Origin of the sequence: Novosphingobium panipatense, assembly GCF_900182875.1 — a bacterium.
In the GTDB taxonomy this organism is placed as follows: domain Bacteria; phylum Pseudomonadota; class Alphaproteobacteria; order Sphingomonadales; family Sphingomonadaceae; genus Novosphingobium; species Novosphingobium panipatense.
The window spans coordinates 1-115,343 of the sequence record NZ_FXUI01000003.1; the positions used below are offsets into that span (position 1 = coordinate 1).

The window sequence follows — 115,343 nt, forward strand, 5'->3', positions numbered from 1 at the left end:
GCGCCCGCGGCACACCCGCCAAGGTCAATGCGACCGCTGGTCTCGAGGCCAGCGAAGGAGTAAACTCGGCCAGCGTCTCGGATGGCAGTCATGAGGGCCGTATATCTTTGGGAAGAGATGCTACCCACGCTGTATCACATCGCAGCAGGCATCGCCGGGGGGATGCGCCCTTGTCGATACAAAAGACCCCAGCCCTCATGAAGAGGGCCGGGGTCTTCGAGACGCCGCGCGAAGGGGATTTACGCGGCGCTCGCTCGGCGGCTGATTGTCGGATCCCGTCAGTTCGCGCCCGCGCCCATAGGAACCGGGGTCCCCTCTTTCAGGCACACGCGGTTCTCGGCGATATGATCCACGTTCTCGAAGGCAATATAATGATGGGCGCCATCCGAACTGTCGGAGCGCGTGAGCTTGATCTGGTCGTCCTTCACTTCGTCTACAGTGCCGACATGCTGGCCGGTGCTGGTGACGACTTCCATGTGTTCACGAATCCGCAGTTTCTCGAACATGGCGCTTCCTTCAATCCGGAATCTCACTGAGGGAACGAGGTGGAAGCGGCCTCGTTCCGGCATTCGTCCCGGAGCCAAAACGCCTCGTCAGGTGCGCCTGTTACGGCTGTGCACCGAGACCGAATGTCGCGTCGCCGCGGTTTTCCAGAAGGACCGAATCCGCGCTGACGCCATCAATCTGCGTCAAGGCGACGAAGCTGCCGGAGCCCTCCTCCAGCATGAGTTCGTCCCCCTCCAGCCTCGCCACCGTGCCGATGCATGTGCCATCGGGCGCGATGACCTTCATGCCGCGTCGGATCGTGCCCTGAGGAGTCGTCCAGGCTTCCTGCGAAAAGGGCGGTTGCGTTGCTGGGGTGTTCACGGGATTACTCCTCTGGCTGTGGGGCGCGTGTCGCCCAGGGGCCCACACGACAATGCCCCGCCGCTGCAAGCGGTTCCGGGAAGAGCAGGGAGAGTTCGATGGAGATAACGCGACACCGGTGCGTGGTGGCCGGATTGGGGAAAGACGGACGCAGCCGGGTGGTGAGCGACGAGTCCGTTGAGGCACAGGCCTTGGGGCCCATCTCCATAGCTCAGCCGTGGGTCGGATCAATCGCATGCCGCGCCGACAATGCCTCAGCCGAGGGCAGGTCGGGCGTTCCCTTTCGCTTCGAGCAGCTGTCGGAGCCGGTCTACGGCTTCATGATCGCGGAATATGCACCGGGGCTGGGACGGGACGATCCTGGCATGCACTTCACCGACACGGCCGATCACTTCTACGTGCTCGAAGGTGAGGTCGTGCTGGTGCTGGAGCAGGAGGAGGTGGTCCTGCGGGCGGGCGATTGCGGCGTCTGCCGTGGCGTCACTCATGGGTGGCGCAATCTTTCGGACGCCCCCGCGCGGCTGATCACTTTCGTGCTACCGGCGACGAGGGCGGCCCGGGAAGAACCTTCGTCCTGAAGGTCAGGCGTTGGCCACTTTGGTGCCGAAGCGGCCGTGCTTGCGGAAACGCACCATCCAGCGGTCGAGGAAGAGACCCAGCGGGCGCGGCGTGACGCCGAGTTCCTCGAGGCCGGCCGCGGAGCCACTGGCGACGCTGCCGGCGCGCAGCAGCTTGAACTGATCGCCGGTGATGGGAGCGCCCGGCAACCAGCCGGTCGCGCTGACGAATGCGCCGGCCATGCCGTCCGACAATTCGATGAACTTGCGTGATCGGCCCTGTGCCCGCGCGATGCGCTGGTTGAGCTCCAGCATGGTGATGACTTCGGGGCCGGCCAACTCGAAGGTCCTGCCACGGGCGGCGGCCTCACACAGGGCATTGGCAATGGCGTGGGCCACGTCATCGACAAACACCGGCTGGATCCTGGCCCCGGCTGCGAGAACGGGCAGCGCGGGCAGGCGCGAGATCAGTTCCGCGAAGGTGTTGAGGAAGCGATCGTCCGGGCCGAACATCAGCGAAGGACGGATGATCGTTGCCTCGGGGAACCCCGCGCGAACAGCCGCTTCACCTTCAGCCTTCGTGCGGGAATAAGCGACGTCCGAACCGGCGTCCGCGCCAAGTGCGGAGACATGGACGAAGGCGGCGACACCTGCTGCCTTGGCGGCGGCTGCCACCTCGTTCAGACCTTTTCCCTGCACGGCATCCAGGTTGCCGGAGAAAGCGCCGACCAGGTTCACCACAACGTCCGACCCCGCGAACACTGCGGCAAGGGACTGAGGCTTCGTGATGTCCACGGAAACGAACTGGGCATAGCCCAGATTGCCGAGGGTGCGGATCGAGAAGGCCCTGCGCGGATGGCGCGCGGCAATCCGCAGCCGGGCGCCCCGGGCGAACAGCTCCTGCGCCAGGTGGCGGCCCACGAAGCCGCTGCCACCCAGAATGGTGACGATCTTGCCGGAGAGGGTATCTAGGGTGCTCATGGTCGAAATCGGTCCTCGGGTCGCTGCGGGCGCCGTGTCCCGCGCAGCAGCACATGCAGTCTGCCCCTGCCACAAGGCCTCGAAGCGGGCAACCGGGCAGTTCGTCTCAGCGGCACCGGCAGGATCTGCACGGATCAAACGCACGAAATGAAAAATGTTGCCTGCCTGTGTTGACAAGCCGCTGACCTACCCTTAGAGGCGCCCTCCTACCCAGCGAGGACGGCACTTCGGCGCCTCGCATGTGTGCCCAGATGGCGGAATTGGTAGACGCACCGTCTTCAGGTGGCGGCGCTCGCAAGGGCGTGGAGGTTCGAGTCCTCTTCTGGGCACCATTTGTTCTTCTCGGAACATCCCAAAAAGTGTATTAAACCCGCAGAAATCCAAGGGAATTGGCCCTTGGATCGTGCCGGATCGTCCCGCCTTTTCTCGGGGGTTCCGCACATTTTTGCGGGCCTTTTGCGGGCCTTTGCGAAAACCACATCGGGAAAAGGCCCGCACATGCCGCTGACCGAGACTCGGCTTCGAGCACTCAAGCCAAAGGACAAGCCTTACAAGGTTGCTGACGACCGCGGATTGTACATCGAGGTCTCCCCAGCCGGTGGCAAACTGTGGCGATTCCGCTACCGGATCGGCCCGGTCGAAAAGAAGCTGTCGATCGGCGCCTACCCCGAGATAAGCCTCAAGCAGGCAAGGCAGACAGCCTATGAGGCGCGGCACAAGATCGCGTCCGGCGGCGACCCAGCGATGGAGAAGCGCAAGCAGAAGATTCGCGCCGAATTCCTCTCCGCCCAGACCTTCGAGGCAGTGGCGCGGGAGTACATCGATCAGATGATGGTGCAGAGCGGTAGGGCCGATGCCACCATCGTGAAGGCCAACTTCTTCCTCGAGCAGCTGGTGGACGCGATTGGCAGCCGACCGATCGACGAGATCGAGCCGTTTGAAGTGCTCGCCCCCCTCAAGCGCCTTGAGGCGAAGGGCAAGCACGAGACCGCGAAGAAGACCCGGTCGTTTGCGAGCCGCGTATTCCGGTATGGCGTTGCCACCACGCGCTGCAAAGGCGACCCGACGTCAATGCTTCGTGGGGCACTGATCACGCCAAAGGCAAAGCACTACGCCGCGATTCTCGAACCCAAGGAGCTTGGCGGGCTGCTACGAGCGATCCAGGACTACACAGGCAACTTCATCACCAGGTACGCTCTTCTCATCGCCCCTCACGTCTTTGTGCGGCCTGGCGAGCTACGGCATGCCGAATGGAAGGAGATAGACCTCGAAGAGGGTGTCTGGCGCATCCCTGAAGGCAAGATGAAGTCACGGCGCCCTCATGCCGTTCCGCTCTCGAAGCAGGTAATTGCCTACCTGAAACAGCTAGCCGAGATGGTCGGAACCGAAGGTTATGTGTTCCCCTCGGCCCGTGCCTCTGTTCGCCCAATGAGCGAGAACACCTTGAATGCCGCCTTCCGCCGGATGGGCTTCACGAAGGACGAAGTGACCGCTCATGGCCTGCGGGCAACCGCCTCCACTATGCTGAACGAAAGCGGCCTTTGGAACCCGGACGCGATCGAACGAGGATTGGCCCATGGCGACAGCAATGCTGTTCGCGGCGTCTATCACCGCGGCAAGCACTGGGATGAGCGGGTGCGTATGGCGCAATGGTGGAGCGACTACCTCGATACGATCCGAGAGGGAGGCAAGGTCATCAAGGGCGCGTTTGCGGGAAGAGGCTGACGAGACACTGAACGCCTAAGGCCCAGCAGGAATTGTGACAAAACAGTCGCTCCCGGATGAACTGCGAAACGTCAGCTTGTGCCAAAATCCGACCCTTTTAAGATGCGATGCTGCTGAGAACTACTCAGTCGGGGCAAAACTCGCTCAAGTGCTGTTTAATTTGGAGGCTTTGACAGCCCCGTCCCGAGAGATCATATTGTCGAGCCGACTGCGGACGAAGGACAATCGCGCGAGCGGGGGTGCAGACAACGAGACAGGGCCGGATCGCTACCGAACCAAGTCGCGTGATCGGGAGCGATAGAGATATGCCGGAGATGGGCGACCTCTTGCGGGCGGGCAGTGTCACAGATCCTTTTTTCGAGGTACTAAACGACGGCGACTGGAATGCCTGCATCGGAAAGCAGGGCGACGAGATCAACTACGTCGAAGGCTATCTCCAGGCGGCGCAACTGCTGGTCGATACGCTGTTAGAAAAGGAAATGTTCGGCAGCCGCGACACGCTTGCCATGCCGATCCTCTTCAATGCCCGGCACGGTCTGGAGCTGGCCTTGAAATATGTCCTTCGCGAGCTTGTCGCGCTCGGCATGGCGCGCACGCGAGAGGGGCCGATCGACCATGATCTCCATGCCTACTGGGTACATCTCAGTGAGCAGCGCATCGGCGACCGGGCGTGCCGCGAACAGCTGGCGGAGCTCAAGCCGTTCGTAGAGAGCTTCATGAAGCAGGACATTGACGGACAGGAGCTGCGCTATTTCGAACATCGCGACGGCAAACAAAGCCTCGGCGAGCAGGCCGTCGTCAACTTGCCGCTCATTCAGGCCTCGGTGCGGGAGCTACGGGACATTCTGGACCGGCTGATGGAGCGCGTGGCCCGGCTCGGACAGGAGCATGTCTCAGGCACGAAGACCGCGGAATGCTCTCGATCGGACCTGATCGCGATTGCCCGGATCGTCGGCCCAAAACCGAGCTGGACCGAAGAGGCCTTTCTGGAGCGGAAGGCGGATGCGATGGCGCAATTCGGGCTTTCGAGCAAAAGCTTCTCGAAGGCGCTCGATGCCATAAAGGCGTCGCGCGAGCTGAAGAACCTGATCGAGGTCGAGAGCGATCTGCTGCATCTGTCAGAGGCGAAGATCCTCGAGATCGTCGCGCTGTGGCTGGACGCTAATCCGCCGAAGCCTGCCAGTACGCCGCCGCGCGTGGTCAACGCCGCCAGCATCAGCTTCGACGATGTGATGCGGTACGGTGACAAGATGAGCACGCTCAACAAAGCCGTGATGGAGCAGCTGACGGTCGAGGAGTTCGCGGATCTCCAGACGATCTTCTACGTCGGTCGCGACCAGCGTTTCGGAGAAGAATATCCTCGTCTGCTGGAGACGACGCTTGAGGCGCACCGTCTCGCCAAGGAGCGCTACGCACTCTTCCATCATATACTGTCGAAGAAGAATTTCATCGACGGACTGGCTGCCGGATTGCGGTGCATCGGCCAGCCCGCGCTCGGCAAAAAGGTTGCACAGATGCGCGATGCGCTGCGCCCTTCGGAGTGATGGTACGTTCGATGGAGCTGCGAGAGAAGATCGTCCGCGAGGCCTTCGCCAAGAAGGACGTCAAGCCGCTGCTGGCGCATCTCAGAGCGATCCCGCTGGGATCCGAAGAGATCGACACGCTGGCGTCGCTGCTGAAGCGCGGCTGCCTGCCACTCTTCGAATATCCGAATGCGAAGGCCGAGGCGGCACGCGAGGATGCCATCGCGCAGATCGTCGCGATCATCGAGGCTAGGGCGCCGATCGGCGCCGCCGACGACATCAAAGCGGTCCTCGCGCTCTTCAAGCTCATCGAGTCGGGATACCGCGCCATCCTTGAGGATCTCGCGGGACTGCCGTCGGCGAACCTCACGCCCGAGTGCCGCATCTCGGCGCTTTTCGACCTCTGTGCCCAGCGCCGCGATGGCGTCCGCACAGCATCCATGGATGCGATCATCGTCGACGGGATGATCGACCCAATCGGGCTCGGTGTCGCCGATGGACATGGAAACGTCGTATCGCCTGATGTCCCGATCGACGTCGATGTGGTGACATTGACGATGGCGCTCAAGATGGAGGCGTTCCAGCAAGGCTGGTTCAATGCGTCCGACCAGCTTGTTTTGCCGAAACGCGTCGAAACCACGACCGACGAGCGCGAGGCCGTGCGTCCTCTGCTGATAGCGGCGCAGGCCTGGCGGCACTGGACATGGATCCAGGAAGAGACCCGCTATTTTGACGGAACCCTGACAGATGTTCCGTCTTCGGAATTTCCGCAGGAGTATCACGACGCGGGCGTAACCCGATTTCTGCACCATGTGCCGGGAAGCGCAGAATGGCATATGATCGACCTCGCCGCGAACGAGCGGCTCCACCTACGGATCAAGCAGGAGGCCGCGCAGATGGCCTTCGGCACGAACGCCGCCAAGCTGGTCAAGGGTGTGTCAGAGAAAGTTCCGCTGCTCCCATATGCGTTCGTCAGCATCGAGGAACTGCAATCGGCACATATTCTTGACCATGCGCTGAGCATCAGCGTCGCCACCGACACGACGCAATATCGCGGGCTCCGGTTGGTCGAGTGGCTCCGCGGATACGCCGCGCTCCAGAAGCTGGTTGCGGCACCCTATGAAGCGGGCGACCATCGCCCCGAACTACTACTCGTCGAGATCGAGCGAGTGGACCTGATCAAGCGGCTACAGCGCGTCGGCCTCGCCGGTGCGAAGGCAGACAGCTTCATCAATCTCGTTTCCTTCGACAAGGGGACGCGCGATCTCTTCGATACGCCCGTGCTGTGCTGCGGTTCGACGAAGGTGCTCCTTTATGGCCCCGCTCTGGTCGGCGGCATACCAGCGCAGACGACACTCTCTCGCCTTGCCTGTCTGAAGCAGTCGCTGGAGGCGCGCGGCAAGGCATTCGAAAAAGCGATGCTTGCCTTCATGAAAGCGCAGGGTCTCGACGCGCGCACCATTACCGTCCGGCGCGGCCGGGAAGAGTATGACTATGATCTGCTGGTTCGCTGGGACGAGCGCATCTTCCTCTTCGAGTGCAAAAGCCGATCGCTGTCGGGCAACAATCTGATCGCCTCTTATTATGACGCGCTGGAACTCGAGAGCCAGGTCGGCCAGGTCACGCGACTGGTCGAGGGCTTGAAGCTTCACCCTGACATTCTCGATGAACTGTTCGGGCCTGGGGCCAGCGACCTCGAGCTGATCCCGTCCGTGCTGAATGTCCTGCCGATGAGCGTGCCAGACCCGATCGACGGCGTCTATTTCACCGACGCCTCCGCGCTCACGCGCCTGTTCCATAGCCCTGCGCTGATGATGAGCACCGCGCGAAGCGAGACTAATCCGTTCTTAGCTAGTGTTCCAACGCGGCGGCTTTGGGTGGGCGACACAATCTGTGCGGACGATCTGGTGCGCCAGCTGCAGTCGCCAGTTCAGCTCAACCTCATGCTGCGTCAGATCGGAACGACGCGGAGCATGGGGTGGCTCAAGGCCGGCTGTCTGGCGGCGACGACCCGCATCCTGCACAAGATCGTCTCGACGAGTAAGTTGACTGCGATGCTAGGCGAAACAAGGGATGACCCGTCTGCCGCGAGCAAGCTGGAATGAGCTGATTTCAGGTTGCGTCGGCGTTCGATCATCTGGGCTGGACTGACGAAGCGGTCGCTGCCTATCGCAAGGTGCTTGTGTTGACCGGTCAGTGATATGGCCACTGTTAGCACCATGGCTGCCGGCGCCCGGTCCAAGTCCGGGCGAGACCTTCGCTCACGAGCTGGTCTCCAAGCGATTGGCCACCCCGAACGACGACCCGAAGTTTGCGTCCAAACCGGTCTTCATCACGATTTCCGATTGGTCGAACCTCGAAAGCGCCTTCGTTCAATAAGTCACGAAGCCGATGGGTGGCTTTCATACCGAGCTGATACTCGGCGTCACACTTTGGTTCGCTGATCTCGGGCGTGTCTATGTCAGCGATCCTGATCTTCTCACCCTCGAGCCAGAAGGTGTCGCCATCCACGACGCAGGTGCGGCGTATCATTCCGCAGAGTTCAAAACGGGGTGAAGAGGTCTCCGCCGCCAGCGAGAACTTCGGTGTGAGCTCCGACGAGGTCAACGAGGTCGAGCCCAACGTCGGCCAGTTCAGTGCCAGCATTCCGCCAGCGAATACGATCGAAAACGCACCTAGTCCCAAGATCCACTCCTTACGCCGCTGCTTCCCGCGCTGCTTCTTCAGCTCGTCCCGGAAATCGAAGCGAATGACATTGTCATCCTCCGGGCCTCGATCTTTTTTCGGAGCCATCAAACTTGGCCTTCCCCAATCAACCAATCCGTTCTTCGAAGAAGCTATACGAACACGTTTCAGATGCGCGAGCTAATTGCTTGCCATCGGCCCAGAACGCTGCGGACATAGCCCGGCGTTTCGTTGTTTCGAGGAATGCCGCCTGCACGCAAAACCGCCCCGGGCCCTGCATTGTAGGCAGCGAGGGCGAGATGGATCTGCCCAAACTTGTCCAGCATCTCGCGCAAATAGCGAGCCCCGCCATCAATGCTCGCGACAGGATCATGCCGGTTCGTGACGCCAAGGTATCGGGCCGTACCTGGCATCAACTGCGCCAGTCCTGCCGCGCCAGCAGGGCTGATCGCCATTGGATTGAACCGCGATTCGGTCCAGATCAGTGCCTGCAATAAGCCTGTAGGAAGAGCGTATCGGAGCTCTGCCTCTCGGACATTCGCCACGTAGATTGCCTCGCGGAACGAGGGCGCTGCCTTGCTTGCCCCCCAATCTATTTCACTCTGTGCCGCAAAGGAGGGTTGGGCAGGCTCAGCGGCTGTCGCTGAGGTGCGATGTTCGAAAATCGCAAAGGATGGCGCTTCGACCTGAGCTGAGGCCTGCACCGCTGGAACGGCCGCCAGGAGCATCCCAATCATTCCATATTTGATCATCTTCCATCTCGCCGCATTGCTTCGAATCAATGAGGAACGTATGGTGAACACAAGGCTGTAGGAAAGTGTTTTGCGTGCGCGACTGGGAGGAGAGGTCGCTCGCAAGGGGGCGGTATTTTGAGCTTGAGGAGCCCCGCATGTCCCGCGTGTTATCCAGTCCTACTAACTCGTCCCTTGCTTCAATGGCAAAGCAGCTTTGCGAGGCGCTTGGAGGACATTGGTCCGGCGCCAAAGGCATGGCGCGATGCCCAGCCCATGATGATCGAACACCCTCGCTCGGCGTAACTTTGGGCCGACGCGCTATCCTCTTTCATTGTTTCGCGGGCTGCAGCCAGGACCAGGTCTTGATGGCGCTCGCCGGGCGAGGTGTTTCGCCGGCGACCATGTTTTCAGGGCAGGTCGAAGCCCATGCGGGCGACCGTACCGGCAAGCCCGCGCACCACACCTTTGCCGAACGTATCTGGCGTGACGCGAAGCAAATCGGTGATACCCCCGCAAAGTCGTATCTTGAGGCCCGCGGCATTCGCGCTGCCTCTCGTGCCCTCAGATTTCACCCTCGCACACCGCTCGGCCCGAAGGGGAACACGCAGTACTTGCCTGCTTTGATCGCGGCAGTGACCATGGATCATGGTTTGGTGGCCATTCACCGCACGTTTCTCAATCCGGTAAGGCCTGCAATCGTCCCCTTCGACAATCCCAAGCGCGCACTCGGAAGCTTGGCATCGGGCGCCGTTCGTCTCTTCGAACCCGTTGATGGGCGGCTCGGCCTTGCCGAAGGTATCGAGAGCGCGCTCGCCGCCAAGGCCTTAACCCAGATCCCTTGCTGGGCCTCGCTCGGCAATGAGCGTTTTGGCCTCGTGTCGATCCCGGAAAGCGTGCGCGAATTGCACCTGTTCGTCGACCATGATGCAGGCGGCGACCTTGCCGAGGAACGCGCTCGCAGCGCCTACGCCTGTGAGAGCCGAACGATCGTCACGCGTCGTCCGCGCGGTCCCGGGAAAGATTGGAACGACGCCTTGCAAGCATGGCTTCGGTCCAAGTCCTGACGAAGAAAGAGGGGAGAAGGCCTTTGGCCTGATGAAGCCCGGCGAGTGGACTGGGCTTCGTCAGGAGGTTCCAAATGCCAAGCTCTGCCCCCGTTCTCTTGCTTCCTCCACCCTCTGAACCGCTGGCCCTGCTGGCCGCGCGCACCATCGCCGCAAGCATGGCATCCGGTGAACCGATTACGCGTCGGCAACTGCATACGCTTCTCACCGATCATTTCGGGGGCACAGATGCAGAGGGGCGCTGGTCGGTACGCGATGCTCATATCGCGTTGGAATTGGCTCAGACCGAATACCTGCAGGCCAACGCACAGATCGACCTCACCGCTTCGGCGGCCGACGCCGACCGGATGTTTACGGGGCTGGAATCTGAGCTTCCAACCCAGACCAATCGCAGCGACGAACAGATCGAATGGCAGCAGTTCGCGACGCCGCCGCGCCTTGCCTGGCTTGCCGCCCGGGCTTGCGCCCTAGTAGCAGACGAGCTCGTCCTGGAACCCTCGGCCGGAACAGGGATGCTCGCGGTCTGGGCAGCCAAGGCTGGCTTGCGCCTTGCCCTCAACGAAATTTCGCCGCTGCGCCGCGACTGCCTGACTGCCTTGTTCCCGGCTGCCCGAGTGACCGGCCATGACGCCGAACTGATCGACGAATTGCTCGATCCGGCCATCAGCCCCAGCGTCGTGCTGATGAATCCGCCCTATTCGCACGGCATCGAGCGAGGGCACGATAATCGTACCGGCTCGCGCCACCTGCGGTCGGCCTGGAATCGTCTGGCGTCGGGCGGTCGGCTTGTTGCGATCATGCCCGAATGGTTCGATTGCGCGCGGTTTCTGGCCGGGGTGAAAGGGCCAGTTTCGATGCGGCTCAATGCCGCGGTCGAGCGCGCCTTCATCAAGAATGGCACCGGGATCACCACGCGACTGCTGGTTCTCGACAAGGTGGAAGGCGCGAAGGAGCCCGTCGCTATTCGCACGAACGCGTTCCGCCAGCTGGCCGATCTCGTTGATGCCTTGCCGCCTCGCGCCAGCCTGGGGCTTGCTCCCCAAAAGTCGAGCCTTCCGGCTCGTGCTCCGTTCCTTCTGGTTACCGCGCCGCGCAGGCCGCTGCCGACACCAGAAAGGATCACGCCTGCAGCCTCCGCCATCAAGCCGCTCACCTACGTGTCGCTCGAAACCCCTGCGCCGCTTGCCCCTCAGGTCGGCCATTATCTTCCCTATCGTTCGAGCAGGATCGTGATCGATGGCGCAGCCGACCATCCGACGCAGCTCGTTGAGTCCGTCGCCATGGGCTCGATCTCGGCTCCCAAGCCAGACGCGGTGCCGCAGCTTCCCGACGGGCTAGTTTCCAAGGGGCTGCTGTCTGCTGCCCAGGCAGAGACCCTGATCTATGCCGCGAGCGCTCATGCGCGCGATCTTCCCGGCCGGTTCGAGCCCGAGGATAAGGGCTGTTCGCTCAAGGCGTCGGCGGAAGGTTTGGTCTACCGGCAGGGCTATTTCCTCGGGGACGGCACCGGCGCTGGTAAAGGCCGCCAGGTCGCGAGCGTCATTCTCGATCGCTGGGTGCGTGGGGAACGCCGCCATATCTGGGTTTCGAAGAACGAGGCGCTGCTCGAAGACGCGCGCCGCGACTGGGCTGCCCTTGGCGGTCTCCCGATCGACATCCAGCCTCTGGCGTCCTGGAAACTGGGCACCCCGATCACAATGCGCGACGGCATCCTCTTCGTCACCTATCCGACCCTGCGTTCGGGCCGGAGCGACGCAACGCGGCTTGACCAGATTCTCGCCTGGGCCGGTGAAGATTTCGACGGAGTGGTCGTGTTCGACGAAGCGCACGCCATGGCCAACGCCGCCGGCGGTGAAGGATCGCGCGGCAAGGTCAAGGGATCGGAACAAGGCATTGCCGGGGTGCGCCTGCAGAACCTCCTGCCTCGGGCAAGGGTGCTCTATGCTTCGGCCACCGGAGCATCCGACGTCAACAACCTCGCCTATGCGACGCGCCTCGGGCTTTGGGGGCCGGAGACCGCCTTCGCCAATCGCGAGGCCTTCGTTGCCGACATTCGCGACGGCGGAATTGCAGCAATGGAACTGGTCGCGCGGGATCTCAAATCGCTCGGCATCTATACGGCCCGCGCACTCTCCTTCGCCGGTGTCGAGTATGAAATCCTCGAGCATTGCCTGACCGAGGATCAGATCGCGGTCTATGATGCCTATGCTGAGGCCTGGGCGATCATCCACGCCAACCTGCGCGAAGCGCTGGAGGCCACACGGATCGTCGACAGCGAGACCGGCGGGACGCTCAACTCCGGTGCCAAATCCGCAGCGCTGTCGATCTTCGAGGGAACCAAGCAGCGCTTCTTCGCGCAGCTGCTTCTGTCGATGAAGCTCCCCAGCCTGCTGCCCGCGATCGAGACGGCGATTGCCGACGGTCACGCTGTTGTCGTCCAGCTGGTTTCGACGGCAGAAGCCATGCTCGACCGCCGGCTTGCTGACCTGTCTGACGAGGAGCGCGAAGCTCTGGAGATCGACCTGTCCCCGCGGGAATATATGTAATGTTGAGCTCAACATTAGACCGCTTCTTTGCAGTCGCAGTTTATGTCGAGCGTGGTGGCGGGAGGCGCAGGTTTCCTTCGGTTTTCCATGATTTCACTCCAGATAATTGCCTGACAAGGTTGAATGCTGGGGCCGTTAGGATTGTCGGCACCGCTGGAATGGTGCAGGTTGTAGAAGATCCCCGAGGCAGTCGTTCGTCGCTTTCAATCGAGGTCCCGATGCAAGGCTGTCCGCCATGGAGATTTGCCATGCCGAGCAAACTGCCCAAGCGCCCCATTATCGTTTTTCTCGCAGGGATTTTTCTGGGCTTGCCCGGCGTCGCATGTGCAGTGACATTGACGTCATTAAAAGGCATGGATCTCGAAGGAAGCTATGGCTCGTATGCGCCGCGTGGCGATTGCTCCCGAGGGGCGAGCCTTGAGATCAACGAAACCGGTTTTACTTTCAAAGCGTCTGGTCAGACTGTAAAAAGCACCCGGTTTGAGTACGCGGCTTCGTTTCTTGGCCCGACCTATGAAGGCATTAGCGCGGTCTTTTTTCCTTTTCCTGTCAATGCCAACGATTTCGGACGCGTGATCTTGACGGTCAATGACGACGAAAAGCGAGGCGTAGTCCGCCTTGAAGCAGACGTCGCGCCGGGACAGCGCCTGGATCCGTTCAAGTCAGCGCTCGTGTCGCAATCCCCATTGCTCTTGTGCAATGGGTCTGGGCTGGCATCTGCTGCTTCAAAAGCACCGCTGCAAGCAAGGCCAGTCTTGGGAAAACCGACGCCGCTAACCTGGACCAATCTTGCCAGTTCCGTAGGGAAATTCCAAAGTGATTCCGATCCCAACGGAATAGATCTTTTGACAAGTGGTCCGATAGCTGACGCGATACGTTCGCGTTTGGGCCGCAAAACAGACCTGCTGGCCAGCAATCTTTCGGCGATATCCGGTCTCCAGCGACAAGGGTCTCTCTATTGGGTTACCGGAAATGCGCCGCATCAAGGCGGTGTAGAGCAAGCCTATGTTTTGCTTGATGCAAATCGCCGTGCTGTTCAAATTGGCCTTTGGGAAAAGGGAAAGTTGACGGTCTATGCGCCTCAAGGAGGCCGCTTGCCCGTGCCCCAGGACATTGCTCGCCTGCTTATGGACAGCCCACCTGAGGACGCAGTGCCACTGCCTGGGACTGCTTGGGAGGTCGTGCCGGTCCAAGGTCGCGCCCCAATGGCCTATGTCGATGTAGCTGCTTCGCCAAACATCAAGTCGTTTAGCCTGTTTTGTGAAGGCAACCGCCCCATGATGGCCATGCTCCTTAACAAGCCCGCGACGGTGCCGCGCGTTACGGTTACATGGAATTTTGCTGGTCGATTAATTGACATTCCGACCGGCCGCGCTAACGCTCAGAGCACGTTTTGGCAGGCCAACCTCACTGGTTCCCAACTCATTCCGATGCTTCTCCGTCAAAACGGTTCGGTTATGCTGCGCATCAACGGCCGCCTCGAAGGCGAAGCTTTGTTGGCGGGAGCGCCACTGGCGCTTCGGACTGCGATGCGGAACTGTGTCAAATTTTGACATGACCTCCTGCACGTATTTCCTGAAGCATTGATAGTAGATCGTCGCTTTGCGGCTTGAAGCGCCCGGGCCTGATGGCAGGGGCGCCGTGCGCCGCGAGAATTTGCAGCTTTTCCTCGGGATCGGCGCGCAAATAGGTCTCAGTGCTCTGGATGCTGGCGTGCCCGAGCCATAATGCGACCTTGCGAATGTCCCCGGTCGCCGCGAGCGTGTGCATTGCGCAGGAATGGCGCAGCACGTGCGGTGTTACGCGCTTGCCAAGGATCGACGGCTGCTTCTCTGCCGCGCGCTTGACGTGCTCCGCCAAACGGAACGCAAATCCGTCGCGGGTCATGGGTTGCCCGCTGGCATTGAGGAATATCTCGGCAGCTTGCGCATCGGGACGGATCGCAAGCCACGCGCGCAATGCGAACTGAGTCTCCTTCCAGAGCGGGAGGACCCGTTCACGCCGTCCCTTGCCCATGATGTGCACGGTGGACAGGAAGCGGTCCGGGAAATCGCGCAGTTGTAGCGTTACGAGTTCCGACACCCTCAGCCCGCCAGCATAGGCCAGATGCAGCATTGCGCGATCGCGGGTGCCAAGGCGTGTCCGGGGATCCGGGGCGTCGAGCAAAGCCTTGATCTCTGCCCGGTCGAGGTAGTCGATCAGCGCCTTGTCGGTCTTCTTGGTAGGGATCGATCTGACGCGAAGGGCCTGATCCAGGCAGGCCGGAATACGATACTCGATGTAGCGGAAGAAGGACCGGATCGCGGCGAGCCTGCCATTGCGGGTCCGAACACAGCTGCCGCGACCGTTCTCGACATGGTCAAGGAAGGCCATGATCATGTCGGTGCCGAGATCCTCGATCTCGAGATCGGTCGGCCGACGCTTCAGCCGATCGGCAGCGAACTGGACCAGGAGGACAAAGCAGTTGGCATAGGTCTTCACCGTGTGCGGACTGACAGCACGTTCGCGCGGTAGATGTTCACGCAGGTAGATCGAGAGATGCGGAGCGAGTGCCGTCATGCCGCTTCTCCCCGGTAAAGTTGCTCGCTGGCGACAGCGATATCGCGCAGCAGCACCGGAGTGGCCTCGAGATACCAATAGGTGTTGGCGACCGACGCATGCCCCAGATATACGCTGAGTCCGGCCATGTGGTGTGCGATGGCTTCCCTGTCGCGCGGACAGGACTCAAGGGAACGCACGGCGAAAGTGTGCCGCAGGTCGTGTAACCGCATCCCGGCCGTTCCGGTCGGTCCGCGGTATCCGAGCTGCCGGGCCAGCCTGACGAACACCACGTGGGCGCGCACCTTGTGTGGTGCTCTCCCCCGAATGGTCACGAACAGGTCATTGCCCGTGGCGCCAAGCCTTGCTCGGGTGGCGAGATATGCTTCGAGCGCCTGACGGGTCGATGGCTGCAAGGTAATCAGCCGCTGCTTGCCGAACTTGCCGTTGCGGACGATCAGGCCATCCTCGACCAGATCGTTGCATTGAAGAGCGAGGGCCTCGGAAATCCGGAGACCTGTCGCCGCCAGCAAGCCGAACAAATAATGGTACGTGTATGGGCTGATCGTGTCTTGGGACGCAACGTCCAACGCCGCGGTCATGATCGCCCGGACCTGTTCCGGTTCGATGATGGTCGGGGTCGGGCGTGGCCGCTTGCCCCGACCGAAGACACCGACAGGCGGAACCTCGTAAACTGGATCATCGGCTTGGATAAAGCGGCTGAAGTTGCGAACGGTATCAAACCTCCGGCGGGCCACATTTTGCGAACTCGCCGTGTGGCACCAGTCGTAGATCCGCTGGACTTGGATGTGCCGGTCGCCGAATCCTTCGGCGTAGGCGGCGTACAGGCGCAGCATGCGTTCCTGTTCAGAGAACTTCCGCCCGAGGCTGCGATGCAGCGCCACGTATTTGGAAATGTGGATGTTCAGCATGACTGTTCTCCCGGCCAGGGCTGCGCGATCTTCATGAGCATCGGCAGATCGACCTTGGCGTAGATGGCAGTGGTCTCGGGCGAGCTGTGACGCAGGATGGTCCCGACGGACTCCAGGCCTGCGCCTGCGCGCAGCAGGTTGGTGGCAAGCGAATGCCGGAATATGTGTGACCCGGTCGGCACTCCTTCGATCCCACCGCGGTCGCGCGTACGAGCGACGATGCCCGCGATCTCAGCGGACGAGCGGAATGGCCGAAACGGTGCTTGTGCACGCAGGAACAGATGCTTTTCGGCGGTCTTCGGGCGGGCTGCCGCAAGATATGCCAGGATCGCGTCGCCAACATCCTGCGGCAATGGCAGGCGGTCCGGTCGACGCGTCTTGCCCTTGACCGTCAGGTGGCCGGATCGCCAGTCGATGTCGTCGAGACGCATGTCCTGAATATCGGCAGCCCGCAGGCCGAGCCTGGCGAGCAGGAGAATGATGGCCTTGTCCCGGACTTCCACCGGACGATCTGTCGGACAGGCCGCAATGATCCTCTCGATCGTTGCCGGGTCGACATGGCGCGGCAGCGTCGAAAGGCGGTAGCGCTGCACTGATGGAACTGCATGCAATAAAGCCGGCCGGCACTCGCCACGCACGACCAGAAACCGGATGTAGCTCCTCATTATCGTGACGAGCAGCGATGCCGAGCCCGGCGTCTCCTTGCTTCGTCGTTGGAATGCGCTCCTGAGTCCGGCGGCATCCCATTGCGCAGGCTCGCCCAGCATTGGCATGAGCCGTCTGATATCAGTCCGGTAGCGCCGGATCGTCTCGTCCGTGGCGCCGCGGTGTTGCTTGAGCCATGCCAAGTAAGCCGACATGTGCGGGTCATCGTCCGCCACCGGTTCAACCAATGGGATGGCGCCCCGGCCTCGCAGGAACTCGACGAAGTGCCGTGCGCATCGCCGCCGCCGCTTGGTGCCCGTTGCGACCAGCTTGCCCCGCTTGCGCCAGACCGGGCATCGGCAATCATGCGCTGCATAGTGGTCGATGATCGCGTCATCGATCTCGATCCATTGGCGCCGCGCCATGCGAAGCCAGGCCACGAAATGCTCGGCCTCGGACCGATAGGCCTGTGCCGGTCCCTCGGCAAGTTGCAGGCGATCGATCGCATCGGAATAGTCGGCGAGGTGCCGTGGCAGATCGTCGATCCCGTCGTCGACTTCGACGTAGCCTTGATCTTCCAGGAACCGGACGAAGCGCCTGACCCTTGCTGCTTGGTCAGCCTTGTAGTGCGCTTGCTGCGCCGAATACCGGTGGCACCGGCACCCATGCTTCTCGAACCGCCGGACAGCCCGATCGTCAATCGTGCGGATCGCGATCTTATGCAGGCCCAGCCAATGCAGGAAATGGCGGACCGCCGCGCCATACAGAACCGCACAGCCTGACTTCTCGTCGAGCGACAGAGAGGAGAGGAATGCGGTGAGAAGGGCGCCGTGACTGGGCGGGTCTTCGACCCGGAGCGGGGCCGCTCGAAACGGCAATGATGATCTTGATCGCATGTTGGTTCCTTCGACTTGTTGAGGTCGAGGGAACCGTAATTATCTGGAGTGAAATCATGGGAAACCGAAGGAAACCTGCGCCTCCCGCCACCACGCTCGACATAAACTGCGACTGCAAAGAATATGTGATCGACTATCTCGCCAAGAGCTTTCCTGTCCGCCTGATGGCGGTGTTCACAGACGAAAACGGCAACCCTCGGTCCGAGCCGATGAGCGACGAGCAAGGCGCTCCCGTGTTTTGCCGCTCTGCGCTTGCCGCGCGCGACCGGATGATCGAGCAGCTCTGCGCTTTGCCACCGATAGCCACTGCACTTGATGCCATCATCGAACGCTTCGGCGTTGATCAGGTGGCGGAAGTCACCGGTCGCACGCGTCGGCTCATCATCGGACGCGATGGCCTTCAGAAACTCCAATCGCGGTCACCCCGTGCCAATGTCGCCGAGACCCAGGCCTTCATGGACGGCGCCAAGCGCATCCTGGTCTTCTCCGACGCCGGGGGAACCGGGCGCAGCTACCATGCAGATCTTGCCGCCAGGAACCAGGCCCGCCGGGTCCACTTCCTCCTTGAGCCGGGCTGGCGGGCTGATGCGGCAATCCAAGGGCTTGGCCGCACCAATCGGACCAATCAGGCTTCGGCCCCGCTGTTCAGGCCGGTGACAACCGATGTGCGCGGTGAGCGGCGGTTCATTTCGACGATTGCGCGGCGTCTGGACAGCCTTGGCGCTCTGACGCGCGGGCAGCGCCAGACCGGCGGACAGAACCTGTTTGATCCAGCTGATAATCTCGAAAGCATCTACGCCAAGGAGGCGCTCCACCGCTGGTTCGGCCTCTTGTTCACAGGCAAGCTCGAAGCGGTCAGCCTCGGGCGCTTTCAGGAACTGACGGGCCTGCGGATCGAAGCGCTCAACGGATCAATGGTCGATGACCTGCCGTCGATCCAGCGGTGGCTCAACCGCATCCTGGCGCTTCCTATCGCCCTGCAGAACTCCATCTTCGATGAGTTCATGGGGCTGGTCGAAGCGCGCATCGATGCCGCCCGGCAGGCCGGCACGCTCGATCTCGGCCTCGAGACCATCGCGGTCGAGGAGTTCACGATCCTGTCGGACACGTTGCTGCGCACCGATCCGGCATCGGGCGCGACCACCCATCTGCTGGAACTGGAAATCGCCAGAGCCCTGAAGCCGCTGACGCTGAAGCGGCTCGAGGAGCTCCACGGCATCGCTGGGCAGCGGCAGCGGCCTGTTCGAAACGCCCGTTCAGGACGGGTCGCATTGCTGGTGCCCGCTCGCAGCATTCTTGCCGATGACGGCACGCGCGTGACCCGCTTCGAATTGCTGCGTCCGCTCAAACGCAGTCACATCACCGAGGATCAGCTCACTGAGAGCAGCTGGGAGTATATCTCCGTCGACGCTTTCCACGATGCCTGGTCAACCGAGGTCGAGGAAGCTCGGACCAGCCACAAGCGCGAGCGCCTCTATCTTGCGACGGGCCTCCTGCTTCCGGTCTGGGACAAGCTCCCTTCGGATTTCGTGAGGGTCAGCCGAATCTCGGCGGCGGATGGTCGTTCGCTCCTTGGCCGGGAGGTTCCCGTCCATTGTGTTCCACACCTGCGCCAGGCGCTGGGTCTCGAGCGCGAACAGACGCTGTCCGCCGATGACATTGTCCAGACCGTCCTGGCAACGGGCCGGGCCATGGAATTCGCGGGCCGCGAGCAGCTCGTGGTCAAACGCAGCTTGGTCAATGGCTCACATCGAATTGAGCTGACCGGTTGGAGCGTAACCCGCCTCGACTGGTACAAGGCCCAAGGCTGCTTTACCGAGATCATCCGCTACCAGACCCGGCTTTTCGTGCCGATCGAAGGCGCGGCGAGCGTGATTGCCAGATTGGCATCATCGGCATAGACCATTGCCAAATGGCATTATCTGGAATATATGATGCCAAATGGAGAAATGCCATGCTGGCTCTGCAACCCGTTGATACTGCCGTTACCGCCTTCCGTCCTGATCCGATTACCCAGGACGAGGCGGCTGCCATGTTCCGGGCGGTCCTTAATCTGTTCGGCAAATGGGAGCTGACCGACGAGCAGGCTGCAACGTTGCTCGACATGCCGGTGCGCTCCTATCGCCGATGGAAGGCGGAAGGACCCGGGCGTATTTCGCGCGACGGGCGTGCGCGCCTCTCCAACCTCATGGGCATCCACAAGGCGCTCCGGATCATTTTTTCCGAGGCGCCCCGTGGTTACGCGTGGATCAGGGCAGCGAATGAGGCTTTCGCGGGCTCCAGCGCGCTCGACCTGATGCTCGGGGGCGAACTTACCGACATCATGCGGGTGCGTCGCTACCTCGACGCCGAACGTGGTGGCTGGTGAGCGGAACAGCGGATATCCCGGTTTCTCGAGTTGAGTGGAAGGGCGCTGTTCGGATCATCCGCAGTGCCTTTCCACCGATCGACCTGTTCGAGGATATCGCTGATCCTGCCGACTGGCCGCTGCTGATCTCGGCAGAGCAGAAGACCAATCCCCGCATCATGGCGACGATCGGCAATCTCGACCTCGTTCCGGTAGGCCGGCGCGTCGGCGGCAGCGCAGCCTCCTACCTCATGGCGCCATTCACTCATGTCAGCACCGATCGACCAAGCCGTTTTACCGACGGCAGCTTCGGCGTGCTCTATGTTGGGGACCGGTTTGAAACTGCACTGTTCGAGACGATCCACCACCATGCTCGCTTCATGGCGCGAACCAAGGAAGCGCCTGGCTGGACCTCGCAGTTTCGGGAAATCGTCATGACAGTCGATGCAGATTTGCATGATCTCCGAACTCTGGCGGGGGAGCCGGTTCCGGAGCTCGATCCTGACAGCTACGCCGCATCTCAAGCGGTCGCGCGGCAGCTCAGGGGCGCGGGATCGAACGGAATTGCCTACCCGAGCTTCCGGCATCCCAGTGGGGAGTGCGTCGCGCTCTTCTACCCGGACTGCGCGTCAAATCCCCTCAAGGGGCGGCACCTCGACTACCACTGGGATGGGGCGCACGTTGACCTCATGCGTGACGCTGGATCGGGGGCCGTTTTCCGTATCGTCGATTTGCCGCCCGATCCTGTCTGACATCACAGGCTGGGTTTCCGGCCGAGTGCTGGAGGGTTTCTGAGCGCAGTGGGCGGCCAGAAGGCTCATGCCTGCGCACCAGCCTTCACGAGCTCATGAAGCGCTCTGTCTGGCGAAACTGGCCCCTTGTACAGCGGGCTACAAGGTGTCTCGGCCAGCTTAGCCGAAATCACCAGAAGGTCGTCGTCATCGCCCTTTTCATAGGCATAGGCGGCCAGCCAGAACTCGGCCTGGCGAACGAACTCATTGAGGATGCCCACGACGCTCCGGTTCGCAGTTTTTGCGTACTGGACAGTGTCCATCCGCCAGACTTCTTGCGCGATGAATTCAGATGAGACGCCGTGCTTCTTCAGAACCAGCGCCAATTGTGCGGGGAATCTTCGAGCAAGCGTGGCCGCTGGGGCTAGCGGCATAAGCACGGGAAGTAGCGTGCGCTCAGAAACCAGCAAAGCGACTTGCGGCTTCCAGAACAGGACGGTGGCATACCAGTTGCCCAGCGCGGTGTCGCTTTGTCCGGGCTTAGCGATCTCGGGTTGGATCCGATCCAGCAGCTTCTTGGTGCAATGGAGGTGGAGCATTGCGGCCAAGGATAGTGTTCGCTGCTCAGCGAGTCCATTGACGCTACCTGTCGCGCTGTCGGAATGCGATCGTCGACCAAGGCCAGTCGGTCGCACCTAGTGCCAGAAAGGTCTGGTCCGACTGAAAGCGGCCGATCATACTTTTCACAGCGGACCATTGAAAGCGCGCGCATGAGCAACATTATCCAGCCGGTACAGTCATCATCCGTCAACATTCGAGGACGCGTGGCGCAATAACTCTCCGATCGCAAAGGTGGGAACAAGGGCGACGTCGCGGACGTGGTCATATGTCCGCATCGGAAGATTGAGAGTCGGCATCAAAATCTGCACCATTTGACTGAATAGCAAACTGGCTTCGAATGCCGGTTGAACCTATACCTGCCCCGTTGGGGGCAGACCGGTGAGCGACGAAGTAATTGCGGCCTATGATGTGCAGGCGGCTGAGCTTGCCGAGCGTTATGATCACGAAGCGCTACTGGCCGCCTATCGCCCGCTCGACGACCTACTTGACCCAAGGGCAGCTGATGCCCTTGCGCTTGATATCGGCGCCGGGTCGGGGCGTGATGCCGCTTGGCTTGTCGCCAAGGGTTATGAGGTTGTCGCTGTCGAGCCGTCAGCGGGTATGCGGTTCGAGGGAACTCGGCGCCATACTGATGACAAGATCCGCTGGCTCGACGACAGGCTCCCAGCGCTGTCGCGGGTTCACGAACTGGGCCTCGCGTTCGACCTGATCCTCCTGTCAGCTGTGTGGCAGCACATCCCGCCCAACGACCGCGAACGGGCATTCCGCAAAATGACCGCCCTGCTGAAGCCTGGCGGTTTGCTCCTCATGACACTTCGCCAGGGTCCCGCGCCCCAGGACCGTCCGATGCACCCGGTCACTCTGGCGGAAGTGGAAGCGCTCGCCAGGGCATTCGGCCTGGAGGTCTTCAAGGTAGCAGATCAGCACGACGAGCTGTCGCGTGCCGAAGTCAGATGGATCTCTGTCCTTCTGCGCATGCCCGACGAGGGCACCGGCGCACTGCCCTTGATCCGTGGCATCATTCTCGCTGACGACAAATCCTCCACCTACAAGTTGGCGTTGCTCCGTTCGCTTGCGCGGATTGCGGAGCATGCTCCCGCGGCCGTGAGAATAGCGGATGACGAGGTTGATGCCGTCGATGTCCCGCTTGGGCTTGTCGCGCTGTTCTGGCTTCGGATGTATTTGCCACTGGTCCGCGCGGGCCTTCCTCAGGCTCCGAGAAACTCCGGACCTGATGGGCTGGGTTTTGCCCGCGAAGGTTTCAGGGCGTTGCTGGATCTGCAATTCAACGCCGCGGACCTCCGTATTGGCTCATCGTTCGTAGCCGATAGGGCCATGGCCTCGCATGCCGCTATCACGGACGCTGTCCGGACGATCGTAGCGATGCCCGCGAACTTCATCCGTTACACAGGGTCAGGCCAACAGATATTCCGGGCACTCAAGGCGCGTGCAGGCAAGACGCCTCCTTCGATCAGCTTCGACGTTGAGACCCTTTGGGCCTGGGGGGTGCTTCGCGTTCCCGGCCAGATTTGGCGGACAATGTCGCGCTTGGGTTCCTGGATCGAACCCGTCCTCACGACGGAATGGGCCCGTCTGATGAAGGGCTATGCCGAGCGCATGGGGATGGTCTTCCCGCTCGGCCAGGCCGAAGCTGCGCTATCATGGGAAGAGCCGACCCGCGACACCACGCTGGGGCGCGCGGCCGCGCGACGGGTGTTTGACAGCCATGGCAACGTCATATGCTGCTGGTCCGGCAAGGCTTTGACGGCCAAACAACTCGACATTGACCACTGCCTCCCATGGGCGGCTTGGCCATGTGGGGACCTTTGGAATCTTCTCCCGGCGGATCGTCGGATTAATCAGCACCAGAAACGCAACAAGTTGCCCTCTGCTGAGAGGCTTGCTGCCGCGCAGCCTCGTATTGCAGCTTGGTGGGAAACGGCTTGGCTATCAGAGGAGCCGCTGCGCCGCCGATTTGAAAGGGAGGTCGTTGCTGCACTGCCAGTGCAGGACCCTTCGAGTTTGAACGAAGTGTTTGATGGCCTTGCGTGGAGGCGACTCCGACTTCGGCAAGATCAGCAGATCCCAGAATGGGTGCCGTAGGCGCTTTCGACCCAGATCACGCCCTTCCGATGCAGCGCCGGGATGTCGGCATATGACATTACCGGCCATTCTGCGGTCCTGCAGGACATCGAATGGGCGACAAGAATCCACCTACGCGCTCTGCACGCTATCGGCACTCACTAGAGCATCAACAAGCAGCCGGCGACCATCGTCATGCCGACCGGAACCCACAAAACTGAAGTAATAATGGCGGTCCAAACAGCCAAAGGGCAGTGGCTGAGGCGGTCGTTCAGCGCGACTGACGAATGTAGGTGGAAGGCCGGCGCGAACAGCGGCAGATCGCCGGCAAGGCGCATACGGAGATCGCCTCCGCCCTCAACATCAACCACCCTTCGGCCTCTCAGATCGAGCGGCAAATTGATATGTATCTCTCCACGCTTCGCAGCTATGTCGAGGCCATGGGGGGAGAACTCGAACTGACGGTCGCGATGCCTAAACGGCCCACCTTGCGGATTCACCAGTTCGGCGATGCCGCTACTCCTCCGCAGGCTGCGGGCCGAGGCCGTCGCACGCGCGCGCAGATCGGCGGTCGCCGTGGGCGCTAGTTATCCAACGAGAATCATCCTGGCGTTTCGGAGTGGTGGCGTCTGTGCTTTCCCGAAGTGCGGCAAGCATCTCACCTACGACGCCCAGGTGGGAGACGACACCTATGTCGGCGAAGCGGCCCACATCCGTGGCGAGAAACCGACCGCGGCCCGCTATGACGCCTCGATGACCGATGACGAGCGCGATAACGTCCGGAACCTTATCTATCTCTGCACCGATCACCACACGATCATCGACAAGGTCGAGGCCGATTGGCCGGCCGCGACCCTTCTGCAACTGAAGGAAAGCCACGAGAATCAGGTCCGCCAAGCCATGGAAGAGGCCTTTGCTGACGTCGCCTTTCCCGAATTGCAGAACGCCGTCTCTTGGGTCGCGAGCCAAGCGCCGGCTCCAAATGGCTCTTTCGATCTCCTCGCGCCGGACGAGAAGATCAAAAAGAACGCGCTTTCGAATGGATCTCGTCACATCATCGCTGCGGGCCTGACTTCGCGAGCCACCGTTGGCGACTATGTCGAGGCCGAAGCGCAGCTCGATCCTGACTTTCCCGAACGGCTGAAGGCCGGCTTCCTCGAAGAATATTATGCTCGCCGGAAGGAGGGGCAAAAGGGCGACGAGCTTTTCGAGCTGATGTGCGCCTTTGCCCAGCGCGGTCTCCGTCGACAAGCCGACAAGACCGCAGGCATCGCTGTTCTGATCTATCTCTTCGAAATCTGCGACGTGTTTGAAAAATGATTCTTCCGACCAAACATATCCCGCAGAACGAGGCGCTGATCGGCGTCGGCGCCACGTTGCTCGCGCATCTCGGCATGCCTATGACCGTTTCGGGCCTGTGGGAGCATCTGCGCACGGAACCGAACGTCGGGAACTTCGAGCGGTTCGTGCTGGCCTCGAACCTCCTCTATCTGATCGGTGCAATCGAGATCCGAGACGGCCTTATCGTCAGGACCGCCTCATGATTAGAGCTGTTCGCGCCAACCAGAAAGGCTTTCACACCGCGCTCCTTCAGCCGGGTGTCAATCTTATCCTAGCCGACCGATCCACCTCGGCCGGCGACAAGGACACGACGAACGCCCTGGGCAAATCTACGCTCATCGAGATCATCGATTTCTGCCTCGCCAGCAATACCTCACCCGGGAAAGGGCTTCGCATCGAGGCTTTGCAGGGTTGGGCGTTCACGCTGGAACTCTCCCTATCCGGCCGCGAGGTCGCCGTGACGCGGGCGACCGATACGCCCGGATTCTTCGCGATCGAAGGAGCCGCCGAGGACTGGCCTGTCCGGCCAACGCCGAACAAGGAAGGCGTTCCGGGTCTCGACGCCAAGAAATGGCGAGCCGTTCTTGCCTGGGCCCTATTCGGTATTAGCGGTCTGTCGGCGGAATCCGGATACAAGCCCTCGGCGCGGTCGCTGCTTTCCTATTTCGTGCGCAACCAGACAGCCGCCTACAACATCCCCTTCAAGCATTTCGACAATCAGAAGACTTGGGACATTCAGGTCCACAATGCTTTCCTTCTCGGCTTGAATTGGGAGAAGGCCGCGACCTGGCAGCAGCTCAAAGATCAAAAGAACGCGCTCGATGCGCTCAAACAGGCGATCAAGACCGGAGCCGTTGACGGCGAACTGGCCTCGCTCGGTGAACTCGAAGCCGAGCGCCTGCGCCTTGCAACCCAGCTTGAGCGTGAACGCGAGGCGCTGTCGAATTTTCGCGTTCTTCCACAGTACCGTGAAATCGAGAGTCAGGCGAACCTTCTGACCAGCGAAATCCATGGCCTGGTCAACGCCAATATCGTGGATAAGCGCCGGCTCGATCGCTACCGTGACTCGTTGGTTAGCGAGGACGCTCCGACGGAAGACCGTCTGGAAGCCCTTTACGGCGAGGCGGGCATCGCCCTGCCTGGCGCCGTCAAGAAGACGCTGGCGGATGCGCGGGCATTCAATGCCCAGATCATCGCCAATCGCCGTGAATTCATCGCCGGCGAGATTGCCGCGCTGGAAGCTGCCGTCAGCGAGCGTGAGGCCGACATCGCGACCCTCACGGATCGCCGTGCCAACTACCTCAGCGCGCTTGCGGGACAGGGTGCGCTGGAGGAACTTACGCAGTTACAGGAGTTGCATGCAGCCACCCGGCTGAAGGTCGACGAACTCACCAACAGGATCACCCAGCTTCGTCAGATGACCACCAAGGCGGACACGATCAAGGTCGAGACCGTCGAGCTGAAACGCGCGACAACCCTGGACTATGAAGAGCGGCGTGCGCTGTGGTCACAGGCCCTCAGCCTCTTCTCGGAATTCTCGGAGAACCTCTACAAGTCGCCCGGTCGCCTGGTCATCGATATAGATGACACTGGCTACAAATTCGACGTTGAGATCGCGGGCAGCCCGAGCGAGGGCATCAGCAAGATGAAAATCTTCTGCTACGATCTCATGCTGATCTCGTTTGCGCGCCAGCGTGGTCTCGGGATCGACTTCCTGATCCACGACAGCACGATTTTTGACGGTGTTGACCCGCGGCAGCGCGCCCATGCTTTGGAACTTGCCGCCGCGATGGCTGCAAAACACGGTTTCCAGTACATCTGCACACTCAACACCGACATGGTGCCTGTGCGCGACTTTACGTCAGGCTTCGATTACGAGAGCCTCGTCCGCCTCCGGCTCACCGATACTGATCCGACCGGAAGCCTCCTCGGGTTCCGTTATTGAGCGGGGGCGACATGAAGCACGATTATGCAAATAGGGCGTCCCCAGCATGAGATCTGTGCCGTTCACCCGACCCACGCTGATCGCCGCCGTTGAGTTGCTGGAGCAACACAGCCAGGCACGGTTCAACCAGATGGTCCTCCGCCTCGGCCTGGAGGACGAGATTTCCACCAGCACCTCCCTCAGCGTCGCCAACAAGTGCGCCTTGCTGGGCCGAATCGTTGTGCAACGAGCCGACGCCGTGCTCGACACGCTCGAAGGCAGCATGACCCTGGGCGAGGCGGTGATCCGGCAAGCCGCGCAGCTAGCGCAGCGCCACGCTACGCACGCTCTGCAAACAGCCTTCGCACGTGGCCTTGCGCGTGATGGATACGTTTTGACGTGGGACGACTACGGGCGAAACGCGTCCATCCGCGCGGCACTGCCCGGCGACATCCAGCTCCCCCAAACGGACGACGAGGTGCATCAGCTTCTCAAGTCCTTCGGCTTCACAACTCCTCTCGGTCATCTCGACCAGGCCATCGAAGCGCATACCCGCGGCGATTGGGCGGCTTGCAACAGCCAACTCCGGACCTTCCTGGAAAGTCTGTTCGACGACATCGCGCGCAACGTGCGACCACAGGAAGCGGGTCAACGGCCCAGCTCAGAAAACCGGCGCGCTTTGCTCGCTGAGATCGGCTTCCTTGCCACGGATCGCAACGAGTGGACCCAGGACGGCAAGAACTACGTCAACGGCCTCTTCAAAATGCTTCACACAGAGGGTTCGCATCCGGGCCTCTCGGATGAAGACCACAGCACCTTCCGCCTGCATGTCGTTCTCGTCACCGCCAGGACCTTCCTGCGGCGGCTCGCCTACAGTCAGTGAGGCCTATATGGCGTTCTTTTCACAAGATCAGTTGGAAGCGATCGCTGGCGCGCTTGGCGACACTGCAGAAGGCCTGACCGGGCCAGAGATCGAGCACCTGCTTGCGTCGTGCAAGATTGCCGATCCGGGGCCTATGACGAAGCGCGTCCGCATCTATAACGCCTTCGCGGTATGCCAAAACACCAAACGCAACCGCACAAACATCCTTGAGTTCATCCGGCTCGCCATGAAGCCGGCGCGTTACAGCCGCGAGCCGCACCGCTATGAGCCTATGCGGGCTCGCCTAAACCTGGCGTTGGCATTCGCAGGACTTGTGGTCGATGAGTCCGGCGAGTTGAAATCGGCGGATGTCGCCCAGACCTTACCCGAGGCTCAACGGCGCGCTCGCGACTTGCGAGCGGACCTTGAAGGTCGCGGTGTGCACCCCGACGTCCTGAAGTTCTGCCGCGCCGAGCTTCTCGCCGACAATTACTTCCATGCGGTGCAAGAAGCGGTCAAAAGCGTCGCTGACAAGATGCGGTCGCAGACAGGGCTTTCCGACGACGGCGCTACGCTCGTCGATCGGACCCTGGCCGGCAGTACGCCAATGCTTGCGATCAACCCGCTATCCACCGCAAGCCAGCGAAGCGAGCAAAGCGGGTTCGCAAATCTTGTCCGCGGCACCTTCGGCATGTTCCGAAACCCCACTGCGCATGAGGCGCGCATCCACTGGGCGATGTCCAAGGAAGATGCCGAAGACCTTCTCACAATCGTATCGCTCATCCACCGCCGGCTCGATGCCGCCCATATGTCGGCGCGCACATGACCACGAAGGACGCCGACGGAGGACATGACAGTGACCCCGAGCTGGAATCCGATCGGATCGGCCGCATCGGCGAGCGCCAGTTCGAGCTGCTTTGCGAACGCGCGGTGCTCTTCTGCAACAAGAGCACCGTCGACATCATGGGCTGGGACTTCATCGTGGAATTCCCGATGGGATCAGGCGGACAATCGTCGCTGCCGCTCGATCGGCGCCAGACCAATGCCGCCCGGGTCCAACTGAAGTCGACGCTCGGCCGCACCGGAAACCGCATCCGACTCAGTCTGTCCGCCATTGATCGCCTCGCCAAGGATCCTCGGCCGGCGCTGATCATCGTCTTCCGAATGCGAGCCGATGGTGAAATCCAGTCGGCCTACCTCGTCCATCTAATCGGCCACGAACTCGCCCGGGTGCTCAAGCGATTGCGATTGGCGGAGGCTCGAAAAGCGCACGACATCAATCGTGTCGACATCAGCTATGACTATGAGAAAGTCGGGCAGCGTTTCGAGCCGACTGCCGCTGGCCTCTCGGCGGCCTTGTCGGCCGCCTGCGGACAAGATCCAGGCGCCTATACCGCGGAGAAGCAGCGGCAGCTCGATGAACTCGGCTATGAGAACGGCCAGTTCGAAGCCGAGGCGCTACTCCAGATCGAGGGTCCGGAGCATTTCGCCAACCTGCTGCTCGGTCTTGCGCCCCTGAAACCGCACCGTTTGCGTGTCTACGATAGCCGCTTCGGCATCCGCCTTCCGTATCAAGGCACGCTATTCGACGACATCGAGGAACTTCGACTGACGCCGCCGTCGCTCGGATCATGCGAGATCGCGATCCGAGGCCCCGGGTTCGCGCAGGCGGCGCGGTTCGATGGCGAGATGTTCATCGGACCGCCATTGGCGGAGCTAAATGGACCAGAACTCCTCATCCGCTCCGCAGACTTCATCCTACGTTTGACACCGACTGGCCTAAAGTTCGAAAGCGTCGGCTCGATCGATGATGTGCAACGTACCCTTACGGAGTGGGCGGAGCTACTTCGTGCTCTCACGCTCATGGCGACGGGCCGAGCGACCTTGGCGATCACCGGAAACCATCGGATCCCGCCAATCACATTCCCGGTCGACCAACCCATTACGGGGCCATACCTCGAAGAAATTCCAATTATATCCGTATTTGCAGACGGGTGGATGCGCCTGCTCACGAATGCTGGCATGCGTTCCACCGATTGCTTTCAATTCGATGCCTTCTGGGAGGCGAAGGAAGCACGGATGGCCGTGGACATCTTGCTGAACCCACAGTCTGAGGCTCGCTTCGAATTCCAATCATTTGGAATTGAAGAGACGTCGCTCCCCCCGGAAGGGCTGTATTTCAACTCGGCGTCGTTTGCCGGAAGCAGCATAACCTTTAGCGCTAAGGTCTTCTTCACCAAGACCGAAGATCCAGACTGGAAGTATCGGTCGACGCGCTTCGAAGCCCTCGATGTTCGCCGGAAAGTCGATGATTTGGAGGAATATGGGGCGGATCAGGCGACACTGTCCGGTCTGAAATTGCTCATCGATCCGAGAAACATCACGATGGTGGCGCCCGGCGCGGGCTAACGGCTTTTCCCGGTCCCTTTCAAGGGCCAAGCGAACTAACCGGAACGTCCAACATGGCGCTCATTCTGAGTCCAGCGAATGAACGGTGGCTTATGGCTAAACCTGTCGTTCAATTGGTGGCCGTGAAACGGCAGCAAAATCCCGACCATGGCCATTCGTCATAGCCCGTTGCTATTGGGAGGTTTGCTGCGAACGCCCCAGAGGGGAGTTGGCTTTGCCCTGATTGAGCCATTTGGGCGTCGAAGGTCGATGCACCGGGCTCACAATCAGGAGTGTGTCCCATGATCAAGTCGATCCCGCTGAACAAACTCGTTCAGTCCCCCCGCAATGTCCGCCGTCACAGTGATCCAGCTGCCGATGCCGAGCTCAAAGCCAGCATCGCAGCCCATGGACTATTGCAGAATCTCATTGTCCGGCCTGGCGCCAAGGGCAAGTTTGAAGTCGAAGCTGGCGAGCGCCGCCGCCGCGCGATGCTGGCGCTCGCGGACGGAAAGCTCCTCGCCCGCGATCACGAAGTCACGTGCCTCGTGCTCGAAGACAGTGCCGAAGCTGCGGTCGAGACCAGCCTCGCGGAGAACTTCCACCGCCTCGCCATGAACCCGGCCGATGAAGCCCAGGCTTTTGCCGCGCTTGTCGCAGGCGGTGCGACCGTCGAAGACGTTGCGCGCCGTTTCGGCCTGACCGTCCGCTTCGTCGAGGGCCGTCTGCGCCTCGCGACGCTTGCGCCCGTCGTGTTCGAGGCACTGGCTTCCGGGGAAATCACCCTCGACATTGCCAAGGCCTTTGGTGCGACTTCCGACCAGGAAATCCAGGCTCGCGTTTTTGAGCAGGTCTCCTCGGCCTACTACGCGCCCAATCCCGACAGCATCCGGCGTATGGTCCTGTCCGGGACTGTCCGGGGCAGCGATCCGCGCGCCCGGCTCGTTGGTCGAGACGCCTATATCGCTGCCGGCGGCCGGATCGAGCGCGAGCTGTTCGACAACGACGACAGCGAATCCTGGGTCGATGTGGCGCTGCTCGAGAGCCTCGCCGCGGCAAAGATGGAAGAACAGGCCAAGGTCCTCGCCGCCGAGCAGGGTCTTGCCTGGGTCAAGCCGACGCTCGATCCCTATGCCAGCCACGACCTGGTCGAAGGGCTGGTCCGGCTTCCTGCCGATCCTGCGCCGCTGACCGAAGCCGAGTTGACGCGGCTCGACGAACTCGATGCCTCCTATGACGAGCATGCGGCGATCCTCGAGGATGAGGACAGTGCCGAGGAGGCTGTGGCAGCCGCCGAAGCGGCGATCGAGGCGATCGAACGCGAGTGTCAGGACATTCGTGCCCGCCCGCCCGTCATCGCGCCCGAGCTCAAGGCCGAGGCAGGGATGATCCTGGTGCTCTCGCGCGATGGCACGCCGGTTCTCCAGCCGGTGTTCTACGGCGAGCGTCAGGCTGAACCCGCCGAAGCTGACGATGAGATCGAAGTCGTTGCCGGCGATGAAGGTTCGGACAGGCGCCGGACGACCTTGTCGAAGCGTCTGGTCGACGAGCTCGCCATGCAGCGCCGCGATGTCTTGGCCCTGCATGTTGCCTCTGATCCCGGACTTGCGCTCGACGTCATGGTCTTCACGCTCGCCGATGCAGACACCCACGACTGGCGCGCGCGCGCCGCAACCACGCTGCGTGCGCCTGTTCCGGCAGGCCCGATCATCGGCTTCGAAGCCAAGGATGCGCCGACGAGCAGCGCGCTTGCCGAGCTCAGGTCCAGTCTCGACGAAAGTTGGCGCTCGGGCACCGATGCGACTTCCCGCTTTGACCTGTTTCGCGCGTTGCCTGATGACAGTCGCGCGGCCTGGCTGGGCTATGTCGTAGCCCGGTCGCTCGAGGCAAGCCTCAACATGTCCGGTGAGCGACAGCTGCCGTTCCAGGACCATCTCGGCAGCCTGATCGGCATCGACATGGCGCAGTGGTGGCGCCCGACAGCCGCCAACTACTTTGACCGGGTGTCGAAGCAGGTGATCCTCGATGCGCTGACCGATGTCGGCGGTCTTGAGCTCTCCTCGCGCTTTGCCTCGGTCAAGAAGGGTGATCTCGCGATGAGCGCCGAGCGCGTGTTCGCCGGCACCTACATCACCGAGATCGAGGTTCGCGAGAAGGCTCTGGCTTGGGTCCCTGAGGTTATGCGCTTCTCTTCCGCTGCGCCTGAGGCTGGCGAATCCGACATCGACGCAGCTGACGCTGGGACTGGTGTCGACGAGGAAACTCATACCCCCCGCGAGCTGGCCGCCTGACCTCCTCCTGACAGGCTCGGCCACTCGTACCTCGAGAAGCGGTCCTTCGGCTTACGCCGGAGGGCCGCTTCCTTTTTGGAAGTAGAGCAGAGGGGGCTCGGGAACCTGTGGCACTGACCGGCGAGCCGATCGCCGACTGTCCAGATGCCTCAATCAGGAGAACCATCATGGCCTATCGCAAGGAGCAGGGCGGCGGCCTGTCGCCCGCCACCCGTATCACCCAGGAAATCATCGCGCGTCTGGAAGCCGGCACGAAGCCGTGGATCAAGCCGTGGCGCGGTGTCCCGGTCTCCCGGCCCTTGCGGGCATGCGGAATTCCGTACCGGGGCATGAACGTGTTCTGGTTGTGGATGGTCGCCGACATGTGCGGCTACGCCTCGCCGTTCTGGATGACCTACAACCAGGCAAAATCGCTCGGTGCCCAGGTCCGCAAGGGTGAGAAATCGACCATCGCGATCTTCTACAAGAGCTACACCAAGGAGGTGGAAGCCCCCGATACCGGCGAAAAGACCGACGAAGCCCGCCGGGTGCTCAAGGCTTATCCGGTCTTCAATGCCGATCAGGTCGAAGGTCTGCCCGAGCGCTTCCATCCGGCTGCAACGCTGGAGCTGGTTCAGCCTGAAGGGCGCGAGGCCGAACTCGACGCCTTCTTCGCCGCCATCCCCGTCAATCTGCGCCACCAGGGCTGCGAGGCTTATTACGAACCGACTGCGGATCGTGTCACGATGCCGCCGACGAGCCTGTTTTCAGGCTTCGACCACTACTATGCCACGCTCGCCCACGAGCTGTCGCACTGGACCGGCCATGCCAGCCGTCTGGGGCGTGATCTCAAAAACCGCTTCGGCACGGCGGCCTATGCCGCCGAAGAACTTGTAGCCGAGCTATCGAGCGCCATGCTCGGCGCTGAGTTGGGCCTGCCCATCACACATCTCGACAGCCACGCGAGCTACATCGAGCATTGGCTCAAGCTTCTGAAGGATGACGATCGCGCCATTCTGACCGCTGCCGCCAAGGCTGATGAGGCGTCGACCCTGCTGCTGAAGCTTGGCGGAAGGGTCATGCCCGAACAGTTTGACGACGCGTCAGACGACGCTGCGCTCGCGGCCTGAGGGAGCATGCCATGGGCCGATCAGTCAGCTATCCCAGCGGCGCAATCGTCGCCTTCACAGTGCTTGAGGTCGAAGCCGAAGACGATTGGGAATTCGAGTACGAATGGCTGCGTGACGACCTGCGCGAGCGGGCCGCCAAAGCCTTCCCGTCGCTGATCCCGCACGACGGCTGGCGCGGACGCGAGGACCGGATCCTCATGCGCAATGCCTATGCGGATTTCGGCGTATCGGTCTACGGCGGGCTGGTGGCCGTCTGGATCGTCGAACGCGATGACGGAGCCTATCGGGACGCCGATTGGCGCACGGCCCGCTCACCGCGGGCACAGCGCTGGCTGTCACAGATCGCATCCCGTTTCGATGCCGTGTTTGGCGACTACGATTGCCTCGGGCACATGTCGAACGGCGAGGGGGTCTACACCAAACGCGCAGCTTGAGGCCTGTGAGTTGGTTGGTCGCGGCGTTGGGTTGCCATCCCTGACTGCACTTTGCCAGCCGCTCATGGTCTGTCGCCATGCGAGAGAGGACCTGGGCCAGCCGCCAGTCTTGCGCAACCCGGCTTGGGCGGGCCCGTGTTGGCCTTGGCCCTTCGGGCTCAAGGCCTGCCCGCGCCAGCCCGCCAAGACGGGTTCCCCCTTACGGGTGCGCAATCCTGCCTGAAGCTGGCCCTGACGGGCTCTCGCTGGCGCAGCCATGAACAGGTGCGTCGGCCTCATGCCAGTCAGGAGGACTTCCCCATGCACACGTCATTTGCCGATCAACTCGCCGGGCTCGATCTTGCCGGCTTTTCCATCGGTCCTGCTCCCGTATCGACAACCGATTTCCCGGTCCGGGAGGCGGTTGTCCAAACCCTCGAAGCGGTCTGGTCCGATCTTTTTGCCATGGTGTCCGGGACCGCTCTTGAAGCCGACGCCGAGGATCTTGGCTGGGCCTTCGTCAACGTCTTCCACCGCTCGGCGGAACGCAAATCGACGGCCCTTGACCGGGCGACCGACGAGGTCCGCGCGCTGATTGCTACGGCCGATGGATCCGAGGTCCACACCCATGAACTCGAGACCCAGGTCGAGCGGGCGCAATGCGCCGAAAGTGCGATGCTGGCGCTTGAAGAGATGCGCGAGGTCGCAGCAGCCCTTTACCTCAACGAGTTCGGGTCATCGTGGAAGCCTGTCTCCAGTTCTCGCTTCAATCACAGCGTCATGCTGACTTCCGCACTCGTCGAAGGGCGCGACTTCCTGCGCGCCCGTGCCGAGGCCAAGCGCCGTGCGGCGGTGCCCGAAGGAACCCCTGTGGTCTTCGCTGGCGGGCGCACCCGTCATGCGACCGAGGACGATGCACTGACCTTCGGCAACAACGTCTGGGCAACGCTCGACAAGGTCCGCGACCGCGTGCCTGACATGGTGCTCATCCATGGCGGCGACACCAAGGGCGTCGACCGCCTGGCATCGAGCTGGGCCGAACGGCGCGGCATCCCGCAGGTCACGTTCTCGCTCGACATGCGGCTCGGCGCCCGTGCCGGCTTCAAGCGCAACGAGCGGATGCTCTCCCTCGATCCGCGCTACGTCATCGCCTTTCCAGGCAATGGCGTGCTTGAACGTCTGGTCATCGAAGCCAAGGCCCGGCGGATCACCGTGGTCGATCGGCGCGGGCCCCTTGGCACCAATCCGAAGAGCACTTCGGCAGCCACTGACTGAGGTCATGCCAGTCCTCGCGCCAGCGCCGCGTCGGCGCTGGCGTCGTCCGTCAGAGGAAAGGCGCGCGCCGGTGGTTTGGAGCCAGCGAATGGTCGATGGCTCCTTTCTACAGGAGGTATTCCATGATCGATATCGAGGCCGTGATGGCCGACTTTGCCGTTCGCCAGGCCGAGCGGCAGATGCAGGTTGCTGAAGAGATTCAGCAGCTCAAGGTCTCCATTCTTCCGCGCTTGCAGGATGCCAGCATCGCCCGTGTCGAGATCCGCTTTGACGGCTGCGGCGACAGCGGTGCCGTTGAAGAATGTGCATGCCTCGATGCAGCCGGCGCGGGGATCCCGTGCCCGGATGTGACCCTCTTGGAAGGCGAAGCAGACAGCGTTGATCGTACCGGTTCCAGAGAGCCGCAATCACTCGGGCATGCACTCGAACAACTGACCTACTTGGCGCTCGAACGTCACCATCCTGGCTGGGAGATCAACGACGGTGCCTGCGGCGAACTGGTGATTGATGTGACTGAGGCGACTTTCGTGCTCGATTGCAGTCTGCGCTTCATCGCCACCGATGATCATTCGACCGAGCTCTAGGAGATCAAGCATGGCCCACTGCTACTACCACGCTCTCTCGTCGGTCCGGAAATGGGGCGGCACGGTCGATGACTATCTCCCGCTGCACCAGTGGTTCGACCAGTCCAAGGCAATCCTGGCAGACCCACGGCACCGCGCGCTGCGGCACCATGCCGAGGGGATATTCATGCTCGAAACCCTGTTCGGCGAGACCCTCGTCAATGCCGATGGCCGGGTCGTTCCGGTGCGTCTGGTCGGCGAACAGCACGTGCGCGAAGACTTGGGCTCGATCCCCTCCTTTGCCGATTGGGCGCGCTTGATCACGCCGCAGGCCTGGATGCTTCGCGGCAACCCTTTGGACGGCGCTGAAGGGGTGACGATCGATATGCCTCTCCCTGGCGAAGCAGGTGCGTCCAGGAATGTGCCATCTGTTGGAGGAGCGGTCAGTACGATGATCTAAGAAGTGGTTCTCCGGTGGAAGGTCAGCAGGGATGATCCGGCCAAGACCGGAGGGAAACGAGGCAAGGCAAACCTGTTCAAGGCATCCAGCTCCGCCCGGCTTCGATGCAAACCTGTCCCTGAATCACCCCCCGTCGAGACGCGCAACCCGGATCAGGTCCGGCCGAGTTGCCGGGCTGTGCCCGGCTGCCCGCACCACCCGAACCAGTTCCGGGTTCCCCTTCGGTGCGCTTCGCCGCGGGGCGCTTCTGCTCGGGTTTTGCAGCCGGGATGGACCCGGAATGCTCGATCAGGAGAAAGCCCATGACCAATCTCGTTATCCTCGTTGGCCGCATCGCTCGCGACCCCGAGACCCGCACCACCCAGGGTGGAACCAGCATCACATCGATCTCGGTCGTGACCGACCGTCCCGCCCGCAAGGATGGCAAGACCTACAAGGACGAAAACGGCTACACCGCCAAGGACAGCGAATTCCACCGGATCACCTGCTTCAACGGCCTGGGCCAGAACGTCGCCAAGTACTGCACCAAGGGACAGCTCGTGACGGTCGAAGGGCGCATCCACTACACCCAGTGGGAGGATCAGAGCGGCACCAAGCGCTACGGCTGCGAGATCATCGCCGACAAGGTCGACTTCCTCACCAAGGGCCGTTCGGGCAGCAACGAGGGCGCGCCGGACATCGACGAGGACTGAACGTCTTTCCCTCACTACAAGGCCTCGGTGGCAGACGCCATCGGGGCCTTTTCTTTTGCTCTGGTCCTATGCGGCGGCGCGGGGCATTGAACCCCTTGCCGCCGCCGGGTTGGGCTTACGCGGGAGCTATCCGCTTCAGCGTTTCCTCGATCCCGAGTGCCATTGCTCCTCGGACGATCTGACGCAGTTGCGCTGGCTCGATCGACTCGGCACCGCACTCGATCAGAATGTGGCCAAGGACAATCGCCGCTTCGTCGCGAAGCTTTGCCTCCTTGGCCGCCAGTTCATCGCGCTGTTCCCGGAGCTTCTTCAAGGCATCAACCGGATTGCTTTTGCGGGGCATGTCAGTCCTTTCCGCCCCCTTGGTTTGTGATCCCTCGAGAGCACTTCTGCCACCGCGCGCAGGGTGTAGGAAAACAGGAAAAGCGTGCCAGCCCACAACCGTCCGGTGCAAACCGCGAGGGTTAGAGGGGCTGGCTCACGGATGGCCCAGTATGATGTCCGTCCACATGCCGCCTCAAGGACGGCAGGGCCCCACCATTTTGCCGGAGAAGGGATGAATCCCTCCCCCGACAAAATCGTTTCCCCCACCGCCGCTGGCGCGGCCGCGCAGGAGCGCGGTCCCTGACCCGGCATGTGGACGAACATCGCACTTCCTCCTGTCGTTCGAGACAACCTCAGGAGGATCATCATGGCTTATTTCGCACCTTGCAGCGCTTCACCCCGCAGCTATTTCGAGGCCCTGGAACTCGCCGAGCGCCGGGCACTGCACAGCTACTTCGATCAGCACATCGTGGAAGACGAAGAGCTCGGATATATCGCCCTCGACGAAGGCGACTACTGCGCTCTGCCAGCACACCTGGCATCACGTGTCGTCCACACCATTCACGGATCGATGCTGGATGAATTCTGACGCCGGAAAGGGTGGGAGCCGGGAACGGTTCCTGCCCTTTTATCTTGCTCGCCGTCGGTTCGTTTCGATTCATAAGCGGGCCCGATGAGCGGGGTGCGGGCATCGGCGCCCGCACGCGCTTTGGCTCCGCGCTATCGAGGGCCCTTCATTCCCTCCTGCATGTCCGGCGAAGTGACCGGATCACCCTCTCGCAGCTTGGTAGAGTGAGCACACCGTACGCAGTGACACTGCTGGATTTAAGGAAGGTATTTCAGAGTGATAGGCGAAATTTCAGGGCTAGTGTCAAACCAATTCAATCGTGAAGCATGCTTCAGATTCGCGATTTGCGGGCAAATCGAAGCCAGTTAAACCATTGATAGTATTCGCACATTCCGCGATTGACGGGCTTATGTTCCTGATTTATTCTCATTCTTGTCTTCCGCAAGATCAAGCCAGGTTCGCAAGGGTCAATAGGACCCCCGAACATGGATCGGCATCTCAGTCTTCAGACCTACGTTCCCCGCCCACTTGCTGACTGGATAAAGGGCAAGGCCCGGGACCAGCAGGTCTCCGTCAGCATCGTCATTCGCGACCAGTTGATCGACGCATGGCAGCGTGAAAACGAAGCGCGAAAGCGGCCTGCGGCCCTCGACCCTGTACGGCAGAACCTCTTCATCACGGTTGCCCTGGATGCGCTTCTGGCCAGCCATACCGATGGTTCGTTGAGGCAGCGCACGCACGAAGCCTACAATCGTCGTCTCGCCCGTCTCGGGCTCAGCGCCTCCACATCCGAAGGAGGCAGCGATGAAGCGTAATCTCCTCAATTTTACCCGCGGCAGCCAGCTCCTCGGACATTTCGGTTTCATGTTCGCAGCGGGGCTCAAAGGCCCCCTGCTGGTGACCTTCCTGGTTAGCGCCTGGCTTTGCTATCTCGAGGTGACGTCCACGCTCACCGATCACCAGGTCTATCTTGCCTGGATGCATGTCTATGCCTCCGGCTACGCTTTCATGGAGTTCGATCCTGGCAAGCTGGTGGAACTCAAAATGGCCGGTGGCGGAACTGTCCGCATTCCTTTCAATGTCGTGCGCGATTTTCCGCCCATGCGCGAAGCCTGGAGTGCACTCGGCGCCGCCATCCGGCGCGGTATCGGGCTTTCGGCGCTTGTCCTGATTCCGGCCTTTGCGGCCTTCTGGTGGTTCGCTGAGCGGTTCGGAGGCAAGTCCAAGGAGCGTAAGCACGAGCGCGGGGCGATGCTTGTCACGCTGGACGAGCTCGAAGCGGAGATCGACCGGCACAATCGCGTCGAACGTGCCCGCGAACTGCACGCAGCACTTGGCTGGAAATGGCGCTTGGCAGGCACAGCAGCGACCGAGGAAGCAGGCTTCTACAGTCCGGCACATCTCGCGGGCGTGACCTGGCCGTGGCGTCTCGAGCAAAGCCATACCATGCTGATCGGCACCACCGGCACCGGCAAGACCGTTGCCCTCAGCCAACTCCTTGCCGAGGCCCGGGCACGCGGACAGCGCGCCGTTGTTTTCGATCTCACCGGAGCGTTCATCGAGACCTTCTACGATCCGGCTCGCGACATCATTCTGAACCCGCTCGACGCCCGTTGCCCAAACTGGAGCGTATTCAACGATTGCACCAGCGAAGGCGAATTCCATGCCGCAGCCGAGGCGCTGGTTCCGCACGATGGCGGTGGTTCCGAGCAGTTCTGGGTGCTCGCAGCCCGTATGCTTTTCGTTGAAATGTGCCTGCATCTCCAGCGCACCGGTCAGGCCAGCAACCAGGCGCTTGCCACTCGGCTCATGACCGCCGACCTCGCGCAGGTGCACAAGCTTATGCGCGGCACCATGGCCGATCCGCTGACAGCGCCAGAAGCCGCGCGCATGGCGGAATCAATCCGCGCTGTGTTTAACGCCAACGCCAAGGCACTGAAGCTGCTACCCGCTAAAGGCCCGCGCTTTTCGGTACGGGACTGGATCCGCGGCAGCTCCCAATCGGGCTCAATCCTGTTCCTCTCCGCACGCTACGTCGACATGTCGATCTGTTCGCAGCTGCTCACCTTGTGGCTCGACACGGCCATGAACACGCTGATGACCATGGAGCGTACGCCCGATCTCAGGGTCTGGTTTCTGATCGACGAACTGGGCGCGTTGCACCGCCTGCCCGCACTGGAGAAAGGCCTGCAGACCGCGCGCAATTTTGGCGGCGCGATCGTCACTGGCGTCCATGCCTTTGCCAAACTCAAGGAAGTCTATGGCGAGAACATGGCGATGACCTTGTCGTCGCTCGCGCGCAGTAAGCTGATCCTCGCCACTGCGGACCGGGAAACGGCAACCTGGTGTTCCGACTTCATCGGTCATCGCCAGGTCCGCGACATGGAAGAAGGGTACAGCTATGGTTATAACAATGCCCGCGACGCCGTCAGCCTGACGCCCCGTCGCCAGATTGAGCCGTTGCTGCTGCCCGATCAGTTCATGAACCTGCCGAGGCTCTCCGGTTACCTCAAGTTCCCCGACGGATTTCCTGCCGCTCCGGTCACGCTTGTCCCGCGCCGCTGGCCGCGGATGGCCGAGGGGTTCATCGCGCGGGCATTTGGGCCTGCTCCCGGGGCACACGCGGCGGATGAGACCAATGTCGATCCCTCGGCATGGGCTTCCTTGCCTGCCGAAGCTGCCGATGGCGCCCCGGCCGCGAATGACGACGGCGCCGGCAAGCCGGTCGTTCCCGAGCAGCTGAAGCTGGACTTTCAGCGTGTATCCGGTCCGCCGGCTGACGCCGCGCATATGTCTGAAGAGCAGTTGTCCGAAACCTCTGCACAGGTCTTGCAAGGCGCTCGCGAACAAGCCCAGGTCGAAATGTCGACCGAAGCGCTCGCGAGCTCTGGGCCAACCACAACCTTGCCTCCCGGACCGCTTCTTTCCGGCAGAAGTGAAGCGACCGATGAGACGCAGCCCTCCTCCGATGAAAAAGCTTCGCCGCGAGGAAACAAGCCAGCTTCAGGCGATCCGAAGCCAATCGCGGTCCCACGATCGCAGGACAGTCAGAGCCCCCGAGAACGGGCCGAACGAGATCTGCTCGAGGGCGGCGTCGAGAGCGGGGCGCAAGACTTCTACGAACCTGACCTTTGAGGGCACCACAGCAAGGGGGCACTTTGCTTGAAGGACCATAAGCCATGCTCTCGATTGCCAATGTCCGGTCCGCGTCCGGCGCAGCCAGCTACTTTGCTGCTGACAATTATTACGCGAGCGCAGACGCGGATCGCTCCGGCCAATGGGTTGGGTCAGGAGCCGAGGCCCTCGGTCTTTCCGGAGCGGTCGATGCCACAGCCTTCGACAAGCTCCTCAAGGGCGAGCTTCCGGATGGCACCAGGGTCGGTCACGAAAACCAGCACCGAGCCGGCACCGATCTGACCTTTTCCCTGCCCAAGAGCTGGTCTGTCCTCGCTCTCGTCGGCGGCGACAAGCGGATCATTGAGGCCTACCGCGAGGCTGTGGTGGAAACGCTCCAGTGGGCCGAGAAGAATGCGGCAGAAACGCGTCTCGTCGAAAACGGGAAAGTGCGGACCGTGCAGACCGGCAATCTCACCGTGGCGCTGTTCCAGCACGATACCAATCGCAACCAGGAGCCCAACCTCCATTTCCATGCCGTCATCGCCAACGTCACGAAAGGTGCCGATGACAAATGGCGGACGCTGAAGAACGACCGGATCTGGTCACTCAATACCCTTCTCAACAGCATGACGATGGCGCGCTTCCGCCTCTCGGTCGAGAAGCTCGGTTATGAAGCCGGTCCTGTCGGCAAGCACGGGAACTTCGAGGCGGCGGGCTTTTCTCGCGACCAGGTCATGGCCTTCTCCACAAGGCGGCAGGAGGTTCTGGACGCACGCCGCGGCCCGGGCCTTGAAGCGGGCAAGATCGCTGCCCTCGATACCCGCAGCGCCAAACAAGCCGTCGCCGATAGGGGCGCCCTGACGGCGGATTGGCAGGACCACGCCCGGGCAGCAGGGCTCAACCTGCAGGCCATGATTGAACGAGCTCAGGGTCACTCGCATTCCTCACAGCACGCACCCGCGGCTGGCACCAGCCTGATCGAGCGCGGCAGGGCCTGGCTCAGGGACTTTGCCGAGCGCATCAGGGGCAATCCTGCCGATCCACTAATCCCGGCTCACGTCCTCAGCCGAGACCGCGAGACCATCGCCGCAGCCCAGGCTACAGCGTCAGCGGTACGCCACCTCTCGCAGCGCGAAGCGGCCTTTCCGCGCGAGGCCCTGTTCAAATCGGCGCTGGATTTTGGTCTGCCGACAACCATTGGCGCCATTGAGCAGCGGGTCAGCTCGTTGGTCCGTTCGGGCGAACTCGTTCCAGGGTCAGGTGAACACAAGGGCTGGCTGACCTCGCGTGATGCGCTCGCGAGCGAGCATCGCATTCTCGCCGCGGTCGAAGCCGGGAGGGACGCCGTGCCGCCCCTTCTCGGGAGCAATGAGGCAGGCGCACGGGTCAAGGCCGTCGCTGCCATCAATCACGGCATCGAACTCAATGGTGGCCAAGAAGCGGCCGCCCGCCTGATCCTCAGCTCGTCCCACCGGACAATCGCCATCCAAGGTGTCGCCGGTGCGGGCAAGAGCAGTGTTTTGAAGCCCGTGGCGCAGATCCTCGGCGAGGAAGGCAAGGAGATCATCGGGCTCGCCGTCCAGAACACTCTGGTGCAGATGCTGGAGCGCGACACTGGTATTCGCTCGATGACGTTGGCGCGCCTGCTTAAGAGCTGGGCACCGCTGCTGGAGCATCCTGGCAATCCTGGCTTGATGGCCGAGGCGAGAGCCGCATTGGGCGACCGGGTCCTCGTCCTTGATGAGGCCTCGATGGTATCGAACAGCGACAAAGAGCGTCTTGTCACGCTGGCCAATCTGGTTGGCGCGCGCAGGCTTGTGCTTGTTGGCGATGCCCGCCAACTCGGCGCGGTCGACGCCGGCAAACCCTTTGATCTCATCCAGAAGGCTGGCATCGCGCGCGCCGAAATGACGAGCAATCTGCGCGGCCGGGACGCGCAACTGCGTCTGGCTCAGGCTGCTGCACAAACGGGTGACGTCGAAACCGCACTTGGTCATCTCAAGGGCTCGACGATCGAGACATCGGGCGACAGCGCTTTGATGGCTGCCGAGCAATGGCTCCAACTTGCGCCGCTAGAGCGGGAGCGGACCGCGATCTACGCCTCAGGCCGCGCCTTGCGAACCGCGGTGAACGAAGCAGTTCAGCGGGGGCTCAAGGCCAACGGTGAGCTCGGCAAAACATCGCTCGACCTGACCGTCCTGTCACGGGTCAATGCAACGCGTGAGGAGCTCCGCTATGTCTCGGCATACCGCCCGGGCATGGTCCTCGATGTTCGGAGCCCCGATAAACATCAGCGGCTCCCACGCGGCGAATACAAGGTCGACAGGATCGACGAGAAGACGCGCGAGGTGTTCCTCGTCGATGGCAAGGGCAAGACACGAACCCTTCAGCCGAGCCGGATCCGTTCCGGTGCGAAGGACGATCGCCTTGCGCTCTTCGAAGAGAAGCGCCTGTCGATCCATGCCGGTGACCGGATCCGGTGGACCGAAAACGATCATCGCCGAGGATTGTTCAATGCTGATCAGGCAAAGATCGAGGCGGTCGAAGGCGATCGAGTGACTGTGGTCACCTCCACTGGCCTGCGCCACGAGCTGGAGCGCTCCGATCCAATGCTCAGGCGGCTTGACCTCGCTTACGCGCTCAATGCCCATATGGCGCAGGGGCTGACGTCGGATCGAGGCATTGCCGTCATGGATAGCCGAGAGCGCAATCTGGCCAATCAGCAAACCTTCCTCGTGACCGTGACCCGGCTGCGGGACCACTTGACCCTTGTGGTCGACAGTACCGACAAGCTCGGGAGGGCGGTTTCGCAGAACACAGGGGAGAAGACCTCGGCGCTGGAAGTTACCGAGCGCCTGCGCGAGGCAGCAGCGAAAGGCCAGGCCGCCGGGTCACCAAGCAAGGAGGATCATTCCAAAAAGCCGCCAGAACTGGTCAAGGAGCGCACCAAGCCCTTCGAAATCGGCATTTAATCTCTGCGAGGTTGAGCCTGGACGGCCGGACATTCTCCAGGCAACCTGGTGCAAATTGATTTTGGCTAGGGCGGAACTGTGAAGGGCGTTTTCGAGATCAGCGGCAATTCGCGGTACGACGACGCGATCACCGAGCGGTATCACTTTCCGAGCAATTACCTCTCGGTTGCGCGAGAGCTTGAGAGCGACTGGATCGTCTACCGCGAGACGCGAGTTTCTGGCGGGCGAATGGCCTATATCGCTGCGGCCTTCGTCGAGCGGATCGACGCTGACCCGAGCGATCCCAGCCACTTCTATGCGCGCGTGCGCGACTACCTCGAGTTCGATCAGCCTGTCCCCTACCGCGACGGCAGTGGCCGGTTTGCCGAGCGCTTCCTGCGCGAGATGACACGGCCTGGCGATGCCGGGCGAAGCTTGCGCGGCAAGTCGGTCCGCAGGCTGGAAAACGAGGATTTCGTGGCCATCGTCAATGCGGGCCTTGCCGAAACTCTCGATCCCGAAAACCGCATCCGCCTCGAACTCGATGCCCCCCGCATCGATCCGGAGACCAATCTGCTCCTGCACGATCACTTCGCGGAGCGCCGGGTCGAGCAGATGCTCGTGAACCGCAAGATCCGTGACGCGAACTTCCGCAATCATGTCCTCGATGCGTACGAAAACACCTGCGCAGTCACCGGGCTAAGGATCGTCAATGGCGGCGGCAAGGCTGAGGCCCAGGCCGCGCACATCTGGTCAGTTGCGGGTGGCGGCCCGGACATTGTCCAGAACGGCGTGGCCTTGTCAGCGACAGCCCACTGGCTGTTTGACCGCCACCTCATCACCTTCGACGACAACCTCTGCCTGCTCGTATCGCACAACAAGGTGCCGTCCGAGCTTCTGCAGCTATTCCCGCCAGCGGGTCAGCAAATCCGCCTGCCGCGCGATCAATCGCTACATCCGAGGCCAGAGTTCGTTGCCCGGCATCGCGAGCGATTTGCTGGAATTTGACCCGAGCTCACATCACACCGATCGGCCGAACCAGATGACCCGGCCGACAACGTGGATCGTCGAGCGATCAACGTCAGACCAGGTCGGATAAGCCGTATTGTCGCTCGAGATCGTGATCAGTCTTCCGCCGGGCTGGATCGTAACCCGCTTCACCACGAGCGCATCGTCGGCACGCAGCACATAGATGCCATCACGCAGGCGCGATCCCTGATCCGAGGAGTCGACCAGGACCTCGTCGCCGTCACGCAGCGTGGGCTCCATCGACTCTCCATGGACATGGATGATCGACAGGCTCGGGCTCTTGGCCCGGGTCAACTTGCCCAGCCAGCGTTCGTCAAAGCCAAAGCGGGTATGGGCTGTCTCGCTCTCCGCGATCGCACCAAAACCGGCCGAGGCATCGACATTGAGGATCGGCACTTCAACCAGACCATCACGCACAGGAAGCGCTGGCCCACCGAGCACCTGCTCATCGACCCCGAAGAACTGGGCAAGGATACGCCGGTCCTCGTCGTCCAGCTTGCGCGGTGAGCCGCGCTTGATGAATTGCTGGATATAAGCGGGGTTGCGATTGAGCAGCCGCGACACCGCGGAATAACCCACGTTTCTCTGCCGGATCAGGCGATCCAGCTCTTCCCTGACATTCTCCATCTGCGTCGCCTTTCAAGGGGCGGTCCAGGTGAGGTGTAGGAATTCATCCTAGACTCGATGGGATCTTCCTAATAAGAACATAACAAGAAAACAAGCTGAATTTGATTCGAGGTAGACCATGAAGCTGCTGGATCGCATCGAGCGTCATCTCAAGGAAACACACATATCAGCCACCCGTTTTGGGCGACGGGCAGTGGGGGATCCACGCTTCGTTCTGGACCTACGGATGGGGCGGAGGCCCCGTCGGAGAACTCTGGAGAGGGTCGAGGCGTACCTCGCCTCGATATCACCGGGGCAACAATCGCAGCCGTAATTTACAGAATCCTCACGTCCTTAATGGAACCAGTCTTGGCGACAGCGGGCGCGTTCGATACCGTCCGAGCTGTTCGGGGTCCTCCTGCTTGAATGCTATTGGCAGACTTGTCTGCTTCCCTGCATAGGAGCAGAGTTCTTCGATTTTGCCGAGTTTCAGGGGGATTGCGTGGAAATTACCGAATGGCTGGGTCATGGTCTGATCTTCTTCTTTACCAAGATTCCGCTCATCGGCGATGCGATGGCTGCTTTCCTGGCTGTCGTATTAGTTGGAACTGCCTTCGCAATATCCTCCCGTTACAAGCGGGATTTTCATGAGCCGCTTGCAAAAGCGATCGAAGCACGGGTTCGACTTCTTGATGATGTGACTGGCGGCAGTACGGCTGACATCGATTCTGCCCGGCTTGCCTTCGCCCGTCGCTTCAATGAAGTCGATGAGCAGATGATGGAGGTTGGTCACCCCGAGGCGCTCCCACTGCGGCGGACCTGGGAGGAGTTTCGAGAAACAATCGTCGATCCGTCTGCGGATGTTCTCCAGAACTCGGCCCGCCCTGAGCACTTCTTCGTAAATCTCGGAGACAGCCACCGCGGGCTCAACTGGTTTGCGAACATCTTTATCGCCATCGGCCTGCTGATCACGTTCCTCGGCATCATTGCTGCCCTGTCGACCCTGGATTTCAGCGGTGGGGTCGATGCGATGCAGGAGCGCCTCAATGAACTGATGAAGGTCGCCGGCGCAAAGTTTTGGGCCTCAGTGGGCGGCATCGTGGCGTCCATCGTCCTGCGTTCTTACGATTACCGGTTCGGTAAGCGGATCAATGACGGCCTCTCCATGCTCTGCGACAAGCTTGAGCATGGCATGGCCTATCTGCCGCCGCAGCGCATTGCGAGCGATCAGCTGGAGCAGCTGAAGGAACAGACCCCCGCCCTCAGGACCTTCTCCGAGCAGCTGGCTGCAGCGCTTGATGGCGCTCTCGAAAAGCAAATGGCCCCGATGATCACCCATCTAGGCTCGATCCAGCAAGGCATCGACAAGATCAGTGGCGGCGGCGGCGAAGCTGTCCGTGATGCCATCGCTTCGAGCGCCGGCGCCGAGATGGCGGGCCTTGCCGATGCGATCGGGGCAATGACCGTGTCGATGGCCACCATGTCAGAGCGACTTGAGAAACAGACGGGTGAAGCAGACCGGCAGATCGAGGACGCCGTGCGCCGGTTCGGCCAAGCCTCCGAAGAGATGCGCACCGCGTTCGGTGACCTTAATCGCAACTTTGGCGTGATCGCTGACCGTATGCGCGAGGAAAATGAGCAAGCGAGCGCACTTGCCCGCCAGAGAATGGATGAACTGCTCACCAGCCTCGGCACAACGCTGGACGATATGAAAGTTGGCTTGGCGACCGCGGCCTCGCAGCTCGGGGAAGCCTCCTCCAATGCTGCAAATAATGCGGCTCGGATCGGTCAGGAGGCAATGGAGAAGTCCTTCTCCGAATTCGTGGAACGCTTTAACGGAGCAGGCACTCCGCTTGTAGCCAGCATGAAAGATGCCGGAAGTGCGATCTCTGTTTCAGCTGATCGGCTATCTTCGGCCCAGACGGCGATTGGTGACCATGCACGGGCCATCGAGCAGGTCGCCGCCCGTTCAGGCGATCTGGCAACGGCATTCGGCACGGTCGCCAATGATGTCGAGGCAGCTGCCGCTCCAGTCAGGCAGTCTGCCTTGTCGATTGCGGAAGCTGTCAAATCGGTTGAGGCGGTCGTCGCCAAGAACGCCCAGTCTTCCGAGAGCGCCCGGGATGAAATGCGCGAGCTCGCCGCATCGCTGAATCAGACGGCAACAGCAGCCTCGTCGGCCTGGTCTGAATACCGGGCCCGCTTTGAGGAGGTCGATCGCTCACTCGGAGCGGCGCTCGAAAAGATCACCGACGCGGCAGGCAGCCACGCCACGAACCTCAACGAACGTGTTGGTCAAATCGACCGCGCATTGGGCGAAGGTGTTGCCCAGCTTGCAGGTGCACTTGAGCCACTGACAACGCTGCGAGATACGGTCGAGGAGCTGGCCGGAATTCTTGCGAACCAAAATCGGGAAGCTGCTGAATAATGGAAGGCGCCGTTCGCAGGAGACCCCCTGAAGAAGGCGAAAGCTACTTCATGTCCATGACGGACATGATGGTTGGCCTCCTTCTCATTTTTATCATCCTACTGGCTTACTTTGCATTGAATTTGCAGTCGAAAACCGAGGAGCTGACCGGCGCCAACCGAACCCGGGCAGAGATCCTCAACGACCTGCAGCAGTCTTTGAAGGACAAAGGCCTGCAGGTCGAAATTGACACGAAGACAGGTGTGCTGCGCCTGCCTGATGACGTGTTGTTCGACAAAGGGCGATGGGAGCTGAGCGACAGAGGGCAAGCCGCGATCAGCAAGGTTGCCAGCGCGATGGTCGAGGTTCTCCCCTGCTATACCACGTCAAACCTCTGCAAAGAGGAACGCTCAAAGCACCTGATCGACGCCGTCTTTGTTGAAGGGCACACTGATTCCGACGCAATGTACGGAGGGATGAACAACTATGGCCTTTCGGTGCGAAGAGCCGAAACGACATTCACCATGCTTCAGTTCAATCAGCCGGCCTTGCGAGGGTTCCTCAACAAGCCAGCAGGGCAGCCAGGTTCTGCGCCGATCCTAGGCCTGAGCGGCTACGGGCCGGACCGCCCTATCGCGCAAGGTGATAGCGAGGCGGCGAAAAAGCGTAATCGACGGATCGACTTGCGGTTCCTGATGACCACACCCAGCGCGGGGCTGGACAAGGATATCTTGAGGCAGGAGCGATGAGCGTCCTGCGCGCGGCAATCGATCGTATGGACGCACTTGCGTCCGCCGGGCTTGCCAAGCCTCCGACAACGCAACCCGAATTACAGCGACAACTCGCCAAACTTGATGCGAGCATCGGTGAGGCGGAGCCAGTTGTCGAATTGAAGCCTTTCTTGCGCAGTGCGGCCGAGAATGGCGCCGAGGCGCTCCCGCGTTTCCAACTCAACCGGGTTCTGCGCGGTGCATGGTGCGATCCAGAGTTCGACGAGTTGGGATATACTGCTCTCGACCGTGCTGTCGAGGAACAGCGGCGCAGTTCCGATCAAGCAATGATCGATGGCTACCTCACCTATTTCCCGGTGGACCGGCCTATCATGGGCAAGCTTGCAGAGGCTGCCTCAAGTGCTGCCCTGCGACATGAGTGGGCATGGCGAGAGAGGGCCCGGCACTGGGAGTTATTTGCGCCCTCGCAAGGCCCTACACGGGTGGCACAGGATTTACTCGCGCGCGACGATGACCAGGTCTTCCAGCTGATGCGGGAAGTTGGGTTGGGAGCCAATCTAGCGGCGAGCGGCTTTGGGCAGGCAACGTTCGCCAGATTTTGCGTAGCGACAGCAGAGTTGCCGCCGAGCAAGGCAGTCCCGGCGCAGCGCAGCCTGCTGAGGCTCTTTGATAGGGAGGCCCTGGCAGGCCAGATTGAGCTCGTCGTGCGCGCGCTGCTGGAACCTTGGGTTAAGGAGAAGCCCGAGCCCGAGCATCGTAAGGCGATTTCCGAATTTCTCCTTGATCAGGTCGGTGATCCCCGTCTTCAGCGGCCCCGCTGGGACAGGATCGTTCGGTCTCTGGCCGAGAGCATTGGCGAAGAACGCGCACTTACAGTCACACAGGTCTTCAAACGCTGGCTCACGGAAGTCGCAATGCGCGAATTCTTCCGGGCTATCGCCAAGACTACCGATCGGCCCGATCAATGGGCGCAACGTGAAAAGTTCTGGATGGCCTACCTCGACGACGGCCTTGTCAGTGATGCATGGCCTGCCTTGGGTGTCCGGGCCCGCAACCAAATCGAGTATCTCATCAGACAAAGCGGCGAACGCCCGGAATATGGAATTATTCGAGGCGGCCCAGCCTCATCTTCCTCAATCATCATGCAGATTGGCGATCTCAGGATTTCCGAGTGGAGCGACAACGGGTCATGCCGCTTTTGGAGTGATAGCGATCCGAATGCTCCGAAGCTTTACGCAAAGATATACGACGGCGGAAAACTGCGGACCACGGCCGGTCGGACAGACTTCGAGTATGAATCTCACGTGCCTGCAAGCCCGGGTTGGGAAGGCAAGTTTGCGGGGATAATTAATCGCCGGACATCAATCTTGCACCCGCGGTTTGGGAAAGGCCGTGGGCGGAACTGGAACGATCGATGGTAAGCACCAAATTCGTCGCAACCCAACAGGGCGATGGCAGCGAGGCGATCACACTGTTGCGCGAGCGGCCGGGCGGGCTGTTCAAACGGGCGTCAAGCGAAACGGTGCCATACTCGGAATGGCCCAAGGTTGCTCCCGAAGCAGGGCAAGCAGCCTTGGCGCTCGCACGCTCGTTCGATCAGGAAGGGCAAATTGTTGAAGAGGACGGAGGGGTTGTCCTGCCCCCTCACATTGCCGCCCAACTCGACGAGGCCGATGCTTTTGCCCTCGGCTTGCCGCCCGCCACGCCTCTGACACTACAGCTGAACTCGAGCGGATCGCTCGCCGAAGGATCAATCACGGTCAATCCGAAGTGGATGCGCCGCGGCGGCGCGCCGGTCCGTGCTGATATTCTTGGCGTTCGTGTGCGAGAAGGAGGCCGCGTCAGCCGCATTCCAGAGCCCGTATTTTCTGTCTTCCTGGCTGCACAAGCGGTGAAGGCAGCCAGTGACGCCGACGAACGAAGAGCAGCCTTTGCCGAGCTTCGTGAACTACTGGGCGATAAGCTCGGGGTCGGCATCGAAGCCGACGGGTTCCTGGAACGCATTCGCATTGCCTACGCTGCAAACTTCTCGTTGAATGCAAAGACCGATCATGGTCGCTTCGACTTTGACCCGGTCCTCTTTTCAAGACATGTGGGCGAAACGACGGAGGGTGACCTCGTCGATGAAAATGAAGCATCCTTGCTGACCCCGCAGGATACCCTGCATTTCCAGCGCAGATTTCGGAGCCAGGAAGGGGGGCGGCGTAGTTACCTCCTTTCCGACGGAACGCTGCTGTTCCTCGACCCCTTGCTGGGCAAGGCCCTCGACATCGTTCGGACCAAGCAGGCCAGCAGCTCGCAAGAAAAGCGCGAGTTCCTTCGCTCTCCCCAGCGGGTTTTGCGCGAAGAGCTGAAACTCGATGCTACTGGCGATGACGAAGCGGCCGACCGGCTTTTTATCGAGACGCAACAGTTTTCGGAGCGTGTCAGCGGGATCGAGGTCTGGCAAAAACCGGTCCTGCCTTGGATCAAGCCGAAGCCCAACAGCTGGCTGCCCGAAAGCTTCGGCCTGAGGGTCGGTGACCCTCCCGATGCACGGCACATTGCCTTGGCTCCCGGTGACGCTGAGATTCTCGCTGGCGACCTTGAGACGGCAATCAAGGCGGGAGACGAAACCGTCGCCTGGCGCGACGAAAGCATCCCCGCCACCCCGGCTACCCTTCAGGCAACGCGCGGAATTGCCGATCTTGAGCGGCAATTCGCAGCGGAGACAGGAGACCAATCGCGATCTGAGGATGAACGTGAACCGGTCGACATCTTCTTTCTGCAGGTCGGGGAGAATTTCGAGCAACTCGATTATGCGCGTCTGCCTCGGCCGAAGTCCGCTCCAGAGGCATTTCAGGTTCCGGCCCTTCCGCAAGGTCTGAAATCCGAGCCAAAGCCTCACCAACGCGAAGCGTTTGCCTGGCTGACTGAAGCATGGGAACGCAGGTTGCCCGGCGTCCTGCTCGCCGACGATATGGGCCTGGGCAAGACATTCCAGGCGCTCATGTTCCTGCTCTGGCTGAGATCCAACTCGGCCCACCCCAAACCAGTGCTGATCGTTGCGCCAACCGGCCTGCTTAAGAATTGGCAAGCAGAACTGGCTCAACACGTCGAGGCTGGCCTGATCGGGCCCGTGATTGAAGCATTTGGGACAAACTTGCGCAGCTACCGGCTGGAGGCTGGAAGCGACATTCGCGGCGGCACCTCACGGCTGGATGCCGGCGAGTGGGAAGACGCTGGGATCGTTCTCACGACCTATGAAACGATGCGCGACTATCACATGAGCTTTGCGCGCATTCCGTTTGATGCGATCGTATACGACGAAATCCAGAAGCTTAAGAACCCGGCCTGCCAAATGACCCGGGCAGCTAAGGCGCTCAATGGTCGCCTGCAAATTGCCATGACCGGCACCCCTGTCGAGAACCGGCTGCAGGATCTCTGGTCGATTGCCGATACAGTTTACCCAGGGTTCCTCGGATCGAGCCGGGAGTTCGAAAGCAGCTATCCGGCGAACGATCTGGCAGGCCTTGAAGACCTGCAGCAACGCTTGGTCGAGCGTGACGACGAGTTCCCACCCTTCATGCTCAGGCGCATGAAAGACGAGATCCTCACCGGTCTGCCCGAGAAAACAGCGCGCAAATACGCGGTCGAAATGCCACCTGCCCAGGCGCAGGCCTATGATCTCGTGCTCGCTAGAGCGCGCGCGCTTCGTGAAAGCGGCGAGCAAGGCGCGATGCTCAAAGTACTGCACATGCTGCGCGGGACATCGCTCCATCCGTTGGCGCCGCGCGGCGTCACGGATATTGACGCCTACGTTTCCCAGTCGGCGCGCTTGAAGAAGACGTTCGAGATTCTCGAGGACGTTAAACAGCGCGGCGAGAAGGCACTGCTGTTTTGCGAAGATCTGGAAATGCAGGCCTTTTTGGCCATGGCTATCCAGGAGCGCTTCGACCTCAGGCACAGGCCGATGTGCATCAGCGGCAAGGTGGCAGGTCATAAGCGCCAGGAGATGGTGAACGCATTCCAGAGCTCAGCGTCCGCCTTTGACGTACTCATTCTGTCTCCCAAGGCAGGGGGTGTTGGACTCACCATCACCGCCGCCAACAATGTGATCCATCTCTCGCGCTGGTGGAACCCAGCTGTCGAGGACCAAGCCACCGACCGCGCCTACCGTATCGGTCAGACACGTCCGGTCACGATCCACATTCCGATGGCTATCCATCCCGATGAGGCGATCGGTCCGTCGAGCTTCGATCAGCGTCTCGATGCCCTCATGGAGCGCAAGCGCTCATTGAGCCGTGGCCTGCTGATGCCGCCCGAGAGCGAGCGGGATGTTGAGGACTTGCTTGCAGACGTGCTCGACGGGAAGCGGGCCGAGCGACAAGATCAATCCGCCATAACGCCCGAAACGGAGCCCCAAACTGCCCGGGAGCAGGCTAGTTACAGCATTGAACGCCTCGCTGCGACAGAGCCCCAGGTCAGTGATGAGACGCCCAAATTCGCAGCGAGCGAATCCTTGCCGCCCGCGCCTGAGGAAGCGGCAACGCCCAGTCCGACTGAGGACAGAAGCGCGCCATCAGAGGACACAGTCGACGAGGTCGTCTCAGCGCCGTTGGACAGCCCGCTGGTTCGTCGCCCGATTCTCTCGGTGCGAACTCCCGTTGAAGCGGCAGAAGCACGGGCTTCCCACGTTCAGCGCGTGGTCTTCGAACAATATGGGCAGAGAGACTGGACCATTTTTGAGCAGCACGTCCGGGATGCGAAAATCGCACTGCTTGAGATTCAGGATCCGTACTGCTGCGCTGATGGGCAAGCGCGGGGACGACTCATCAGCTTCATCAGTCGCTTTGGTCAGCTCGCTTCACAAATCGCCGCCGTCCATGTTGTGACCTTCGATGCGGACTCGGTTCAGACGCGGGAACCCGAAAGCACTAACGATCAACGCAAAGATCTCGAAGATCGATGGAACCGCATGCTGGCATCGGTGCAGTTGCACCTGGCGCAAAAGTCACGCCGATCCGTCGGAGACCTGCACGATCGTTTCGTTAAAGCCCGGCTCGCCAACGGGGACTCTGTCATCTGGGATTTGGGGCGAGGTATCGACGGGGTCATGAGCGCCCGCTGGTCCTGTGTAGTCAATGCTTTTTACGATAGAGCTTCACGAAGTTCGTCTCTGATGCACTGAAAGTCTCGTCCTCCATCATTGATTATAAAGTAATGTTCATTGATGGTTAGCGCACGGTGGGTAACGCCCGTTACCGGGCGATAATGCAGTTACAGGGGGCGATTCAGCAATGCAGGAACGCGATTTCAAGGCTGAAATCGAAGCTGCGCGCAACGATCCTGCTCAGCTGCGCAAGATTGCGGACGCAATTCAGGCGACAGGTGGTTCGCGTCTTCTGGTGATCCGGGCGATCCAGCTGGCCAGAGCCGCAGATACGGGTCCTCATCCCTTGGGCAAAGCAAGCGCCGAACTGGGCTTGCCTCGGCCAACCGGCCTGCCGCTTTACCGCTACAAGCTTGCGCCCGGAATGTTCGAGCGCATGGAGAAGAAGTTATCTTCCGGCCTCCCGTCTGACTGGCAACGTCCATCACTGGCGCCAGCCTTTGTGCTGTGGGCCGCAGACTGGTTTCGGCGATCATATCAGCCCACATTTCCCAAGTAAGGCGCTGATTTCGCTGTCCTGACCATTATATTTCCTATATAAAACATGGTGTTGAAGGCTGCGATGGGCGCGTTTCATGGATCACCCAGAGGGTGCGGGCTTGCAACGGGCAGATCGGGTGGATTTCGACCCTCGCGTGCGGCTGGAATTTCGCGGCACGCAGCTCAGTTCCGACGGCGGCCTTCTGGTGATGCGCGAGCTTGATGACGCGCTCGGGTTGTCCGATTTGGCGTCAGCGGCGCTGCGCGATACTCGCTCTGGCAAGAACACGGTCCATCGGCTCGACGCCCTGTTCCGGCAATCAGTCTTTGGGCGGCTGGCCGGATACGAGGATGTCAACGACGCCAACCGTCTCGCCTGCGATCCGGTCATGCGCCAAGTTGTCGGCGGCAGAGCGGTCGATGCACAAGCGGCCTCGGCATCGCAGATGGGACGGTTCGAGACCGAGACGCTGGCTCTGGCCGGGAACCGTGCCGCGCTGGCCGACCTGAACGGGCAATGGATCGACCGGTTCCATGACCGTAACGGGCTGAAGTACATCGTTCTGGACATGGACAGCTCGGTCAGCCCGACCCATGGCGACCAGGAAGGGTCCGCCTGGAATGGCCATTTCGACTGTAGCTGCTATCACCCCAACTTTCTGTTCAACCAGTTCGGGATGCTGGAACGCTGCGCCCTGCGCCATGGCAACGTCCACAGCGCCGATGGCTGGCGTGATGTTCTCGACCCCGTCATTGCGCGCTACGCGGAGCGCGACCTTGGTGGCAGGTTCTTCCGGGCCGATGCTGCCTACGCGATCCCGGCGATCTATGAGCGATTGGAAGAAGCGCGGTTCTTCTACGCCATCCGGCTGCCCGCAAACGCGGTCCTCAAGGACAAGATCGCGCATCGGCTAACGCGCCCTGTCGGGCGGCCGTCACTGACCAAGGTCAAGCGGTTCTTCGAGGAATTCGAGTATCAGGCGGCGTCCTGGGACAAGGAGCGCCGGGTGATCGCCAAGATCGAATGGCATCCGGGCGAACTGTTCCCGCGTGTCGGCTTCATCGTCACCAACCTGCCGATGGAGCCGGACTGGGTGGTGCGGTTCTACAACCAGCGCGGCACCGCCGAGCAGCACATCAAAGAGGGCAAATACGCCTTTCGCTGGACGCGGCTGTCGTGCCGGAAGTTCCGCGACAATGAGGTGCGGCTGCAACTGCACGCCCTGGCGTACAACCTGGCCACCTTCTTGCGCTGCATCGAGCTGCCCGAGGCCATGGCCGACTGGTCGTTGACCAGCCTGCAACTGAAGCTGATCAAGATCGGGGCACGTGTGGTCCGTCACGCCCGCACCATCACCTTCCAGCTGGCCGAGGTCGCTGTCACCGGCACGATGGTACGCGCCATCCTCGCCGCTATCCGCCGATTGCGAGCGCCACCGCTATGCGCATGATCGCGATCCACGCTCAAACTGAACGAAAGCGGCTGGACAGATCTGTCCGCTGCGCTGAAAAACGCCGCCCCTGGGCAAGGAAACAGCGGCTTCGCGGTCTGATCCGTCCAGATCCAGCAGTCTGCGCGACCGCAGGTGCCGCTTGCGGCAGAAAATCCTTGTCTAGCGCTCGGATACAGGCGATCTTCACCTCAAACGACACGCCACTTGGGGAATGCAGGCTCAACCCCATCGAGCAGGCCTTCGCCAAGATCAAGCACTGGATGCGGATCGCTCAGAAGCGAACGATCGAGGAAACATGGCGACACATCGGCCATCTCGTCTCAACCATCGAACCCGGCGAATGCGCAAACTACCTCGAAAACGCAGGATAGGGGAACGTTAACCATCTTGTCTTTAAATCGATCAACGCACTAACGAGCGAGCGCAAGAACACAATACTGATCCGGTGTATTGAGCTTGCAAAGAGACGAAGTTTCTAGATAAGTATAGATTAATGGCCGACTCAACTAATGCACACGCCAAAAGAACAACTCTCTCTTCTATCCATTCTGAGATGGAATTTATTCGTTATGCAATTGATAGTGCTGCAATTGTCGCAATGACGGACGTTCGCGGCACAATCACCTTCGTCAATAGTAAATTCTGCGAGATCAGCGGCTACTCGCAGGAGGAATTGATCGGCAGCAACCATCGTATGCTGCATTCGGGCATGCATGATGTGGCCTTCTTCCGTGCCATGTACCGTCGAATTGCCAACGGCAAAGTTTGGCACGGTGAGATTTGCAACCGGCGAAAGGATGGCACCCACTACTGGGTGGACACAACCATTGTTCCCCACATCACCGCTAAAGGCAAAGTGGATAGCTATACGGCCATCCGCTTCGACATCACCGCACGCCATGAGGCAGAAGCGATGCTTCGACGGATAGTCAGCGTCGATTCACTGACTGGCATCCCCAACCGCAGGCGGTTCCAAGAACATCTTGAAAGCGTACTCAACATCAGCGGCTGCCCCCCTTCCTCCGTCCATCTCGCGCTGCTCGACATTGATACGTTTAAGGAGATCAACGACACGTTCGGCCACGACATCGGCGACGAGCTTTTGACAATCTTTAGCGAGCGTCTCGGTTTGTTCGTGACGCCTGACGTCTTCGTTGCCAGAATCGCTGGCGATGAATTCGGAATCGTCATGACCGGGATTCAGGACGATAATGTGCTCGCTTTCTTGGACCAGGTACTCACAAGCCTCAGGGAGCCCGTCAAGCTTAGCACCACGACGCGCCGTTGTTCAGCAAGCATCGGAGTCGCATCTTTTCCACAACACGCCAGTTCATTGGACGAACTGTTCAAGGCGGCAGATATGGCACTCTACCGTTCCAAGGCGCTGGGACGTGATCAGGCCAAGTTTTTCATTCCGCGTCTCCGAGAAGTAGCGGAACGCAAGAGCGAGTTACTTCATGCTGTAGCGGATGGTCTCGATCGGGGCCAGTTCCATCTCTACTATCAGCCTCTCGTTCCATCTGACCCTCACAGTCCGATCTCACTCGAAGGGCTCTTGAGATGGAACCATCCCGATCAGGGTCTAATCACACCAAACGCATTTCTGGTAGACATGGATGATCCGGGACTTCTAGCCGCGATCGGCATGTTCGTGGTCAAGCAAGCTTTCGAGGGTATGGAGGTGATAGACGGTGAGAGCCTTCCCGTGGGGCGCATAGCAATCAACGTTACTAATGCTGATTTCCGCTCCGACGCCTTCGTGGATCGCTTCTTCGAACTTTCTCTGCAAACAGGGATTGCGCCAGACCGCTTCTGTGTCGAAGTCACGGAAGGCGTGTTTCTCGGTCGTGACTTTCAGCATCTGGAAGGACGCCTTTCGCGTTTGCACGAAGCGGGCGTCGAAATAGCCCTAGACGATTTCGGCACCGGATTCGCATCACTCACCCATTTGCGGCGGATGCCAATCGATCGCATCAAGATTGACCGTAGCTTTGTCTCCAATCTGACGACAAGTGTCGAGGATTTGGCCATCGTGAGGGGCGTGATTGATATCGCTCATAGTATGGCCAAGGTTGTCACCGCCGAAGGCGTCGAGACACGCGAGCAGGCAGAACTGCTTCAACATCTCGGCTGCGATTACCTTCAAGGTTGGTATTTCGCTAAAGCATTCAATATCGAGCGACTTCCTTATGTCCTGTCCCACCTGCCGCGTTTGCCTGTAAGCAGAAACGACATCTGAATAGATGGGGTGGTTGCCGTCCGCCCCCTATCCGCAGGCGTCAGCTGTGTCATGCTAGGCCTGCGACACATTCAGTGGAGGACGGTCTATGAAGGATATGATTATCGGCGTGGACTTGGCGAAGCGCATTTTTCAAGTGCATGGGGCAGCTCGTTCGGGCGATGTGCTTTGAGAGAGACAGGCGATCGCCAACCCGCGCGGGAGGAAATGATCAATGTTGGCGCTGGCTCTGGCGACTTGGGCGATGTTGGCGGCTCCTGCCCGGACCGCAATGACAGTGACCAGGGACGAGACCAACCACAGCCTGAAAAAGGGCGACCACCCGCTGCCGGTTCACATCGGCGGTCGCGTTGCTGTGTCGCCGCTCGCGCCGCCCGCTCCAAAAGGCGCACGCGCCTATGTTCACCAATGGCCGGCTGTATATTGGGAGGCGGCCTTCGTTGGCGATCGGCTGCTGCTGAAATTCGATGACGACAAGAACGAGTACCGGTTCACGATCGATGGTGCCGCGGCTATGCCCTTAGCGCAACCAGGGCGGGCCGAGGTGGTGGTGACAGGACTGGGGCCGGGGCGGCACCGGGTGCGTCTCGACAAGGTGACGGAGAGCGTCGACTTCGCGCGCACCTTCAACGGCTTCTTCGTTCCGCGGGGTGAAACGGCGTTGCCGCCACCCCCGCCACGATCGCGACAGATCGAGTTCATCGGCGACTCAGGCATGACCGGCTACGGCATCCGATCCGACACGCGAAAGTGCACCAAGGAGGAGGTGCGGCTGCGAACGGACAGCGGGGCGGCTTGGCCCTCACTGGTCGCACGCTCGATCGATGCGGACTATCAGATCAACGCCATGTCTGGCCGTGGTCTCGTGCGCAACTACGGCGGCACCGAGCCAGAGGACGTGATGTCAGCGCTCTACCCGCGCACGCTGCCAGGCGGGACTGCGGTGTGGCAGAACCCATCATGGCACCCACAAGTCGTGGTCGCGCTGCTGTTCAACGATTTCGCGACGGCAATTCGCCCGGGCGAGCGCTGGCCGGATCAGATCGCGCTCGCCGGCAATTATGTGCGCGCCTACCAGCAGTTCATCGCCACGATCCATGAAAGGTCGCCCGGAGCAACGCTGGTGCTGCCGTGGCCCGACCTCGCCAAGAGCAACGATGCGTCTGTGCGGCAGCTCGGTTCCAATGCTCAGGATGCTATTCGCGCCGCAGCCGCCAACGCCGGCATTCTGCGCATCGAGTTCCCGTCGCTGCCGGACTTCACGCCGGAGAATACAGCGTGCGACTACCACGGCAGTCGGAGCGATCACCGGTATCTGGCGGAGTGGATGACTGGATGGCTAAATGCGCGTCCCGAACTGTGGGCCGCGCCACGACCTAGGTGACCACGCTTGCCAATGCCGACTTGCTCGACGTGCAGTTCCAAAGCGTTTTGCTTTCTGCCCATGTTCCCGTTTCACGATGGTATTTCGGGATTATGCAAGTAGATCGGTTAGCCGGTTCCACCTGAGACATCAGGAGCCACTTTGGGGTCCGGGTCCTGCGCCTTGCCGGTCGCGGGTGCCACCTTCTGGCTCGGCATAGCGGTGAGATAAGCAACGATCGCATCAACGTCCTTCTCGGCCACCGGCGCCTTGTACACCTCACGCATCTTGGTGACGGTCGCCTTCCACTGGTCCGCCGATAGCGCAGGCTGGGTCAGCGCCATGCTGGCCGAGTGGCACGAGGTGCAGTTGGCGTTGATAACGTCGGCGTGCGGGCCGTCGGGATAGGTCGCGTCGTCGACCGGCAGGTCAACGCTAGTTGAGGCAAGCGAAAAGCCGCGCGCCGACACGCTGGCGGGCGGCGCCGGCTCGGACGTCTCGGATATCGGAACGGGCGCCTTGCGGCTGCTCGGCGCGCCGATCGAGACGAGGATGATGCCGGTCAGGCCGATCAGGCCAGCGGCCAGCACGCCGGGGGAGAGGGTCTTCATGCTACTCGCTCCTCAAGCCGCGATGATGGTGGTGGTCTCAATGTTGCCGCGCATGAACCCGCCCGGGTTCCAGATCGGCTTCATCGGCTGGGCGACGCCGTTGGTATTCCAGCAGCGCACCATGATGGGGTTGGGCCCGCGTCGCAGCGGCACGCGACCATCCCAGCGCCGGAAGCTGTACCTGCCCTCGTCCGCGCCGAGCGTCGTCCTGTACCAGGTGCGGCCACCGTCCGACGACACATCGACCTTGGCGACGCCGCAATCGCCGCCCATCGCGATCCCGCCGACCGGGATCGACGCTTCATAGGCGATGGCCTGACCATCGGGCAGGCTCGTCATCCAGCTGCGCGGGATCATCCGGTTGATGGGGACAGTCGGGAAGTCCTTGGCACCGGGCGCGACATTCGCGCCGGGTGTCGCGGGGATCTTGTAGGCCTTGGCCATCCAATACTGGTCGTCAGGGCCGGGCAGTAACTCGATCGCGTTCAGCATCTTGACCCAGTAGGTCGAATACCAGCCCGGCACGATCAGCCGGCAGGGAAAGCCGTTGAGGAGCGGCAGTTGCTCGCCGTTCATGCCGAAGGCGATCATCACCTCGCCGTCGCGGGCATGGTCGATGTCGAGTGCCTTCTCGAAGTCAGGGGCGCCCGCCACGACCGGCTGATCGAGCGCGCCGAAGCGCACCTGTACCGCGCCTGCCTTGACCCCCGCGAGGTCGAGCACGTCGCGTAGCCGCACACCGAGCCATTTGGCGTTGCCCATCGCGCCGTTGCCCCATTGGGCACCGGCGACCCGCGGCTGGAATAGCCCGCGACTGTTGCCCGAGCACTGATTGACCGCCGCCATTTCGACCCGTGGAAGGCGCAGCAGCTGAGCGAGGCTGATCGACAGCGGCCGGTTGACGTGGCCGAAGACGTTGAGGCGGAAAGTCTCGACATCGATCGAGGTCGGGATGTCGGCCCAGTGCCAGCGGACGAAGAACTGGTCGTTGGGCGTGAACACCGACTTGTCGAACACGTCCATCGGCGTTTCCAGCAAAGGCGGATGGACACGCTGGAGGATCATGCTGCCCTTGCCGGGAAAGGCGCTATCAGGGCGGCGTCCAACGCTGGTCTGACATTGAGACGGTACTCGGGCTGCGGCTTTCGCAAGGTGAATGGCGTGATCTGGCCGACCAGGGGTTTCGCGCCTGGGGTATCGAGCCGTTTATTACGGCCCACGGCAATCAACGGCTATCCAACCTGGCGCGTCAGGGCGGATTCCCGGCCGCCGCGATGGCGAGCGGAGCAAGCTGGCCAAGAAAGTTTCTCGAACGGGCTGTTGGCGAGCTTCTAGGCTCAGACGCGCAGGACATCGGCACAGCAGTGGCCACCTGTGAGCGCAACGAATACCTGCTGCCGACAATCTGGCGCAGCCAGGAAATGTACGCGATCTGCGGCGAGCTGGCGCTCAAAATTGTGGAGTTGCGGGCATTCGCTGACAAGGAAGTACCCGCCGACGGTCGTCCGTACTCGGCGCGCCTTGACCAGGCCTACGAGGACTGGCGCGATGAATTGCCAATGACCTTGGACGGGGCGGCGGCGGGTCTGATCGATACGCTGCTGGAAGCAAAAAAACTCTCCAGCAGCGGCAGCATTCGCGTTGGCCGGCTGATTTCCCAACATGGCGAAGAATGGCGTGAATGCCTCGATTTCCATCTCGACGGACGATGGGATGATAAGGATCAGCTGCTTTCGCCCGGCAATCACGTTCGCGTATTCCTCCAGCCCTCCGATGGCTTGGCAGACCGCATCTCCGGCAGACTTGCATATCTTGAGCACGAAGACGCCAACCGCTGGATCGCAAGACCGATGCGGAGCGAAGCTGCAATCGAGTTTCCATTCGACCTTCCGGTTACGGCCGAATTTCACGCACGCGGAGATCGGCTGGCGCGCAGCTTCATGCTGCCCGGAGGGAAGCGGGTGAGCAGTGGGCTGCGCGTATTTGAACGGCGCAGCACAAATGCCCAGCACACAGCCTTTGCTCTCATCGGCCAAGGCTCCGGCGCCTACAAAGCGGAGCCTGTTCTGATCGATGTTTCACAGGACTGGTCGGTCCGAGGAAAGGACGGCAACGCCGAGATCGAGCTCGAAGATTTTGCCTTCGCTCCAGGGCGCCGCCTTTATCGGTGCGCGGGCACAATCATCGCTCAGAAGAGCAATGGTGACAGCTTCCTTGTCCGAACCGGGCAGAGTGCGGATCGTAAGGATCGGCTCTCGATCGTGGCCAATTCAGTTTCCGGAGTGCAGTCGCCTGACGGCGAACAGCTCTTCAAGCACCCGCTCCATGCTCAGGTGTCAGATGGTCTGTCTCACCGGGTCGCATCCCGGGGAGAGGTTCGTTGGAGGTTTGCGGGTCAACGTAGCTGGTCTGAAGACTTGGCCGCTGCCGGGCCAGGGTTGTGTGAATTCGCTTGGCTCGATGGATCAACAGGCCATGTGCGCGATCGACTGACTGCGTTCGTATTGCCCGCTGCTTTTGAGCTGACACAGCGGAGCAACGGGACCTATGCCGATATTGAACTGAGCGGTTGGGACTGGGACGCTGTGCTCGGCGAGGAAACGCCCAGTTCGCAGCACAGCTGGAGGATCAGGATTGATCCACCGCGCCGAGCCTTGCTGACCTTACGCCTGGCTCTCGCTCAGGCTTCTGCATTCGACCTGAAGGTTCCGCTCCAATCGAAGGAATGGCTCACAACATGGGGCGGAGACCTCCTGCCTCGCGACGCAGTTCTTGGCCTTGCCGATCTGCGTGACACAGTGGCACGCGTCCCCTCGACTTCGATCCTGATGGGTGAAGTCGCTCATCATGCGGGTGCTGCGCTGGACGCCGACTGGCGAATCGATGGGGAACTTGGCCTGTCGGCACTGCGAACGGATATTGCAGCCCTGATGCGCCCCCTTGGCATCGACGCTCAGGTCAGGCTCGATTTTCACAACGGGAGCAATGACCACTGGTATGTCACGGAGTTTGGAAACACCCTCGAGTGGGAGCCAAACGGAGGGCTCCGTCCGAGAACCGCGATAGTCGGTGAAGATGTTCGGGTGTGCGGCCGCTCCCTTGGGGCTCCCGAGAAAGAGCTAGAATTTGGCAGTTACGACGGTATGCAGAGTGGCCTTGGAGGCCAGCTGATTCACTTGCCGCGCCTCAATGGTGATTGGCTTGTCTATCTCCGCGAGGGCTCCCGCGTCCTTACTCGGCCCAAATTTGTCTCAGGCGACCCGGTTCACGAAGTTCCGCAGCATCGACTTGGCCGGGCCATGGCCCAGCCATTCGTCCAGGCGCAAGAGGACCTGCAGTCCCTCGTCGCCGAAATAGCTCATGCCCCAACGACGGCCGAGGCCAGTCAGACGATCCAGGTCGTCATGAAGCTGGCCTTGTCGCTCAACGGTCTCCCACCACAGACATTCGAGATCTTCAGCAAACTGGTACACGCCGGTGCACTTGCTCCCCTGTTGCTGTACCGCTGTGAAGAGCAGCACTTGTCGACCGTTCTCGAATTGTTCGACGGGCTTTGTTCGAGCTGGACCCTTTTGCCTTACGGCGCATGGGATGCTGCTTTCCAGGCCCAAGGATACTATCTCGTTACCCGGCTGGACGATCCCCAATGGGCGTTAACGAGGCTCACTGAGCGCCAGAATGAAATCGCAGCGCGCGCACCGCAGCTGGCCCCGCTGATTTGTCGCGATTTTTCGCCGGCGACCTGGGAGGACGTGCGCAGTCACTTCACCGACCATACCAGCGAGGGCATCAGCACGGACGCTAGCGGCTTCAACCCTTTCCGTCCCGCCTTCCACGATCTGCTCCCAAAGGAAAATTTCCTCGAATCCCTCATGCGGGTCTTTGATGCACCGTTTGTGGCGGCCTTGGCGGCTATGGGGCGGGTCACACTCGACAAGGGACAGATTCTCACGGTGAAAGACGTCGAGCGACGTCATCCTGCATACTTTGCCAAGGCCTATGGCTACGCCCTCACGGAGCTTAAGAATGACCGCTAACAATATGCCCCAGCCTGCTCGTCTGTCGCCGATGGATGTCCATCGGCGCTTGCGGGCCGGCCTCGCAGAAGCGGTCGTGTCCCGGGCAGGCATAAGGCATGAGGGTCTGAACGCTTTCCTTCGCCACAATCTTGCCAGCACCGATCCCTCAAAGGGTGCTCTGCTGTCGGAACAGCTCTTTCAGGCCGCGCCGGGCTATGTTTCGTCCGGCAAAAGCCCTGATGAACTAGCCTCGCTGCTCCATCCCCGCACGATTGAAGCGATCACGCAAACGCCGGATAAAGAGTTGCGGTTCGACTATCCGGCTTACGCCCACCAGCTGAGCACTTGGGAGCTGCTGAGCACTGCCGAACCTCAATCCGTGTTGGTCTCCAGTGGAACGGGCTCAGGCAAAACCGAGTGTTTCCTCGTTCCGCTGCTCGATGACCTGGTACGCGCGTCTGAAGCAGAGGGTCAGCTGACAGGCGTGAGGGCCCTTATGCTGTATCCGCTCAATGCGCTGATCGCGAGCCAGGAGAAGCGCCTCACGGCCTGGACGAAACCGCTGACCGGCGATGTACGCTTCGGACTCTACAATGGGCTGATGGGAACGGCGCGGAAATCAAGCCGCGACAAGGCCGAGCACGAAATCCCGCATCAGGTTCTCTACCGTGAAACCCTTCGCGCAAATCCGCCACCCATCCTCGTCACGAACCAGACGATGCTGGAGTACATGACGATCCGTCGTGAGGACCGTCAGATACTCGATGCATCTCGGGGCAAGCTGCGTTGGATCGTGATCGACGAGGCGCACAGCTACATCGGTTCAGCCGCTGCGGAGCTGTCCCTGTTGCTCCGACGCGTCATGAATGCGTTCGATGTGACGCCCGATCAGGTCCGCTTTGTGGCAACCTCAGCCACGATAGGGTCGGCGGATGACGCGGAGGCGGTTGCTTCGCTCCAGAGGTTTCTCTCCGATATCGCCGGCGTTCCTCTCGATCGCACCCATGTTGTGATCGGCAAGCCGCAACCGGTGGACCTTTCGAAGGTGCTGACCGCATCAGACGATCCGGCGGCCCGCGTGGTAGCCGAGATGCTCGAAGAAAAGCCGCAGACCATCTCGTCGCTGTCGTCTGTGACGACGTCTGCCGAAAAGATCCTGCTCGACCTGTCTGCGCACAACGCCAACGAGGCGAGACCAGTCCTGCCGATGCGCGCGCACAGTTTCACGCGCGCGATTCCTGGCCTGTGGACCTGCATTAACTCGGACTGCACTGGAGGCACACGGCCGGAGGGCTGGCCGTTTGGACCCGTCCTGTTTGATCAGAAAGACAGTTGCCCGCACTGCCAGTCGCTTGTGTTTGAGATCCAGAGCTGCCCGGATTGTGGCGAGCCGTTCCTGCCTGCGGACGATCTGGGTGACAGGGTCCTGCCGCGGCGAAGCGATCAAGACACCGACGAGTTTCGCGAAAACAGCTACCGCGATCGCGACCATGAGGATGACGAGGAGGACGACAGGCAACCTGATGGCATCGGGCATCCGCGTCTGATCGCTATTAATATGCAGTCCCAGTCGACGCCTGTTGGATTTGACGTCATCAGCGGCGAATTGAACGATGGCGCGGGCCAATTCCAGCTGACTCAATTGAACGAGGGTCGCTGCCCTGCGTGCCTCAGCAACAAGCGCCACGGAAGGCCTGCGATGCTGTCTTTCCGTTTCGGCACGCCGTTCCTGACCCAGAATGCAGCGCCAATCCTCCTGGAGGGTGTTTCACCGCACCAGGCAGAGCATGCTTTGCCTTTCGATGGTCGCCAGCTCATCAGCTTCTCCGATAGCCGACAGGGCACAGCCCGGTTTGCCGCCAATATCGAGACCAACGGTGAGCGCGGATTTGTTCGCGGGTTCATCTACCATGCAGTGCAGAAGGCGGCGCAAGGCAGCGATCTCCCGGAGGAAAAGCGGCAGGAACTAATCCAGAAGCGTGCAAAGCTCGCGAGCCTCGTCGATGAAATGCCTTCGTTCAAGGACGACATCGCCAAGATCGACGCCGAGCTTAACGGGGTCGGCGCAGCCGGCATTGCTTGGAAGGAACTGGTATCGGCTCTCGCGTCGGAGCCGACGATCGGCATGATGGCCAAGGTCTGGGACCTTGATCGCAGCGAGCGCTATCATGATAATCGCGAAGCTCTTGCGCGCTTCATGATGCTGCGTGAACTCGCCCGCAGACCACGTAACGCCAACGCCATGGAAACGCTGGGTCTTGCACGCTTGCGTTTCCCCGACATCGAGCGGATCGGCAAAGAAAAGCTGCCCGAGGCCGTTGCAGAAAAAGGTTACTCAATCGAGGACTGGCGCGACTTCCTGTACTTCATGGTTGACTATTTGCGAGGTCAGTTCGCGCTGGACGTCGATGACGCGGATGCTCGTTGGATGCCCGGTAGGGCCCGACCGAGGAACGTTATTGGTCCCGACCAGCCGCCCGGAGCGAAGCGAGATCTCATTTGGCCCTCGGTCAACACGAAGGGCCGCCAGCCAGACTCCGTCCTCCTTCTTGCTACCGCCCTGGGTTTGGATATCTCGGAGCCGCGCGATCGCCACGAAATCAATCAACTCCTTCGCACAGCGTGGGAACACATGGCGCCGCTTCTCTCCGGTGTCGGCGGCACATTCAGTTTGCGCCTGGAGAAGGCCGCAGAGATCGAAGCCGTGACCAAGGCCTGGCAATGCCCGCTTACACGGCGGGTGCTGCCCCGGCTCGCGTTCGGTCGTTCACCAAACCTTGTCACCACGGGAACCGGAAGGTTCGACGGCAAGGTGGTCGCGGAAGTCGAATTCCCGAAGCTGCCGCATACCCGGCCACTCAATTCCGAAGCCAAGCAAAGACTGGCTGACTGGCTGACTGACAACGAGCTGGTGTGGTCCCTACGCGGCCTGCATCTATGGACTTACCTCCATGATCAGGCAGCGCTTGCGACCCCCTATCTGCGTGCCGAAGAACATAGCGCGCAGCAGCCTCCACACCGGCTGCGGGATTTCGAGGAGCAGTTCAAGCAAGGCGACATCAACCTCCTTGCCTGCTCGACGACGATGGAAATGGGCGTCGATATTGGCTCGATTGAGGCGGTCCTGATGACCAACGTTCCGCCCTCGATTGCCAACTATAACCAGCGCGCCGGTCGAGCGGGACGACGGGGCCAAGGGTTTTCGACGAGCCTGACGCTTGCACGCAACACCCCGCTCGATCTGGAGACGTTCGCCGATCCTGCTAGCTACCTCGCCCGCAAGCTCGCATCGCCGCGCGTGTCTCTGGATTCGGACCGGATCGCTCTGCGCCACGCGAATGCCTATCTGCTCGCCCAATGGTTCCGAGAGGTGGATGGCGAGTTCGCCCGGACCAAGACGGGCGACTTCTTCGGCTGCCGCGCCGACCTTCGACCTTTCGAAGGGCTGCCGCCCGTGGACGCCTTCTGCGAATGGGTTCGACTGCCCACTACTGCTGCAAACACAGACGCTGGGCTCAAACGCCTGCTGAAGGGTACTGGTCTCGAATTCGACACCGCGATCCGTGAGCACACGGCTGTGATGTTCGAACAGGAGGCCGCAAGCTTCCGACGGACCTGGCAGCGCCTGAAGGACGATGCAGATGCGCTGGAAGGTCCTGCAAAGAAAGCAATCGAGTTCCAGGCGCGGCGCCTGTGCAAGGAGTTTCTGCTCAAGGAGCTGGCCAATCGGTCACTGATCCCAGGAAGCGGGTTTCCTACAGCCGTTGTTCCCTTCGATACCTTGTGCGCTGAAACCCAAAAGGCGCAGGATCGCCATCGCTCGGACGAGGAGGGTACGCGAGATCGCCGCTATGAATGCCCAACTCGCAATGCCGACATTGCAATCCGTGAATATGCTCCTGGTGCCGAGGTTGTGGTTGATGGCCTCGTCTGGAAGTCGGCCGGCGTAACGCTCAATTGGTTGAGCCCGATGGATAGCGGCCAGCGAGAGCCGCAAAACTTGCGCTGGGCTTGGTGGTGCGATCAATGCGGCGGGGCCGGCTCTGATCACCAGATGCCCGAGCGTTGCGACCATTGCGGCGATCCGAACGTCAAGACGGAGCAATTCCTCGAGCCCGCCGGTTTCAGGGTTGACTGGAACGCGCAGCCCCATGCCGACACCGACCAGGCGGTCTACATCGAGCCCAAGTCACCAAAGGTCAGCGTCGGAGACGCCTTGTGGCAGCCCCTTCTGCAGCCGGAAAGTGGGCGTATCCGTGCTTCGCACGATGGTTACATCTACCACCATTCGCGCGGACCAAACGACAAGGGCTACGAGATTTGCCTCGAGTGCGGACGAGCCGGAGAAGCGGGTACAGATGCTCTCAAGGATCACTGGCCGCTTACGCCGCGCGACAAGAAGGCGATCGATCGCTGTCCGGGCAACGATCAGGGATACGCGATTACGCGCCCCTTGGCTCTGGGACACGAGGTTCTGACCGACGTGGTCGAGATCCAGGTGCCAGGGCTTGAAAACGACGGTGCTGCCTGGGCGCTCGGGGCCGCAGTGCGCGAAAGTCTCGCTCGCTGGCTCGGGATTGAGCCGCGCGAACTGGGGATCGCTGTAGCTGCCAGGGATGGCCAGTTGGGCCGCAAGGCACCTTCGATCTATCTGTTTGACGAGGCATCTGGCGGTGCCGGATACACACCGCGGCTGCTCGACGATATCTATCATGTTTTTGAGCGGGCTTCTCATGTTCTCGATTGCCCCAAGGAATGTGAAATGGGGTGCTCGGCCTGTGTGCTGGCCGCAGATCTCTACAAACAGCAAGGCCGTCTCGACCGGCGCGCGGCCTTGATCGCTGTTCGTGCCTTCCTCGAAAAGAATGCCGAGTTGCCTGAGGAAGACCGCGCCGTTGCGGACGCTAAAGCTGTCAACGATGCGGCCAACACAATTCTGCTGCGCGCGCGCAGCGGAGATAGCGTAACGGTATTTCTGCCGGAGGCTTTTGACCTCGCCGAACTATCCTCGATCAAGATGCGGTCGTTTTTCTCGTCTGCCTCAGCCCGAGGCGTGCCGATGACGCTCGTTCTGTCCCACAAATCGTTCGACAACCTGGCAGAGGTGGAACGCCGGTTCTTGCGCGACGTGGCAGTACGTAACGACTTCCGACTTGGTCTTGGGCAGGCTGAAAGCGGTCCCTTCGGAAATTGTCGTATAGCAGAACTGATCTCCTCTGGCGGAGCCAAGGCCTTCTTTTCACGCGATGCGAATGCAGCGCAGCCTGGTGAACGATGGGGCGTTGGCGAAACCCATGCGGTCGTTGCCGGCAGCATTACTCCGCCGACGTCTTTCACTTTGATCGCTGCCGATGGCTTGGAGCGCCAAGTCGCTCCCGGGGACAAGGTGGAGGTCATGCTTGGCTTTGGCCAATGCCCGGTAGGACAGTTTGGCAAGCGCTTCGGTGCGAAACTGAAGCAGCAGATGGAAGCCGCAGGTATCTGGCATCCTGGCCAGCTGGTCAGAATTTCCTACTCTGACCGCTACCTCAATGCCCCGCTACCCATGCTTCTGTTCTTGCGGACATGCGAGAATCTTGCCGCAGAGCTGAAGGCCGGTGACACGGTTGAAGTCGACGTTGTCGTACAGCCGTTGAAGAAAGACCGGGTGCCATATCGGATTTTCAACGACTGGGATCAGGAAGGCGATCGCGAAGACGTGGCGCAGTTCCTAGGTGAGAAACTTGGTCTCGATGTCGCCTTGGAGGTGACTGGCAACGCGATTCACGGACGGAAGCTCGAGTTGGAGTACGCAGATGGGCGCAAGGCTCTCGTCTTGCTGGATCAAGGGTTTGGGTACTGGCGCATCGTAGGTGACGCGCCGAGACATGACTTCCGCGCGGCACCGGCTGCTCAGGCAAGTGACCTCTATCGCTCAAACACGGCAGTGTCGGGGACTGGAGAAAGCTACTTTGCTGTGGCCAAACGATGATTTCGCGATCCTCTCGCAACCGCTGCGAGGAAAGCGTCATCAGCCAGCGATCTCAAAGCACTTTCATTTCTGGCTATTTTGGCCAAAAGTGAACCCTCGGGCTCGGGGTCGTTGAACAATGCAAATACTAGCTGCCAAGGATGCGAAGTATAACTTTGGGCGACTAATCGACATAGCACGCGCGGAGCCGGTTACAGTCGAGAAGCATGGACGGGCGGTCGTCGTGGTGTTGGCAGTTGAAGAATACGAACGCCTGAAGGCGATTGAAGCGGGGCAGAATGGTTGATCAAGTAGGCAAAGAGCGGTTTCTGGATGCGTTGACGCATCTTGGCGGATCTGCCGGCAATGTGCGTCTGCGCGAAACCCTTCAGTGGGAGGAGGAAGCCTATGCTGCCGTAAAGAATGCGCTGGTTGAGTCTGGCGCAATCCTGACCGGCCGTGGCCGTGGTGGCTCCGTCCTGCTGGCATCCGGTGGGACTGTTGAAGTTCAGGAACGCCAAGCATCCGCGCCCAAGCCGACAAAGGCAAAAGCTGCCAAGGCAAACGGCAACACCGGCGGCGACCTTGGTTTCGAGGCGGACCTGTTCAAGGCTGCAGACAAGCTGCGCGGCAATCTCGAGCCTTCGGAATACAAGCATGTCGCGCTGGGGCTGATCTTCCTCAAATACATCTCCGAAGCCTTCGAGGCACAGCATGCCCGGCTGGAGGCTGAAGATTATGCCGATCCGGAAGACCCGGAAGAGTATCTCGCTGCCAACGTATTCTGGGTCCCGCCCGAAGCACGCTGGGCGCACCTCCAGGCCAATGCCAAGCGGCCGGAAATCACTTTCGTTGATGTAACCACCGGTCGCGAAAAGAAGGGCGACATTGGCGGCCTGATAGACAACGCGATGGAGGCGATCGAGCAGGCCAACATCAAGGTCCTGAAAGATGTTCTGCCCAAGAACTATTCGCGCCCCCAGCTCGACAAGACCATGCTGGGCGAGCTGATCGACCTGTTCTCAAACGTCGATATGCGCGGCGATCATGGGCAGGCACGCGACCGGCTGGGCCGGGCCTATGAGTATTTCATCTCGCAGTTCGCAGGCGCGGAAGGCCGGCGAGGCGGCGAGTTCTACACGCCCCGTTCGGTCGTGCAGACCATTGTCGAGATGCTCGAGCCGACTCAGGGTCGTGTTTATGACCCGTGCTGTGGATCAGGCGGCATGTTCGTGCAGTCCGAACGGTTCATAGAGAGCCATCAAGGCCGCCGGTCTGACATCGCCATCTATGGGCAGGAGCGCAACCACACCACTTGGCGCCTGTGTCGCATGAACCTGGCGGTGCGCGGGATCGACGCCGACATTCGCTGGAACAATGAAGGCAGCTTCCTGCGCGACGAGTTCGCCCAGACGAAGTTCGACTTCATCATGGCCAACCCGCCGTTCAACATTTCCGACTGGTGGCAGCCGCAGTTGGAAAGCGACGCACGCTGGACCCACGGAACGCCGCCGCAGGGTAATGCTAATTTCGCGTGGTTGCAGCATATCATCCACCACTTGGCCCCGCGCGGCACGGCGGGCGTGGTGCTGGCCAATGGCTCGATGTCATCACAGCAATCGGGCGAAGGCGAGATCCGCAAGGCCTTGATCGAGGCAGACCATGTCGATTGCATGGTCGCCCTGCCGGGGCAGCTATTCTACTCCACCCAGATCCCGGCCTGCCTGTGGTTCCTGGCGCGGGACAAAAGCGCCAATGGCTTGCGTGACAGGCGCGGTGAAATTCTGTTCATCGATGCGCGCAAGCTGGGCCATCTGGTGGACCGCACCCGGCGGGAATTCTCCGGCGAGGACATCGCGCTGATCGCGGATACATACCATTGCTGGCGGGGCAAGCCAGATGCGGTAGTGGCTGCCGGTTTGGAGCCTTATGCCGATGAGCCGGGCTTCTGCCGTTCAGCGACATTGGATGAGGTGCGCGGCAATGGCCACGTTCTGACGCCTGGGCGCTATGTCGGTGCTGCCGACGTGGAGGATGACGGGGTTTCGTTCGAGGAGCGGTTCGGTGCGCTTCGGGCAAAGCTGGCGGAGCAATTCGACGCGGGCCTAGCGCTGGAGAAACTGATTAAAGCCAAGTTCGCTGGAGTGGGTTCGAATGCCTGAGCTCACGCTTTCCAACCTGTTGGAGTTTACAAGGGACGGCGAATGGGGAGAAAGCGCACCTTGTGCTGGTTATGTTCGAATGCAGGTTGTTAGAGGCACCGACTTTGAGCGCGTTAGGTTCGGTGACTTGTCTACACTCCCGATCCGCTACATCCGCAAAGACATAGCCGAACGTAAGGCGCTAAAGGCGGGGGATTTGCTCATCGAAACTGCGGGCGGCACAAAAGATCAACCAACCGGTCGAACGGTTCTCATAAGTGAAGCAATAATTGAAGCGGCAACTGATCCGCTTATTCCCGCAAGCTTTGCTCGATTTTTGCGTACAAAGTCAGATGCTGTCGATTCAGCCTATCTTTTTTGGAAGCTGCAAGCGGAATACAAATCTGGTGCGATCTTCCCTTATCATATCCAGCATACCGGCGTCGCACGGTTCCAATATACCCAGTTTGCAGCCAGCCATATTCTCGATCTTCCGGGCGACATGGACTACCAACGAGACGTAGCCAGCACGCTGACAGCGCTGGACGACAAGATCGGACTTAACCGACGGATGAACGAAACGCTGGAAGCGATATCGCAGGCCATCTTCCGCGACTGGTTCATCGATTTCGGTCCTGTCCGCCGCAAGATGGCGGGTGTGACAGATCCGGTCGCGATCATGGGTGGCCTGACCCTCGGACCCAACCGCGCGGCGGAGTTGGCGGCGCTTTTCCCGGCTGCGCTTGATGACGATGACTTGCCGGTGGGGTGGAGTGAGAGACCCATTGGCGAGTTGGTGGACATCGCCGGAGGCTCAACGCCCAGCACGGCGGATGAAAGTCTCTGGCAACCCGCTGAGCATCGGTGGGCGACGCCAAAAGACCTGTCCAGCATGTCCGATCTCGCCCTGTTTGAAACGGGGCGACGGATCAGTGCTGCAGGTCTAGCTAAGATCACGTCTGGTCTGTTGCCTGTCGGGACGGTCCTGCTCTCGTCTCGCGCGCCGATCGGTTATCTCGCAATCGCCCAGGCGCCAGTAGCGATCAATCAGGGTTTCATTGCCCTAAAGCCCACCAAGGACTTCGGCAGCGCGTATCTCTACCTCTGGTGCAAGGCCAATATGGAAGCGGTCCTCGCCAACGCAAACGGCTCGACCTTTCAGGAAATCAGCAAGAAGAACTTCCGACCGATCACCTCTGCCGTTCCAGGCGAATGCAGCTTGATCCGGGCCTTTGGCGAGATCGCCGAGCCGATGTTCGCCCGTATCGTCAGCGCCGCAGCTGAAAATCGTACCCTCGCCGAAACCCGCGACTACCTGCTGCCTCGCCTGATGTCCGGCGAAGTGCGCGTGGGCGATGCCGCGCTGGAGATTGCCGCATGACCGAGCAGAGTATCGTTTCCCAGGACATGACGTTGAAGCGCCTGTTTCAGGACTTCTATCGCGTGCCTGATTATCAGCGTGAGTACGTCTGGGGCGAAGCCGACGCCAAGGGAGAAGGCGGGGATCAAGTCGATCAGTTCCTGTCAGACATCCATATTGAGTTTGAGGCGGCGACCAAGCACTTCGCCCCTGAATATTTCATCGGCACGATCGTGGTTTGCAAGGGCGAAGATCAGGTTTTCGAGCTGATCGACGGGCAACAACGCACAACCACCGCTTATCTTACCTTGTGTGCGATCCGCGATGCGCTGACGGATATCGGCGCCGCCGTACCTGAAGAGTTGGGCAACCAGATCGCAGCCAGCACGATCGATTGGCAAGGATTGACCACATATAGATTACGGCTCGACGTCCAGTACGAAGATGCAGGCGGCGTGCTGCAAGGGTATGCGGAGGGAAAGGCAGCGGAGACACCGCGTGATGGTTCACGCTCGATCCGCAATTTGGGCGGTGCCTATGACACCGTGCGTGAATTCCTGTCGACTACGTTCGGCGAAGATAAGGCGCAGCTGCTGCGCTTCTACGGCTACCTCACCAACAAGGTGAAGGTGATCAGGATCGAAACACCGACCATAGCCAAAGCCCTTAAAATCTTTGAGACGATCAACGATCGCGGAGTCGGGCTCGACGCGATGGATCTGCTCAAAAACCTGCTGTTCATGCATGCCAAGGGGCAGGAGTTCACCGAACTCAAGAGTGTATGGAAAGCGCTGACCGACGAGATCTACGCGGTCAATGAAAAGCCGCTGCGTTTCCTGCGTTACTATCTCTTGGCCACGTTCGATCTCGACAGCAAATTACGCGAAGACGCAATTTACGACTGGTTCCAGAAGAATCCGAAGCTGACGGGCCACACGACTGAGCCCTTGGCCTTCGCCAAGCGACTGCGCGAAGCCGCAAGGGCTTATGCCAATTTCTCACGCGGAAAAAACGTTCTCGGTCAGCCAGAGCCTGGGATCGAGAACACGCGCTTGCTCGGCGGCCAATCGATCAAACAACATTTCATGCTACTGCTGGCGGGGCGACATCTTCCTGCGCCCCAATTCACTCGACTGGCTGCAGAGGTCGAAAAGACCATGTTCGTATGGTTGGTGACATGGGTTTCTGCCAAGGAATACGAGCGCAAGATCGTTGATGCCGCTCACAAGCTTCGCCACATCAAGCCAGATGAGTTCGACGCTTTTATCGCCGAGACCTTCGTCAAGGAGCGAGCAGACCTCGCGCCGCAATTCGCCAGAACGATGAAGGAAATGAAGTCGACCTGGCTGCGCCAATTCCGTCTTCGTTATTTGCTCGCAAAGATCACCCAGGCGGTGGACCTCCAAGCCTACGGTCCAAGCGAGTCACGCGACCGGTTGGCCGACTATACGGCAGGGGGCAACGATATCGAGCACATCATGGCCGCAGGGGCGGATGCGGCCGCGATTGCTGAATTTGGTGAGCATGCCCAGGATGAGGCGATAATTCAGAGTCTCGGCAACCTGCTGCTGATCGAAAAATCGATCAATCGGTCCATTTCGAACACCCAGTATTCCGAGAAAGTCAAAAGCTACGCTCAGTCGAAATTCCTTTTGACCCGATGCCAGGCCGACACGACTGCGCAGCTTGTCGGCGTGGCTGACCAGATTACCAAAACCGTGCAGGCGCTCGATTGCTGGCCCAAATGGACTGCCGCGGATGTCGAAGCGCGCCAGCTCTTCCTGACCAGGCTTGCATGCCGTGTATGGGATGTCCCTGTGGTTGAAGAGGTCGTCCCTGCATGACCAGCTTCTCAGAGGATGTGGTCGAACGGGCCAGCATCCAGATCCTACAGGATCTGGGGTGGAATTATTTACACGGCGCAGTCATCGCGCCCGATGGCATTGCCGCTGAACGGCAGGCATTTTCCGATGTCCTTCTGCTGCCACGCCTGGAAAAGGCTGTGGCTGATCTCAACCCGACGCTGCCCGAAGCGGCGCGATTGGAAGCCATCCGCCGGCTTCTCACGAGCGAGACAGGTTCGCTGGTTGAGGAAAACCGCCGCATCCATCGTTTGCTGACCGATGGCGTCCCGGTGGAATATCGCAATTCGGACGGGCGCATTGTCGGCGACAAGGTCTGGCTGCTCGATCTCGATAAGGTCGAGGCCAACGACTGGCTTGCGGTCAACCAGTTCACCGTCGTGGAGGGAGGCCAGAATCGTCGGCCGGATGTGATCCTGTTCGTCAATGGCTTGCCGCTGGCGGTGCTCGAACTGAAAAACGCGGCGGCAGAGAACGCCAGCATTGTTGACGCCTTTCATCAGCTGCAGACCTATCTTGCCCAGATCCCCACCCTGTTCCGCACCAACGCCGTGCTGGTGACGTCTGACGGCATCGAGGCCCGGATTGGCTCAATAACAGCTGATCAGGAACGCTTCATGCCCTGGCGCACTGTGACGGGCGAGGATTTTGCCCATCGCGGCCAGCCCGAACTGGAAACTCTGCTGCGTGGTGTTTTTACCCGTGAGAACATCCTGGCCCTGATCCGGGATTTCATCGTGTTTGGCGATGCAGGCGCAGGACCATTCAAGATCGTTGCTGGCTATCACCAGTTCCATGGCGCCCGCAAAGCCATCCGCGAGGCCGTCGATGCGAGCGGGCCGGACGGCGACCGCAAGATCGGTGTCATCTGGCACACGCAAGGCTCGGGCAAGAGCTTCCTGATGGCGTTCTTTGCCGGTCTGGCGGTCAAGTCACCGCAGCTTGAGAATCCTACGATTGTTGTGCTGACAGACCGTAACGATCTGGACGACCAGCTCGCTTCAACCTTTAGCCTTTGCAAGGATCTGCTCAGACAGAATCCCGAGCAGGCCGAGAGCCGCGAAGACCTGCAACGCCTGCTCGCGCGCAGTTCCGGCGGCGTCGTCTTCACGACTGTGCAGAAGTTCTCGCCCGAGCGCGGCGAGGAGAGCTTCCCGATGCTGACGGATCGCCGGAATGTGATCGTCATGGCGGATGAAGCCCATCGCAGCCAGTATGGCTTCGATGCCAGGCTGGACGCGAAAACCGGCGTGCGGCGCTATGGCTATGCCCATTATATCCGCCAGGCCATGCCGAACGCATCGTTCATCGGCTTTACCGGCACCCCGATCGAAGCGGCTGACGTCAACACGCCAGCAATCTTCGGTCAGTACATCGACATCTACGACATCAGCCGCGCCGTGGAAGATGGTGCGACGGTGCCGATCTACTACGAAAGTCGTCTCGCCCGCATTGAGCTGGATGAAGACGAGAAGCCGCTGATCGACGCCGAGATCGAGGCTTTGGTTGAGGACGACACCCTGACCGAGGCAGAGAAGGCGAAAGCCAAATGGTCAACGGTAGAATCTCTCGTCGGCTCGAAAAAGCGTCTTAAACAGATCGCCGCCGACATGGTGACGCACCTCGAGGCGCGCACCGACGGCACCGAGTACAAGGCCATGGCTGTCTGTATGAGCCGCAGGATCTGTGTTGATCTCTATAACGAGATCATCGCTCTTCGTCCGGAATGGCATTCTGACGATGACGGCGCCGGCGTAATCAAGATCGTGATGACCGGAGCGGCATCCGATCCGTTGGACTGGCAACAGCACATCGGGAATAAACGTCGCCGCGACGCGTTGGCCAAGCGGGCTCGTGACCCGAAGGACCCGATGCGGTTGGTGCTTGTCCGGGACATGTGGCTGACCGGCTTCGATGCGCCCTGCATGAATACCATGTACATTGACAAGCCGATGCGGGGCCACGGCCTGATGCAGGCAATCGCGCGCGTTAACCGGGTGTTCCGCGACAAGCCCGGCGGCCTGATCGTTGACTATATCGGCATCGCCCAGAACCTGAAGAAGGCCTTGGGCGACTACACCGCTTCCGACCAGGAAAAGACCGGCATCGATGAGGCGGAGGCGATCGCCGTCCTGCTGGAACGCTACGAGATCGTCAGCGGGATCTTCCACGGCTTCGACTATAAGCCCGGCATCCACGGTGCGCCCATGGAAAGGCTGGCCTGCCTTGCCAGCGCCATCGACTGGGTTCTCAAATGGGCGGAGACTCAAGCCAGCAAGGCCCAATCGCCGGAGGATAAGAAGAAGGCCCACCGGCGCTATCTTGATCTCGTGCTTGAGCTGACCAAGGCCTATGCATTGGCCTCCGCCAGTGACGAGGCCCGCGAGATCCGCGACGAGATCGGGTTCTTCCAAGCAGTCCGGGCTGCAATTGCCAAGAGCACCGCAACCGGCAAGCTCAGCCAAGCTGACAAGACGCTGGCGGTCCGGCAGCTGATCGACCGCGCAGTTGCATCAGCCGAAATTGTCGACATCCTCAAGGTGGCGGGGATCGATTCCCCGGACATCTCCATCCTGTCCGAGGAGTTCCTTCTCGAAATTCAGGGCATGGAGAAAAAGAATCTTGCCCTCGAAGCCCTGAAGAAACTGCTGGCTGGCGAAATCTCTAGCCGTACCCGGACCAATGTCGTCGAGAGCCGGGCTTTCTCCAGGCGGCTGGAAGACGCAGTGGCCCGCTATCATGCCGGCGCTCTGTCAGCGGTTGAGATGATCAACGAGCTGATCGCTCTGGCGAAGGATCTGAAGGTAGCTCAGCAACGCGGCGAAGACCAAGGCCTCACGCCAGAAGAGTTAGCATTCTATGATGCGCTGGCCGAAAACGAGAGCGCGGTCGAAGCCATGGGCAGCGAACAGCTGCGGCTGATCGCCCACGAACTACTCGAACAGCTGCGTCAAAATGTGACTGTCGACTGGCACCATCGCGAAAGTGCCCGTGCCCGGATGCGGGTTCTGGTGAAGCGCATCCTTAAGCGGTTCGGATATCCGCCTGACCTCGCCGATGAGGCAGTGCAAACGGTGCTGGCGCAAGCAGAAGTGCTATTGCGAGAGGTAGCTCCATAACCCAATCAACGAAGACCTCCTCCTTTGTTCGAGAGCAATCCCGTATGTAGCCTGGTAGGCGCTAGGCATATGGCTTCGATCTGGGGACTTCAGTGGTCTCTATGCACTTGGAGATCGAAAGTTTATGTGTCAGAATCACTGCGAAAAGCTTGAAAATCGGCGATATTGCAGCGATTTTGGAGCACACGCCAACTGAGTAGGTGCCTCATGTTGAAATCATCTGACGACCCTGCTGCGACCGAGGACTGGAAGGGCCTCAAAGAGCTTGATCGGGCGATCACAGAAAATCGTCTAACTGCCTACACGTGGAAAAAAAACCTGGGCTGACCCCTGGGGGCGCGCTGCCATGATCACGGTGTTCACGTTGCTTACTGCGTACGTCATCTTTGTGATTATCAACGATCTTATCCTTTGATGCGTTACCATTCCTTTACCTCGTCCGCCGCCTCCTCGCTTGCCCCTTTGGCTCCTCGGGTGACTGCGTCGAGATTGCCTCTCGACTGATCGATCCGCCCGCGGCCGCGCGTCTGCGCCGCGCGCACCTCTTGCCTGATCCCCGATGGATCAGGAGGAGCAGCAAGATTTCCTGATCCACCGCCTCCACTCGGCCCTCGGGCGCGGACATCGCCTTGGTTCGCAACGGTGGGGCGGTTGACCGGCGCGAACTCGGGCAGCGTCAGCTCCCCTTCGATCTCATCGTGAAGTCGGTCGGCGTAGCTTTCCACGAACCGGGCCTGGAGCTGCTGTCCCTGCGCGCTCATCTGGAAGTTGACGTCGTCGAACCGGACCGGGCCATAATAATCGCGGTTTGCCTCGATCTCCGACATGCCCCATTCGCGGTAGGCTTGGCTGAGGTTGAGCGAACCGGCAGCGTTGGTACCTTCATACCAGGAGGCTTGGCTTTCCAGGCGGCTTGCCAGCTCTTCAGCGCGCCGGGCTTCGGCCGAGTAGGTCTGCGTTTCAGTCAAAGAGCGGCTGAGGCCAGCTGCGCTGGTCGAAACCTGGGAGCTCGAGTTCGAGCTAGTTTGGCGTAGGAAGCCTTCACGCGTGCTCGACCAGTTTCGCGTATCCGACATCTGCTGAAGCGACCCGATAATGCGATTCCGGTCCTCGGAGGCAATACCAACGTCGCTGTCGGTCCAGCTTTGATTGCGACCACCACGAGCTTTTGCGCCAATCTCTACAGGGCCAAGGCTGCCGCCAACGCCGGCAGTGGCTTCGCCATTGAGAAACCACGAAACGGTGATGTCGTCAGCCGCACGACGCGATAGGCCGAACTGGCGCTGCAGGGTGGTGGAGGCGTTGTCGACCTCGCTGAAGGCGGTGCCGATGCTGTCGTTGCTGCCAGTGCCGCTGACCGTCTCCGAGGAGCGGCCCTGGCTGTAGGCATTGCGGATCTCGTTGAAGCGAGTGACGGCCGAGCTGGTCGATTGCTGGGCAAGGTTCGAGTAGGTCTCGCTCTGCCCGCGGCTCTGGCTCGCCATGGTCGACAGCCTGCTCGTGAAATCCTGCCCCAGCGTCGGCGTGAACGGGTACTGCGAATTCGGCACTGTCGCGAATTCCGCCCCGCTGAAGCTGGTCGTCTGGGTGCCCACATCGCTGAAGCCACGCGTCTGGGCTGCGCCATAGGAAATGCTCGGATTGAGCGCGCCCTGGGCAAACTGGCGCGAGAACACCGTCGAATTATCGAGGTTGCTGTTGCCGAGCGAGACATTGCCAGTGCTGGCCTCGCGCGCGGCTTCCTCGGCCGCATTCTGTGACGGGTTGAGGTAGGAGGTCGCCTGGCCGGAGATCGCCAGCGCGCCCTTGGCGATCCCGCCCGCAAGGAACGGGACCGACGCGACGAGATAGCCGGCAAGAAGTCCGATATCGCGGTTCACGTCGGTCATGCCTGCAAAGGTCGCAAGCGACAGGCCCGTGCCGTTCCCGGCCGCCGCCACATCGCTCGCGCCCTTGAACATCAAGATCATGTGCAGGATGACGAAGAGCGGTCCCCAGGCCGCCAGGTAGAAGAACCCGGTGACATAGCCGCGCAGCGCAAGCGGCCCGGTCTTAGGCATGAGGAACAGCGGAAAGATCACCGGGAACATCGCGTAGAACACGACCGTCAACACGACATTGAGGATCGGGACCCACTTCATCGCGTTCTCGGCGATCGAAGCATAGGTCCGCTCGGTCTGGATGTCGGCACGGGTCTGGGCGAAGACATCGACGCTCGAGGTCCCGCTCGCGCCCGCAAACCCGTGCATCGCTTGGTTCATCGCGTTGATCGTCAGGACCTGGCGGAAGATGTCGCTCGCGTTCTTCGAGACCCCCGAGAGATATTGGTAGCCCACCGGTAGGTCCGCGAGCAGCTTGGTCTTGGCGAGAGCCGCCGTCTGGCGTGGATAGAGCTGCCGCCCGGCGCTGAGCGCCATGGAGTCGACGAGCCCCGCCCACTGGTTCGAAAGGCTGGTATAGGCATCACGGCAGGTGACGATCGACGCCGTTACGCTGTCATCGGCCTGTCGGGTCACAAACTTCTGCGCCCGCGCCGCGCTGCCGGGTGCGATTGTCGTCCAGATATCGTCGCTCTCTGCCAGCTGCTTCATCGAATAGCGGCCGAGCAGCAGATCATAGAACACGCATTGCCGGATGTGCTCGTCGAGATTGGCGGCAAACTCGGGGTCCGAGATGCGCAGGGAGCGCGTTGCCTCCATGAGCCGCGCGCCATAGATCATGCCGTTCTTCGAATAGTTGAGGTCGTCCGGCAGGCCAAAGACCAGCTCGGCTGAGCGCGTGAGATAGTCGCCAACCTGGCTTGTGAAGCTGGCCATGAGCGCAAGACCCAAGGGCACGTTCGCGACATTTGCGGGGGCAAGGCTCGGGTTGACCCGGTCGGTCACATGGACGTCCATGCGCGGCACCATCAGGCACATATAGATGAGCGTCGCACCAAGGAACCAGTTGAGCCAAGCCCGCCAGTCCTGGTTGAAGGCGAGCACGATGACCGCAAGCGCCAGGCCCATGACCATGGTCACCTGGATCAGGCTTTTGTAGCCGCCGGCACCCGTCCAGCTAGCGACGGCATTCAGGACATTGACGATGTACTCGCCGCCGCCGACCGTGAAGATCTCGATCATGGATAGTCTCGCCTTTTAAGGGACGATGGAACGGGACTGGAGCGCACGCGACCAGTCGAGCGATGCAGCCATCGAGGGGGACATCGAGGCCGCCAGCATGTTCTCGATCATCGCTGTCTTCTCGATGATCTGCATGATGGCCGAGACCTTGGCTTGGCCCGTTGCCTGACGCTGCGCGAGGCTCGAGCGCACTTCGGCAACCTGCGCGCGCCAGATCGCGAGCTTGGCTTCGTCCGCGGCGATGAAGCTCGCCATCGAGCGGCCTGCCTCCGACACGATCCGGTCGAGCACCGCGTAGAGCAGGTCGATGCTGGTGATCTCGGCGAGCGTGTCGCGGTCATCGGTTGCCATGCCCCGACCGTAGGCGGCCTGGACCGTCAGAATCTTGTAGAGCGGGACCGAGGCAACCTGGAGCAGCTCCTTCTCGGCATCACCAATCGCCGTATCCGTGCGGATCGCAGCCACCATGCTGCCGATGAGCGCGGCCACCCTGGGCCGGATAGCCTTGGCTGAATTGAGGCTCATGTCCCTAAACGTCGGATTGAGGCACTGGTCCGGCTCGTCGCAGGCAAAGACCCGGACCGTCTGGCCCTGCGTGCCATCAAGCAGCGCGGTCACCAGCGTTGAGGATGCATCGCCTGCAAATGGCACGAACTTGCCCGGCTCGTCGTCCTTCGGCGGCACGTAGATCACCGTGCCGATCAGCGTCATCGCATATTCCGCAAGATCGCGGTCAAACGTGCCATTGGGCGAGAAGAAGGCCGACTTCTTGAGGACGTGCCAGGTGTAGTTGCGCGCCACCGCCGGGTTCACATCGGCATAGTTTGCCCCGGCCCCGGAGTTGGTCGAGCTCCTTTGACCGCGCGTCCCGCAGCCATGCTTGGCCGCCGCGTAATCGGTGAAAATACCCTCGCTGTTGCCAATCGCCTCGCAGATCGCCTTGTCGGCAAGGTCGCCCTTGGGCCAGATCCCCCCGACCAGGCCCTGGGCCATTTCGCAGCTGTTGATCGACAGGTTGTTCATGAGCTGCGCCTTCTGCGCAAACTCCTGCATGATCTTCGAACACTCGGGGCAGACGGTGTCGATCGCCAGGCTGAAGGCAAAGCCAACAGCATTGTTGGCGACTGCCTTCAGCAGCGCGACGATTTCGCTCGCGTTGATGAAGCTGAAGCTGCCGGCAAAAATGTCGATGCCGCCGCAGCCGGCCCGGGCCCGGGGCAGCTGGAGATTGGCGATGTTGGTCGTCTTTTGCGGGAAGCGCGTCCAGACATTGCCAAGGCTATAGTAGCCCGCCGACTGGCCCTGGAAGGCGCTCGGACCGGTGACATTCGCGGCTCCGCCCATGTCGTTCATGAAGCGGTCCATGCTGTCGCCGACATTGGCCTGGAGCGGGGTTACAACGAGGCTCGTGGCGGCAAGAACAAGCGCCGCAGTGCGCAGCTTAGAAATCATGGCCGGCTTCCTTCGAAGTCAGGAGAAAGATGCGGTCCTGCAGCTCGTCGGCCGACAGGACACCGTATCCGATCGGGATCGAGCGTTTGGCTTCGCTGTCCCAAAGGACCAGGGCCGGCGTGATCTTGGGCTCAAGGCCCATGCGCGGGCGCTGCCCGCTCTCAACCGTGTAGTTCGGGAAATGACGCGAGGGCCCGCCGTCGGTCGAGATCGCTCTCACCGTGAGCTGCCAGCGATCGGCGACCGCCTTGACGATCGGGCTCATCACCTCGCAGGCCCCGCAGGTCTGGGCGAAGAAGTAGAACAGCCCGTAGCGATCCCCGAGATGAGCCATCACGCTATCGCGCTCGGCTGCCCGGGCATCCTGCCATTGCCGCTTGGCGACCGCTCCGACCGGGCGCTCGAGCGTGTAATCGAGCCCCGGATCCTGCCAGATCGCTCGCTGCCAGACATCCGAGAACAGTGAGGCCCGGTCGAGTTGCTCGCGCTGGAAGCGGATATAGGCCGTCACATTCGCAGGCGTCGGCTCGATGATCGCCCGAGCCTTGAGCTCACGCAGCGTCGCGGTGATGGCGTCGAGCGCAGCCGTGGCGGTCGGTGCCTGGGACTTCGGCTCGGTAGTCTGCGGCGGCGAGGGTTTCGGCCGCACGCAGTAGAACCAGTAGCCGAGCCGCCGCTCGCCGCAGTAGAAGGCGTCACCGGCCTCGGTGGCGGCAGCGCTGGGGAGCGTGGCCGCGTCCTGGGCAGCGCTCGGGACTGCTTGACCAAGCATGGCGGCCAGCATGATGGCCGTGCGGGTGCGACGGGCGCTCATTGGCTGCTCCTTTCGTAATAATCGCGGATTTTCTGCTGAATGAGCTCGGAGGTCTGGAGCTCGTCGGGGAGCCGCGCCGCATCGGAGAACTCGGCATAGACCTCGGAGAAATCCATGCGGCTGAGATCGAGCCGGGCGAACTCGTCGAGAGTGAAGCCAAGGCACTGCTCGGTCTTGGGCTTGCCCCAGGGCTTGGGAAGCTGCGCACGGCCCTGTTCCTGCAGGATGCGGGTCAGCTTGGACTCAAAGCAGCAGTAAACCTTCTGCTTGGTCAGGCAGACCCCGAGGAAGCTCGAGGAGCAATAGGTCCCGACATAAGTGCACAGCCCTTGCGCATCGCGCTGGTGAAGCAGGACCTCCTCGCGATTGCATCCCAGCATGACCAGGAACTGGATCCCGGGGATCAGCGGGAAGCCTTTGCCCTTGCAGCAGTTGAGCACGCCGAAGACCTTGGACGAGCACGTCTCGCGCTCGCCCTTGAACAGGGTCATGGTCGCCGGGTCGAACTCGCGCCGCGCCTGGTCCATCGCGTTGAGGGCGACGACCGCATCCTTGAATTCGTCGTTGGCCTCGCGAGTGATCGTCTCGCACGAGCCGTCGATGCAGTAGACGTCTCCGTCGCAGACATATTGCTGGCCTGCGTTCTCGCTGGGAGGCACCGGGCACTCATAGACCCGCTCGGCCGTCGAGCAGGGGCTATCGCCCGTCAGGCAATCCTCGCGCACGAAGCGGCAGCTGCCGTTCGCTTCCAGTTCGCCGCAGTCATTGCCGGGCGTCTTTGCCGAGCAGGTATAGCTGCGCTGCCAGGCCCAGCATGGCTGGGTCACCGCGACGCCATCGACGATCCGGGTGACGGGGTCGCTGTCGGTGCAGACTTCGGTGTCGAGCGTGCAGTTGGCATCGCCAGCCAGCGCGGAGCACTGGCTCTCGTTTCGCTCGGCGGTGACCACGGTTTCGGTGGTGGTCGTATAGGGCGTGGCCCCTTCAACCGGCGCGGTGCAGCTGACCAGATCGACGCGCAGGTCGCCGGAGTTGCAGCCCCAGTAGATCCCGAAATAGGGATCGCACAGGTTAATCGGCCAGGACTGCGTGACCGTGCACTGCGGTGCCGGATAGTGGTTGCAGGCATAGATCCCGTTCGGATCGACCCCGCTTCCCGCAACGCAGTAGTAGCCATAGACTTGGCGCGGCTCGGCGCGCACCTCGAGGGGCACTTGGCACGTCGCCGTCTTCTGCTCGGCCGTATAGCCGGTGTTGCAGGTCGCCATGTAGGTTCCGACCGAGCCGGTTCCGGGCGGGAGCGGGACGCAATTGCCCTTCGAACCCGAGACCGACATGCCGCTTGTGTAATCGAGCGGGGTCTCGCTGATCTCGCCCGACCGAGCGAGAATGCTCTTGATCTCCTGGGGTGAAAACCGGGCGCGGTTATCCATGCTGTCCTCGATCGTCCGGATCGCGGTGTTGCCGGTTGCAGCGCTACGGGCGGCGCCCTCAATCCGATCGGGATGGTCGGCCAGGTCCTCAAGGCTTTGGGTGGCGGCAGGATTGAACCCGGGAACGCGCGAAGCATCCGGCGCCGTGGTCGCGGCGCCCTTGGCGCGATCGATCACGCTGCCGCCGAACGCCTTGCCATCGGCTTTTGCATCGGCCGTCGTCTGGGCCGAAGCCGCCTGGGCCACTCCTGCCAAAAGTAGTAGAGCTCCGAGTATCGGACGAAGCCAGGTCATGGGCGCAGCTCCTGTTCGAGGCGGGCAAGGTGTAGCCGCGCCAGCTGGGCGCCTGGGCCGTTGCCATCGCGGAAGGTCTCGAGGACCTGGCTCACCGTCACATTGCCTGAGAGCCGGTCATGCGTCGGCGGGGCGTCGCGGCAGTCGAAGCCGTCACACGGCGCAAAGTCGCTGCCCACCATCACGAAGCTGGGGGCGGCCTCGATGCCGAAAGCCCGGAACAGGCGGGGATCGATCCCGAGCGCCTGGGGGGCATCATCGCCCTGCCAGATCGCCGCTAGCGTTGCCTTGAACTTTGCAGAGTCCCCGGCCGGGAAGCCGCGCAGCACAGTCACGCCGCCTGCGCGTCCCATGTCGCGAACCAGCGCTTTGAGCGCCTCGGGCGGCATCGATAGGCTCGCAAAGGCAATGAAGCGCGGGCTTTGGGAGAGCGGTGCCTTCTCCGCCTCGGCGCGCTCGCGCACCATCGCGTCGAAGTCAAAGACCTCTGGACCTTTGGCCGACGCCGGGACAGTCTCGGCAAACCGCGTGGCCGCGGCCTGTGCGGCACTCTGGCTCTGCAATGCCTCGTCATGCACGGCCTCCGCTCGGGAGCGGACCGTGCTCGCAAGGGCATCAGCATCCTTGGCATGCTCGGCCGAGCGGGCACGGATGGCTTCGAGGTCGATACCTTCGGGCGCGCTTTGGGCCAGCGCCAGGCCTGCGAGAGAAATGCCCGCAGCGAGCGGGATCAGGAGAAGTTTCCGGTTCATAGCGCGCAGCAGTTCCGCTTGCGCCAGACGAGGTATCCCATGTCTTCACCGATCGCGGGGATGACCTGTCCGGCTGATTGAAAGGTGGTGGAGGCGCCGATTGGTGGGCACGCATAACGCCCCTTGGTCGCCGGGTTCGGGTTGGTGGCCTGGAACCGGTATTGCTGCTTGCGCATCACCGGCATCAGGTACTTGCCGCAAAGCCCCTTGCCGCCCATCGTGCCCCAGGCAACGAGCTCGCGGTGGAGCTTGTAGGCAAAGCGCGAGAGTACAAGCCGTGAGGCCTGGACATGGCCGATCGACGCCGAGACGTTGCCGTTCATCGGGTACATCGAGCCCTGGCAGCCAGCGCACCAGAACATCTCGTCGACCGGAAGCTTGACCGTGGCCGAGACGCAGTCGGCAGCGCAGGCAGCAAGCGCCAGGGGATTGGCGAACAGCACCGCCTCGGGGTTGATGATCGCGGTAAGCTCGCTGTCCTGCCAGAGCGGATCGATCTCGGAAATGTAGAGGATGTCGATCGAGCCGGACTCAAGGCACAGGAAATCGGCGATGATCTCCATCCAGTAGATCAAGGGGTAAGCGTACCAGTGGACATGCCAGCTCGAGTAATTCTGGCTGGCTCCGCCCACGGCGGACGGGCCCTTGATCGAGCGGAAACCGATATCGAACCCGGGATCGAGCTTCATCCCGCCCAGATTGACGAAGCACCACGGCTTCATGCTGACGTCGGCAAGCCGGACCGGCTCCCAGAAGCCCATGGCAATCCCTGGCCGCAGCCCGCAGAGGCAGAGCGGCAGATCAGGATTGTCAGGATCGGGCCGGTTGGAGGGCCAGATCTTCAGCCCGCCGACCGAAATCGGAAACAGGCACGACCAGCAGATATCCGTGATCGGGTTGACGAAGCTGCCGGTGCAGCGACCGGGCCCGGCATCGGCGTTGGCCGGACTGGCCAGCGCCAGCCCGAGGCCAGCGAGCAGGCTCGCAGCGAGGCGACGAAGCGATTTCATGGGCGGGCTCCTTGTCGGGAAGGCAGGACGACCTCGCTGACCTCGAGCACCCGGCCATTCTGGCGCACGCGGGCGGGCAGAGCCCTGATCCCGAAATGCGCGATCAACTTGCCGCCCTGGTCGAAGTAAAAGCGCCGCTGCCGCGCCTTCATCAGCTCGAGCGGTGCGCCCTTGGTCAGGATGAGCTTGGCGCCCGGCGATACCCTGAGCGCCCAGGCGAGCTGGTCAGGATCGTCGCCATCGAAGAACAGGAGCTGCGTGCGCAACGGTACGCTGTCGAGCGGGTTCACCCGGGTCCCGCGGGCATGGATGAGCTCGCCCTTGGCGCCCCGGATATCGGTCTCGAGTGTGATCGTCGGATCAAAGCTCCAGCGGCGAGCTGCGCTCGCCGGGACGAGGCCCGCAACCGGCTCTGGCCGGTTGACGCGCGCCGTCGTGCGCCGCTTCAGCTCCTGATTGAGCCGCTGGGTCTCACCTGATTTTTCCATTGCAGTGAGCCGCGTGTGGATCTGTTCCAGGAGATCGCGTTCGATCACCGGGAACACGGCACCTTGCTGGCCATAGTCCCGCGCATCGGCCGGAACGGCGAGGACAAGCGCAAAGGTTACAAGCAGGGCGCGCTTCACAGGATCGCCCTCCCGCTGCCGAGAATCTGCCCGCGGCAGGCAAAACCCACCTCGGCGTAGCGGCTGTCGAACCCGCGCGGATGGTCGCTGCCGACATAGTAGCAGCCGCGCGGGATGACGCCTTCCGGCCCCGGACTGAGCCTGAGCCCAAGCCGGGTCTGTTCGAGACGCGCGCCAACAACCCGGCCATTCACCCGGACTTGCGCGCCCTCGTGGCTCACGACATCGCCCGGAAGACCCAGCACCCGCTTGCCGAAAAGGTGCGGCCCTTCGCCGAAATGCTTGTCGAGCAGCGGCGAGCTGGGCGGCTCGAAAAAGATCAGGCTGCCACGCGCGATCGGCGCCGACTTGTCGAGCCAGAAGGCCCAGTTTGGCAAACTCGGGCTCGAATTGATCAGGAAGGCATGATCCTTACTGAAGGCGGCGAGCGGCGCCCAGGCGAACGGCAAGGCAACGATCCCGGTCAGGAGTAGCGGACGCCGGGCTCCGCGCAGCAGATGGGCGATGTGGATCATGGCTGCGGCTCCCGGCCGAGCCGCGCGGCAATGCGCTGCTCCAGTTCAGCGGTCGCGTCGGGCACTTCACCCGCAAGGACCGCCTCGGCCACCAGCACCACGCGGCCATTCTTGCCCATATCCTGGACCGCCGCCTCGGCCGCCTTGAGATAGGCGAGCGTGCGGGCCTGGCCGACTTCGGGGTCTGGGGCCGCGCGGGCTTCAGCATCGACGAACCGCGCGATGGTCTCAGCCAAGCGCACCGTGACGATCTGTTCACGGGGACGGGCCACTTCGCGGCTGACCCAGGCCCCCCACAACAGAATGCAGACCGTGAGGAGAACCCCGCCAAGCCGCAGCGCAAGCGTGCGATTAAAAGATTGTAATCGGCGAACGTCAGCCATTGACAGTCTCCTTGGGTGCGGCCGGAGCGAGGGCTGTTTCGAAGCGCTTCAGGAAGCGAGGGATCCGCACCAACACCACGCCGAGCAGGGCGGCGATGAAGGCACCCTGCAGGTCCTGGGAAAAGGCAATCCGGCGGATTGCGTCCGCCTCGCGGTAATGGTCGGCAAGATTGCTGAGCTGCGCGAACAAGAGCCCCATGTCCCAGCCCGCGAGGAACAGGAACGCAAACAGCGGCAAGCCCAGGACGATGAGCAGGCTTGAGGCCGCAAAGCGCGATGCCTCGATGAGGATAACGCAGGTGCCCTGCAGGAACGGGATGAGCCGCATCGACGGCGACCACACACCGATGTGGTCGAACGGGGTTTGATGGAAGGCCATCAGCGCTCTCCCGGAGCCAGGCCAGCGACCGTTCGGATCGCGTCAGCGAGCGGCATGCCCTTCGCTTCGAGCGCCTGGATCGCGGCATAGGTGCCCGGATCGGACGAGAAGATCGTCGCCGAGAGCGGATCGAGCACGAGGCGCCCGATCGCTTCGGTCTCCGGGCCCTTGATGAAGATCTCGGAGTATTCCGCACCTGAGCGCTTCAGCGAACGGATCAACGTCTCTGTCCGGTCGTCCATGTCGAGCCGCGCACTCTGCCGGAAGTCGGAGATCGTCTCGGCCTTCTGCTGGAGGATCAGCATCCAGTCGCTGTTCTCAAGCGCGGCGCGCGCGCCGTCCGACTTGTAATAGTCATTCAGGGACTGGGTCGCGGTTGCGAGCGCGCCCCCGTATTTGCGGGCGGTGCGGGCATAGGTCTCGACGAAATCGCCCATCGAGCCGCCCTTCAGCATCGACCAGGCCTCGTCGATCAGCAGTAGCTTGCGCGTCGCTCGCGAGGTCCGCGTCATGGCCTGGCCGGTCATGAACATGATCGCCGAAAGAACGACGCTTCTGAGCTCCTCACGGCTCGCAAGGTCACTCATCTCGAAGACCGTGAAATCGTCATCGAGCGCGAAGCTGGCCTTCCCTGAGAAGAATCCGCCATAGCTGCCGCCCCGGCAATAGGGCGCGATCGCGGTCGCCAGGTTTGCCCCAAGCTCGCCGCCGCCAGCTTCGAGCGCTGCCGCAATGTCATCGATGCTGCCGCCGCTCCCGAGCGTATTCCAGACCGTGGTGACCGCCCGGTCGATCAGGCCCCGCTCGGTATCGCTAGGCTTGTTGTCATGACGGGCCATCTGCCCGATGATCGCCTTGATCATGGCAAAGCAGTCGAGGCGGTAATCCTCGTCGGCCTCAGCCCGCGCATCGTCGACCATGGAGAAGGGATTGAGCGAAAAGCCCGCAGCGAGCGTGAACTCGACGAAGCGCCCGCCCTGAAGCTTGACCGAATGCTCGAACGAGCGGCCGTCGTCGATGACCACGACTTTGGCACCTGCACCGCGCAGGGCTGCACAGAGCTCCTGGAGCAGGACCGACTTGCCCGAGCCGGACTTGCCGCAAATCGCGATGTTGTGGTTGCCAGCCCCGTTCTCGAACGGCGACCACCAGAACGGCTGCCCCCGCCGGCCAACCAGCAGGAGGTGGGGAACCGTGCGGCCCAGGTACTCGCCCTGCATCGGCGCAATATTGGCCGCAGTAGTTGAGAGCATGGTGCGCATGCGCTTCAGGCGCAGCATGTCGTCCGCCAACCCATCGGCGAGGCTCAAGGGGAACGCGGCGACCAGACCCTGGAGCTGGAGGAAGCGCTCATCGGTGAGGTCCCAGCCTGCCGCCTTGAAGATCGCCTTGATCACGCGCTCATGGGCATCGCCCGAGCCCAGCGGCGAATAGCTGGTGAGGCCATAGAACAGCTTCACCAGCTTCTTCCCGGCCTGGAGCTCGTTCTGGACGTGGCGCCACTCGGCCGACTGGTCGGCAAGCTTGGGGAGGAAGCGCGCGCTCTTGGTCTGGCTGAGGCTCGTCGTGCGCATGAACTTGTAGCCAGCGCGGGCCGAAGCTGCCTCCTGGTCCGGATAGACGAGACACAGCATCGTCGCCGTCGGACAGGGAAAGCGCAGCTTGTCGGCGAACATGTCACCGATCAGCCGCGCGCACTCCCACGGTGCCCAGCGCTCGGGAAACGAGCGCACGGCAAAGTGGCGAACATCGAACGTATCGGGGAGGCACACCCCAACCTCGGGGTTCCCGGCGCTGTCGCGGCCCATCTCGCGGAATCGCTCGGTCCTCAGCACCATGCGGTCGTCCTCGACTTCAAGCTCGATATCGGAGCGGATCGCCTGGACATCGATCTGCTCGAGCGGATTCCAGGTCTGGCGCTCGGGCTCGCGCGCCGTAGTCGGCGAGGTCAGCTCATCAACGAGGCCGATCAGCGCCGAAGGGCGCAGCGGATGCGCATCGAGCCCCAGCGAATGGATGAGACCCAGTAGAGCCTCGCGGCATTCGGCAAGCTCGGCATCGGTGACGTTCGTGTTTTCCGGGACACCGAGCGAGACGATCAGGCGGCTGCTCCGCACATGGAAAGGGGCAAAGGCCGAGCCGCTTTCCCAGACCAGGTCATAGAACCGGGCAAGCCGCTCCCGCGCGATCGCCTCGTAGATCCCGCCCTGTTCATAGCGCGGCGCAAACCACGGGGAGACGATCTGTCCGATCCGCGGGCTCGCGAAATTGAGCACCTGCAGGCAGGCCCCCTGGGGCAGTCCTTCGGAGAAGAACTGTCCCAGGATTTCGCCGGTGCGCTCGTCGGCGCCGATCAACGGCGTCACCTCGAGGATGAAACCCTTCGAACGAGCGTTGCGGTAGAGCCCGGCGCTTTCGTCGAAGACCCGGTAAGGCAACCAATCGGACAGCATGTCGAGGCCGAAGCGTGCCCGCGGCTTCTCGGCTGACGCCGTATCGGCAAACAGCCCACCCATCAGGGCATCGCGGGCTTTGGCAAGGGAGAGGCTCACGGTGTGTTTCCTTCCTGGGGAGCAGGCTCCCCTTGTCCTGCACTGAGGTGGGGGACCCGGGGCGGGAGGGGGGCTATCCCGGGTCCCCCGGCCGGCGCGTGCTGCAAGGGGGCAGTCAGCACGTCCGGCAAGGCGGAGTTGGTGTGGTCGGTGGTGTCTGTGGCGGGCGGCGGCGCTTCGCCCTGCGGCTCGCGTGCCGTGGCGACGGCCCGGGCAAGCGCCCGCGCAACCTCGCGGCGGCTTGCCGGATCCTGGAAGTGCGCGCCTGCCGGTTCCGGCAGCGGCACTTCGACGACGCGCGCCTCGTGGTTGCGGCCCTGCGCATCGCGATAGGCGGCCAGCACAACCTTGAGGGTGCCCGAAGTTGAGGTGGCGGTCACCGGACGCTGCACGGAGAGAACGTCGGCCTTTTCATTGACAGTCTCGGTCGCCCGGCCATCGATCACCGAGGTCGGCGCGCAGTCTCCCTCCGGTGCCCGGCAGGAGAAGTTGCCCTTGACGTTGCCGCCGAGCGCCGCGCAGCCGCTGGTCGCCAGCAGGAGGCCGAGCAGTGCCGCGGAGCGAGGCACATGGCTGAAGCTGCGCATCAGCGGCCTCCCTTGTTCGAGGCGAGGCTAAGGAATTTGCGGATTTCAGCAGCTGGGCGATAACCCTGCAGCACGGCGCCATCGCTGGCGCGCACCAGGACCGGCGTGCCCGAGAAGCCCTGCGCCCGGGCAAACGCCTCATTCGCATCGAGGCCCTGGGCCTTGCAGCCCTTACGCTGCGGCACGGCCTCGCCCGCGTAAGCCTGGTGCAGTGCCTTGACCGGATCGGCAGCGCACAGCACTGCTTCAGAAATCTCGCGGCTCTTGGCCCCGAAGATCGAAATCGGCCGCTCCTCGACCCGGACGCCTGCCTTGACCAGTTCACCGGTCAGGCGCTGGCAATAACCGCACTGGAAATCAGAGAAGACGACTACCTTGGGAGCATTCGCCGGTCCCCACTGGATCGCGCCGTCCGCCGGCAGACGGGTCAAGTCGACCTTGGTTGCTGTCGGCGCCGACGGCCCGGCTTCCTGCCCGGTTTGTTGCCGGGCATTGTCTGCGTCCGCGCGTGCGGCCCCTGCCGCCAGGAGATCCGGGTTGAGCTCGAGCAGCCGCGCTGCCGTGACATCGCGGCGCGTCTCCATGTCATAGAGGCGGCCGACCATGAGATATCGGGCGGTCTCATCGACGTAGAACAGCGTGTTGCCCGAGACCACTTCGCACAGCCCGCCAAAGCCTTCACAGGACAGGCCGGTGATCGGCGTCTTGGGCAAGCGGGCCATGAGCGCTGCGCGCACGGTGCTGGCCAGGCCCTGGGCCCGTGCCGGCTCAGCGGTGACCGCGGCGAGGCCGAGGCTGATCACGGTGAAGGCTGTGGTGACAGCGAGGGCCGCAGTCGCGGCGCGCGCCTTCAGGCCCGGCTGAAATTCCGAATACTTCATTTCGTATTGCTCCTGACATGAACGCCGTCGAGGAAGACGATCTCGACCTCGATGCCGGTCGGCATCTCGACGACGGGTTGGTATTGTTCGGCGCGTTCGATGAGGTATTTGCTCACCGTGTCGGCAGCTTCGCCCGCGCCCTGGCCAAAGCCGCCCGCGACAATGTCGGTGGGCGAGAGCGCCTGGCGCTTGCCGTCAGCGCCGATCTGGCCCGTGAAGACGCCATTGGCGTTGGCGGAAAAACCGCGACCAAAGCCGCCGACGATCCCGGCAAGCAGGGCCTGGCCCACGAGGCTGCCCTCGCGGCTGACGACGCGGCCGCGCACGCCCGACTTGCCGGCAAAGCTGATGAAGCCCTTGACCTCGCTCACCGCATAGCGGCCGCCGGGCTGCGCGCAGGTCATGCGGGCAAGCTTCACATAGACCTTCTCACTGCTGAGATCGCCGCGCGCTGCGCCATTGACGAGGCAGCCGGTGAGATCGGTCGTCAGCACCTTACCGCCCCGCATGACCGAACGCGCTGGCCCGGTGATCCGGAGCACCACGGGCAATGGATCGGTCTGGCTGGCAACGCCGGTCGAGGCATCGACGCCGACGATCACGCGCGCCGGCGCATAGCTGTTGGGCGGCAGGTAATCCCGGCTGTCCTGCAACACGAGCGGCGGGGCTGCATTGTCGGGGGCGGGCTTCTTGGGACCGGCAGCGCCGGTCTCGAAGCTCATCAGGCTGACCTTGCCCTCCTCGGGCAGCGGACCGCTCGCTGCCGTCCGGCCAGGGACAGGCGCTGCGCCAGGGGCCACGCCGGGGCCGTAGGCCGGGGGCGGCGCGGCCACCGCTGCCGAGGCACGCGCGGCCTGGTCGAGCTGCGCCTTCAAGGCGGCATTCTCGGCCGAGATGGCGTCGATCGCGGTTTGGCCGTCGGTCCGCATCTGGCTGTTCTCGGCCTTGAGCGCGGCGAGCTGCTGCTCGAGCTCGGGCCGCGAAACCTGGCCCTCCTTGAGCGCCTTGATCTCCCGGTCCTGGGCATCGGCCCGGTTGCCGTAGGTCGCGACGAACTCGCGTTCGGACAGGTTGCGATTGACCAGCCCGCCCGTGTCGATGCTCACGGTATCGCCAGAAGCGTCCGCGTGTCTGTCGTCGTCGCCGCTGAACAGGAAGGCTGCCCCGCCGATCAGCGCAATAGCGCCGACGCCTGCGAGCAAGGCCTTCTGCCGTTGCGCGATCTGGTGGTTCAGATTGCGCCTGCCAACCTCACGCCGGCTTTCCGGAGTGGCGCTGGCTTCAGCCGTCTCAGGGGTCTGGGGAACCGGATCGGTGGCCGGCTTGTCTGCGTTTGCCATCATTCCAGCCCTCCCTTGCGGAAGACGAGGAAGGCGCTGGTCACTTCATTGGGCGCGAGAACATCACGGCCATAAGCAAAGGCAATGGCGCCAGCGGGGCCTTCGCGATCCTGGCCGAGCTCAAGCGGTGCCTTGCCGAGATTGCGCAGGCGGAAGCGCTGACCAGTCAGTTCAGCGCCGGTGTATTCGGCGACCAGCTGGACCTCGATGGTGCCGGTCTTGCGCGGCAGGCCGAGCTCAGTCCGCCCCACAAAGCCTGGCAGTACCGCGTCGCCCGCCATGGCCTCGATCAGCCGGATGGCCGCATCGTTTGGACCGGTTTCCCGTTCCCATTCTTCGGCATCACGGACCTTGAGCGCCGGATTGGTGACGAAGACTTGGCTCGCCTCTTGGGGAACGGTCCGGCAGGCGAACTTGTAGACGAACCCGGCCTTGCTCGTGGCAAAGAAGCTCACCCGGTCCGAGGCAAATTGCGGCGGCACCGAGATGTAGATGTCGCCGCGAACCGGCTCATGGGTGATCGTGAAATCGTTGTAGGGATAGGCGCTCGCGATCTTCGAAACGTTGGCAAAGCCATCGTCGATGAGCGCAATGCGGGTCAGCTCGCCGCGCGAGAGCGTGCAGTCGATCTTGGCATTGTCGGCTGCCTCGACAAACTGGTCAGCACGAGCAGGGGCTGCGCTAAACGCGAGAGCGCAAAGGGCGAGCCCGAAGGCTTTCCAGCCCGTATCGATGCGCCTCGTCGCGCCAAGGCTGAGGCAGGCGACACCGGCGCCAAGCGCCGTTGAAGCATAAGGTGTGAGAGCACTCATGGCCGTTTTCAATCCTTCTGGCTGGGGTCGGGCAGCTGCTCGAAGCCGGTGAGCGCGAGGGAAAGGCCCCGCCTGCTCCAGCTCAGCCGGAAGCTGCGATCATTGCTGGCGATCACCTGCGCGCCGACGAAGGTCTTGAGCGTGCCGGTGACGGTCGAAGTGAGGCTGCCTGGGTCGACATCCATTCGGCGGATGACGAAAGCCTGGCTGATGTCGGAGCCGCGCTGCTCCTCGACGATCTTGACGAGCTCGCCCTTCAGCCGCCCATGGGCAGCCGGATCGGCGAGCTTCAGGATCTCGCCCATCCAATAATCGAGGCCCTGCGGGCTGCGATTGAGCAGCATCAGCGCGGTGTCGCGGGTCACGAGCTCGAGGTAATGGGTGTCGGGCCCCGCACTGGTGAGCGACAACCGCTCGCTCGTCACGGGCACGAGAACAACCTCCCGGTCCCGTGTGGCAGCAGCACCAAGCCCAAGCAGGCTCGCAAGCCCAAGCACCCCGGCTACCACCGCCAGGCGATTGCGCTGGCGCAGGTATTTCTGGGCCTCTTCGTAGGCGAATTCAGCGCGCATGGCGTCCCTCCCTCAGCCGGCCAGGAGACGGCAGTGGGAGGGCGGCGTGGCCTTGAGCCCGAGGAAGCCCCCGGGCAGGTACCAGTAGGCAGCATGCACCAGCGCCGAGCCCGCGTTTCCGGATTTCGCCTTCCGCAAGACGAACCAGGCCGCAAAGGCGAGAGCGATCCCGATGAAGATGTGCTGCGCCAGGATCCCCCAGGCAAAGGGGATCAGCAGCCCCGCGAACTCGTCGATGGTCCAGAAGCCGATGAGCTCCGGATCGTCGAGCCGTTGGGGTACGAGGTACTTGTCAGCCATTATGCCGCCCTCCCGCCGTGACCGGATCCGCTGTTCAGATGACCGCGGTCACGACCGAGGTGACGATCGGCACGCCGGTGCCGACGCCGATACCGACGCCCACCGGAACGGCGACCTGGCCGAGCGAGAAGCGCCCGGAGGCAAGGCCGATGAGGCCGCCCGCAAGGCTGAGAACGGTGATGATCTTGCCGCCCGAGCCTTCGAGGAAATCAGTGAATTTGGTGAGGGCCGGATCGAAGGTGGTGTCAGCGCCGGCATAAGCCGCACCGGCACCGGCGAGCGCCACGAGAGCGGGCAGGATATAGTCCTTGGGCCGGGAACGGCGGGCAAGCGGAACAGGGGTATTCATGGGCAGGACCTTTCGAAGGTTGGTCAAACAGCAAGCGGCCTCGCCGTTCGCTGTCTGTTCTTCGTGATCCCTCGATGGCCCTGTAGGAAATCGAGACCTGCTCTTGCGGCAGCGCGACCAAGCAAAAAGCGACGTGAAAGACCCGTCGTGCCGACCTTTGCGCAATGTCGAACGGTCAGAGCGCCAATTGGGCCGGATCCCGCGCGGCGCTCGCCGGAATTTGCGCATCGGCGTCGGCTTTCTGCGCGAATCGCCAAAGCGGAGTGATTCGGCCCTTCCTGTATGTTCCTTTTATGTTCTTTTCATTTTCCTACACCCTTCCTCTTGGCTTAGCCGACGAGTCGATCATTTCAGCCAGAGGAGAAACAGCTATGATCGACATGGGCGTACTTGGTGAAACCCAAACCCGGCAGGAGCTCGCGCACCTGCTGCACACCGCTGTTGAACGGAGCGGGCGCAACCGCTGCGAAATTGCGCGCGAGGCCGACATTCATAAGGATGCGCTGCGCCGGACGCTGATCGGGGAGCGCAGCCCCAGTGTAGGAGAAGCCTTGCGGATTCTGGCCTCATCCGGGATGCCACCGCACGCTCACATGCTTTTGTTTCTCGGCGCTGGCGGAGACCAGGCAACGCGCTGGCTTCAGACCGACATCGCCAGGTTCTTCGAGGAGCTTATCTGCGAACTGCCCGCTGCTCTCGAACGCGTTCTGGGCAACCAGGTACACGACGTGAAGCCGCGTTGGGCCAAGGGCACCGCGCACCGGGTGGCCCGGCTCCTCGCTGATCATATCGACGAGCTCGAGCGCAAGGATGCCCTGCTGGGGGATATCTTCGCGACCACCGTTGGAGGTCGTCATGACTGAAAGTGCTATGCCGCCGCCAGCAGAGCCGAAACGCGTGACGCGCCTCATCCGCTTCAAGGAAGTTCAGCACCGTGTCGGGCTGGGCCGGTCGACGATCTATCGCTGGATGGCCGAAGGGAAGTTTCCCAAGCCGGTCCAACTCGGCGGATACGCAGTTGCTTGGGCGCAGGAGGACATCGACGCATGGATCTGCAATAAGGGCACCAACTGATTACAAGGCGCCCCATGTCCCTGACGTTGTTTGAAGAATTTGCCCCCGTCCTCACCAGCCTGAGCGATGCAGAAATCGACGATCCGCAGTCGGCTCAAAGATTGAAAATGGCCAGCGAACACATTGGCGCGCGACATGTGGAGATGATCTACGCCCCATTCGATCACATCAACACATCAGCGCGCGTCGTCATTGTCGGCATGACCCCTGGCCGGTTCCAGGCAGCCAATGCGCTGCGAGCCGCGCGGAGGGCATTGCTAGAAGGGCGATCCGTTGCCGAGGCCGCCGCTGCAGCGAAGACCTTCGCCAGCTTTTCCGGTGAACCCATGCGGACGAATCTTGTCCGCATGCTCGATCTCATCGGTGTCGGACAATGGCTGGGCTTGGCGTCAACGGCTTCGCTTTGGTCCGAAAACGGCGACCTCGTGCATTTCACATCGGCGCTGCGATATCCCGTGTTCGTCGATGGACAGAACTGGTCAGGGCAGCCCGATATGGTCAAGACGCCCGCGTTGCGAGGTTGGCTCGAGGCCTATACGGGCCAAGAGCTTCCTGCGCTGTCCGATGCGGTGATTGTCCCTCTTGGGCCGAAGGTCGCTGCGGCTATGCAAGCTCTTGCGGCCGAGGGTCTGGTAGATGGTCGCCGGATATTGGATGGGCTACCCCATCCCAGCGGGGCCAATGCTGAGCGGATCGCGTTTTTCCTGGGCGACAAAGCAGCAGAGCGCTGTTCAACAAAGACCAACACAGCCGCGCTTTCGAGGGCAAAGGCGGACCTTCAAGCTCAAGTTGCAGCATTCACACAGCCCTAATTCGCTGAGCAGGATCTGCTTTGCCCAAACACCGAAGTCAGAACACGGGGAGGTCATTCTGGCTTGAAAAGACCTGCACGGCACGCCAACCAATCTTGCCTGTTTTTTCCTTACGCCTGACAGCAAGACAGGAAACGTCGTATGTCTGCCCCGTATCGAAACCTTTCGCCAAATCAGGCGGAACAAAGATGTCATCGCGGGAGGCGCGGATGAAGGCAAAGGCTTTACCTTCATGGCGTTCTAAACGACCCGAGAGCGTTTCGCAGAGCCCCAGCAATTCCGCCGCATCCGACAACCGCCAATCTAACGGCGGACCCTCGGGTTCTGCACGCCCCACTTCCACAATCGTGCCGGCAACGAGGTCGGCGATCTGGGGGAATCTGGCGTGCTTCAGGGCGATTCCGGTATTCACGCCGGTGGCGACATAGCTGAGCGCCCTATCATTGTTCACGTGATCCACCACGCCTTGAACGTAGGTAAGACTCTTGCGATCCAAGTTGCGAAGAAGGGCCATTGCTGCTGGGCCCGCATCGGGCATATCCTGCATGCCGCCATTGGCATTAATGCGCGCATACCACTCGCTGCTGGCTAGTTGTTGCAGTTCTTGGGGGATCTTGTACCCAGCCTGTTCGCGGTATTTCAGTGCAAGCGATATCTGACGTGCAGACTCGCCATAGCGCTCTGCAAGCGCAAGTCTGTGGGCGAGATGAATGCGGATTTTCGCCACCTCTTGCTCTTCTCTTGCGAGCTGTGTGGCATAGGCAAAACATACCAGAGCGTCGTCGGGCTGTGACTTTTCGAGTATCTCGCCCAGCAAGGCCCAAGTCCAGGCTGCGCGTGCCTGGCGCCGTAAAACCAGCGCCAAACGCTGGATCGCAAGCTCATCCTCGCCACGAGCGAGGTGAGCTTTGCTTTGGTAGTAATTTAACCACTGATCGTTGGGGTGTTCGGCCAGCGACTTGTCGAGAATGCCCAAACCCCAGTCAATCAACTCGGAAGACGATTGACCATCGGCAAGACGGGCGACTGCCTCCCTGCAGATTGCTCGTCGGAAACGCTGTTCCAGACTATCGATGGTCTTACCTTTGTCATTGACGAACGGCTGCCGATCCTCATCGGAAAAAGCATCGATCCCGGCCCACCGCGCAAAGCCAAGAAATTCGCGCCAGTCTTTCGAAACCTTGCCGGACAGACGCAACATCTGGGAAAAGGCAGTATCGCGTCTCAGCAGGTCTGCGAACCTGACAAACTCCCGCATACAAGGCGTAAATTGGTTGTTCAGTTCAGTGGCAGACAATTGACCTGCCTCGTACCGGCCCACCACAGCCTTTATCTGGTCATAGAGAACCCAAGCATATGCACGCAAAAACCAGATATCCGAAGCGTTCGCTCCGAGATTTTGCCTAGCCACATCCAACGCTTCGGATGAACGCCCCTGCTTCCGTAGTTTGAATATGACATCGGATGTCATTGATTGCCAACCGTATCCGCTGACATGAGCCTCTTCACATCTTCGTAGAGTCCGTTGGTGCGCCCTGGTCCGCCCACCTCTTGCGCAGTCGTCCAGGTCGACTTGCCGTTGAACGAAAAGTCGATATCCCCGCGTCGTGAAGCATCAGCGACACTTACGCGCAGGCGGTATGGCGACAATTCAACTCCGGTGCGTGCGATGGGTGACCCAGCCAGCGCGCGGTCCATCAAATCGAGGAACTCTTGAATGAATGCGTCGGGCTGGATGGCATCCTTCTTCCCGGCAACCTCACCGAGAATGGCGAGTGCATCATCGGCAAGCAGGCGGTCAGACACAGAGCCAGGCACTTCACCGGATCGACTGATCTTAAACTGTCCGTTGTAATGGTACTGCACAGAAGCACGCTTACCTTCGCGGGTCAGCGTGTAGCGCTCGCAATAGTCGAGATGCCGTAGTTGATCGATCGTGATACCTCGCGCATACCACGCGGAACGAAGCTTCTGGTGAACTTCGATCAGCGGGGCGACTGAGGAAGAGAAGGAGAAGCGATCCCAGTCGGGATCGCCAGACGGATCCCGACTGGCGCCTTCGGCGATTGCGCTTTCCTGATCTTTTCCCCGCCAGATCTCGTCATTATACGGCTCAAACTCCGGAGGATTTATGAGCACCAACCTTTCTGCTGCTCGGGTAATCGCCGTGTAGGCCCATCGATAGAAATGCTCGTTGCGAGGATCGCCAAAGCCATCGAAGTCCACGACAACGGTTTTCCATTCACCTCCCTGGGCCTTGTGGCAGGTCAAGGCGTAGCCGTACTTCACCTGGAGCGCGTTAAAATACGCATCGTCGCGAATGGTCCGCTGAAATTCCTCGGAAGCTGGCCGAAGATGCGGATGCCGCATCCGGAAGTCGACTAGTAACGCACGCTGTTCAAGCGCGGATAATTGGCGACCGGGTGCGTCGAGAAGATTTTCCAGGACGAGCGTGTCGTGCTTGACGATGGTTCCGTCGGTGTCACGAAACGCCAGACTGACCTCGCGGAACGAAAGATCAACACGATGCCCTCCCCGCAAAGGCACCACAATTGTCTTCGGTTCGGCGCCAACTTTCATCACGCGGACCAGATCACCGTTACTGAAGGGTGGCTTGTTCTTGTTGACGAGAAGCGTTTCACCGATCTGGATCGGCATGCCGGCATGGCCCCACCGGCGTTCCCTGATGGTTCGATTGTATTCCAGTGCAATGGAGTTCGAGTGCACGACAACCACACTTGAGTCCCGGTCGCGTATACCCTTCTCGACGAGATCGACGGCCTGTCGGACATCGGCGCGCTGGATATCTTCGAGTTTGGAGGTCAACGAAAACCTGTTGAACCTCCTCGCTTCGATGGCGTCTCGAATTTCGCGGGCACGAGCCAAGATGGCGCTTCCCTGTGCCTGCCTCATCACGGTCCGCAGTTCGAACGAAGCGACTCGCAGGCCAAACTCGCGCGCGAGATATTCGTCCGAGAGGGCAGGTGAAATGTTATCACCCACCGGTGGGAGCTGAGCTGGATCGCCTACGAACAACAACTTCGTTAAAGGCCGTTCGGTGCGCCCCGGCCGCTTCGCTCTCACGAACTGCACGACATCGCTCAACAGCCGTCCAGAGCCGAACTGCATGAAGTCGCCGGACTGCTCCTTGTCTCCCACCATGGAGGACTCATCGATCACGAAGAGCGAGGCGGTTGGCTCGTCGGTCTTGAGCGGGAAAACCAATCGGACACCGGGATCGTTCTCCGCTTCAGCGTTTTCGTTGACGCTGACTTTCGGTGAGCTGTAGATTTCCTTGTGAATCGTTGAACTACCGTAGGAGCTGTCGCCAGCGATCTGACCGATTTTGTTGCCGATAATGCGGGCGGCCCGGCCGGTCGGTGCCATCAGCGCGCAGGACAAGTTCATCTCGTCCAATGCTTCAATCAGCCTTGCTATGAGCGTTGTTTTGCCCGTTCCCGCGCTGCCACGCAGAATGAAAGCATCGATGTCATCGTCGCGCAGAAAGGATTTGATCGCTTGAAGCGCGGAACTCTGCTCCGCATTTAACTCAATCACAAAATTCCCCTGCTGGCCAAGCGAACGAAAAGAGGCATTGCCTCCCGGCTATCGTCCACGAGTTCGATCAAAAAATGTTGAATTGAAAGCGCAAAAGCCGGGGGCAGCGCTAGGCCATGCGGCAACCACTATTAATCGCATGGGATGATGCGCCGCGAATAGCGGTTCTGCGCCGTGATTTTTGCGGTTCTGATAGCCTTGTCGGATCTGTAAACTTCGGACCGCAGAAACGACTTTTCACCCTCCAGTTCGGCCTCTCCAATATCCTTCCACCAAGCCCGCGGTAGCCCATTTGCCTCGCCATTCCAGCGATAGCCGCGTTCTTTGAGTACATCCTTCGTTTCGAATGGGGCATCCTCTGCCCAGCAGCGAAAGGAAGTGCGTCGAGCCGAGGCGAGGAGTTGGGAAAGTGCCCCCTGGCCGCTGATCGGCAATTTCCGGGAGAGAAGCTCGATTGCCGCACGACAGTCGCTCTCGGCACGATGACGGTCGTAAAAAAATCCACTGCTGAGCGCCAGAAACGCGAGCTTGCTGCTTTCGTAGCCTTCGTCGTTCCAACCAATTTCGCTCATCGAACAAGCCCAAGGATTCTGCTGCGTCATGGGGCAAAATCGCTCGATGAAAGGTCGATCGAAGGCTGCATTGTGAGCGATAATAAGGCTGCGACCCGCAAATTCGGCGACGACATTCGGATCGATCGCCTGTCCGGCCACCATCTCGTCCGTGATACCAGTTATCTTTGTGACCTCGGCCGGAATGGTCGAGCTCGGCTGCCGCAGACCAGTGAATGCTTCCCCAACATGGACGACTTCGTCTTGCTCGGAATAATAGAATGGAACCATTGCGAGCTCGATGATCTCGTCATGATCGGGGTTTAGGCCGGTAGTCTCGACGTCAAGGAAAATGGCGCGACGGGCATTCGTCGGAACAAGATCAGACTTTGCTTCCGACTTTAGACGACGCAAAACCTTAAAATCTCCGCTCGATTCAAGCGCCCATATCATTTGATCTTGACGCAATGCTATTCCTTAACTTTACAAATAATATTGATGAGCGCGAATAAATCGATGGAATTTTCAGTCCGCACCTGCTGCGCCCTCGAACCTCTCATCGTCTTGGTTTAATCCATCGCTCAAATTGGAAGTGAATGCCTATTCGACCACCAGCCTCCTCCTTGGGTCAGTCTCTTCTGCGTTTTTTTTGAGCCAAGCTAGAGTATGCTGGCAGTCGTCGTTCGAAATGAGCGGGTCACGAGACAACCGGAAACCCTCCATGCGGGCGTACTGTCGGTCGGATAGCATCGACTTGTCGAGATATGTCCGGACTGAAAAAACAGGCATCGGGCTCGAAAAAAATGACTGCTGCGCCGCGTTGATTCGGAGGGTGCGGAGGATCAGTGCGCCGTCGCGGTATGGAACGATCAGATCATAGGTCATACCATCTTTTAGCTTGGTCAGGCTGTGATCAGATCTCGATGACAGAAAATCCCTTAAAGCCCTTGCTTGCTGCAATATTTCGAGAACGTCGCCCTCAATTAATTCCGGATTCGAAGCACCCCTTTCAAGCAATCTGGAAATAGTATGATGAGATATATTCGCAGAAATGCTAATTTTTGCGCTGAAATCGTTGCTTGCAGAAAGCAGCAGTAGATCAGATATAATGACAGATCGTTCGGAAAAAACCTTTTCCTCATCTGCGTGCATGGCGAAGACATCAGTCTCCCGAACCGAAGCCAATCGCACGGCGAAGACTGCCTTCATCACCTTGTCCCACTGGGCCAAGTGGACGACATCGAAAGCAGGGCGCACATACTTGGAGACCCGTTTGACGACGCGGCCAGGCTTTTTCGAGTACGCGGACTCGCGAAAAGCCAAAATGGCCGCTTCTCGACGCGGCGAGCTCAGCCAATCGGTAATGTCAGCCAGGCGGGGCCGACTTTGAACAAAGTTCGTCGCATGGCCGTCGGCCAACCTCTTGTACACGCCCAGCACTCCTGCCTTGAAGAAGTTCGTATATTCAACCCGAGGCAAAGCGAAGTTCTAGAGCCAAGACACGGATCCGCCACTCCAGCCTGCGATAGCCCTCAGCGCAGTCGAGCCGAACTCACCAACGCCCGAAAATCCGAAATGCTACGGTCAAAATAATGAAGACGCGGTGCGTCAAACGTGATCATGTACAGCTTGCCAGCGATGATCGCGGCCCGAGCCTCACCTCTCCGCGTGAGCAAATCGGCATCCACATATTCATACGTGAATGACACGCCGTCCTGGCCCAGGAACTTTGCGGGCTCCGTGGTCAGCAGTCTGAAAGCGCCGATCTGCTTGTGAGTGCGGTAGGTCCCTTCCAATAACTCTGGGATCTCGATGAGCAGGGTCGAGCTCGTAAACTTGGGCAACGGATCGCGCTTCCTGTCGCGCTCTTTCACCAGCGGTTTGCCAGCTTCGATCCCGCCGAAGAATGTAACGTCGTTGAGTTACTCCCCGTCCAGTGTCCAGGTCTCGGTATTCTTGCCCGCCTTGGCGTCCAGACGATTCCAGTCTCTGCCAGGTGTTACCGTGACCCCGGAGTCGGCGACCGCAACCGCTTCGCCGCTAACGCGCAGTTTGTGAGCGGCAGCCGGAGAGGCAAGGAGAAGGATGGCTGCAGTGGATATCACCGCTGCTCGAATGTTGCCCGTCTTCTTCACTGAATTTACTCCCCCGGAACCATCAGTCGGATCATGCCCGCATCATCTGCGCCGGGCTTGATCTCCAGATATGTGCGAAGCGCTGCTTGGCCGGCTGCACGTTCGCCAGTTTTGATAAGCGACAACCCCAGTCCGCGATGTGCCTCTGCAAATGCAGGGTTGAGACCGATCGCGCTGCGATAGAATTGCACCGCGTTCACCAGATCGCGCTGATTGCCGCGGGTGCGATAGAGCTCGCCTCGTGCAAACCATAGATCTGCGGTCCACCCGTTCTCAGCCAGACGATTGATGAGGTAATCGCTGCCACCGAAATCATTGAGCTTGATCTGGTCCTGCAGAAAAATCGGGAGCCAGGTTGCCATGGCTGCGCGGTAGCGGTCCACTCCATCATCACGGTCTTTGGCAGACGGATCGGCTAGCTCAGCGAGGTATTCGGCCCGCTCTCCCTGAGGAGGGTGCGACGCCGTGAATGCAATTGCCTTGAAGTCTGGCTTCCGGATGCCTCGGGCTGTTGTCGAGGCCTCGATCTCACCCATCAGATTCTGCCAGACTTGGGCTGCAGCTTGCGGGCGCAGATCGCTAGCATTGAGATACCCTAGCCCGAGCAGGTCAGCTTCGCGTTCCTGATCCCGGCCAAAGCGAAAGAAGCTGCCGTAGACTGATATTTGCAGATCTTGGTAAGCTCTCTGGGTATTGTAACTGGGGGACATGCTGGCGAGCAACGCACTCCAGGCCAGCAAATCGCTACCACCTCTCGCTGCCTTGAACTGCATGAGAGAGTGCCGCTTTTCGAAATGGCCAAACTCATGGCCTAGCACGGCTGCCAGTTCCGCTTCGCTACGCACCCGCAACAGCAAGCCGCTATAAACGCGCATCGTTCCATTCGGCGACATGGTCGCGTTGAACGTGGGCTCTCGAAGAATGTAGACACGCGTTGCATCGCAACGATCAGGGCCGACGGCTCGGCAGAGCACACTCTTCACGTAAGCGGACAGGGCTTCATCCCGGATGACGACCGGTGACGCTACCAACGCGCGCTCGTACTCGTCATCCCTCTGCCACAGGCCGATCTCGTCCACGCCCTTGGGCTGATAAGCACCCTCATATGGCGGAGGCACCGATGCTGGTGCCGCATGAGCAGTAGAACCGAGAAGGCTGGAGACCAGCAACGCCGCCGCTGCAATCGCTCGCGATGGTCTGGTCATCATTCGGCCTTGATATTGCTGCCCGGGAAATCTTCGAGCAATTGACGAATTCGTTTCTGGGCGCCGTCAGGCTCGCGAACATCACCGCCCATGGCACCGTCGGCATTGAGCCAGAGCAAATCCCCGGTCTTCAGATCAACCAGGCCGGCATAGCCGATGTGCTCCCCCGATTGGACAGCGAGACCAGGACCGAGAAGCGCCATTACCTGCAGGATCTTCCGACCGGTCGAGCCGTAGGCATCCTTCGTGAAAATGAACAATCCGTAGTCAGCGTCAGCAGCCCCTGGCAAACTGGCCACCGTTGACCCGAGGGACCAGTCAAAAACGCCCTCCCGGTTATCGCGCTTTTTGGTGGGAAGCCGATTGCCAACGAAAAACTGATACTGAATCACTGCTTCCGAAACCGCAGCGAACAGGCTCATGTGCTCCTGGACTGCGAGAGCATCGTCACCATAAGCTTCGGGGGCTTCGACGACCTGATTTCCAAGGCGTTGCTGGAGTTCCGCCAGGGAGGATTGCATGTTGAGCTTGGCACGATCTGTCCACTCGGCGTTCGGCTCGAACATTCCGCCTGTAGACTGTGAGCCGACGCTGATCCTTGGGCGAAAGATTAGAATTTTCTTGCCGCTGTTGGCAGGCAGCTCGAACCCTGCCCGGACCGCCGACCTTTCTTGCGCCTGAAGAGGTGATGTCCAAAGGATCAGCGATCCAAAGCAGATCGCGATCAGGCGAATTAGTCGATTCATCCAAGCCCCCTCGTCGAACACCAAGATGTGCTAACGCAAAGCCTGCGCTAAAGCATCGAAAAGCGAAGGGGCAAGAGCTATTTTACGTTTACGTTATGCCGACGATTTTAGCAGATTTAGTGCCTGACCTGAATGACTTGCCAGCTGCGCACAACATGTTGTGGTGAAGAGGCCCAAGAGCATCATTTGACCTGTAGTGTTGTGGGGCGCTCGCGATCTTGTCGACAGATTTTCTCGCCGCTCAAGCGCGTCGTTTTCTGAGTGTGGCTACATTCTGGAAACTGGTTGCAGCCATAGAATGTCGTGTTGTTCCGCCCTTGGCGCTCGACCATCTGCCCGACAAGGCAGCGAGGGCACTGATCCAGTTCTTTGCCGTCAACCGCCTCGAAGCGAACGTCGTCATCGGCAATCTCGCAAAGCTCGCGGATATAGCGTGAGGGCTTGCGCCGGTTGCAGAGGATGAAGGTCCCTCTGCTGGCGCGGGTCAGCGCCACATAAAAAAGACGCCGCTCTTCAGCGTAGGCATAAGTCTCCGGCCGCGGGATGACGAGGTTGAGCAACTCGTCATCTTCGATCCGGCTAGGAACGCCGTAGTCGCCTTCGCTTACGTCGAGCAGGACCGTGTAGTCTGCCTCCAAGCCCTTCGAACGATGGAAGGACAGGCCCGTGACCTCGATGTTCGAGAACTGCGGTATCTGCCCGCCGAAGGGATCAAGCAGGTTATAACGCCACAGCACGAGGACTTTCAGCTTGTGTCCCTCCTGTTGGCGCCATTGCCCGGCGATACTCTCCAGGAAAGTGTCAAGGCGCTCGAGCAGCTGGAAACATGCAGCCGGAAAACTCGGCTTACGCCATTCCACCGTGACGGGAATCACACGAATTGATCGCGGGATGCCGGCACGCGTCGAGCGAACGGTTTTCGTGATTTGCGCGGGATTGCGCTGAACGAAGCGCGCGGCAGTATCAGCCAGCAGCTGGTTGCAACGATAGGTCTGCTCGAGGCGTCCTTGCCAGCAAGCCCCAAAGTTGGCCTCGAACTGGGTGAAGATCGTGATATCCGATCCGGCAAAGCGGTAAATCGACTGCCAATCGTCTCCGACGGCAAAGACCTTGGTGAATGGTTTCTGGTGCTTGAGCGCCTTGATCAGGTTGGCCCGCGGATCCGAGATATCCTGGAATTCATCGACGAGAATGAGCGAATAGGGGCTCTGATAGCGGCCTGTCTCGACGAGGCGCACCGCGTCGCCGATCATGGAATCGAAATCGATCCGTTTGGCCTCGTCGAGTTTCCTCGAGTAGGCTTGCGTAATCAGCCAGACGGCCCGCGCGAAGTGCTGTGCACGGGGCTTGTCATGCAGGGATTTGGCTCGCTCGAGCAGCATCTCGAGGGTGAGCTGACTGGCCCTGATATGCTTGATGCACACGCCGATCAGCTTCTGGTAGTGCGTAATCACCACCGGCTCGATCGCTTTCAGGATCTCTTCGGTGCTCTTCTCGATCAGCGGGATGTCCCGTTTGACCAGCTCGGCCTCGAGCCGCTGCAAAAGTGTCCCGTCTCGCGCCTGCGCAGAGGTCGTCTCGAAGAAATCCAGTTCTTCGCGTTTGTACCCGGCACGCTTGCCCTGCATGTGTTCCAAGTAATTGTCGAAGGGCGATGAGCCGTCTGCGTTGATCGCGAAATGCTCATGGAATGTGTCAGTCAGAGGGTAATGGAAGTCGGGCTGAACGAACCGCTGGCTTCCGTCCTCCTCTTCGAATGAGATCTGCTTCTCATACTCGAACTCGACCGAGTGGACCCACAACCAGTTCGCGATCCGTTGCTCCTGAAGTGACCGAACATAAATCTCTGCGAGAGTGCCGATGGTGCTGCCACTCTGGTCGTTCCGATCGGCGATGTAGCGGTTGTAGTCCGCCTCGGAGTCAAAGACCTCAGCTGGAATATCGGCTTTGGGCAGGATGGAAAGCAGGTCGATCCAGAGCCGCTTGAACTCCTCGTTCGTATCCATCAGCTCGCGTATGATCTTGTCGATGACGCGGGCTTCGCCAGCAGGGTGTTCGACCCAGTTGGCCAACTGCGGCGGCTTTCCCTCGGTCTCCTCGATAATCCCCCGGCCCAAGGCGTGAAAGGTGGTCACCCGGCATTCCAAGGCATCCTCGTCGATGCCGAGCTGCTTGGCGATACGCTCCTTCAGCTCGTCGGCCGCACTCTTGTTGAAGGCGAGAACGAGAATTTCGCCGGGCTGGTAAAGCCCCTTCTCCAGGACGTAGGCCACTTTCCCGACCATCGTCGCGGATTTGCCCGAACCGGCTGAGGCGACCAGGAGATTGTTGTCTTCGAGCCGGATACAGGCCTCGCGCTGCTCCTGCGAGAGTGAGAAGCCGCCCAGGTTCGAGAAGAACCCATCGAACTTCTGCATCTCGTGAACCACGAAATTCTCGTTGTAGCGGCTGCGGACAGCCGGGTCCGTGAGCATGGAAAATGAAGTAGGGAGATAGGCCCTCAGCGTAGCCGGAATCAGATTGGCGTCGAACAATGGGTGGGCCAGGGCGAAAGAAGCGTTACCCGGAACGCTGGCGATCGCCCGGCTGACGTCGGCATGCGCCAGGTACTGTTGGTTGCTGTCCGTGATGGCGCGGATCTTGGTGTCCACCTCACGGAGACGTTCCTTATCGGAATCAATGAGCTCCGCGAGATGCTGGTTCACGAAAGCCAGCAAATCGTCGCGTAATGTCTGAGCGGACTTGGCAGTCAGGCCTGACAGAGCATCGACGCGGCCCTTCGACCGGATTTCAACCGTGTGCCAGAGCAGCGCCTTGCTCGACGAAACCTCTGCGACATCGAGGCAGGGAATGTCGTCGTCAGCCCCCAACTGCAGTCGAATGCGGTCCGATGAGGAGGCACTGAGGACCAGCTTCCAGCTCTCTGAAAGGAAGATGCGCGCCCACAGGCTGGGCCGATAAGTTCGGGATCGTCCAATCATCAACGCAATCGCTGCCACAGTACCCGCCGTTCGTCACGTGAGCAGCTGAAGCTTTTTCCTTTCCGATCTAAAGCAGTTTCCCCTGCGCTTCTGCGGATTTGCGCTCCTGACGCTGTCGTCTCTTGAAACTCCACGGGGCTTCAGGATTCTCCATCTGCCAAAGCCCGCGCCGATTTTCCCGCGCATCTTCCTGCGCCTCGAAGTACTCGTCTTCCCGTTCGAAGCTGTATTGCTCGACAACCCAAGCCCAGCCATTCACGATCATTTCGAGCTCGATGTTACGCGTCACCGGACGGGGCCGCTTCACCAAACCGCTGCCGCACTTGCCTTGATGGTAATAGTCAATCCTTCCAGCCTCCATCTGCTCGGTCAGGAAGCCGACGCAGAGCAGACGCTTGTAGGGGTCGATTGGCATGTAGCCCGTCGATTCCTTGCCAACCGGATCAAGCCTTAGCTCCTTGCCTGCGATGAGCCCCGCAAGAAAATCCCTCGCTTCGGGACCACAAGGCTGTCCCATCTCTGGTGCATCGATGAAGGCGAAGCGAAAGGGTATGCGCTCGACCCAAGTCTCGCGGAACGGATGCCATACGTTGGCAAGGAAGCCGTCACCGTCGAATACCTTGAGCACAGAGGCCTTCAAGACCTCATCCTGACCTGCCGAGCCAGGATCGTCTGGCACGATAATCACGCAAGCCTAGCCTTTGTGACCTGGCCTTGTCCGCGCTCGCGAGACTCCCGTCGGCCCAGCAACCAGGCGAACCTCTCGGGGTCTTCAGCGATAAGATAGTCGCAAATCCGCTGCCGCTCTTGCGAGGGCAATCGCACCAGCAGAGATCGCAAATCTTGGTCAATGGCCTTCCGTGACGCGCCCATCTGCTCGGCCTTGGCGTACCAATCATGCCCTCCCGCAACATCACCGCGCTCGAGCAACACAGCCCCCAGTAGCGTGCAGGGTCGGTAATCTGCGGGCGTGAGGCTGTGGGCCTGTCGTCCAAGCGCTTCTGCTTCTTCAAGCCGCCGCAAATCGCGCATCGCCCCGCCGCAGGTCGTGGAGAGGGCTGATTGCAGCTTCGGCGAGAGGGAAGTTCGTTCCATCGCCTTTCCGGTCAAAGACAGAGCTCGCTCGGCTTCACCCGCTTTGCGCCAATGTCCACTGGCATTGACCGCGTTCCAGGCGTCACCCGTGCGCTCCCAGGCTTCGGTTAGCGCTTGGGCCTCTAAGCGATGCCACGCCTTCTGCAGCTCATCGGTCCAGCAGTATTCGGCCTCGGTCTTGAGCCATGCGAGATCCCCGACTTTGAGGCGTTGCCCGTTGGCGACTTGCCTGAGAAGGGCCATCGCACGCGGATAATCTTCGCTTTCGATATATCCCACGCCGAAGCGCTGTCGCAGTTCCTTGGCCTCTCGCTTTCGGCGGAGCGTCGGGTCGTTCGCCATGGCGGCAAAGGTAGCCTTGACTGCAGCAGCCTTGGCCTCAGCGCGTTCTGAAAATTCTGCCGCATCCTTCAGGGCCTTGACCGCAGCCTCCTCAATGCGCGCTGCCTGCTCCTGCTCGGCCGCCGCCCGAAACTCTCCCAAGGTTGTCTTACCGTCGGCCAAGGTGATGAGCGCATGCAGGCCTGACTTGGCGAGAAACTGCCGCTGTAGGGCAGTCACCTGCTCGCCTGCGTCAATCTTCAAGAGAATCCCGTTCAACCGGGCGCCCAGTTGAGTGGCGCCGGGGAGGTCCTCAAGAAAATAGCGTTCCGCTAGGTCGGCGTGCAGATATCGTGTCATGGCCCTATTTTACGTTCGTGGTCCTGCGCGCCGAGGTTATCGCCAATTCCGATCTCGTGCGACTTTCTATGTGGCACGCTGACCTTTTGGATCCCTTAACATCTCAAGGCGAGCTCGTCGTATGACCGTGGGCCTATTGTCTGCTGTTGACATAGTGCTGGAAGAAAAGAAGCTCGGTGCCATGCAAAGTGAATCGACCATCCGCCGCCTGCATGTCCCGGTATTGCGACCCGAAGACGTGATCCATCACCTCGGATCTCCAACGCATTGGCAGCCAGGTCGTTCTGCCAAATCGGTGGCCGATCTCTGGTTTTCTGCGAACGGGCTTCCGCCTTCAGTGAAATCGGCTCTCGATCATGACCCCGCGTTCAAGGGAGCCACATTGGTCGATGCGTTTTTTGAGCGCCCGGTCGACCTTGGTGATGGTCAGCGACCGAGCCAGACCGATCTCATGGCGATCCTTCGTCTTGATGGGCGTCTTGGCGTTCTGGCCGTCGAGGCGAAAGTGGACGAGCCTTTCGGTCCAACAGTCCACGAATGGCTTTCAGAGGCAAAAGGGGATGCAACCGCACGCCCGGCACGCCTGGAGCGGCTATGCCGAATTCTCGATCTCGATCCGTCGACGGTCGGGACAATCCGATACCAACTCATCCACCGCACGGCCTCCGCTGTCATCGAAGCCCAACGCTATTGCTCGCGCGATGCAGCGATGATCGTTCAGAGCTTTTGCCCCAAGCGCTCTTGGGTTGACGATTACCGGGCCTTTGCCGAGGCCCTGGGCTTTCTAGATGCGCCAGTCGGCGCAATAAGTCCGGCAAAGATCTGCGACGGTGTTGCACTGCGGATCGGATGGGTGGCGGAGCCAGGCGGGGGCCCGGTCAAGCGGCTCGGAACGGCACGCACCGTTCCTTCGCTCACAGAATTGGGGCGGGTACAGCTGTCCAAATCCTTTTTCATGCGCGACATGCTCTATTCCGAAGTCGCCATGATCCACGGGCTTAATAACGCGCCCGATGACCCTGACCTGGCCGTCAAGGCCGGCAAGCGGCTCTGCGAGGAACTGCTCGAGCCACTGCAGGATCACTGGGGACGGATCGCCATCCGCTCCGCCTACCGCTCGTGCGAAGTCAACGGCTTCTGCAACGAAATGCAACGCAAGAAGAAGGCCGGCTACACCTGCGCGTCCAACGAGAGCAACTACGCCGGGCACATCTGGGATCGCCTTGACGCCCATGGCCACATGGGAGCAATGGCCTGCGTTGTCGTTCCCAGTTTCTGGGCAAAGCATCAAGAGCCAGGTGATTGGCGGATCCTGGCTCGATGGATTCATGAGCATCTGCCATACTCGACGCTCTACTTCTTCCCCACCTACTGGGCGTTCAACATCGGCTGGCATGAACGGCCCGAGCGCACAATCAAAAGCTATGCGGAGCCAGCAGGCCTATTCACGCCTTAGTCGGAAGCCGATCAAGCGACGTGCAAGCCGGCCCATATCACCCGACCGACGATCTGGACCCCGTTCCTCAGCAAGCCATCCCAGTTCGGATAGGTAGGATTGTCAGTCAGAACGGCAATGCGGTTTCGGGTCGGTTCGAGCGCAATCCGGCGCACAAGTAATCCGGCATCGGCCCTGATCACATAAAGTCCGTCACGAGGGTTCTCGTTGGCCAGGTAGCGCTGGATCAGCACTTCATCGCCGTTCCGCAAAGTCGGATACATCGCATCGCCTTCGACCATAACGATCGAAACGCCGGTCGGCTTGTGACTGAGACTACGTAGCCACGCCTCGTCGACTAGGCGAACGCGGCCCAGAGTGTCCTCTGCATCGGTGGCGCTAAGAACAGGGATCGCGATCGTCGACAGCCCGGCGCTTTCCGGAACCTCGTCTCCGCCAAAGATTGCTCCGGGAACTCCAAAATGCACAGACAGCTGCGCAATGTCGCTGTCGTCGAGACGCGTGGGACTGCCGCGCTTGATGAACTGCTGGATGTAAGCGGGATTGCGGCTCAGCAGACGCGAAACCGAAGAATAAGATTCGCCGCGCTCCTTGATGAGCTCATCAAGTGCACGGCGGGGGTCCAGTTTGGCCATTCCTACGATTTCCTAGAACATGTTTCGCAATTCAAAGGAGCAATCCCATTCGCTGAAACCAACACCGATTGCTACTCTGGTCGCGGCATCTGGACGTCGGAAGTTTGCAGGGCTCCTGCCGCGAGATTAGGTGACGCCGTGCCAGAACTCCATGGTTTCTGGGGAGATCGAATTGGCTGTTCGAAGATACTGGGTTGGCTTGGATACGGGAGTTACGGAAACAGCAGTGTGCCTCATCGATGAATTCGGCGAAGTCCTGTTCGAAGGAAAACGAGAGACACACGCTGGTCAGATAAAGGATATCCTGCGTCCCTTCGGTGTCGAAGCCGTGCAGCGTATCACCATCGAAGCCGGCGTTGGCACGCACATGGTGAGGGAACTCCAATCCCAGGGCTTTCCTGTTTATGTCGCGGAGGTTCGTCGTGCCTCCAAGTTCCTTGCCATCCGGCGGCAGAAGACTGACTCCAACGATGCGAGAGGGCTTGCGGAGCTCGGCCGCGTCGGCCGCACGATCGGTGCAGAGGTTTTCGTGAAGCCACTGGACTGTCAGAACCTGCGCAGCCTTCTCAATGTCCGCAAGAACCTCATTCAGCAGCGCATGAAGCTGGACGCCCTGATTCAGTCTATCGTGCGCTTGCACGGAGGAAAGCTGAAGACGAGCACCGGTGTGGGCAGGCTCGCCAGCGGCGTCGAAGATCAGTTGGAAGTTTTGCGGGCAGACGGCCTCGACGTCGACGCCGATGTCCGGCCACTAATTTCAATCGCTGAGGATCTACGGTCGCATATCGCTGCGATGGACAAGCGTCTTCGCGCAGCGGCTCTCGCACATCCGGTCTGTTCGAACCTTATGACCGTTCCCGGAGTTGGTCCGATCACCGCGCTGTCCTTCTACAGCGCGATTGGCGACCCATCGCGCTTCCAGCGAACGCGAGACGTCGGTCCCTATTTCGGACTGACCCCCTCAATCCATCAATCCGGCGTTCTCGCCCGGGTCGGCCGGATCAGCCGGTTCGGCAGCAAGCTTACCCGGACCCACCTGGTCTCGGCTGCCACTGTCTTGTTGTGCTCGACTAAGGCAGAAAGCGGGTTGCAGACATGGGGGCTGGCACTGAGGAAGAAAGTCGGCTTGTCGAAGGCCAGGGTTGCTGTTGCCCGAAAGCTAGCCGTCGTCATGCTTCACATGTGGAAGTCCGGATCCTCCTTTGACCCGGCTCGCACATGACGAGTTCCTCCTGCGGGAGGGGCAGGCCTGGACCCCGCATCGTTTTCTGGGGCGCTCACCCCGGCGTAGGTAATTGGGCCAGGCCTGCCAAAGTGGCGGATCTTGACTTCCCGATCGGTAAGAAATCCTATTGAAGACTGATCGTGACCATGCGATCTTCCCGCTCGGTAAGAATTGTATGATTGAAGATTCCTCCCAGTTCGGCGCCGCCGTTGCCTCCGCTCGCAAGGCCTTAGGACTCACCCAGCGGGAACTGGCGCTCGCCGTCAACAGCGGCCAACGCTTCATTGTCGACTGAGAAGCAGGCAAGCCCACCGCACAACTCGGTAAAGCATTGGCCGCCGCCAAGGCCGTAGGCCTGCGACTGACGGCCGCTGGAAGTCCGCAGGTCTGACAGTGGAACTTCTGGTTGTCAGCGATGACCGCATGGTCGTCCCAATCAGCCGGGACGCGTAGGCAACCGGCCTTGCCTAAGGCGACGCTTAGCGTTCATCTGCCGACAACTTCCCAGTCTCGCTGGCGATGCCGATCCGGCCAGGGTCCTATGTGGCGAGCAAGCGAGCTTGATCGGGATGGCCGGAGGCAACGTTGTAAACCGGCCCGGCTCGATCATGATCAGCTAATTGGTTTCGTTCCGATCGGCATGTAGCTTCCTCGAAAGTGGCGATGCTCACCATCGCATTGTCTGAGAGAGTTGAGATGACCAAAGTCAGACGCAAAAAGAAGGCAATGCTCAGGCCAGTC

Annotated in this window: 95 protein-coding genes, 1 tRNA gene and 1 pseudogene (1 of these 97 running past the window's edge); 54 read left to right on the forward strand and 43 right to left on the reverse strand. The window is 61.0% G+C overall.

Features of this window, described 5'->3' with window-relative positions:
• Positions 1-278: 278 nt before the first annotated feature.
• Both QOL62_RS05325 and QOL62_RS05330 read right to left on the reverse strand, forming a co-directional pair.
• A complete protein-coding gene (locus QOL62_RS05325) occupies positions 279-506 on the reverse strand; it encodes a DUF2171 domain-containing protein (RefSeq protein ID WP_283405481.1) in 228 nt (75 codons plus the stop codon).
• Between the two features lie 100 nt (positions 507-606).
• A complete protein-coding gene (locus QOL62_RS05330; protein WP_283405482.1) occupies positions 607-867 on the reverse strand; it encodes a DUF2171 domain-containing protein in 261 nt (86 codons plus the stop codon).
• 98 nt (positions 868-965) lie between these two features.
• On the opposite strand from QOL62_RS05330, the gene QOL62_RS05335 reads away from it, so the two are divergent.
• On the forward strand, positions 966-1,445 hold the full coding sequence (locus QOL62_RS05335) for a cupin domain-containing protein (RefSeq protein ID WP_283405483.1): 480 nt from the start codon (positions 966-968) through the stop codon (positions 1,443-1,445).
• Positions 1,446-1,448: 3 nt separating this feature from the next.
• On the opposite strand, the gene QOL62_RS05340 is transcribed toward QOL62_RS05335, so the two are convergent.
• Positions 1,449-2,405: a complex I NDUFA9 subunit family protein gene (locus QOL62_RS05340; protein ID WP_283405484.1), complete on the reverse strand. Its 957-nt coding sequence runs from the start codon at positions 2,403-2,405 to the stop codon at positions 1,449-1,451.
• A 245-nt stretch (positions 2,406-2,650) separates the two neighbouring features.
• Between QOL62_RS05340 and QOL62_RS05345 the strand changes: the two genes are divergently transcribed.
• From QOL62_RS05345 to QOL62_RS05360, 4 genes are all read left to right on the forward strand, one after another.
• Positions 2,651-2,737 (forward strand) — tRNA-Leu (locus QOL62_RS05345).
• Between the two features lie 166 nt (positions 2,738-2,903).
• On the forward strand, positions 2,904-4,130 hold the full coding sequence (locus QOL62_RS05350; protein WP_283405485.1) for a tyrosine-type recombinase/integrase: 1,227 nt from the start codon (positions 2,904-2,906) through the stop codon (positions 4,128-4,130).
• Positions 4,131-4,435: 305 nt separating this feature from the next.
• Positions 4,436-5,674, forward strand: a complete 1,239-nt coding sequence (locus QOL62_RS05355) for a DUF3775 domain-containing protein (protein ID WP_283405486.1) — start codon at positions 4,436-4,438, stop codon at positions 5,672-5,674.
• A complete protein-coding gene (locus QOL62_RS05360; RefSeq protein ID WP_283405487.1) occupies positions 5,674-7,758 on the forward strand; it encodes a hypothetical protein in 2,085 nt (694 codons plus the stop codon). The genes QOL62_RS05355 and QOL62_RS05360 overlap by 1 nt, the downstream gene beginning before the upstream one ends.
• Before the next feature lie 106 nt (positions 7,759-7,864).
• Here QOL62_RS05360 and QOL62_RS05365 read toward each other — a convergent pair whose 3' ends face one another.
• Both QOL62_RS05365 and QOL62_RS05370 read right to left on the reverse strand, forming a co-directional pair.
• On the reverse strand, positions 7,865-8,446 hold the full coding sequence (locus tag QOL62_RS05365) for a thermonuclease family protein (protein ID WP_283405488.1): 582 nt from the start codon (positions 8,444-8,446) through the stop codon (positions 7,865-7,867).
• A 59-nt stretch (positions 8,447-8,505) separates the two neighbouring features.
• Entirely contained in the window at positions 8,506-9,090 is a 585-nt protein-coding gene (locus QOL62_RS05370) for a lytic transglycosylase domain-containing protein (RefSeq protein WP_283405489.1), read from the reverse strand.
• Positions 9,091-9,437: 347 nt separating this feature from the next.
• Here QOL62_RS05370 and QOL62_RS05375 point away from each other — a divergent pair, with 347 nt between their 5' ends.
• The 3 genes from QOL62_RS05375 to QOL62_RS05385 all read left to right on the forward strand — a co-directional run bounded on the left by QOL62_RS05375 (position 9,438) and on the right by QOL62_RS05385 (position 14,235).
• Complete coding sequence (locus QOL62_RS05375) at positions 9,438-10,136, forward strand: DUF7146 domain-containing protein (RefSeq protein ID WP_346770678.1); 699 nt, start codon at positions 9,438-9,440, stop codon at positions 10,134-10,136.
• Between the two features lie 74 nt (positions 10,137-10,210).
• On the forward strand, positions 10,211-12,682 hold the full coding sequence (locus QOL62_RS05380; protein ID WP_283405491.1) for a strawberry notch-like NTP hydrolase domain-containing protein: 2,472 nt from the start codon (positions 10,211-10,213) through the stop codon (positions 12,680-12,682).
• A gap of 248 nt (positions 12,683-12,930) precedes the next feature.
• Positions 12,931-14,235 carry an Ivy family c-type lysozyme inhibitor gene (locus QOL62_RS05385; RefSeq protein ID WP_080993750.1) on the forward strand — a complete coding sequence of 435 codons (1,305 nt, stop codon included), beginning with the start codon at positions 12,931-12,933 and terminating at the stop codon, positions 14,233-14,235.
• Here QOL62_RS05385 and QOL62_RS05390 read toward each other — a convergent pair.
• The 3 genes from QOL62_RS05390 to QOL62_RS05400 are packed head-to-tail and all read right to left on the reverse strand — an operon-like array spanning position 14,225 to position 17,693.
• On the reverse strand, positions 14,225-15,241 hold the full coding sequence (locus QOL62_RS05390; RefSeq protein ID WP_007015936.1) for a tyrosine-type recombinase/integrase: 1,017 nt from the start codon (positions 15,239-15,241) through the stop codon (positions 14,225-14,227). The genes QOL62_RS05385 and QOL62_RS05390 overlap by 11 nt on opposite strands.
• A complete protein-coding gene (locus QOL62_RS05395) occupies positions 15,238-16,152 on the reverse strand; it encodes a tyrosine-type recombinase/integrase (RefSeq protein ID WP_125962521.1) in 915 nt (304 codons plus the stop codon). Before QOL62_RS05395 ends, QOL62_RS05390 begins: the two co-directional genes overlap by 4 nt.
• Positions 16,146-17,693: a tyrosine-type recombinase/integrase gene (locus QOL62_RS05400; RefSeq protein WP_016510927.1), complete on the reverse strand. Its 1,548-nt coding sequence runs from the start codon at positions 17,691-17,693 to the stop codon at positions 16,146-16,148. The genes QOL62_RS05395 and QOL62_RS05400 overlap by 7 nt, the downstream gene beginning before the upstream one ends.
• Positions 17,694-17,902: 209 nt before the next feature.
• Between QOL62_RS05400 and QOL62_RS05405 the strand changes: the two genes are divergently transcribed.
• From QOL62_RS05405 to QOL62_RS05415, 3 genes are read left to right on the forward strand one after another with little or no spacing between them, the layout of a single operon-like run.
• Positions 17,903-19,594, forward strand: a complete 1,692-nt coding sequence (locus QOL62_RS05405) for a strawberry notch C-terminal domain-containing protein (RefSeq protein WP_283405801.1) — start codon at positions 17,903-17,905, stop codon at positions 19,592-19,594.
• 53 nt (positions 19,595-19,647) lie between these two features.
• Complete coding sequence (locus tag QOL62_RS05410) at positions 19,648-20,061, forward strand: MbcA/ParS/Xre antitoxin family protein (protein ID WP_283405492.1); 414 nt, start codon at positions 19,648-19,650, stop codon at positions 20,059-20,061.
• On the forward strand, positions 20,058-20,792 hold the full coding sequence (locus QOL62_RS05415) for an RES family NAD+ phosphorylase (RefSeq protein ID WP_283405493.1): 735 nt from the start codon (positions 20,058-20,060) through the stop codon (positions 20,790-20,792). Before QOL62_RS05410 ends, QOL62_RS05415 begins: the two co-directional genes overlap by 4 nt.
• A 65-nt stretch (positions 20,793-20,857) precedes the next feature.
• Here the strand turns inward: QOL62_RS05415 and QOL62_RS05420 are convergent, their stop codons facing one another.
• Positions 20,858-21,370 carry a DUF6933 domain-containing protein gene (locus QOL62_RS05420; protein WP_283405494.1) on the reverse strand — a complete coding sequence of 171 codons (513 nt, stop codon included), beginning with the start codon at positions 21,368-21,370 and terminating at the stop codon, positions 20,858-20,860.
• Between the two features lie 430 nt (positions 21,371-21,800).
• Here QOL62_RS05420 and QOL62_RS05425 point away from each other — a divergent pair, with 430 nt between their 5' ends.
• The 15 genes from QOL62_RS05425 (at position 21,801) to QOL62_RS05495 (ending at position 36,792) form a co-directional block, all read left to right on the forward strand.
• Positions 21,801-23,495, forward strand: coding sequence for a class I SAM-dependent methyltransferase (locus tag QOL62_RS05425; protein ID WP_283405495.1), 1,695 nt, complete (start codon positions 21,801-21,803; stop codon positions 23,493-23,495).
• Positions 23,496-23,767: 272 nt separating this feature from the next.
• Complete coding sequence (locus QOL62_RS05430) at positions 23,768-24,061, forward strand: helix-turn-helix domain-containing protein (RefSeq protein WP_283405496.1); 294 nt, start codon at positions 23,768-23,770, stop codon at positions 24,059-24,061.
• The gene (locus QOL62_RS05435; RefSeq protein WP_283405497.1) at positions 24,051-24,794 is read left to right on the forward strand and encodes an HNH endonuclease; all 744 of its coding nucleotides are present in this window, start codon (positions 24,051-24,053) and stop codon (positions 24,792-24,794) included. The genes QOL62_RS05430 and QOL62_RS05435 overlap by 11 nt, the downstream gene beginning before the upstream one ends.
• Positions 24,791-25,018 carry an ABC-three component system middle component 6 gene (locus QOL62_RS05440; protein WP_283405498.1) on the forward strand — a complete coding sequence of 76 codons (228 nt, stop codon included), beginning with the start codon at positions 24,791-24,793 and terminating at the stop codon, positions 25,016-25,018. Before QOL62_RS05435 ends, QOL62_RS05440 begins: the two co-directional genes overlap by 4 nt.
• Complete coding sequence (locus QOL62_RS05445; protein ID WP_283405499.1) at positions 25,015-26,760, forward strand: DUF2326 domain-containing protein; 1,746 nt, start codon at positions 25,015-25,017, stop codon at positions 26,758-26,760. Before QOL62_RS05440 ends, QOL62_RS05445 begins: the two co-directional genes overlap by 4 nt.
• A 46-nt stretch (positions 26,761-26,806) precedes the next feature.
• Positions 26,807-27,622: a hypothetical protein gene (locus tag QOL62_RS05450; RefSeq protein WP_283405500.1), complete on the forward strand. Its 816-nt coding sequence runs from the start codon at positions 26,807-26,809 to the stop codon at positions 27,620-27,622.
• Between the two features lie 7 nt (positions 27,623-27,629).
• On the forward strand, positions 27,630-28,427 hold the full coding sequence (locus tag QOL62_RS05455) for a TIGR02391 family protein (RefSeq protein WP_283405501.1): 798 nt from the start codon (positions 27,630-27,632) through the stop codon (positions 28,425-28,427).
• Positions 28,428-28,564: 137 nt separating this feature from the next.
• Positions 28,565-30,010, forward strand: coding sequence for a hypothetical protein (locus tag QOL62_RS05460; protein WP_283405502.1), 1,446 nt, complete (start codon positions 28,565-28,567; stop codon positions 30,008-30,010).
• 281 nt (positions 30,011-30,291) lie between these two features.
• Entirely contained in the window at positions 30,292-32,280 is a 1,989-nt protein-coding gene (locus QOL62_RS05465) for a ParB/RepB/Spo0J family partition protein (RefSeq protein WP_283405503.1), read from the forward strand.
• Between the two features lie 167 nt (positions 32,281-32,447).
• Positions 32,448-33,389: an ArdC family protein gene (locus QOL62_RS05470; RefSeq protein ID WP_283405504.1), complete on the forward strand. Its 942-nt coding sequence runs from the start codon at positions 32,448-32,450 to the stop codon at positions 33,387-33,389.
• Between the two features lie 11 nt (positions 33,390-33,400).
• Positions 33,401-33,823, forward strand: coding sequence for a hypothetical protein (locus tag QOL62_RS05475; protein ID WP_283405505.1), 423 nt, complete (start codon positions 33,401-33,403; stop codon positions 33,821-33,823).
• 300 nt (positions 33,824-34,123) lie between these two features.
• A complete protein-coding gene (locus QOL62_RS05480) occupies positions 34,124-35,077 on the forward strand; it encodes a DUF2493 domain-containing protein (RefSeq protein ID WP_283405506.1) in 954 nt (317 codons plus the stop codon).
• A 122-nt stretch (positions 35,078-35,199) separates the two neighbouring features.
• Complete coding sequence (locus tag QOL62_RS05485) at positions 35,200-35,661, forward strand: DUF6878 family protein (protein ID WP_283405507.1); 462 nt, start codon at positions 35,200-35,202, stop codon at positions 35,659-35,661.
• A gap of 10 nt (positions 35,662-35,671) precedes the next feature.
• Positions 35,672-36,100 carry a DUF6915 family protein gene (locus QOL62_RS05490; protein WP_283405508.1) on the forward strand — a complete coding sequence of 143 codons (429 nt, stop codon included), beginning with the start codon at positions 35,672-35,674 and terminating at the stop codon, positions 36,098-36,100.
• Positions 36,101-36,402: 302 nt separating this feature from the next.
• Entirely contained in the window at positions 36,403-36,792 is a 390-nt protein-coding gene (locus QOL62_RS05495; RefSeq protein WP_007688363.1) for a single-stranded DNA-binding protein, read from the forward strand.
• Positions 36,793-36,907: 115 nt separating this feature from the next.
• Here the strand turns inward: QOL62_RS05495 and QOL62_RS05500 are convergent, their stop codons facing one another.
• Positions 36,908-37,135, reverse strand: a complete 228-nt coding sequence (locus QOL62_RS05500; protein ID WP_283405509.1) for a DUF6437 family protein — start codon at positions 37,133-37,135, stop codon at positions 36,908-36,910.
• A gap of 348 nt (positions 37,136-37,483) precedes the next feature.
• Here QOL62_RS05500 and QOL62_RS05505 point away from each other — a divergent pair, with 348 nt between their 5' ends.
• From QOL62_RS05505 to QOL62_RS05525, 5 genes are all read left to right on the forward strand, one after another.
• The gene (locus QOL62_RS05505) at positions 37,484-37,705 is read left to right on the forward strand and encodes a hypothetical protein (RefSeq protein WP_283405510.1); all 222 of its coding nucleotides are present in this window, start codon (positions 37,484-37,486) and stop codon (positions 37,703-37,705) included.
• Between the two features lie 464 nt (positions 37,706-38,169).
• Positions 38,170-38,499, forward strand: coding sequence for a hypothetical protein (locus QOL62_RS05510; RefSeq protein ID WP_283405511.1), 330 nt, complete (start codon positions 38,170-38,172; stop codon positions 38,497-38,499).
• Positions 38,489-40,819 carry a type IV secretion system DNA-binding domain-containing protein gene (locus tag QOL62_RS05515; protein ID WP_283405512.1) on the forward strand — a complete coding sequence of 777 codons (2,331 nt, stop codon included), beginning with the start codon at positions 38,489-38,491 and terminating at the stop codon, positions 40,817-40,819. Before QOL62_RS05510 ends, QOL62_RS05515 begins: the two co-directional genes overlap by 11 nt.
• A gap of 44 nt (positions 40,820-40,863) precedes the next feature.
• Positions 40,864-43,773, forward strand: coding sequence for a MobF family relaxase (gene mobF, locus QOL62_RS05520; RefSeq protein WP_283405513.1), 2,910 nt, complete (start codon positions 40,864-40,866; stop codon positions 43,771-43,773).
• A gap of 78 nt (positions 43,774-43,851) precedes the next feature.
• The gene (locus tag QOL62_RS05525; RefSeq protein WP_283405514.1) at positions 43,852-44,760 is read left to right on the forward strand and encodes an HNH endonuclease; all 909 of its coding nucleotides are present in this window, start codon (positions 43,852-43,854) and stop codon (positions 44,758-44,760) included.
• Between the two features lie 12 nt (positions 44,761-44,772).
• Here QOL62_RS05525 and QOL62_RS05530 read toward each other — a convergent pair whose 3' ends face one another.
• Entirely contained in the window at positions 44,773-45,408 is a 636-nt protein-coding gene (locus QOL62_RS05530) for a S24 family peptidase (protein ID WP_006966198.1), read from the reverse strand.
• Positions 45,409-45,889: 481 nt separating this feature from the next.
• On the opposite strand from QOL62_RS05530, the gene zorA reads away from it, so the two are divergent.
• The 9 genes and pseudogenes from zorA (at position 45,890) to QOL62_RS05580 (ending at position 59,234) form a co-directional block, all read left to right on the forward strand.
• On the forward strand, positions 45,890-47,815 hold the full coding sequence (gene zorA / locus QOL62_RS05540; RefSeq protein WP_283405515.1) for an anti-phage ZorAB system protein ZorA: 1,926 nt from the start codon (positions 45,890-45,892) through the stop codon (positions 47,813-47,815).
• 50 nt (positions 47,816-47,865) lie between these two features.
• Positions 47,866-48,543 carry an OmpA/MotB family protein gene (locus QOL62_RS05545; protein WP_231382162.1) on the forward strand — a complete coding sequence of 226 codons (678 nt, stop codon included), beginning with the start codon at positions 47,866-47,868 and terminating at the stop codon, positions 48,541-48,543.
• Complete coding sequence (locus tag QOL62_RS05550; RefSeq protein WP_277280819.1) at positions 48,540-49,946, forward strand: EH signature domain-containing protein; 1,407 nt, start codon at positions 48,540-48,542, stop codon at positions 49,944-49,946. Before QOL62_RS05545 ends, QOL62_RS05550 begins: the two co-directional genes overlap by 4 nt.
• On the forward strand, positions 49,940-53,695 hold the full coding sequence (locus QOL62_RS05555; protein WP_283405516.1) for a DEAD/DEAH box helicase: 3,756 nt from the start codon (positions 49,940-49,942) through the stop codon (positions 53,693-53,695). The genes QOL62_RS05550 and QOL62_RS05555 overlap by 7 nt, the downstream gene beginning before the upstream one ends.
• A gap of 109 nt (positions 53,696-53,804) precedes the next feature.
• A complete protein-coding gene (locus tag QOL62_RS05560; protein ID WP_283405517.1) occupies positions 53,805-54,176 on the forward strand; it encodes a hypothetical protein in 372 nt (123 codons plus the stop codon).
• Positions 54,177-54,252: 76 nt separating this feature from the next.
• On the forward strand, positions 54,253-55,608 hold the full coding sequence (locus QOL62_RS05565) for an IS1380-like element IS1247 family transposase (protein WP_283405518.1): 1,356 nt from the start codon (positions 54,253-54,255) through the stop codon (positions 55,606-55,608).
• 221 nt (positions 55,609-55,829) lie between these two features.
• A pseudogene (locus QOL62_RS05570) lies at positions 55,830-55,982 on the forward strand (IS630 family transposase); the annotation flags it as partial.
• Positions 55,983-56,104: 122 nt separating this feature from the next.
• Entirely contained in the window at positions 56,105-57,850 is a 1,746-nt protein-coding gene (locus tag QOL62_RS05575; RefSeq protein WP_283405519.1) for a putative bifunctional diguanylate cyclase/phosphodiesterase, read from the forward strand.
• 214 nt (positions 57,851-58,064) lie between these two features.
• Entirely contained in the window at positions 58,065-59,234 is a 1,170-nt protein-coding gene (locus tag QOL62_RS05580) for a GDSL-type esterase/lipase family protein (RefSeq protein ID WP_283405520.1), read from the forward strand.
• Positions 59,235-59,341: 107 nt separating this feature from the next.
• Here QOL62_RS05580 and QOL62_RS05585 read toward each other — a convergent pair whose 3' ends face one another.
• The gene (locus QOL62_RS05585) at positions 59,342-59,824 is read right to left on the reverse strand and encodes a c-type cytochrome (protein WP_058734567.1); all 483 of its coding nucleotides are present in this window, start codon (positions 59,822-59,824) and stop codon (positions 59,342-59,344) included.
• 12 nt (positions 59,825-59,836) lie between these two features.
• Positions 59,837-60,982 (reverse strand): molybdopterin-dependent oxidoreductase, encoded by a 1,146-nt coding sequence (locus QOL62_RS05590; protein ID WP_283405802.1) that lies wholly within the window; start codon positions 60,980-60,982, stop codon positions 59,837-59,839.
• On the opposite strand from QOL62_RS05590, the gene QOL62_RS05595 reads away from it, so the two are divergent.
• From QOL62_RS05595 to QOL62_RS05625, 7 genes are all read left to right on the forward strand, one after another.
• Entirely contained in the window at positions 60,961-63,861 is a 2,901-nt protein-coding gene (locus tag QOL62_RS05595; protein ID WP_283405803.1) for an STY4851/ECs_5259 family protein, read from the forward strand. The genes QOL62_RS05590 and QOL62_RS05595 overlap by 22 nt on opposite strands.
• The gene (locus QOL62_RS05600) at positions 63,851-69,814 is read left to right on the forward strand and encodes a DEAD/DEAH box helicase (RefSeq protein WP_283405521.1); all 5,964 of its coding nucleotides are present in this window, start codon (positions 63,851-63,853) and stop codon (positions 69,812-69,814) included. Before QOL62_RS05595 ends, QOL62_RS05600 begins: the two co-directional genes overlap by 11 nt.
• Before the next feature lie 118 nt (positions 69,815-69,932).
• The gene (locus QOL62_RS05605; RefSeq protein ID WP_019053883.1) at positions 69,933-70,100 is read left to right on the forward strand and encodes a type II toxin-antitoxin system prevent-host-death family antitoxin; all 168 of its coding nucleotides are present in this window, start codon (positions 69,933-69,935) and stop codon (positions 70,098-70,100) included.
• A complete protein-coding gene (locus QOL62_RS05610) occupies positions 70,093-71,955 on the forward strand; it encodes a class I SAM-dependent DNA methyltransferase (protein ID WP_283405522.1) in 1,863 nt (620 codons plus the stop codon). Before QOL62_RS05605 ends, QOL62_RS05610 begins: the two co-directional genes overlap by 8 nt.
• Positions 71,948-73,315, forward strand: coding sequence for a restriction endonuclease subunit S (locus tag QOL62_RS05615; protein WP_283405523.1), 1,368 nt, complete (start codon positions 71,948-71,950; stop codon positions 73,313-73,315). The genes QOL62_RS05610 and QOL62_RS05615 overlap by 8 nt, the downstream gene beginning before the upstream one ends.
• Positions 73,312-75,138 (forward strand): DUF262 domain-containing protein, encoded by a 1,827-nt coding sequence (locus tag QOL62_RS05620; RefSeq protein WP_283405524.1) that lies wholly within the window; start codon positions 73,312-73,314, stop codon positions 75,136-75,138. The genes QOL62_RS05615 and QOL62_RS05620 overlap by 4 nt, the downstream gene beginning before the upstream one ends.
• The gene (locus QOL62_RS05625) at positions 75,135-78,275 is read left to right on the forward strand and encodes a type I restriction endonuclease subunit R (RefSeq protein ID WP_283405525.1); all 3,141 of its coding nucleotides are present in this window, start codon (positions 75,135-75,137) and stop codon (positions 78,273-78,275) included. The genes QOL62_RS05620 and QOL62_RS05625 overlap by 4 nt, the downstream gene beginning before the upstream one ends.
• Positions 78,276-78,694: 419 nt before the next feature.
• On the opposite strand, the gene QOL62_RS05635 is transcribed toward QOL62_RS05625, so the two are convergent.
• The 18 genes from QOL62_RS05635 to QOL62_RS05720 are packed head-to-tail and all read right to left on the reverse strand — an operon-like array spanning position 78,695 to position 96,448.
• Positions 78,695-81,397, reverse strand: a complete 2,703-nt coding sequence (locus QOL62_RS05635; protein WP_283405526.1) for a conjugal transfer protein TraG N-terminal domain-containing protein — start codon at positions 81,395-81,397, stop codon at positions 78,695-78,697.
• Positions 81,398-81,412: 15 nt separating this feature from the next.
• A complete protein-coding gene (locus tag QOL62_RS05640) occupies positions 81,413-82,849 on the reverse strand; it encodes a conjugal transfer protein TraH (RefSeq protein ID WP_283405527.1) in 1,437 nt (478 codons plus the stop codon).
• Complete coding sequence (locus QOL62_RS05645; protein ID WP_379501849.1) at positions 82,839-83,663, reverse strand: conjugal transfer protein TraF; 825 nt, start codon at positions 83,661-83,663, stop codon at positions 82,839-82,841. The genes QOL62_RS05640 and QOL62_RS05645 overlap by 11 nt, the downstream gene beginning before the upstream one ends.
• Positions 83,660-85,390 (reverse strand): conjugal transfer protein TraN, encoded by a 1,731-nt coding sequence (locus QOL62_RS05650; protein WP_283405528.1) that lies wholly within the window; start codon positions 85,388-85,390, stop codon positions 83,660-83,662. Before QOL62_RS05650 ends, QOL62_RS05645 begins: the two co-directional genes overlap by 4 nt.
• Positions 85,387-86,142, reverse strand: a complete 756-nt coding sequence (trbC, locus tag QOL62_RS05655) for a type-F conjugative transfer system pilin assembly protein TrbC (RefSeq protein ID WP_283405529.1) — start codon at positions 86,140-86,142, stop codon at positions 85,387-85,389. The genes QOL62_RS05650 and trbC overlap by 4 nt, the downstream gene beginning before the upstream one ends.
• Positions 86,139-87,152 carry a conjugal transfer pilus assembly protein TraU gene (gene traU, locus QOL62_RS05660; RefSeq protein ID WP_283405530.1) on the reverse strand — a complete coding sequence of 338 codons (1,014 nt, stop codon included), beginning with the start codon at positions 87,150-87,152 and terminating at the stop codon, positions 86,139-86,141. The genes trbC and traU overlap by 4 nt, the downstream gene beginning before the upstream one ends.
• Positions 87,149-87,778 carry a type-F conjugative transfer system protein TraW gene (traW, locus tag QOL62_RS05665; RefSeq protein ID WP_283405531.1) on the reverse strand — a complete coding sequence of 210 codons (630 nt, stop codon included), beginning with the start codon at positions 87,776-87,778 and terminating at the stop codon, positions 87,149-87,151. Before traW ends, traU begins: the two co-directional genes overlap by 4 nt.
• The gene (locus tag QOL62_RS05670) at positions 87,775-88,293 is read right to left on the reverse strand and encodes a S26 family signal peptidase (protein ID WP_283405532.1); all 519 of its coding nucleotides are present in this window, start codon (positions 88,291-88,293) and stop codon (positions 87,775-87,777) included. The genes traW and QOL62_RS05670 overlap by 4 nt, the downstream gene beginning before the upstream one ends.
• Complete coding sequence (locus tag QOL62_RS05675; RefSeq protein WP_283405533.1) at positions 88,290-88,676, reverse strand: TrbI F-type domain-containing protein; 387 nt, start codon at positions 88,674-88,676, stop codon at positions 88,290-88,292. Before QOL62_RS05675 ends, QOL62_RS05670 begins: the two co-directional genes overlap by 4 nt.
• Positions 88,669-89,055: a hypothetical protein gene (locus QOL62_RS05680; protein ID WP_283405534.1), complete on the reverse strand. Its 387-nt coding sequence runs from the start codon at positions 89,053-89,055 to the stop codon at positions 88,669-88,671. Before QOL62_RS05680 ends, QOL62_RS05675 begins: the two co-directional genes overlap by 8 nt.
• The gene (traC, locus tag QOL62_RS05685; protein ID WP_283405535.1) at positions 89,055-91,607 is read right to left on the reverse strand and encodes a type IV secretion system protein TraC; all 2,553 of its coding nucleotides are present in this window, start codon (positions 91,605-91,607) and stop codon (positions 89,055-89,057) included. The genes QOL62_RS05680 and traC overlap by 1 nt, the downstream gene beginning before the upstream one ends.
• Positions 91,604-92,194 carry a hypothetical protein gene (locus tag QOL62_RS05690; RefSeq protein ID WP_283405536.1) on the reverse strand — a complete coding sequence of 197 codons (591 nt, stop codon included), beginning with the start codon at positions 92,192-92,194 and terminating at the stop codon, positions 91,604-91,606. Before QOL62_RS05690 ends, traC begins: the two co-directional genes overlap by 4 nt.
• Positions 92,194-93,075 carry a DsbC family protein gene (locus tag QOL62_RS05695; RefSeq protein WP_283405537.1) on the reverse strand — a complete coding sequence of 294 codons (882 nt, stop codon included), beginning with the start codon at positions 93,073-93,075 and terminating at the stop codon, positions 92,194-92,196. Before QOL62_RS05695 ends, QOL62_RS05690 begins: the two co-directional genes overlap by 1 nt.
• Positions 93,072-94,415, reverse strand: coding sequence for a TraB/VirB10 family protein (locus tag QOL62_RS05700; RefSeq protein ID WP_283405805.1), 1,344 nt, complete (start codon positions 94,413-94,415; stop codon positions 93,072-93,074). The genes QOL62_RS05695 and QOL62_RS05700 overlap by 4 nt, the downstream gene beginning before the upstream one ends.
• The gene (locus QOL62_RS05705) at positions 94,415-95,227 is read right to left on the reverse strand and encodes a type-F conjugative transfer system secretin TraK (RefSeq protein WP_283405538.1); all 813 of its coding nucleotides are present in this window, start codon (positions 95,225-95,227) and stop codon (positions 94,415-94,417) included. Before QOL62_RS05705 ends, QOL62_RS05700 begins: the two co-directional genes overlap by 1 nt.
• Before the next feature lie 8 nt (positions 95,228-95,235).
• Entirely contained in the window at positions 95,236-95,799 is a 564-nt protein-coding gene (locus QOL62_RS05710) for a type IV conjugative transfer system protein TraE (protein WP_283405539.1), read from the reverse strand.
• A 12-nt stretch (positions 95,800-95,811) separates the two neighbouring features.
• Positions 95,812-96,099, reverse strand: a complete 288-nt coding sequence (gene traL, locus QOL62_RS05715) for a type IV conjugative transfer system protein TraL (protein ID WP_019053870.1) — start codon at positions 96,097-96,099, stop codon at positions 95,812-95,814.
• Between the two features lie 34 nt (positions 96,100-96,133).
• Entirely contained in the window at positions 96,134-96,448 is a 315-nt protein-coding gene (locus QOL62_RS05720) for a hypothetical protein (RefSeq protein WP_283405540.1), read from the reverse strand.
• Between the two features lie 371 nt (positions 96,449-96,819).
• Here QOL62_RS05720 and QOL62_RS05725 point away from each other — a divergent pair, with 371 nt between their 5' ends.
• From QOL62_RS05725 to QOL62_RS05735, 3 genes are read left to right on the forward strand one after another with little or no spacing between them, the layout of a single operon-like run.
• The gene (locus QOL62_RS05725; RefSeq protein WP_283405541.1) at positions 96,820-97,311 is read left to right on the forward strand and encodes a hypothetical protein; all 492 of its coding nucleotides are present in this window, start codon (positions 96,820-96,822) and stop codon (positions 97,309-97,311) included.
• The gene (locus QOL62_RS05730) at positions 97,304-97,522 is read left to right on the forward strand and encodes a helix-turn-helix transcriptional regulator (protein WP_283405542.1); all 219 of its coding nucleotides are present in this window, start codon (positions 97,304-97,306) and stop codon (positions 97,520-97,522) included. The genes QOL62_RS05725 and QOL62_RS05730 overlap by 8 nt, the downstream gene beginning before the upstream one ends.
• A gap of 14 nt (positions 97,523-97,536) precedes the next feature.
• Positions 97,537-98,334: a hypothetical protein gene (locus QOL62_RS05735; RefSeq protein ID WP_283405543.1), complete on the forward strand. Its 798-nt coding sequence runs from the start codon at positions 97,537-97,539 to the stop codon at positions 98,332-98,334.
• Positions 98,335-98,371: 37 nt separating this feature from the next.
• Here the strand turns inward: QOL62_RS05735 and QOL62_RS05740 are convergent, their stop codons facing one another.
• From QOL62_RS05740 to QOL62_RS05790, 11 genes are all read right to left on the reverse strand, one after another.
• Positions 98,372-99,805, reverse strand: coding sequence for a DUF7017 domain-containing protein (locus QOL62_RS05740; RefSeq protein ID WP_283405544.1), 1,434 nt, complete (start codon positions 99,803-99,805; stop codon positions 98,372-98,374).
• A complete protein-coding gene (locus tag QOL62_RS05745; RefSeq protein ID WP_283405545.1) occupies positions 99,802-101,892 on the reverse strand; it encodes an ATP-dependent DNA helicase in 2,091 nt (696 codons plus the stop codon). Before QOL62_RS05745 ends, QOL62_RS05740 begins: the two co-directional genes overlap by 4 nt.
• Before the next feature lie 131 nt (positions 101,893-102,023).
• Positions 102,024-102,896 carry a 3'-5' exonuclease gene (locus tag QOL62_RS05750; RefSeq protein WP_283405546.1) on the reverse strand — a complete coding sequence of 291 codons (873 nt, stop codon included), beginning with the start codon at positions 102,894-102,896 and terminating at the stop codon, positions 102,024-102,026.
• Positions 102,897-103,043: 147 nt separating this feature from the next.
• The gene (locus tag QOL62_RS05755; RefSeq protein ID WP_283405547.1) at positions 103,044-103,922 is read right to left on the reverse strand and encodes a hypothetical protein; all 879 of its coding nucleotides are present in this window, start codon (positions 103,920-103,922) and stop codon (positions 103,044-103,046) included.
• A 53-nt stretch (positions 103,923-103,975) separates the two neighbouring features.
• Complete coding sequence (locus tag QOL62_RS05760) at positions 103,976-104,317, reverse strand: hypothetical protein (RefSeq protein WP_283405548.1); 342 nt, start codon at positions 104,315-104,317, stop codon at positions 103,976-103,978.
• 48 nt (positions 104,318-104,365) lie between these two features.
• Positions 104,366-104,578 (reverse strand): hypothetical protein, encoded by a 213-nt coding sequence (locus QOL62_RS05765; protein WP_283405549.1) that lies wholly within the window; start codon positions 104,576-104,578, stop codon positions 104,366-104,368.
• Positions 104,579-104,583: 5 nt separating this feature from the next.
• Entirely contained in the window at positions 104,584-105,786 is a 1,203-nt protein-coding gene (locus tag QOL62_RS05770; protein WP_283405550.1) for a M48 family metallopeptidase, read from the reverse strand.
• The gene (locus QOL62_RS05775; RefSeq protein WP_283405806.1) at positions 105,783-106,529 is read right to left on the reverse strand and encodes a hypothetical protein; all 747 of its coding nucleotides are present in this window, start codon (positions 106,527-106,529) and stop codon (positions 105,783-105,785) included. The genes QOL62_RS05770 and QOL62_RS05775 overlap by 4 nt, the downstream gene beginning before the upstream one ends.
• A 182-nt stretch (positions 106,530-106,711) precedes the next feature.
• The gene (locus QOL62_RS05780) at positions 106,712-109,528 is read right to left on the reverse strand and encodes a UvrD-helicase domain-containing protein (RefSeq protein WP_283405551.1); all 2,817 of its coding nucleotides are present in this window, start codon (positions 109,526-109,528) and stop codon (positions 106,712-106,714) included.
• Positions 109,529-109,577: 49 nt separating this feature from the next.
• Positions 109,578-110,198 carry a thermonuclease family protein gene (locus tag QOL62_RS05785; protein WP_283405552.1) on the reverse strand — a complete coding sequence of 207 codons (621 nt, stop codon included), beginning with the start codon at positions 110,196-110,198 and terminating at the stop codon, positions 109,578-109,580.
• A complete protein-coding gene (locus QOL62_RS05790) occupies positions 110,195-111,286 on the reverse strand; it encodes a tetratricopeptide repeat protein (protein ID WP_283405553.1) in 1,092 nt (363 codons plus the stop codon). Before QOL62_RS05790 ends, QOL62_RS05785 begins: the two co-directional genes overlap by 4 nt.
• Positions 111,287-111,407: 121 nt before the next feature.
• On the opposite strand from QOL62_RS05790, the gene QOL62_RS05795 reads away from it, so the two are divergent.
• Positions 111,408-112,742, forward strand: coding sequence for a DUF6946 family protein (locus tag QOL62_RS05795; RefSeq protein WP_283405554.1), 1,335 nt, complete (start codon positions 111,408-111,410; stop codon positions 112,740-112,742).
• Between the two features lie 11 nt (positions 112,743-112,753).
• On the opposite strand, the gene QOL62_RS05800 is transcribed toward QOL62_RS05795, so the two are convergent.
• The gene (locus QOL62_RS05800; protein WP_283405555.1) at positions 112,754-113,377 is read right to left on the reverse strand and encodes a S24 family peptidase; all 624 of its coding nucleotides are present in this window, start codon (positions 113,375-113,377) and stop codon (positions 112,754-112,756) included.
• A 151-nt stretch (positions 113,378-113,528) separates the two neighbouring features.
• Between QOL62_RS05800 and QOL62_RS05805 the strand changes: the two genes are divergently transcribed.
• From QOL62_RS05805 to QOL62_RS05815, 3 genes are all read left to right on the forward strand, one after another.
• Complete coding sequence (locus tag QOL62_RS05805; protein ID WP_273301962.1) at positions 113,529-114,599, forward strand: IS110 family RNA-guided transposase; 1,071 nt, start codon at positions 113,529-113,531, stop codon at positions 114,597-114,599.
• A gap of 130 nt (positions 114,600-114,729) precedes the next feature.
• On the forward strand, positions 114,730-114,897 hold the full coding sequence (locus QOL62_RS05810; RefSeq protein ID WP_283405556.1) for a helix-turn-helix domain-containing protein: 168 nt from the start codon (positions 114,730-114,732) through the stop codon (positions 114,895-114,897).
• A gap of 362 nt (positions 114,898-115,259) precedes the next feature.
• Positions 115,260-115,343, forward strand: the beginning of a protein-coding gene (locus QOL62_RS05815; RefSeq protein WP_283405557.1) for a hypothetical protein. 447 nt of this gene lie beyond the right edge of the window; only the first 84 of its 531 coding nucleotides appear in the window; its start codon is at positions 115,260-115,262; the stop codon falls past the right edge of the window.

Coding starts and splice junctions, on each gene's coding strand:
- QOL62_RS05640 (WP_283405527.1), bottom strand. CDS start 82,849: ATGATTTCTAAGCTGCGCACTGCGGCGCTTGTTCTTGCCGCCACGAGC.
- QOL62_RS05775 (WP_283405806.1), bottom strand. CDS start 106,529: ATGAATCGACTAATTCGCCTGATCGCGATCTGCTTTGGATCGCTGATC.
- QOL62_RS05800 (WP_283405555.1), bottom strand. CDS start 113,377: ATGGCCAAACTGGACCCCCGCCGTGCACTTGATGAGCTCATCAAGGAG.
- QOL62_RS05735 (WP_283405543.1), top strand. CDS start 97,537: ATGTCCCTGACGTTGTTTGAAGAATTTGCCCCCGTCCTCACCAGCCTG.
- QOL62_RS05740 (WP_283405544.1), bottom strand. CDS start 99,805: ATGACATCCGATGTCATATTCAAACTACGGAAGCAGGGGCGTTCATCC.
- QOL62_RS05550 (WP_277280819.1), top strand. CDS start 48,540: ATGAGCGTCCTGCGCGCGGCAATCGATCGTATGGACGCACTTGCGTCC.
- QOL62_RS05615 (WP_283405523.1), top strand. CDS start 71,948: ATGCCTGAGCTCACGCTTTCCAACCTGTTGGAGTTTACAAGGGACGGC.
- QOL62_RS05705 (WP_283405538.1), bottom strand. CDS start 95,227: ATGAGTGCTCTCACACCTTATGCTTCAACGGCGCTTGGCGCCGGTGTC.
- QOL62_RS05530 (WP_006966198.1), bottom strand. CDS start 45,408: ATGGAGAATGTCAGGGAAGAGCTGGATCGCCTGATCCGGCAGAGAAAC.
- trbC (WP_283405529.1), bottom strand. CDS start 86,142: ATGAACCGGAAACTTCTCCTGATCCCGCTCGCTGCGGGCATTTCTCTC.
- QOL62_RS05675 (WP_283405533.1), bottom strand. CDS start 88,676: ATGGCTGACGTTCGCCGATTACAATCTTTTAATCGCACGCTTGCGCTG.
- traL (WP_019053870.1), bottom strand. CDS start 96,099: ATGGCTGACAAGTACCTCGTACCCCAACGGCTCGACGATCCGGAGCTC.
- QOL62_RS05465 (WP_283405503.1), top strand. CDS start 30,292: ATGATCAAGTCGATCCCGCTGAACAAACTCGTTCAGTCCCCCCGCAAT.
- QOL62_RS05585 (WP_058734567.1), bottom strand. CDS start 59,824: ATGAAGACCCTCTCCCCCGGCGTGCTGGCCGCTGGCCTGATCGGCCTG.
- QOL62_RS05580 (WP_283405520.1), top strand. CDS start 58,065: ATGTTGGCGCTGGCTCTGGCGACTTGGGCGATGTTGGCGGCTCCTGCC.
- QOL62_RS05385 (WP_080993750.1), top strand. CDS start 12,931: ATGCCGAGCAAACTGCCCAAGCGCCCCATTATCGTTTTTCTCGCAGGG.
- QOL62_RS05470 (WP_283405504.1), top strand. CDS start 32,448: ATGGCCTATCGCAAGGAGCAGGGCGGCGGCCTGTCGCCCGCCACCCGT.
- QOL62_RS05700 (WP_283405805.1), bottom strand. CDS start 94,415: ATGGCAAACGCAGACAAGCCGGCCACCGATCCGGTTCCCCAGACCCCT.
- QOL62_RS05355 (WP_283405486.1), top strand. CDS start 4,436: ATGCCGGAGATGGGCGACCTCTTGCGGGCGGGCAGTGTCACAGATCCT.
- QOL62_RS05335 (WP_283405483.1), top strand. CDS start 966: ATGGAGATAACGCGACACCGGTGCGTGGTGGCCGGATTGGGGAAAGAC.
- QOL62_RS05360 (WP_283405487.1), top strand. CDS start 5,674: ATGGTACGTTCGATGGAGCTGCGAGAGAAGATCGTCCGCGAGGCCTTC.
- QOL62_RS05695 (WP_283405537.1), bottom strand. CDS start 93,075: ATGAAGTATTCGGAATTTCAGCCGGGCCTGAAGGCGCGCGCCGCGACT.
- QOL62_RS05795 (WP_283405554.1), top strand. CDS start 111,408: ATGACCGTGGGCCTATTGTCTGCTGTTGACATAGTGCTGGAAGAAAAG.
- QOL62_RS05650 (WP_283405528.1), bottom strand. CDS start 85,390: ATGACCTGGCTTCGTCCGATACTCGGAGCTCTACTACTTTTGGCAGGA.
- QOL62_RS05565 (WP_283405518.1), top strand. CDS start 54,253: ATGGATCACCCAGAGGGTGCGGGCTTGCAACGGGCAGATCGGGTGGAT.
- QOL62_RS05340 (WP_283405484.1), bottom strand. CDS start 2,405: ATGAGCACCCTAGATACCCTCTCCGGCAAGATCGTCACCATTCTGGGT.
- QOL62_RS05670 (WP_283405532.1), bottom strand. CDS start 88,293: ATGATCCACATCGCCCATCTGCTGCGCGGAGCCCGGCGTCCGCTACTC.
- QOL62_RS05680 (WP_283405534.1), bottom strand. CDS start 89,055: ATGGCCTTCCATCAAACCCCGTTCGACCACATCGGTGTGTGGTCGCCG.
- QOL62_RS05790 (WP_283405553.1), bottom strand. CDS start 111,286: ATGACACGATATCTGCACGCCGACCTAGCGGAACGCTATTTTCTTGAG.
- QOL62_RS05420 (WP_283405494.1), bottom strand. CDS start 21,370: ATGCTCCACCTCCATTGCACCAAGAAGCTGCTGGATCGGATCCAACCC.
- QOL62_RS05500 (WP_283405509.1), bottom strand. CDS start 37,135: ATGCCCCGCAAAAGCAATCCGGTTGATGCCTTGAAGAAGCTCCGGGAA.
- QOL62_RS05440 (WP_283405498.1), top strand. CDS start 24,791: ATGATTCTTCCGACCAAACATATCCCGCAGAACGAGGCGCTGATCGGC.
- QOL62_RS05730 (WP_283405542.1), top strand. CDS start 97,304: ATGACTGAAAGTGCTATGCCGCCGCCAGCAGAGCCGAAACGCGTGACG.
- mobF (WP_283405513.1), top strand. CDS start 40,864: ATGCTCTCGATTGCCAATGTCCGGTCCGCGTCCGGCGCAGCCAGCTAC.
- QOL62_RS05410 (WP_283405492.1), top strand. CDS start 19,648: ATGCTGGCTCTGCAACCCGTTGATACTGCCGTTACCGCCTTCCGTCCT.
- QOL62_RS05370 (WP_283405489.1), bottom strand. CDS start 9,090: ATGATCAAATATGGAATGATTGGGATGCTCCTGGCGGCCGTTCCAGCG.
- QOL62_RS05515 (WP_283405512.1), top strand. CDS start 38,489: ATGAAGCGTAATCTCCTCAATTTTACCCGCGGCAGCCAGCTCCTCGGA.
- QOL62_RS05610 (WP_283405522.1), top strand. CDS start 70,093: ATGGTTGATCAAGTAGGCAAAGAGCGGTTTCTGGATGCGTTGACGCAT.
- QOL62_RS05725 (WP_283405541.1), top strand. CDS start 96,820: ATGATCGACATGGGCGTACTTGGTGAAACCCAAACCCGGCAGGAGCTC.
- QOL62_RS05495 (WP_007688363.1), top strand. CDS start 36,403: ATGACCAATCTCGTTATCCTCGTTGGCCGCATCGCTCGCGACCCCGAG.
- QOL62_RS05375 (WP_346770678.1), top strand. CDS start 9,438: ATGGCGCTCGCCGGGCGAGGTGTTTCGCCGGCGACCATGTTTTCAGGG.
- traU (WP_283405530.1), bottom strand. CDS start 87,152: ATGAAATCGCTTCGTCGCCTCGCTGCGAGCCTGCTCGCTGGCCTCGGG.
- QOL62_RS05395 (WP_125962521.1), bottom strand. CDS start 16,152: ATGCTGAACATCCACATTTCCAAATACGTGGCGCTGCATCGCAGCCTC.
- QOL62_RS05390 (WP_007015936.1), bottom strand. CDS start 15,241: ATGACGGCACTCGCTCCGCATCTCTCGATCTACCTGCGTGAACATCTA.
- QOL62_RS05380 (WP_283405491.1), top strand. CDS start 10,211: ATGCCAAGCTCTGCCCCCGTTCTCTTGCTTCCTCCACCCTCTGAACCG.
- QOL62_RS05710 (WP_283405539.1), bottom strand. CDS start 95,799: ATGCGCGCTGAATTCGCCTACGAAGAGGCCCAGAAATACCTGCGCCAG.
- QOL62_RS05770 (WP_283405550.1), bottom strand. CDS start 105,786: ATGATGACCAGACCATCGCGAGCGATTGCAGCGGCGGCGTTGCTGGTC.
- QOL62_RS05510 (WP_283405511.1), top strand. CDS start 38,170: ATGGATCGGCATCTCAGTCTTCAGACCTACGTTCCCCGCCCACTTGCT.
- QOL62_RS05475 (WP_283405505.1), top strand. CDS start 33,401: ATGGGCCGATCAGTCAGCTATCCCAGCGGCGCAATCGTCGCCTTCACA.
- QOL62_RS05620 (WP_283405524.1), top strand. CDS start 73,312: ATGACCGAGCAGAGTATCGTTTCCCAGGACATGACGTTGAAGCGCCTG.
- QOL62_RS05455 (WP_283405501.1), top strand. CDS start 27,630: ATGGCGTTCTTTTCACAAGATCAGTTGGAAGCGATCGCTGGCGCGCTT.
- QOL62_RS05485 (WP_283405507.1), top strand. CDS start 35,200: ATGATCGATATCGAGGCCGTGATGGCCGACTTTGCCGTTCGCCAGGCC.
- QOL62_RS05545 (WP_231382162.1), top strand. CDS start 47,866: ATGTCCATGACGGACATGATGGTTGGCCTCCTTCTCATTTTTATCATC.
- QOL62_RS05560 (WP_283405517.1), top strand. CDS start 53,805: ATGCAGGAACGCGATTTCAAGGCTGAAATCGAAGCTGCGCGCAACGAT.
- QOL62_RS05635 (WP_283405526.1), bottom strand. CDS start 81,397: ATGATCGAGATCTTCACGGTCGGCGGCGGCGAGTACATCGTCAATGTC.
- QOL62_RS05490 (WP_283405508.1), top strand. CDS start 35,672: ATGGCCCACTGCTACTACCACGCTCTCTCGTCGGTCCGGAAATGGGGC.
- QOL62_RS05690 (WP_283405536.1), bottom strand. CDS start 92,194: ATGCGCAGCTTCAGCCATGTGCCTCGCTCCGCGGCACTGCTCGGCCTC.
- QOL62_RS05605 (WP_019053883.1), top strand. CDS start 69,933: ATGCAAATACTAGCTGCCAAGGATGCGAAGTATAACTTTGGGCGACTA.
- QOL62_RS05645 (WP_379501849.1), bottom strand. CDS start 83,663: ATGAGCGCCCGTCGCACCCGCACGGCCATCATGCTGGCCGCCATGCTT.
- QOL62_RS05505 (WP_283405510.1), top strand. CDS start 37,484: ATGGCTTATTTCGCACCTTGCAGCGCTTCACCCCGCAGCTATTTCGAG.
- QOL62_RS05555 (WP_283405516.1), top strand. CDS start 49,940: ATGGTAAGCACCAAATTCGTCGCAACCCAACAGGGCGATGGCAGCGAG.
- QOL62_RS05400 (WP_016510927.1), bottom strand. CDS start 17,693: ATGCGATCAAGATCATCATTGCCGTTTCGAGCGGCCCCGCTCCGGGTC.
- QOL62_RS05450 (WP_283405500.1), top strand. CDS start 26,807: ATGAGATCTGTGCCGTTCACCCGACCCACGCTGATCGCCGCCGTTGAG.
- QOL62_RS05625 (WP_283405525.1), top strand. CDS start 75,135: ATGACCAGCTTCTCAGAGGATGTGGTCGAACGGGCCAGCATCCAGATC.
- QOL62_RS05405 (WP_283405801.1), top strand. CDS start 17,903: ATGAGCGACGAGCAAGGCGCTCCCGTGTTTTGCCGCTCTGCGCTTGCC.
- QOL62_RS05600 (WP_283405521.1), top strand. CDS start 63,851: ATGACCGCTAACAATATGCCCCAGCCTGCTCGTCTGTCGCCGATGGAT.
- QOL62_RS05350 (WP_283405485.1), top strand. CDS start 2,904: ATGCCGCTGACCGAGACTCGGCTTCGAGCACTCAAGCCAAAGGACAAG.
- QOL62_RS05720 (WP_283405540.1), bottom strand. CDS start 96,448: ATGAATACCCCTGTTCCGCTTGCCCGCCGTTCCCGGCCCAAGGACTAT.
- QOL62_RS05575 (WP_283405519.1), top strand. CDS start 56,105: ATGGCCGACTCAACTAATGCACACGCCAAAAGAACAACTCTCTCTTCT.
- QOL62_RS05365 (WP_283405488.1), bottom strand. CDS start 8,446: ATGGCTCCGAAAAAAGATCGAGGCCCGGAGGATGACAATGTCATTCGC.
- QOL62_RS05805 (WP_273301962.1), top strand. CDS start 113,529: ATGGTTTCTGGGGAGATCGAATTGGCTGTTCGAAGATACTGGGTTGGC.
- QOL62_RS05445 (WP_283405499.1), top strand. CDS start 25,015: ATGATTAGAGCTGTTCGCGCCAACCAGAAAGGCTTTCACACCGCGCTC.
- QOL62_RS05325 (WP_283405481.1), bottom strand. CDS start 506: ATGTTCGAGAAACTGCGGATTCGTGAACACATGGAAGTCGTCACCAGC.
- QOL62_RS05480 (WP_283405506.1), top strand. CDS start 34,124: ATGCACACGTCATTTGCCGATCAACTCGCCGGGCTCGATCTTGCCGGC.
- QOL62_RS05460 (WP_283405502.1), top strand. CDS start 28,565: ATGGGCTGGGACTTCATCGTGGAATTCCCGATGGGATCAGGCGGACAA.
- QOL62_RS05750 (WP_283405546.1), bottom strand. CDS start 102,896: ATGATATGGGCGCTTGAATCGAGCGGAGATTTTAAGGTTTTGCGTCGT.